Here is a 115343-nt window from a genome sequence, read left to right as displayed (position 1 = left end):
AAAGGCAAAAACGATAAATAAATATTTAGGTGATGAGTTTAAGGTCATTGCATCATTCGGTCATATTAGAGATTTACCTTCTAAAAAAGGCTCGGTGTTACCTGATGAAAATTTTGCAATGAAATATGATATTTCCGATAAAGCCGGTAAATATGTAGATGCCATAGTTAAAGATGCTAAAAAAGCTGATGCAGTATATCTTGCAACCGATCCTGATCGTGAAGGTGAATCTATCTCATGGCATGTTGCAGAGGTAATAAAAGAAAAGAATCAAGTTAAATCCGATGATTTTTTCAAAAGGGTAGCATTTAACGAAATCACTAAAAAAGCAATTATTCATGCCGTTGAAAATCCTAGGAAACTTGACACTAACTTAGTAAATGCCCAACAAGCAAGAAGAGCTTTAGACTATTTAGTCGGCTTTACCCTTTCACCTCTTTTATGGCGTAAGTTACCAGGATGTAAATCGGCAGGACGTGTGCAGTCCGTGGCTCTGCGATTAATATGTGAGCGAGAAGATGAAATAGAGCGTTTTAAGTCAGAAGAATATTGGGATATTAGCCTTAAAATGCAAAATAGTAATAACGAACTATTTACTGCTAAATTGACTCACGTAAACGATCAGACATTAGAAAAATTCTCAATTATTAACGAAAAAAACGCCAAAGATTTAATCGAAAAATTAAAATCTCAAAAATTTCATGTTGATAAGATAGAAAAAAAACAACAAAAACGTCAACCACAACCTCCTTTTATTACTTCATCACTACAACAAGACGCAGCAAGAAAATTAGGGTTTAGTGCTAAAAAGACTATGCAAATAGCACAAAAACTTTATGAGGGTGTTGATATAGGTAAGGAAACTATAGGGCTTATTACTTATATGAGAACCGACGGCGTTACATTATCAAATGATGCAATAGCAGATATACGTAAGTTAATCGATAAAAGTTACGGCGATAAATATTTACCGACTAGCCCTAGAATTTATAAATCCAAAGTAAAAAATGCTCAAGAAGCTCATGAAGCAATAAGACCCACAAATATTACTTATACTCCTGATAGCTTAAAAGAAAAGCTAGAAAAGGATTATTATAAGCTTTATGAGTTGATTTGGAAAAGAACTATAGCCTGCCAAATGGAAAATGTTATAATGAATTTGGTAGTTGCAAATTTAGCTTCGGAAAATAAAGAATATTTGGCAAAAGCAAACGGATCGACTATAGCCTTTGACGGATTTTACAAGGTTTATCGTGAAAGTGTGGACGATGAAGCTGAAGAAGAAAATAAAATGCTGCCGCCTTTAAAAGAACAAGAGCCACTTAAAACTAAAGAAGTTATTCCAAATCAACATTTTACCGAACCGCCTCCAAGATATTCAGAAGCAAGTTTAGTGAAAAAACTTGAAGAGCTTGGGATCGGTCGTCCTTCGACCTATGCTAGTATTTTATCGGTTTTACAAGATCGAAAATATGTTGCTCTTGAGAAAAAACGCTTTATACCTGAAGAGCTTGGACGTTTGGTCACGGTATTTTTAGTCGGTTTCTTCAAAAAATACGTTGAATATGATTTTACTGCAGGACTTGAAAACGAATTAGACGAAATAGCAGCTGGCAAACTTGAATGGAAAGCTGCTTTAAATAATTTTTGGAGCGGTTTTAACCATAATATTGAATCAGTAAACGAGCAGAAAATAACCGAGATTATTAGCTATGTACAGAAAGCCCTTGATTATCACTTGTTCGGTGAGAATAAAGAATCTAAAGTTTGTACTTCATGTAACACGGGCGAGCTTAGCTTAAAACTTGGTAAATTCGGAGCGTTTTTAGCATGTAGTAATTACCCTGAATGTACTTTTAGAAAATCTATTGTTAGCGGTAACGATAATAACGAGAATGAAGGCGAGCCTGCCGCTATGCCTAATGAGAATAAAGTTTTAGGTACGGATAAAGACGGAGTAGAAATATATCTGAAAAAAGGACCTTACGGACCTTATATTCAACTTGGCGAACAAGAAGGCAAAGTAAAGCCGAAACGTAGCCCCGTGCCTGCTAGCTTGAACCAAAATGATATTACACTTGATATAGCATTAAAGCTTCTAAGCTTACCGCTAAAAATAGGTATTCATAAAGATAGCGACGAGGAAATTATGGTAGGATACGGTAAATTCGGTCCTTACATAAAATATATGGGTAAATTTATTGCAGTGCAAAAAAAATATGATTTTCTAAATTTAAGCTTAGATGATGCGATGAAGCTAATTGAAGAGAATAAAGAGAAATTAGAGAAGAAACAGGCGTAAATGGTTTAGTGTCACCCCGTGACTTGATCACGGGGTCTCAGGACACAGGCTGTAATACAAGATCCCGTGGTCAAGCCACGGGATGACAATTAATAAAATTACTTATTTATGACAAAAGTTATAACACGATTTGCTCCGTCACCGACCGGTATGTTACATGTTGGGAATATCAGGGCAGCATTGCTTAACTGGCTATATGCAAAGAAGCATAACGGACAGTTTATTTTAAGATTTGACGATACGGATTTAGAGCGTAGTAAACAGGAATATAAAGACGCTATCGAGGAAGATCTAAAATTTTTAAATATTAATTGGGATCAGACATTTAATCAATTAAGTCGTTTAAGTAGATATGATGAAATCAAAAATCTATTACTAGACAAAAAAAGATTATATGCCTGCTATGAGACTCCTGAAGAGCTAGAATTAAAGCGTAAATTTCAATTATCTAAAGGTTTACCACCGATTTATGATCGAGCTAGCTTAAATCTCACTGAAGAGCAAGCAAAGAAATATATAGAACAAGGAAGAAAACCGCATTATAGATTTTTGGTAAATCATGAACTGATTAACTGGCATGATATGATCAAAGGCGAAGTTAAATATGACGGCAAGGCTTTAAGCGACCCAATAGTGATAAGAGCAGACGGTAGTATGACCTATATGTTATGCTCAGTTATTGACGATATTGATTATGATATTACTCATATTATTAGGGGTGAAGATCACGTTAGCAATACCGCCATTCAAATTCAAATGTTTGAGGCTTTAAATACTACTCCTCCGACTTTTGGGCATTTAAGTTTAATAATCAATAAAGATGAGAAAATTTCTAAAAGAGTTGGAGGTTTTGAGATCGCAACTCTTAGAAAAGAAGTGGGAATCGAAGCTATGGCAATCGCTAGCTTTTTTAGTTTACTTGGTTCATCAGCACAAATCTTGCCTTATAAATCAATGGAGAAGCTAGCAAATCAATTTGAGATAAGTAGTTTCTCTAAAAGTCCAACTATCTATCAGCCGGAAGATTTAGAAAGATTAAATCATAAATTACTTATAAGTTTAGATTTTGATACAGTAAAAGAACGCCTTAAAGAAATAAATGCCGAGTATATTGATGAAAATTTTTGGTTATCGGTAAGCCCTAACTTGCAAAAATTACGTGATGTAAAAGATTGGTGGGAAATTTGCCATCAAACTCCGAATGTAGAAAATCTAAATTTAGATAAGGAATATTTAAAGCAAGCAGCAGAATTATTACCGAAAGGTGAAATCACTAAAGATAGCTGGAGCATTTGGACTAAAGAAATAACAAATATAACAGGCAGGAAAGGTAAGGAGTTATTTTTACCTCTTCGCCTTGCTTTAACCGCCAGAGAATCAGGACCGGAAATCACAGGCGTTTTACCTTTGATTGATAGAGAAGAGATAATAAAGCGTTTAACTAGTGCGTGATTCTCTATGTCATTCCCGCGAAAGCGGGAATGACATAGAAGCCATGCAACTCCTCACAATGACGATTGAGTATGACAATATTTTAACTATAATACTCTATTATGTTAGTATTAATAGCAGCCGGCAAGCTCTGCGGTATCACCGTAAATATTATCGGCATAAGAGACACTATACCTGCTGTTCCTGCTACTAAACCTTCCACAGTTTCATAAGCTACATATCCTGCAGTTACTCCTGCTTTTACTGTCTTTTTTACACATTCAATAGAATCGGACGGCGAAATTAAAATTGCTCCTAAGGTAAAAGCACCGATAAGAGCCGGAGGATTATAATAAGCAAAAGTTACAAGGCTTACTACGGTTGCTTGAGCAAATGTAGATACAACAGAATAATTAGAGTTGTTCACATCAGAAACAAAACCTTGAACGGAACATACAGTTTTTGCACCGTTTTCTATCACATTAATAGCATGTTCCGTTGCTCAGGTAGCATACATTGTGAAATCTGTCGCAGCTTTGATAGCATTTTGAAAATGAATTGTAGCACTGTCAAAGTAACTAGATGTTTTTTTTGAAGTTTGTGGCCCCGTATAGTTTTTTTCATGATTTTTCCCCTTAAAATTAAATCGTGACGCAATTATAACTTAAATGTTGGGTTGTGTCAATGGATATTATTAATAAATAATTAAAAAATTAATAACACTTTAAGATAAAAAGAAGGTTTAGCTGTTAAAAAACTTTTTGATTTTTAGCTTATCTTCTTTAGACAAAGTAGGCTTGAACCTGTATATATCTTTTTATTAGCACTTTCAGGTCTAAATTGAAACTCGCCTTTAATTGTGTTGATTGTAACTATCTGATCAGGAGAACCACATTTAGGAAAATCATATTTTATAACTATGTCCCCGTTTCTAAGTCCAGATTTATAAGCGTTACTATTTTCGTCAATATTTTTTATTGTATAATTATTCATTAAAGCATCTCTATCAAAACCACGATCATATGCCCCATTGTTATTTTCTCGATCGACAGCACTTTAGCAACATTAGCTAAATCTATAGTTTTACCTTGTTCTATATATTCATTTATCTCTTTATCTATACCCTTTGGAACATAATTTTTAACTATTTTTTTAAAATAATCGCTTGAAAATTCTTGTTCTTTTGAGGTTTTAAATAACTCAACCACTACCGGCTGAGAGCCGGTAGGTTGATGATAGGCACTAGAAGTGCCGTAGAGTTTAAGCTAAAGCTTATTCCAATCTAATGTTAGAAATAGAAGTTGGTTTATGAGCTTCTGTATGGTTATTTATATACTCATTAATTACTTCATCTGTGATATGACCACTTGTTGTACTAAAATAACCTCTTCCCCAAAAATGCTTCCCCCAATATCTCTTTTTTAATTCTGGGAATTCTTGTTGTATTCTACGTGCAGTTCTACCTTTTGCTCTTTGTACAAATTCACTTACTGCTATATTAGGAGGTATCGATACTAAAATATGTAAATGATCAGATGATATCACCCCATTTACTATCCTAATATTCATTTCCTCTGAAACTTGAGCTATGATTTCCCTAATCCTTTCTTTGATAACTTGGGTTAATACTTTATAACGGTATTTTGTTATCCATACTATGTGATACCTGTGATAATATACCGTATGTTTCCCTTTTTCATATTCTGTCATAGTCATCCTATAAAATAAGTCCTACTTACTTATTTTATATAAGACGACTATGACTTATTCAAACTAAAGTTTCTCCACCTGAAGGTGGAGGTTTGAACCATCAGCTGGATAATCAAGCATAACATTATCCAGCGATTTACTCTTATTATTCTCAATGAAATTGTCCAAATAAAGTGCCAAAACAAATCCACGATAATATGGCAATCTTTGTACTGCATAATCTTGCCAATAATCTGTTTCGATTAAATTATTAGGTTCATTTATAACAGGTGATAAATAATAATTCTCAAAGAATTTATTAAATTCTTCTACAAATTCCTCAAGCGTTATAACACTGGAACGTAAGGCTAAAACCCTGCTATAATAATCGGTAAATCCCTCACTCCACCAATAATTTAATCGTTCTAAGTTATTACGTATTTTCTTCCCTGTCCAATTATGTAGATGTTCATGAGCAAGTAACGTTATATAATCCTGTTTGTCCAAACCTTGAGGAATAAATGCAGTAAAACTATGAGTTAAGCCCGTTCCGCCCATATGTCTAGGTTGATTCCCCTCGATTAAACTTATTAGATAATAAGGAAAATCATTATCATGGAAAAATGTTCTTTGTTCCTTGATAATTTTATTTATATAAGAAACTATTTCTTCATCTTTAAGATCACAAATTGACCATGTAACGAAAGATATACAGGATTTTTTTGATCGACAATTTTGTAAACACGTAAATCACCCGCTACATAAACTGCACTATATAATTCAATCGGCATAGCTTTAAATTTCACGCTTTTACCAAGACCATAATCTGATATTGTTTTCCAGCTATCAGGAATATTATTCCATTCAATGTTAAACGCTACTATATCATTTCCATTTAGATCACCGGGAGTAGCAAAAAGCCCATAACCCGGTGAATGAATTAAATTTTGTCTAATTATTGCTTCGTGGATATCATAAGGATTACCGGTTTTTTGATATATTTCGTAGCTTAAACGAATAATATTGATTTTTCCCGTATTTAAAATAGCTTCATTCGAGTCTTGATTTCTCAACTGTAATTTTCCAATAGGATATTCTAGCTTAACATTTTTGATTTGCTTGTAATATGTAGCATTTGCCCATGCATAGGGTAAATCTAAAACAACCTCACCACTCATATTACCGATTATTTCCGTCTCAACTTTGATAGCTGAAACAGACGTATTAGACAAAGGTGTTATTTTGTAATTTATCTGCCTATAAGTATTTGCGGATACTAGATTTGAAATTAGAATTATGAATATTATCAAAAAATTTTTTAGAAAGTACATTTTTAACACTCATGGATTTTAGGGATTATTTAGAGTGTTGTGCGACTCTCGATACCATTCCTGCGTGGATACTGAGTCGTCATTGCGAGGAAAATTACGCAGTAATTGAATCTAGTTAAAAATTCTGATTTACAGAATTTTTATTATTTTTTATGGATTGCCACACCGCCTATATGGCTGCTCACAATGACGATATCTATGTGGGCATGTATTCTATTTAATTATTACTTCCTGACCATTAGCCCATAAGCTTCTATGTCTTCAAGCCATTTAGCGTTTTTTATTAAATATGATTCTTAAAATTCGGCAAGTGTAGGATCAGGTTCGCCTGTTAAATTTTTAAGTCCGTCAAATAAAATGTCTAACAAACCTATTTTATTCTTTTTACAATAATCTCCTACATCTTCAATATGCTTCGCACGATCATCAACAAATACAATAAAACTAGCATTTAGCTCTTCAGAAAATTTTGATAAAGTACCACTTTTTGAGTGATTACCGGTTATAAATATACCTTTATAAAAAATAGCCTCATCCTTTTGTCCTGAATTATAAATTACTAATTTTTCATTATCTGAAAATTCGATACCCAGCTCTTTTAGTTCTTTATATCGCCAATCTTGCATAGAAGGAATATTGCCGAATGCTCCCGTATTCATTTGTGTAAGACCATAAACCGGAAACTTTTCCTTGAGCTTGTTTATAACTTCTACCCACTCTTCATCAATTAATATTACTTTTCGCTGCAAACGCCAATTACTGATAATTTCCTCATAATGGTCATAACTACTTTTATTTTCCTTAATTCTATCAATTATTTGATTATAAGGCGGCTTCTTAAAAGTTTTTGATTTAGGAGTTATAAGCATATCGTCAACATCAATGAATATAGATGCACGAGTAGGAGCATTTTTTATTATTAAATCATAAACTTTTTCGGCACTATCGGCAGTTTCAAAATCTTTCATATATACTCCGAAGTAAAATGAAGAGTAGTGATACGAAGTTTAACTTGGAAAAGAGTAATCGGTCTGTAAGCCGAGGAGCGGAGCGTATATTAAACGTTCAGCATCCGAGGTCTTACAAAGACATTGTTGCTAATTTTTCAAGTGGGGCGAGTATCAAATTTAATATTAAGTTCTTCAGTTAAAATAGCCATTAATTCAAGCCCTGCTCTATTTGTCCATTCGCCTTGTGCATAAAAAAAATGATAAGGACCGCTAACCGGCGACGACAACCAAATTTCTTTGGCGGCACTTTGTTTATTTATTATATATACCCCTTTATCAGTATCAAGGTTTAATATATCGCCTTGTAAATCTACATCTATACTTGCTTCTTTATCCTGCTCTTCTATCTTTTCTGCTATATATGCAATTGTTGTCTCGGCTATTTTACTAAATTCACTATTATTCATGATAACATCCCTTAAGTAGATAAAAATATACGCAAATCCACTTCAAAACGAGCAAGGAGTCTATAAGGCAAGAGAAGCGGAGCGTATACTTAATACGTGAGCACCACAGCTCTTATAAGACGACGTTGCCAATTTTTGAAGTTCATCGAGTAGATGGTTTTTCAGGATCAATTGCCGGCTCAGGTACTTTAATCAAACTTTTTCGATAAGTTTCAACAAATTTATTATGATCATTAAGATTGTTAGAAAAATTATGCCCGCCTTTACCATCAACTACAAAAAATAATGCATCCGTTTTAGCAGATTTTACCACTGCTTCTAAAGATTTCAACGACGGACAAGAAATCGGACCGGGTGGTAAACCTTTTATATAATAAGTATTATAGGGTAGTTCTTGCAATAAATCTTTTTTTGTTAAAGCTCTTGCTAATTTAAATTTTCCTTCAGTCAAAGCATATATAGTAGTCGAATCGGCTTGTAGCTTCATATTTTTCTTTAAACGATTAATGAATACTGCTGCTATAATAGGCTTTTCTGCATTTGAGCCGGCTTCTTTTTCAATTATTGAAGCTAGCGTTAATACCTCAAGTCTAGTTTTTAATGGAGAATCCGGTGCAAGATTTTGCATTACTTTATCTAAATTAGCAGACATTAAATTTCTCATGTGATCAATTATCTGCTCTTTTTGATCACCGTAAGAAAAAAAATACGTGGAAGGCATTAAAAAACCTTCAGGTATTATCCCTTTTATTTCTCCAAGTAATCGACTTTCTTCATTAATTTTCTTTATAACCTCACTAACTACCGTACCTTCCGGGACAATTATCTTGTGTATTATAGATTTACCGCTTGCTAATATTCTTAAAGTTTGCAGAGGCGATATATTACGAGTAAACACATATTCACCGCTTTTAAGAGGTCTTTTTATAGAATAAATTTTAGCAATTACCTTAAAAATTCTTGGATATTTGATTACTTCATTAGAATAAAGTTTTGTAACTATTTGATTTACGGATAATTTAGGTTCAATAATTATCGTTTTATTTTGAGTAAGATTACCCGGCACAAAAATATAAAATATACTAAAATTTAGCAAAGTAATGAATATAGTTAGAAATACTATAACTAAAAAAAGTTTAATTTTGAATAGGTTGTTTAACATAATAACTATTATTTTTATAAGGCTTAGAAATATTAATAAAAAACATTACCACGAAATATGGTTTTTTTCTTGACATTTGAAATAACATATAGTAAAACTAATTTTTTGTTAAATTTAAATTTATATAGTTTTTGCTAAATCAATCAATAGTTTTAATATTTGGTAATTAAAATATTAAAACTAGATGACTAATGAGCAACAAATTAATAACGCAAACCAATTTACTATAACAATAGTATACTCCTGTAAAATGAAAAGTTAGAATTTTTATTACAAACAAAAAATATAAATCTTTATTCATAGTTCATATTACTACTATACCGGCGTTAATACTGATCTTATAATGGGCATTATATATTATGATACAAGATCACAATACCGATCTAAAACACGAAGAACATACTGAAAGGTTAAAAGCTTTACAACATAAGTTAGGAAACTTATCCGGGTTCTTGACAACAATGCGTTCTGATAACAATGAGGAATACAAAAAAATTTCCAATGATTTAAAAATTTTAATGAAACAAATTAATACTATAAGAAAAAATATGGAAACATATTTTTTTATTATATTAATATTAATGTTTATTATAATTCAGAAAATGTTGTGGACCACTGGTTTCAAGTACTAATCTTTCTCTTTTAACAACTTTATTTTAGGTTCTAAGAACTCCTGTTTAATAATTTCTGCAGCTATATAAGAAGGTACAGCGTCATCTCGATTACTTGATACAAGCGAATTTTCCAAGCTAAGCCTGTGTTCACGTACTTTTGTACGCCTAGCTAGCTTGCCTTTAAATTCATCGTGTCTAAAACTTTCTGAATTTAGCTGTAATCGGTTTGATTTAAATCCTAATTGCTGCAAAATTTTTTGGCTTTCTATTACCTGCTCATAAGCTTTTTTAGAATTAAATAATAATTCTTGAAGCTTATTACTAATAAGATTAGCTCGGCAATTAAATTGGATAAATTCCGGAATTATTTCTTTATCGGCTATAATATTTATCAACATAACATATTTTATTTTTATCAATAGCCTGATAATAAAAAAGCTTATAAGATTAACTTTATAAGCCACAATCATAGGAGTACCGGAAGCTGCTATCTCTAAAGTATTAGTACCGGATTTTGCTAAAGCTACATCCGCAACAGCATAAGTTTTAAGTCTCTCACTTGAAAATAAATAATTAAACTTAACATCTTCTAGAAACGGTTTTATTATTGCCTCATGAGCAGGATTTGCAAGAGTAAATATAACTTTAAGATTATTACAACTCTTGAATATTTCTTCAATAGAAGAAACAAAAACCGATACATGCCTTAGAATCTCACCCTTTCTACTACCAAGAGTAACACACAAAACTCTCTCATTCTCATCTATTTTAAACTCTTCACGTAAAGCTATTTTATCACTATAAAACTCTTGCTCCATAATCGGATGACCTATATATCTACAATCAAGACCGACTTTAGTAAAATATGGAGGTTCAAACGGTAGTAAAGCAAATAAACAATCATAAATTTTAGCATATTTTACTGCCCTACCCTCTTTATATGCCCAAACTGACGGTGCAACGATATGAATCATTTTCAGCTTTGGTAAAAGTTTCCTTACTCGCTTTGCCACACGATAAGTAAACCCTGGTGAATCTATGGTAATTAATAAATCAGCTTTACTATTTATTATATCCTCCACAGTTTTATCAATTAATTTTTTAAGCTTAAAAATATGAGGCAAAATTTCTACAAAACCCATTAAATTTATGGAAGTAATAGGAAATAAGCTTTTAAAGCTACCGGCTTCCTCCATATATTTGTCGCCAACACCAACAAACTGTACAGCGTCATTCACAAAGCTTGATACAGGTGAATTTAGTTGTACTTCTGTATTGTTTTTTAAATGTTGAATTATACGACCACCTACAAAGTCTCCTGACACCTCACCAGCTATAAAGTAAATTTTTGTCATTAAAGATAGTTATTTTTTAAGGTTCTCAATTTCTGTTTGTAATCGCTCTATTTCTTTTATAGATACTTCAGTAATCTCATGTATTTCTTCTATCGAGTTTTTTTTCATTAACATCTTTTTTGCTATTTTTATACTTTTTGTAACTTCGCCTTCTTGTATACCTTTTTGTTTACCTTTTTTCCTCCCCTCTTCTATTCCTTTTGCCATACCTTGTTCTCTACCTTTTTTCTTCAACAGAAACTATATAATCACGCTCTTTATAGCTTTTATTCTCATATAGGCACGATAAATTATTTGCTCTTTAGGAGTCATCTTAAGTATATCAAGATGTTTTGCTACTTTCTTCATATATGGTGATTTAAAATCTTTCTTAACTTCAGAATGTTTTACTACATATAGCCATTCATCCAATTCATCTCTTATAACATCATTAAATAATAGTACTGATATTACAATATATTCTGGCAATACATTATATAACTCAACCACTACCGGCTGAGAGCCGGTAGGTTGATGATAGGCACTAGAAGTGCCGTAGAGTTTAAGCTAAAGCTTATTCCAATCTAATGTTAGAAATAGAAGTTGGTTTATGAGCTTCTGTATGGTTATTTATATACTCATTAATTACTTCATCTGTGATATGACCACTTGTTGTACTAAAATAACCTCTTCCCCAAAAATGCTTCCCCCAATATCTCTTTTTTAATTCTGGGAATTCTTGTTGTATTCTACGTGCAGTTCTACCTTTTGCTCTTTGTACAAATTCACTTACTGCTATATTAGGAGGTATCGATACTAAAATATGTAAATGATCAGATGATATCACCCCATTTACTATCCTAATATTCATTTCCTCTGAAACTTGAGCTATGATTTCCCTAATCCTTTCTTTGATAACTTGGGTTAATACTTTATAACGGTATTTTGTTATCCATACTATGTGATACCTGTGATAATATACCGTATGTTTCCCTTTTTCATATTCTGTCATAGTCATCCTATAAAATAAGTCCTACTTACTTATTTTATATAAGACGACTATGACTTATTCAAACTAAAGTTTCTCCACCTGAAGGTGGAGGTTTGAACCATCAGCTGGATAATCAAATATTTTACCTCTCATATATCTCCCAAAGAAAATTTCATAGGGTGTTTTTTATCAACTTCTCTAAAAATAGTCTTACCGTGATATAAAGGTGCTTTCATATTATCAAAAGGAAAATACAATAAATTAATATGAAATATTGTTTTATAGTAGAATAATCCTCGCTCTTAGAAAGACTATCAACTATTAATCTACTAGAATTAAAACAAGCTTTATGCATAAAAAGATTTGTATAGGATTTATCTATTTCTACTATATATTTATGCCCTTCTTCATCTTCCACAATGACATCTGCGACGCTAGATTTTAAGCTATCATTTTCATTACTGCCACTTTCTAGTAGGGCTTTTATTTTAACAGAACTTATAACCAGCATCTTTAAGAATAGCCGAAATAAATCCCTCGACTATTTCATAATCCCCTTTATCTTTTAATAAATTTAAATTATTTTATAGCGTAATCAAAACTTATTATAGTACTCATATCTTTTATCCTTAAATCATCGTAAATATATTGCAAAAAATGAAGACAGTATACGGTAACTCAAAGCTTCCGCAATATGCACTTTCAAGACCTTATCAACATTCTCAAGATCGGCAATCGTGCGCGCTACTCTAAGTATGCGGTTATAAGCACGCATTGATAAATGAAATTTATTTGCCGCTTCATTCAGTAAATCTTTACCTTCATCTGCAGGCATAGCGTAATCTATTAACAACTACCCATCTAATCTGTTATTTGTTTTAATATTATAGCCCTCATATCTCTTTTCTTGAATTACACGTACTTTCTCGACTCTTGCAGCTATATATTCAGATTCTTCCTCAGAGTTATCTACAATCAAGTCATAATTATAAACATGAATACTAGATACTTCTATATGCAAATCAAATCTATCCATAATAGGTCCCGATACTTTCATTTGATAGTCGCAAGCACATTTTGGAGCTTTCATACATTCTTTATAAGAATCGCTTCAATAACCGCATTTACAAGGATTCATAGCTGCTATTAACTGGAAATTTGCCGGATGGATATTTTATATGAGCATTTGATCGTGAGATTAGTATTTCACCGTTTTCAATAGGCTGTCTTCATGCATCAACAACATGCTGTGGAAATTCAGGTAGTTCATCTAAAAATAATACTCCGTTATGAGCTAGCGTAATTTCCCCAGGCTTTACTTTTTTTTCCGACACCGCCACCGACCATAGCGGCCAGTGAGCATGAATAATGTGGAGTTCTGCACGGCCTTGCTTTGGTAAAGTTTACCGTCTAAAAATTTTCCTGCAATACTTGTAATCATGCTACATTCTAAAATTTCTTTTGTAGACATTTTAGGTAGTATACTGGGAAGACAGGCAGCAAGTCTTGATTTACCGGTTCCGGGAGGACCGAACATTAAAAGGTTATGCCCACCTGATGCTGCTTCTAAAGCTCGTTTAGCAATTTTCTGACCTTTTATATCTTTAAAATCGGGATAATTTATCGGCTCATCTTGTAGCTTAGCTTCCGGAGGAGTTAAAACTTGTGAACCTTTAAAAGGATTTACTAGTTCAATTAAATTACCTGCAACAAGTATATTATCATTACCCGACCAAGCAACTTCCGAGCTGTTTTTACTTGAACAAATAAGACCTTTACCTCTAACAGAAACCCCAATCGCTGCAGGTAAAGCTCCGCTTACCGGTAAGATTGAACCGTCTAATGATAGCTCTCCTATTATCAAATATTCCGCAATTTCAAGTTCAAGTAAAATATTCATTGCGGTAAGTATCGCACAAGCAATCGCAAGATCGAAGTGGCTTCCTTCTTTTACTAAATCTGCCGGAGCTAAATTTATTAAAATCTTTTTAGTAGGTAGTGCAAACCCTATAGAAGATAACGCTGCTTTAACTCGTTCTTTTGATTCAGCTATAGTTTTTATCGGCAAACCCTACTATAGTAAAAGCAGGGATACCCGGTGATATTTGTACCTGCACATCAACATCGATAATATCAATTCCATTAAACGTTAGACTTGCTATATGCATTATCATGAAATTTTTCTTAAAATGCTATTTTGCTAGGTTGTAGATGTTATTGCATAGATACTACTAAATCGTCATTGCGAGCAGCCATAGGCTGCGTGGCAATCTCATGAAATAATAAACTCCTGAGATTGCTTCGTCAATTACTGACGTAATTTCCTCGTAATGATGAAAAATAACAATCTTATCTCAACTATCGATTGAAAAACATACTATAGAACAAACTTAGCTAGGTCAAGATTAGTTATTATTTTTGACAATTGATTTTCTACGAATTTATCATCGATAGTTATTTTTTTGCCTTTCATTTCGCTAGCTTCAAAGCTTATATCCTCAAGCAAATTCTCAAGTATAGTATGCAGCCTTCTAGCCCCTATATCTTCGACTTCTAAATTAACGGTGATCGCATAATCCGCTATCTTCTCAATAGCAGAAGCAGCAAATTCAAGACACACGTCTTCAGTACCTATTAACGCCGAATATTGTTTTATTAAACTAGTTTCAGGCTCAAGCAATATTTTAATCATATCATCTTTGGTAAGCGAATTTAATTCTACTCTAATCGGTAACCTTCCTTGTAACTCCGGTAATAAATCAGAAGGTTTAGCAATATGGAAAGCACCGGAAGCAATAAATAATATATGATCGGTTTTAACCGGTCCATATTTAGTATTAACCGTCGTGCCCTCTATCAAAGGTAGCAAATCTCTTTGCACTCCCTCTCTACTTATTTCGGCATTTTTTGCTCCGGAACTACCAGTCGAAGCTATTTTATCAATTTCATCAATAAAAACTATACCGTCATTTTCAGCTAAATTTATAGCTTGCTGAATAATTTTTTCTTGGTCTATTAATTTTTCTGATTCTTCAGGTATAATAATAGCCATAGCATCTTTAACTAGCATTTTTTTTGTTTTAGTCTTACTGCTGCCAAGGGCTCGTCCAATCATATCGCCAAGATTAAGAACGCCCATAGATGCGCCCGGCATACCCGGTATTTCAAAACTTCCACTGCCGACAGGTGTAGTATCAGCTACACTAATTTCAATTTCCGTATCATCAAGTTCGCCGTTTAAAATTTTTTCTTTGAACTTTTCTCTAGTCTCACTACTAGAAGTTTTACCTACTAAACTATCTAATATTCTCTCTATCGCTTTTTCACGGGCATTAATATCTACTTTCGTTTTTGCTAAAGTTTTTTCAGTATTAACGGCTATTTCGACTAAATCACGCATTATTGATTCTACATCACGCCCTACATATCCGACTTCAGTAAATTTAGTTGCTTCAATTTTATAGAAAGGAGAATTAGTCAGCTTTGCAAGGCGTCTTGCTATTTCCGTTTTCCCGACACCGGTTGAACCAATCATTAAAATATTTTTCGGTACTATTTCATTACGTAAATTACCTTCTACTCTTTTACGACGACAACGATTTCTAAGTGCAATAGCAACGGCTTTTTTGGCCTTTTCTTGACCTACGATAAATCTATTAAGTTCATTCACTATTTGAGAAGGGGTAAGCCCCATAGGGTCTTTTTTATAAGTAGTTTTAGTAGCTTTCATACAACTTTTTCCATTATAATATTATGATTAGAAAATACACACAAATCTGCAGCTATATTCATAGATTTTAAAGCAATTTCTTCAGCAGTTAAATTATTCTCGTAAGACATTAGAGCGCGAGCGGCAGATAGTGCAAATAAACCGCCTGAACCTATTGCTGCAACATTATTTTCAGGCTCTACGACATCACCGTTACCGGTTAAAATTAATATATGACTACGATCAGCAACAATCATCATTGCTTCCAAACGTCTCAAATATTTATCGCTACGCCAATCTTTTGCAAGCTCAACTGCACTTCTAAGTAAATTATGCTTATGTTGCTCTATCTTTACTGCAAGTTTTTCAAATAACGCAAGACCGTCAGCCGTAGAACCTGCAAAACCGGCAATAATTTTATTATTTGCTATAGTCCGAAGTTTTCGTGCTGTAGATTTTAGTACGGTATTACCATGCGAGACTTGTCCATCTGCTGCTATAATTATTTCTTCGTTCTTTTTTAAACAAAGTATTGTTGTGCCGTGTAAGGCTAAATTATCTGACATAATATAAAATTTATTGATATTCAGTTGTTAATTAAGTACTATTAGAATTACTGTTAAGTAGACGAATAGACGAAGTTTAATTTGGAAAAGAGCAAGGAGTCTGTAAGCCGAGGAGCGGAGCGTATATTAATACGTGAGCACCCGAGGACTTACCAAGACAACGTAGCCAATTTTCCAAATTAAACGAGTATACTTGACTAATCCAATTTAATTAATTATTGTCCCTTGAATTTTCAAGGCTTAAACTTAAATAATGAATATATACGCAATATACATTAACTCCACACAAAAAAATAATAATTTTATTGTTATTGAAGAAGGTTTTTCATGGATAGCGGCTCTTTTAAGTATATTTTGGGCATTATACCATAAAATGTGGTTAGTTGTTGCTATTACCGTAATAGCGCATATAATCGTTACGGCAATTAATATCGAAGAGTTAAAGTTTATATTTAAGATAGTCTTAATATTAGGCTTCGGCTTTTTTGCTTCAGATATTAGAGAAAATTATTTAAAAAGAAATAATTACCGACTAGAAGATATAATAATTGCCAACTCTAGAATTGAAGCTGAATTAAAATTTCTAAAACGTAGTGTAATATGCTTGTTTAACAGAAACGTGGTTTCATAAATATTAAATCATCATTGCGAGCAGTCGTAGACTGCGCAGCAATCCAGAAAAAAATTAAAGAAATGCTAAAATTAGCATTTCTTACTGGATTGCTTCGTCAAAACTTACATTTTTTACTCGCAATGACGGAAAATCACGCCATGCAATAAAGCTTTTAACAGGAATAAAATGATGTATAACAAAGAAAATGTTTTTGCAAAAATCATAGGTAAAAATCTTCCGGCAGAAATAATTTATGAAGACGAACAAATTTTAGCATTCAAAGATATAGCACCCGTAGCACCTGTACATATTATCGTTATACCTAAAAACGAATATATAGATTATGCCGATTTCATCTCTAAAGCTTCTATAGACGAAATAACACATTTTTTTGCTAAAATTTCTGATATAGCAAATGAAGCGGGTTTAGATAAAGACGGTTATCGTTTAATAACTAATAAAGGCGAGCAATCGGGACAAACTATTTTTCATTTCCATTTCCATATTATCGGAGGTGAAAAACTCATCGGATTAATAAATAATGACTAAAAAATACAATATTGCAGTAATCGGAGCTACAGGAAATGTAGGGCGTGAAACTCTAAATATTCTAGTTGAGCGTAATTTCCCCATTAATAAAGTTTATGCTATAGCTTCAGATAGCTCTCTAGGGCGGGAAGTAAGCTTTGGAGAAAAAATACTACAAATTAATAGTTTAAAAAGTTTACATTTTGACAATATCGATATTGCTTTTTTTTGTGCAGGTTCAGAAGTTTCAAAAGAATTTATACCAAAAGCTACGGCTAGTAATTGTGTAGTTATCGACAAATCCTCACTTTTTAGAGTTGATAATCAAGTGCCGTTAATTGTACCTGAGGTTAATTTATCAACACTTAAAGAGTTTAATACTAAAAATATCATAGCTAACCCTAACTGTATCGTCATTCCGCTTGCAGTAGCATTAAAACCGCTAGATAATGAAATAAAGATTAAAAGAGTAGTGATATCTACTTATCAATCAGTATCAGGAGCAGGTAAAGCAGGAATGGACGAACTCTACGACCAAACAAAATCTAAATATGTTTTTGGAGAGAATGATCCTAAGAAATTTCCAAAACAGATTGCATTTAATCTTTTTCCTCATATAGGTGATTTCAATAAAGATGGCTATACAAGTGAAGAAGCGAAAATTGCTTCTGAACTAAACAAAATTATAGGTAATCACTTTAAAGCTAGCGTTACTTCTGTTAGAGTACCGGTATTTATCGGTCATTCTATATCGGTTAACATAGAATTTAACGACAAAATTGATGCCAAAGAAGTCGAAGAAATATTACAAGATGCCGATGGAATTGTTACAATTTCTAATAATAATGACCTTGCGTATATCTCACCCGTTGAAGTGGTAGGCGAAGATGCCATATATGTCTCCCGAATTAGAAATGACGTAAGTAGAGATAATACGATAAATCTATGGATCACATGTGATAACTTACGTAAAGGAGCAGCTTTAAACAGTGTTCAAATTGCTGAAGAATTAATTAATAATTATTTATAATATAACTAATATGGATAATAAAAATAATAATCAATTAAATAAAAAAAACCCGCTAGTAATAGCATTAGGCGAATGTAGAACAGCTTTTTGGATAGTCTTTTGGTTTGCTTTTGTAATCAACTTACTAATGTTAATTACTCCTCTGTACTCACTACAAGTTCTTGATAGAGTCCTTGGAAGCGGTAATCTACAAACATTATTATTTTTATCAATAATAATCGCATATATTTATTTTGTTTACGGATTATTACAAATTGCTCGTTCTTTTACACTTATAAAGGTAGGAGAATGGCTTGATAGAACAGTAGCGCCCGTAATTTTTGCTTCTTCAATTTCTGCAGCTGCAACACGAGCAAATATGGGTTCTAGCCAATTATTACGTGATTTTCAAGCCGTCAAAACATTCCTAACAAGTACCGGAATTAATACTTTATTCGATGCCCCTTGGAGCCTTATCTATATTGCGGTTATTTTTTCAATTCATCCATATATCGGTCTTATTACCATTTTTGGTGCAATTATAATAGTTTCAACCGCTTTCTTTAACGCTGTAGCTACTAATAAAACGCTCGGTGAAGCTACCGAATTTTCGATAAAAGGTATGACACAAGCCGATATTGCAAACAGAAATGCAGAAGCAATTGAAGCAATGGGAATGATGAAGAATGTTACAAAAAATTGGCATAAATTTAACATATTAGCACTTGATAAGCAATCGGTTGCTAGCTATCGTAACGGTGTTATTTCTAACTTTTCAAGGTTTATCCGTAATATAATGCAAATGGCTGTTACCGGAGTTGGTGCTTACATTGTTGTAAAATCTCACAGTGCAGATATGACTCCCGGTAATATGATTATGAGTTCTATCATAGTCGGTAGAGCTCTTGCTCCTTTCGATAATGCTATTGATTTATGGAAAAGTATGAGCGGTGCTATTAAATCATACAAAAACATTAATAATTTATTTAACACTTATTCTTCTAGAGACGAAACGATGCCAATTCCGAACGTTGATGGTCATCTTACTGTTGAAAATATTTATTATGCTCACCCTATACCGAAACATTTACCGCAACCTCCCGTACCGAAATATATCTTAAAAGGCGTTAGTTTTGCAGTACAACCGGGCGAAGTTTTAGCAATTATCGGTCCTTCGGCTACAGGAAAATCAACTTTAGCTAAAATCATAGTCGGGGTATGGAAAGAATCATCAGGTTCCGTACGTTTAGATAATGCTGAAATTTATCGTTGGAATAGAGAAGATTTCGGTAGACATGTCGGCTATCTTCCGCAAGGAATAGAACTTTTTAGCGGTAGTATTAAACAAAATATAGCTAGAATGGAAGAAGACGCCGATCCGCAAAAAGTTATTGAAGCAGCTAAAATAGCCGGAGCTCATGAAATGATATTAAGATTCCCTGACGGTTATGATTCTGATATCGGTCCTGCAGGCTCTAATCTATCAGGTGGTCAAAGACAGCGTATCGGACTTGCTAGAGCTTTTTACGGTAATCCAAAACTCATCATTTTAGATGAGCCTAATGCTAATTTAGATGAGGCAGGTGAAGTTGCCCTTGCAAGTGCCTTAAAACAAGCAAAACTTAAAGGAATAGCAGTTCTTGTAATTTCACATAGACCATCCGTATTATCCGTTGTTGATAAAATTCTAATATTACAGGATGGAGTCGTTGCAGGTTACGGAACGGAAGAAGAGATTCAAAAACACTTTAAAACTTTAAAAAGCGGTACAATGCATATTAATAACTAAAGTGTCATATCGTGACTTGATTGGCATTGTTGCGTGGCTTCCAAATCATCATTGCGAGCAAACGTTAGTGAGCGTGGCAATCTCATGAATTCTATCGAGATTGCTTCGTCAATTACTACGTCATGTCCTCGCAATGACGCAAAATACAAACAATGATGACTAAATATAATAATGATTAAATATTATGCAGGACTTAAAACACAATAAACCTCAAATTACTCCGGAACAATTAAAACAATTATTGTCCTTAAGAGAAGATGCGTTAAACCTTAAAGGTCAAAGTTCTAAACGTAAAGCTTTAATAAATGCTACATTAAAGAAAACCTCTCATGCTATAGAATTCTTATTAGTAAAACTTGATAGGTTTGTTAATTTTATTACCAAGAAAACCGATAAAGATCGTAATAACGTAGCCCAAGCTGCAAGATCACCTATACTTTTCGGTATTTATGTTATAATCTTTTTAGTATTAATAGGCGGATTATGGTCGGCTCTTGCTCCGCTTGATAGTGGTGCTGTAGCTGTCGGTATCGTAATGCCAAGCACAAATAAAAAAACGATTCAACATCATGAAGGCGGAATAATCAATGCTATTTATGTGAAGCAAGGTGATAAAGTCAAAGAAGGCGATAAATTAATAGAGCTTGAAGAAACTAGAATAAAAAGCGAACATGAAAATATTCTTGGTCAGTACCGTAATTTTTTAGCAACTGAAAATCGTTTAATTGCCGAACGTGATAATTTAGCACAAATCGAATTCTCTGATTTTCTAATGCAGGATATCAATTTACCGGAAGTAGCTAAAATAATTCATACGCAGGAAAATTTATTTAGCTCTAGAAAAGAAGTATATAACTCAGAGAAAGATGCATTATATCAAAATATTGCTCAACTTGAGAAAAAAATTGAAGGTTTAGAAGCAAAAAAAGTTGCCGCCTCCAAAACTGCTGAAGTTTATCAAGACCGTTTAAAAGCTTTAAGAACGTTAAAAGAAAAAGGCTTTGTACAAAAAGCAGCCTTATTGGACCAAGAGGCAAAAGTTGCCGCTGCAAAAAGCGATGTTGCAACAACTGAAGCTGAAATAGCAGGAATACGCCATGCTATTACCGAAACTCAAATTAAAATTATAAATCAACAAAATAAATACACTGAACGGACTTTAACAGAGCTTCGTGAAGCTCAAGTACAAACCGCATCTCTTAAAGAAAAATATAATGCCCTGACGGATTCGCTTAATCGTGTGATAATCAGATCACCTGTTGACGGTATAGTTAATAATTTAAAATATCATACAATAGGCGGTGTTATAAGTCATGGACAACCTATTATGGAAATTTCGCCAACTAATGACCCATTAATAATAGAAGCAAAGGTATCTCAAAAAAACATTGACTCAGTACATGAGGGATTAGTTGCAAAAATACGCTTCAGTGCATTTAAATCAAGAACAACTCCAACATTTACCGGTAAAGTAGTAAGCATATCTCCAGATATCGTACAAGATGAAAGACAGCATCCGGGACAACAGCAAGATAATTATTATGTTGCAAGAGTTGAAATCGATATGGATGAATTTAACAAAGTTGCTAAAGTTAAAAATCTTGAATTACACCCCGGTATGCAAGCTGAGGTACAAATTGTAACAGGTACTAGAACACTACTTAGATATTTACTTGATCCCGTTACTGATACTGCATTTAAAGCTTTCAGAGAAAAATAGATAATTTGAAAATTTTAAGTTAGATAACTTTACGGAACCTAAATATTTTGTAACAATATTTATTAAAAATTTATTAATTCTTTATTGACTTTGAACCAAAAGAAGTATAGCCTATTTTGTAATCTAATTATATATAAAGGTTATTTATATGTTAGGCTACGAAAAAGAACAAAGAAGTTTAAATACAGAACAAAAACAAGCAGTCGGATTACTTTCTATAGGTACATTTCTAGAGTATTTTGACCTTATGCTTTATGTGCATATGGCGATGCTTTTAAATAATTTATTTTTTCCGGAATATGATCCTTTCACTTTTTCGTTGCTTACTGCCTTTTCTTTCTGTTCTACCTATTTGCTAAGACCTATAGGAGCATTAATATTTGGGTATATAGGCGATTATTTTGGACGTAAGATTGTAGTTGTTTTAACTACCCTATTAATGGCTATTACTTGTGTGATTATAGGCAGCATGCCAACATATGCACAGATAGGTATAACAGCCTCTTGGGTTCTTACTATATGTCGTATAATTCAAGGTATGTCAGCAACTGCAGAAGCACGAGGTGCAGAGCTATACTTAACCGAAAATTCATCTCCTCCTATACAATATCCATTAGTAGCAATTATAACCGTATTTTCTGCCGTAGGCACTACGGTAGCACTAGGTATTGCATCAATTTTTACTAATCAAAATATTTATCACCATGAATCAAGTTGGCGTATAGCCTTTTTCGTTGGTGCAACTATCGCGTTTGTAGGTACTATTGCAAGGACTAGTTTAAAAGAAGCAGAGGCATTTTCAAATAAAAGAAACAAATTAAAACTAAGACTTCAAGAAAATAATATTATGCTTGAAGAAATTGACAAAGATATTCTAGATCAAAAAGTTCCAAACACCACTTCTATTTGGTATTTCTTTATCCAGTGTGCTAGACCACCGTGTTTTTATTTTGTATATATATATTGCGGTGATATATTAAAAAGAGAATGCGGATTTACTCCAAATCAAATTATAAATCAAAATTTTTGGGTATCTATAATAGATTTACTCGGTATTATCGGTCTTGCATTTATTAGCTATAAAATCCATCCTTTAAAAATCCTAAAGGTAAAATTATATCTATTTTTTACCTCTCTCATTTTTTTTCCTATAATGTTACATTATAACCCTACTCCTTTATATATTTTTATTTTTCAATGTTTAGCTGCATTATTCGTATTTGATCACATACCGGCAGCTCCTATATTTTATAAATATTTTCCGGTTTTTAAGAGATTTACATATACTAGTATGCTAAGTGCAATAGCAAAATTATTTACTTATATTATAACGTCATTTGGTTTAGTTTATATTACCAATTATCTAGGATATTGGGGATTATTTTTAATTTTCATTCCGATAGGTATAACTTTCTTTATGGGAGTAACTTATTTTCAGCAAATGGAAACGAATCGAAATTTATAATTTTATTTAAAGTAGAATTTATATTAAACTTTAAATTATTTTTATAACATTCAGCATATATCAGCTCTGAAACTGAAGGTATTTCAAGTATTTCACTTAACACTAAAAAGCTTTTTAATGTCTCTTTAATTATTTTATGAGCTTTTTCAGGCGATTTTGCTTCCAAAGTTTGTAAATTATGTATTCTATCAAAAAGTTTTATAAGAGCAGTATCGTATCTTTTTTGTTTAATTAATAAAATAAGACTTTTCTCGCTACTTATTTTTCCCCAAGGTTTAATTCTAGTTAGACCTGCTACATGCCTTGCTACTTCTTCATCAAAAATATTGCTAATCATTTCTTCAGTAAGTTCAGTATCTTCAATAGTGTCATGAAGTAATGCAGCTTGTAGCATTCTAAAAGTAAAGAGTTTAGGCACTTCTTTTGCTACAAATTCCGCTACCATAATTGTTACTGCGATTGGATGAGAATAATAAGGGTCACCTGATTGACGCATTTGCTCACCATGATATTTACGAGCATAATAAATACCTTTTTTAACTTCTCTAATATCGATAGGTTGTTTTACTTGGGTATTTAAAAATAAAAGCCTTTCGATTAATTTATCTGAATATTTACAGCTTTCAAAATTTTTTTCCCAATATTCTATATCTTTCATAAAATCGCCCTATTCTATATATATTATTTTATTGGTTTTTTTATGATTATCTTTTATATTTTCTTTTTAAAATCCAATTATTATTTATTAAAAATCTCTATATTTTAATTTTTCTATTTTTAATGCTAAAAAATAACTATATATTAAAAATAGTTTTTTACAAAGGTTTATATGTCATCCTTAACTATCACCTACATTTTTCTCATTACAATAATATTTCTTTTTCGTCTGTATGGCTGAGAAAGTATTCTTTCGAGGGTTTTTACAAAGAACATTACAAAATCTTTTACCAAAACAGCAGATTTTAGCTGTTATTTATTATAGATAGCATCTTTAATATTTGGGATCGCACATTTTCAAGGCGGACTAAATAAATATAGCTTTAAGCACTATATGCGGTTTTTTCTATGGTTATGCATATTATATAAAACAGGCAAAATATTATGCTCATATTATGCTCTATGATTAGTTCATTTCGGTCTAAATTTATGCCATGTATTATTATTTACTTATCCTGCTCTTAAAACTTTGTGAAATAAATGTAATTTTAATAGATAAAGTTATAGAGTGTTTTTATTTACAAATAGTAAACATAATAACTAAGTTTTATGAACAAAGACATCCCTACGGATTTATTACCTTCAGAATATGAGTTAGCAAGCTTTAGTAATGCTGCTTTGACCCTATTTTTAATGGAAGCAACCTTATTATTCTTGTTTGGTTATTGCTGCTACTTGTTGTTTCAATAATGAGCAAAAAGATATGGGGCTTGAATTCATCGGTGATCACCACGAACATGATGAATAATATTTTTTAATTATTGCATGGTTCTTATAATGTTATTTCTGCGAAAGGCTTGCCGTGGCTCGAAAATAGTCATTGCGAGGAAATTGCATAGCAATTGATGAAGCAATCTCAGAAGTTTGTTATTATTTCATGAGATTACCACTCAGTCTACGACTGCTCGCAATGACGGGGTGGTTATCCACGCAGGCAATGCCCAACCTACAATTTACTTGGATCAAAGCTAAAATTAATCTCTTTCCAATGGTTAAAGCGTGCAGAGTCAAGGTTTTCGATAGGGCTTGCTTGCCATACCGCTCTAATTGCATTATCCGCCAAAGCTTCACAAACACTAGCCGGAATATTAGGACAGATTTTTTCGTTAACCTTTGCCTGCTCAACATTACCTGCTTTATCTAGCGTAATACTAATAATGACTTTTACCTTATTATTACCTCTAACTCCTGCCGGTACATTACTCCAATGTCTTTCAATCTGTCTTTTTATCAAAGATGTTTCACTATCGGAAAGAGGCAGCCCATCCGTATAAACCCCTTTAGCTTCTTTTGCATTATCAGCTTTTTTGGACCTTTGATGCTTATTGGATTTTACATTATCCCCTTCCGCAGATTGCTCTAAATTCTTCAGCAAAGAATCAAGCTCATCGGTTTTAGGCTCTTTTTTCTTCACCTCTTTAGGTTTCTCAGCCGGTTTCGTTTCCTCTTTCTTTTCTTCGGGCTTCTCCTTTTCTTCTGCTTGTTTTTTTTCTTCTTCTTTAGGTTTTTCTTCCTTTACTTCTTCTTGCTTCTCAGGTAACGCTTCTTTTGCTTCTTCAGACTTTGGTTCTTCTATAGGTTTTTTCTCTTCTATTTTGGGCTTTTCTTCCATTGTTTTAGCCTCAGGCTTTTTTGCTTTTTCTGCTTTAGGCAAATCTTGCGGTTCTTCTTCTTTTGGCTTACTCTGCTCAGATTTCTTAGCGTCTTCGTTTTTTATAGGGGCTTCTTTTTGCTTTGTCTGAGTGATAATATTTGATTTATCGCTAACAGGTAACATTTCAAAAGTTATAGTTTGCTCTTCCGGTAATTTTTCAAAAAGTGACGGCATACCAAATAGAAAAAAATATAAAAGAAGTAAGTGCAGAACAACAGAGAAGCTAAGGAAAACCGTAAAATTATCCTTATTTTGATTACTTTTCATTATTTTTAATATTTGAAATAAGAGCTACACGAGAAAAACCGGCAGCATGAATTGCGGCAACTATCTCTACTACCTGCCCATAAGAAACATTTCTATCGCCTCTTACAAAAATTCTAGCATCCTTTTTTTCTTTAGTGATATTTGCAAGCTTGTCGGTTAAATGCATTCTTTCTATTGGAATTTCAAGTAAGAAAATTTTGCCTTTATTATTGATAGTAACAACCAAAGGCTCATCCTGACCTGAAATCGGACTTGAATTTGTCTCAGGCAAATCTACGTTTACTCCTGAAACAAGCATTGGAGAAGTAATCATGAAAATAATTAATAGCACAAGCATCACGTCAACAAGCGGCGTAACGTTAATTTCGCTAACTACCGCTCTTTTACTTTTTCTATTACTTCCGGCAAGCTTTATAGCCATTACATTTTCTCCTGATCAATTGCCTTAGAAAGTATAGAGTTTAACTCACTAATAAAATCTTCAATCTTATTATTGATAAGAGTAATACGGGAAATCAGATAATTATAAAAAATTACTGCCGGAATAGCTGCAAATAAGCCTATCGCAGTTGCAAGTAACGCCTCGGCAATTCCGGGAGCTACTACGGCAAGAGAAGTATTGTTTGAAGTAGCAATCGATTGGAAGCTATGCATAATCCCCCAAACGGTACCGAATAAACCTACGAAAGGAGCACTTGATCCAACAGTTGCCAAGAAGCTTAAATTTTTCTCGAGCTTTTCGACTTCCCTATTTTGAGCTAAGTACATTGCACCCATTATACGCTCTTTATGGTTGTTTTTTAAGCCTTCAGAAAGCCCTTTAGTGCTTAAGCTTTTACACTCATCCATAGCTGAGACAAAAATTAAAGCTAGCGGATTATTAACCGACCTCTTTATGCTTTCATATAATTGCTCTAATACTCCACCGGACCAAAACACATTTTCAAATGCCCGCATGCTTTTCTGCACTTGCACTAGCTTAAATATTTTATCCAAAATAATAGCCCATGACCAAATAGAGGCAATAAGCAACATCAACATAACTGACTTACCGATAATGTCGGAGGAGCTTATTAAAGAAAAAATCGATAAATGATCTTGCGTAACGACTTCTAAACCGTCGCTAATATTAGTATCTGCACTCATTGAATATATATTATTTAAATTATTCTAAAATTAAATAATATATTCATATTTTATTTTTGTCATTAGGTTATGTGAAAAATTTTAGTAATCAATTTAGTATGGCTTTTGAACAACACTTCAGTGTCATACCATGGCTTGACCACAGTATCCAAAAAACAACTAAAAATACTAATATTATTAGTATTTTTAACTGGATTCTGTGAATAAATCACGAGGTGACACATATTTTTTAAATCATTAATTTAATATCTCTTGACTTACGTCAATTTTTCATATAAAATGTCGCTCTTAAATTTAATTTAAAGTTGCACGTAAATTAATTCAATATTTAAAAAGACCTGAACCTATGTAACTTTTGGTTCATGACTTAATCAATACAAACAATTATTTACCTCAGACGAATTAGAAACTGAGCTGTTTGATATAATCATTCAAGCTCAAAAAAAATAAAAAACATTTTAATAAAGAGTTATTTATATTATCTAGTAACGTTATTGAAAGAGAGAAAAGAGATAAAGCAATTAGAAGTTGCTATTATTTTTCTTCGGACTATAGAACAAATTTATATTCTATATTTACTTGGTTAACTAACTTTCAGTTAGAACAATATGCTAGATTTATATTAAATCTTCCAAAGAATTATAAGGACTATGGAGATTATTTTTTACAAAAAAAACAACAAGACGGATATTCAAAAATCAAAGCTTTTAATAATGTTCAAGATAAGCAATTCTTAGCGAGAAAAATATTTCAATTTATCACAGCACGAACCATCAAATAATTACCCATTGTTTCAAGAAAATACTTTAAAATTGCAAAAATATTTAGAATATAATACTGCAATTGATAAATCTGAATTTCTAGGTTCTGTAGATAGCTATTGTAATAGCTATCTATTAATACAACAATCATTTATTAAGAAAATTAATATGCTGAAATCAGAAAATATACAAAATCCGATAAAGCTCCTAAAATTATACGTAAAGACACTTTTTTTAGACCTTATGGCCTTCCATCTTATTCTATTTACTATATGGATGACGGCACAACTATATATCGTGAATCTGAATCACCTCATCATTATGATAAAGTTAAAATGATAGGTCATGATACCGGATATTTTCATAAATATTTTACTGGATTTGGATTTGAATAGACATTACTTAGAAAAATTGCTTTGTGAGTTAATTTAGCCTCTCGATGTCATTCCTAGCTAGAAGCAGGAAGCCAGTAATAAAAAGTTCATACACTGTAAGTTTTTAATAATAATGCTATGTAAAATTTCAAACCTTTCCTATCACATTGGAGCAGTTCTTAAGCCCATAATACTAAATTATATTCATGAAAAATGCAGAGCCTTCAATTACTTTTAAGCTTGATATTACCACGGTTTATAACATCCCCAATATATTATCAGAAAATAACATAAGAAATTTTAGAAAAAACTTTTCCGGTCTTGATGTAGTAGAAATGGATAAAAACTTTTCATCTATACCAACTGTTGGTGCCGCTATAGAAGTAATGCATTATATATTTGAACATTTAAATAGTAAAAATCTACAGTAAGTAGCAAGAAAGCTACAGAAATTAAGCATTCACTAATACATAAATTAATGCCTAATTATCCATATGAAAGTTATACAAATCATGAATTGTTGAAAAATGATGAAATAATACAGAGACCAAACTTTTTTGAATATCAATTAGATGGTGAACTCATAAAATGGATGCCGGATAAAATCATTTCTATACCACCTGATACGCTAACCAAAATTCAAATAATGAGTCTTGCCTTTCAATGTAGTATATTAAATAGACACAATGAAGCTGCTAAAGAGATATTTAAACGTATAATTGCAGCAATAAATCTATATTTTAATTACTTTGCAAAAGAAGTTGAACAATATAGCAAATGTGCAGAATATCTACTCCCCGTGCTAAAGCTTATTGAACCGGAATCTAAGCTTAAAATTACCCAAGCACTATAAAATCCAGCTTAGATTTGTCAGGTCAATTCTCTGATTTATTAATGGAACATAAAAATTTTAAAGAGGCAAAAGCTTTACTTGAAGAATCTATTTTTTCGTTAAATACTAATACTGAAAATCAGGTTTTAGTCCAGTGGTATTATAGAACAGGTCGTGTTTATGAAGAAACCGGAAACTATAATATGTCCACTAAATGTTATGAACATGCTTTTGTGCTTCTACCCACACATCCAACAGCAGCCTATCATTTATGATCTAATTATAGAATACAAGGCGAATGTGATAAAGCTAATGACTTAATACAATATGTGCCGGTAGAACAATATATAAAATACATTCTAGAAATGTTAACTAATCCATATGAAATTTCTTATAAGACGTTAGATGTAATTAAAAAAATACTTTAGTTCCTTTCTATTCATCACAATATATGATGGCTGTAAATACATGGCTTTTTATAACAGAATTTCCAATAAAAAAATTAACAAAAACCAGCAATCAATATTAACCGAAACACTAAAAGCAATTAGTGATACCCCAAACAACATACTTCTAGCATTCTCACTTGCCCTATGTAGTAAGCAATTTAAAACGGCTTCTGATCTTTTAAATAAGATACCTGAGCATCAAATAAATTTGTATGAAAAGGCTATTATAAAATTTCGGAGTTACGTGGACCCAAATTATACGTTACCTCAAAATAATACTCTAACGTCCAATGAAAAAGCAGAGGTTCTTAACGCCGTTAATACCGGTTTAATAACAGATAACGAGACTAAATTAACTTCTGAAAAATCTGAAAAGATTTTCCAAAATAATGGTATGGACCTATCCTATATACAGAATGAGAAGCAGAAGCTAATCTTCTAGGATAGGAAATGAATCCTAAACAACAATAAGGAGGTCCATATGGAAGTTACCACAATTGGTATAGATATTGCAAAAAGAATTTTTCAAATTCACGGTGTAGATAAAAATGGTAAGACAATATTAAAGAAAAAATTAATGAGAGAGCAGGTTATAACTTTTATGGCTAATTTACCAAGAAGATGTCTAGTAGGCATGGAAGCTTGCGGTGGTTCTAGCTATTGGGCAAGAGAATTAACAAAATTAGGTCATAATGTAAAACTAATGGCTCCACAATTTGTTAAGCCTTATGTTAAAACTAATAAAAATGATCAAGCTTGATGCAGAAGCAATATGTGAGGCAGTAGCAAGACCTAATATGAGGTTTGTGCCTATCAAAACTGTAGAGCAACAAGATATTTTATTTATTCATAGGGTAAGACAGAGATTGGTAAAAAATCGTACAGCTCTTGCTAATGAGATCAGGGGATTATTACATGAATTTGGTTTTGTTATTCCGCAAGGAATCAATAAGATTATGACAAAATTAACCGAAATTTTAGATGAAGGGGATTTAAGTCAGCTAAGCTATCGAACGTTTAGTGAGTTAAAAGCAGAATTTCTAGAGAATGATAAAAAAATAAAAGAATTAAAACAAAGATTAAAAATTATAGCTAGCCAGTATAGTAATCACCAACAACTAATGACGATACCAGGTATAGATTTAATAACTGCTACAGCCTTAATAGCATCAATAGGTAATGCTAGTTGTTTTAAAAATGGCAGGCAATTATCAGCATGGCTAGGATTAGTGCCAAGGCAACATTCTAGTGGTGGCAAAGATAAGTTGCTTGGTATTAGTAAAAGAGGTGATATCTATTTACGCACTTTGTTGATTCAAGGAGCAAGAGCAGTACTGAATAGTAAGATAAGATTTACCACGGAAGAGCAAAAATCTAAAAAAGATTATAGCAAGTTTACCAAGTGGATGTTTAATTTATCTGAACGAAATGGGCATAATAAAACAACTGTTGCAGTAGCTAATAAACTAGCAAGAGTGGTGTTTACAGTACACAGTTCAGGTAATGATTATACTGAGAGTAAAGTTTGTAGCTAAAGAATTGGTACAAATAGTTGACGAGATAATATTATAGGTAAGTAGAAATTTAATAGATTCTAATCCGGAATATGCGAAAGAATGATAATATTGATGGTAAATAAGACGAACCTTAGCTTACAAAAAAACTGAACTGGACAATGACTCTTTAGAAGTCGACAAAATGATAAGTAATATAGTTTGTAAGCCAGCGAATTCCATCAGGGCTATAGGGTAAATTTAAAGTGATTTATTAACTATAAGCCGGATACATGACTGCATTCGATTTTTTTGCTGTTATATATTATTTTTTTCTTGCATTATCGGGTAGGTCCATACATGTCAAAATGCTCTGCAAAATGATTCTTGCAATGAAAACACTTTAGAAATTGGAGTAGTTACCGCCTTATTAAATAATAACCCAAAAAAGTACAACAATATGCAAGTAAATTAAGTCAAAAAAAAACAAGAAGGGATTATTGCAAGCTATTCCCCCGATAATAAGCAAATAGAAAACTTAGAATAATTAACCCTTCAATATGATACAAAAAAAATCCATCAATATTATCAACTAAAAAAGAAACATGAATTTTATCTAGCCATTTAAAAGATTACCAACTTCAATAATAATTCTTGGAATATTCCTAAAGAAGGTCAAATTAAAATTGATAATCAGGAAGTCACAAAAGGTACGGCTAAATTTCTTGGCAAATATAGAGGATTTGATTGTTACGGTACAATGTCTAAAAAAATCTATAATACCTTTGATAAAAGTAAAGTTACCTCTTTTGTTTCTGCTTTAAAAAAAGGAATAATATATCACAAACACGGAGTAAACGGAGTTAAACTTATTAAGGAAAATGCTTTTAAAGCTAAGTGGGACTGTGATGACCGATTATTTACGAATATATTATATTTTAATGAACAAGGGTTATTATTAAATGTTGATGAGTATGGTAACCATGCTGAAGTACAAAAGTTCATTAGCGGTCATCATTTGGAGTTTTATAATGTGGAGTGATTAACTTTCAGATTCTGCTTTGTTGTATGACTCGATTTTTATCGTCATTGCGAGGAAATTGCATAGCAATTGACGAAGCAATCTCAGGATATTGGACGAGATTGCTACGCAGCCTATGGCTGCTCGCAATGACGATATCTATATTTAATGAGCAATGCCTAAAACTTAGGATAATTTTGTAGTAGAACTTAAATAATCGTTGCCGTATTTCTCAATATAATCATCATATCCGTTGCGACATTATTTAAAAAAGCTAAATCATGCGATATAAAAATTAATATTCCTTTAAAAGAGTTTTTGAAATAATTCTCAAGCCAATATATTGAGATAATATCAAGATGGTTTGTCGGTTCGTCGAGTAGTAAAATATCGGGATTATTAAATAGACTTTTACGAGTAATACACGAAGCTTATAACCTTCTGACAACGCAGAAAGTGGCTCATAATGGTATTTTTTGGCTATTCCAAGACCTACAAGCAAGCTAGCTGCAAAAATTTCAGCAGTATAACCGTCATTATCGTATATTACCTGTTCAAGTTCACCAAACTTATACCCATCTTCATCGCTACATTCCTGCCGATTTCATATCTCTTCTTTTTCCTGTAAAGCTTTCCATAACTCCTTATTCCCTGCTATTACCGTATCTATAATTTTAGTATTTTCATAAAGAAACTGATCTTGTTTTAAACAACCTATTTTGGAGTTTTTTGGTATGTTAATCTCACCGAAAGCTGGCTCTTCTTCCTTAGTTAAGAATTTGAAAAAAGTTGTTTGACCTGCTCCGTTGGCACTTACTAAACCATATCGTTTATTGTTTTTAATATGCAAATTTACATTGGTAAATAGTATTCTTGTACCATAACTCATGGCTAAATCGTTTATAACAATCATATTTTTAGATGTCGTGGTTAAAATGGTATTATGGTATATAGACACCTAATCGCCATTGTGAACAACTGCAGGTCTTGTTGCATGACTCGTTTTATGTCATTCCAGCGAAGGCATTGTTGCGTAGATACCGCCCGTCATTGCGAACAGTCGTAGACTGCGTGGCAGTCCAAAACAATAATAAAAAAATTCTGTCAATCAGAATTTTTTACTGGATTGCTTAGTCAAAACTTACAGTTTTTCCTTGCAATGACGACCTTCAGTATCCACACAACAAGACCTATGCAGGCATAACATAAGAGCCATGCGGGCAATGCCGAGCTTGTGGCAAGATTCATAAATGCTTATTACTTAAAGTTAATTTTGATGGATACCATGGAAGGTTCACGGTATAACAATAAAAAATCTTATTTCTTCAATAGCTCAAGAGCTTTTGCAAAATCTACTATATATTCTTCTTCTTTTTTTAAGTCTTTGATTTTTAAGTTATTATGCGCCTGCTCTTCGTCACCTATAAAAATAATAAATTTAGCATTTTCATTAAAAATGCGTTGCATTCTTTTAGCTATTTTACCTAGGGGTTCTATGATAGTAGCAATATTTTCTGTTCGCAATTTATCTACAATTTCTAAAGCATAGCAAATATTATTTTTGCCTATAGGTAATACAAATACCAGCTTAACTTCAGATATATTATATTCCCGCATTAAAGCAATTCGCTCAATACCGGCAGCAAAACCGATAGCCGGCACATCATCGTTATTACCCATGATTTTAGCAAGCCCGTCATAACGTCCACCGGCTAGAATAGTAGATTGGCTCCCTAGCTTTTTTGTAGTGAATTCAAAAACAGTATGGCAATAATAATCAAGCCCTCTAACCAAGCGTGGATTTATGCTATATTTCACGCCTAAAATATCTAGATACTTTATTAACTCCTCAAAATATTCTTTGGATTCATCAGTGTAATATTCAGATAAAACCGGTGCGTGTGCTATTATTTTCTGATCAGTCTTACTTTTAGAATCAAGTATCCGCATTGGATTTTTGGATAACCTTCTTTTGCTTTCTTCTGATAATTGATCTTTAAAATCATTTAGATATTCTACTAATTTTTGCTGATAAACGCTTCTTGATTCATTACATCCAAGAGAGTTAAGCTCTAAGGTAGTATCCTGCTCTATTTCGAGTGCTTTTAATATATCAACGGCTAACTTCAAAGTGTCAGCATCAGTAATTGCTCCTTTAGCACCGATATACTCATAATTTAGTTGGTGAAATTGTCTTTGACGCCCTGCTTGCGGTCTATCATAACGAAAAACAGGACCGGTAGAGAAAAACTTTAATGGTAATTTATGTTGTAATCCGTTTGAGATGAGGCTTCTTATAATACATGCTGTAAATTCAGGTCGTAATGCTACGGAATCATTGCTTTTATCTAAAAAACTATAGATTTCTTTGCTGATTACGTCAGAGCTTTCACCCATCGAACGGTTAAAGACTTTAGTATACTCCAAAATAGGAGTACTCATTTGTTTATAGCCGTACAATGCTCCAACATCTCTTGCTTTGTTAATTATATAGTCGTGAACTTTATAATCATCCGGCAAGAGATCTTTCATTCCTCGGAGTGGTTGCAGCTTTTCAGTCATTTGGTTAATTGTGTTTTGTTGCGTGGATACTACTAACTCATCATTGCGAGGAGAGGCAAAGCCTCGACGTGGCAATCTCAGGAATTTTGTACTACTTCATGAGATTGCCACGCTCTCTACGTTCGCTCGCAATGACGGATAGTCCCCTCTTAATTCTGCTCTTTTTTCATAAAAAACGATCTTATAATATATAAAATAAATATTGTCATAAACCAATATATTAATGCACGACCTGCAGTTAATAGATTAAATTCACCGTCATATATTTGAATAAATAGTAAATATGCACAAGCAATTAAAATAAACGGTACGATAATAAATACTAAAGGACATCTAAAAGGTCTTTGAGCATCAGGTAGCGTTACCCTAAATAATACCACTATTATTGCAACGGTGATATAATCAATAAGAGCTCCCATTGAAGTTAATTGCGTTAATAATTCCGTAGAACAAAATCCTCCAAGGATAGCGGCTAAAGAAGCAAATATTATAATCGTAATATACGGACTATCATATTTTGGGTGCAGCTTTGCAAAACTTTTCGGTAGTAAACCGTCACGTGCAATAGCATAAAAAATACGAGAAGTACCGTAAATATTCATCATCAACACCGTCATCATACCGCAAACTGCTCCGGTTGCAACAATAGCAGAGCCGATCTTGCTATTATTGATAGTTAAAGCATAAGCAAGCGGTTGATCGTTATTTAACTGATCAAAAGGTGCAATACCGGTAACAAGCCCTGCCATTATTACATAAACTATAGTAGTTAGAACAAGTGAGCCAATAATACCGATCATTATATCGCGTTTTGGGTTTTTACACTCCTCAGCTGCGGTTGCAATCGTTCCAAAACCCGTAAAAGCTAAGAATAAAATAGACGCACCTACTAAAACATTACTAAAACCGAAAGGCATAAAATTACTCCAGTTAGTAGCATCAAAATGAGGGGCAGCAGCAAGTATAAATACGAATATTGCAGCCATTTTTATGAAAACTAAAATTGCATTTAGTCTCTTACTATCTTTAGTACCTAAATATAAAATAAATCCAATAAATCCCGAGATTAAAAATGCCGGTAAATTTATTATACCGCCGTTTGTCGGTACAGTAGTTAATTCTTTCGGTAAATTGATTCCACCTGCTGCTAGTATTCCTTGTACGTAGCCCGACCAGCCTACAGCTACTATTCCTGCAGCAACACCAAGTTCTAGTATTATAACACTACCGATCATCCAAGCAAATACTTCGCCAAATGCTACATAGGAATAAGTGTAAATACTTCCTGATGTCGGAAGCATTGCAGCAAGTTCAGTATAAACAAGCGCTACAAAGATACAGGTAATACCTGCAATCGTATAAGATAACATTACTGCAGGTCCTGAATATTTAGCAGCAATTATACCGGTAACGACGAATACGCCCGTGCCGATCATCGCACCAAGACCCAGTAATATTAAATCGCATGCTCCAAGCGTCTTGCTAAGACCGCTTGAGCTGCCTATCTCTTTTACTGATTCAAAACTTTTCTTCCTTAAAAAACTCATCAGTTTCTCCTATTTTAGTGAGCTTATTTTTTTGTGAATTGTGTCATTGCGAGCGACTAAAAGGAGCATGGCAATCTCAGGAGGTCTAACTAGATTGCCACGTCGCTTCGCTCCTCGCAATGACGCAATTACCTTATCTCTCTAGTAATCCATCCGCCGCCAAGTACTCTTTCGCCAGCATAAATAACGCATGCTTGCCCAGGAGCAACGGCTTTTTCTGCGCATAAAAATTTTACTTTCATTTTATCATCACCAAGTTTACTTATTTCGGCTAGACGTGGCGGTCTTGTCGAGCGAATTTTAACTGCTACCTCTAACTTTTCGTTATCTTTAATCTCATCTGCAAGCCAATTCACATCTCTAATGATAAATTCCTGCACGTTTAATGCGGACTCCGGTCCTACATATACTATATTGTCCTTAGGATCAATCTTTACTACATATAAAGGCTCATTATAAGCTATACCAAGACCACGACGTTGCCCTATGGTGTAGTTAATTATACCGCTATGCTCTCCTAGCTTAAACCCGTTTACGTGAATAATTTTACCGCTTTCACTGCTATTTGGACGTATTTTATTTATTACGCTCTTATAATTTCCGTCAGGTACGAAACAAATATCTTGGCTGTCGGGCTTATCCGCTACCTCAAGCCCAAATTTACTAGCAAGCTTTCGTGTTTCATCCTTAGTAAGCCCTCCTAGAGGGAAACGTAAATATTCTAATTGCTCTTTAGTTGTCGTAAATAAAAAATAACTTTGATCTTTTGCTGGATCAAGCCCTGTATATAATTCCGCTCCGTTATCACCGTTTATTTTTCGTACGTAATGACCGGTAGCAAGCTTATCTGCTCCAAGCTCTCTAGCCGTTTTAATTAGATCCCTGAACTTTACCGATTTATTACATCGCACACATGGAAGCGGTGTTTCACCTTGTAAATAGCTATCGACGAAATTATCTATTACCGACTCTTTAAATTTGCTCTCATAATCAAGTACGTAATGGGGAATACCTAGCTTATTTGCTACCATTTTAGCATCGTAAATATCCTGACCGGCACAACAGGCATTTTTCTTCCCTACTGCCATACCGTGATCATATAGCTGCAAGGTAATACCTATAACATTATGTCCTTGTTCATGCAGCATTGCAGCAACCGCCGAACTATCAACCCCGCCTGACATTGCGACAACTATAGTAGACTGCTTATCCCCTAAATTAATCATACCAACCTTAAACAAACAGCAAATTATACTAAATGTATAATTAAATTACAACACTATCTTTTAATATATTAAAATGCTATAATTAGCATTGTCTAATAATTATCGATTTCGTCATTGCGAGCAGAGCCCGTAGGCTGCGTGGCAATCTCATGAAATAATAACAAACTCCTGAGATTGCTGCGTCAATACTTCGTATTTCCTCGCAATGACGATTTACTAATCCCACGTAGGAATGACAAAATGCTTCAAATAATGCAAAGAGTATATGTTATTTAAAATATTATACAAAACAGTTATTACATTAGCTCTAATTTATTTCATACTGATTATTTTAGAATATGCACGTCAAGGTTTTATTAATGACTTATCGTTACAAAAAGTAGATTTATCTATTCAGAATTCCATAAAAGAACCAATTTATTTAGTTTCTTATGCCGACGGTCTAGAGTATGTTTATCGTAATCAAAATGCAACCACTCATTATGCAATTAATAAAGGTATAGACTTCATATTTAACTATAAGAAAAAGCATATAAATCAAGCGTTTATAGAAAAAAACCAAGAAATTTTTAATGAACCTGCAGGAGCGGGGTTATGGCTATGGAAGCCTTATATTATACTTGAAACAATGAAAAATGCACCAGAAGGAGCTATTATAGTATATTTAGATTCAGCATTTGTTATTAAAAAGCATATCAGTAATTTAACAAATCTTTTAGGCGATAATGATATATTACTGGTACATGATCGCAATCGTAAAAACGGTAGTTTTGTTAAAGGCGAAACTTTTGCTTTAATGGATTGCCTTACAGACGAATGCAGAAATGACGATCACATTTGGAGTGCCGTTATTATTGTGCGTAATACCAAGCTTTCTCGTTCTTTCATTGAAAAATGGCTAAAAAGTTGTGAAGATATTAGAATTCTTTCAGGCAAAGATTATAATATCCATCCTAATTACGATGAATATAAATGGCATCATTCCGATCAATCGGTACTTAGCCTTATATATCATAAAAATCCACAATCGGTTAAAGTAATAGAATATGAAGAAACAACACCTTCTTTATCTTGGTTCCACCGTAAATATTCAAATAGCTCACCGTTAAAACCTTGGTATAGCATATACGGTATAGCATATACGGTATAGATCCTATAATTAATTTTAATACCCCCCCCCTAACGGCAAAGTTTTACCTTCTACCGCTCTTATAAATACTCCGCCGATTGTTAGACTTCGTAAATGGGTTATCGAGTATACTCAATAAGCCGGTGTTGTTGCATAATTCCAAAGCCGTCATTGCGAGCGAACGTAGAGAGCGTGGCAATCTCATGAAATAATAACAAACTCCTGAGATTGCTTCGTCAATTACTTAAGTAATTTCCTCCCAATGACGACATCTCTCGTACTTTAAAAAAACTATAAGATAAAGTAAGTACTTTAATGTCTTGCATTTCAGGGTCAAGCTCAAAATCCTTATCTATATAAAATGTAACCGGCATTAAGACTTTTTCGCCGGCTTTTAATAATTGTTCTTCAAAACAAAAACAATGAATTTTTACGAAATATTTTCCTGCTTTATTTGGAGTAACATTATATACGGAAGTACCTATTATATCGTTATCACTTAGATTCTCCGTTTCATAGAACACTAGAGTATTCTGCCCCGGAACAATTTGCACTCTTTGCTGCCTTGGAATAAACCGCCAAGGTAAATCTTTATCAACATTAGCATCAAACTCGATAATTATAGGTTTAGTGCCTTTTACCTTAGAATATACACTCACCGTTTCTTTTGCAGTAGTGCCGCCATATCCTGTAACTTTACAAAATAAATTATAGATAGGTACGGAAGCAAAACTGAGTAACACCATACTAATTATTAATCCCAGCAAGGAAAAAGCTAAATTTTTATTGGATTTTTTAGACATTATTTGATTTTATTTAAAAATACTCTAGAAAAAGTTTATTTTAGATCATATATGTGTTAGTATAAAAAAAATAGTTTTTAAGGTTAGTATGACTAATAATATTAATGCATTAGCAATTTCTAGCGAATCAGGATTTTATAGCTACTTACAGAAAATCAATAAAATTCCTTCACTTACGCAAGAAGAAGAATTGTTATTAGCAAAATCCTATTTAGAAGGGAATGATTTACAAGCTGCACATAAATTAGTAACAAGCCATCTTAAACTTGTTGCAAAAATTGCAAGCGGCTATAGGACTTACGGTCTTCCTATTACCGAATTGGTTTCAGAAGGTAATATAGGTTTAATGCAGGCAGTAAAAAAATTCAATCCCGAACTTGGTTTTCGCCTATCAACATATGCGATGTGGTGGATTAAAGCAGCCATACAAGAATATATATTAAAATCTTGGTCATTAGTAAAGATGGGAACAACGGCCGCACAAAAAAAATTATTTTTTAGTCTTAATAAAGTTAAGCATAAAATTACTAATTTATACTCAAGGGCTATTACTACCGATGATTTTGCACAAATAGCAGATGAGCTAGGCGTTTCGGTTAATGAAGTTTCTGAAATGAATACTAGAATTTCAGGTCCTGATTTATCGTTAAATAACTCTATAAATAGTGACGATGCAGAATCCGGAGAATTAATAGAACTATTACCAGAAACACGCCCCACTCCTGAAGCTATGGCTATTAATAAGCAAAATTCTACCAGTAAAAGGCAGTTACTATCAAATGCTATGAAGATTTTAAACGATAGGGAACTTCGTATTTTAACAGAGCGTAAATTAACGGATACTCCTAAAACTCTAGATATTCTAAGCAATGAGTATAATATTTCTAAGGAACGTATTAGACAAATAGAAAATACGGCTTTTGAAAAAATAAAGAAGTTTATTTTAAACCATAGTAGAGAAGTAGCTTAAGCCTTATTGGACTGTCATCCCGTGGCTTGACCACGGGATCCAAAAACAACTAAAAATACTAACAATGTTAGTATTTTTAACTGGATACCGCGATCAAGTCACGGTATGACAACGGAAAAACGATCCACCCAACAATGCTTTCGTAGAAATGACATTAGTTCAGTACACCTGACCATTCTGGATCAGAAGCATCTGCCGGTGTCATAATTTCTCTTTCATTATGACCTGTTAGATCAATTGCAAAAATTTTGTTTTTTCCCGGAGCTTTAGCTCTCGACGGCCAACCTTTAGTAAACATAATAACTCGTCCGTTAGGCGACCAACAAGGACTTTCGACTAAATATCCGCTTGTTATTATCCTTTCACTATTCTCATCATCTTGGGGACATGCTTTCATAATTCCGATATTAAAAGTTTTTCCTCCGTCTCCTCTAGTAATCTTAGTAAATGCTATATAGTCTCCTCTAGGCGACCAGCTAGGAGCTGCGTAAGAACCACCGCCAAAACTAATACGCTGAACGTCACTTCCGTCTGAATTCATGATATATAATTGAGGCACACCGTTTCTATCGGAATTATATACAATTTTTTTACCATCCGGTGAATAGCTAGGAGAGGTATTAATACCGAATCCGTCAGTTAATTTATGAAGCCGTTTAGTAGCAAGGTCGATTTCATAAATATGCGTCGAGCCGTTTTGAGCTATCGACATTACAGCTTTTCTACCATCCGGTGAGAATCTAGGAGCAAACGATATACCGGGAAAATCACCTACCACACTTTCTTTACCTGTTTTTAAATCTTTTTCATAAACGAGTGCTCTTCTTTTAGTAGCATATGAAACGTAAAAAATCTTATCCGCCGAACGAGCAAATCTTGGGGTTAAGACTAGTGACTTTCCATTGGTAAGGTATTTATTATTAGCCCCGTCATAATCCATCAAAGCAATTCTTTTTATTTTCGGTAAAGAGTTGCTTTCTGATACATACACTATTTTAGTGTCAAAATAACCGGCATCACCGGTAATTTTTTCATAAATTTTATCGGCAATTTTATGTGCTGCTCTTCTCCATAGATTTTCCGGTACTTCAAGAATTTCACCGGCAAGCTGTTTTTCAAGCAACGTATCCCATAATATAAAGCTAATTTTAAATTTACCACTTTCTAGTTTTTTAACTTCACCGTTTACTAAAAGACTAGCATTAATTTGACGCCATGCAGCAAAAAGCGGCTTATATTCTATTCCTGTCTTCTCTTCTATAAAAGAGGCAGCAGAAATAGGACGGAATAACCCCGAAAGCTTTAAATCATTAGAGATAACTTTAACCATATCGTGACCTAATACATCAGCGGCAGAATTATCGGCATTAAATTTATTGACCGCTATAGGTGTCGGGTCAGCTCGCCCATGCTCAATGTTTATTGTTTCAAGTGCATAGCTGGCAAAGCTAAATAATAGTGATAGTATAAAATATATAATATTTCGCACTTAAAATACTCCTTTTTATCAAATTCCGTTATAGTTGTTGTATGTCATTCCTGCGAAAGCGGGAATGACATACATTACCCAAAAATCTTCATCAGTTCTTCCCATTCTCTCTTAGTCATATCACTAGTTTCATGGGTAACTTTTTCACCGTTTATCATTCTTTTAATTACATCCAAACCTTTACGTGAAATATTTGCTCCCTGCAAACGATATTCTTCAAAAGCTTCGTAAACAAAAGGAACCCAAGCTTTGACTATCTCAAGCATCTTTTCAGCATAAACTCTAATTTCATATTGAGCGTGAGGGTCGGCTCGCAATCTTAAAAAATGAAGTAAATTATGTAAATTAATCTTCCAATACCATTCCGTATAATAATTTAAAGTTAAATTCATACGAGCAAGCTCTCTTGCTATCCCTGTGGCGTTCTCATCTATAATATTACCCTCTTCATCGGCATTCATCAGTTCCTTATAATGCCCGTAGCACTGTCTAGCATCTTCCTCTAAAATTGCAAGGACCTTCTCAGCCACTTCTTTCGGTAAGCTATCCCCTTCCCTACATTGTTTATTTACGGCAGATTGGGAAGCAATATTTGCTGGTTCAGGTAGATAAAATTCATTACCTAAAATAGAATACCTTGCCGAATATTCGTTAACGCTAGCTGTTCTATGCCTAATCCATTGCCTTGCAATAAATATCGGTAGTTTAATATGGAACTTGATATCACACATCTCAAAAGGAGTGGTATGATAATGACGAAGCAAGTAGTTTATCAGCCCTTTATCTTGGTTTAATTGCTTCGTACCCTTACCGTAAGAAACACGAGCTGCTTGTACTATAGCACTATCATCCCCCATATAGTCGATAACTCTAATAAAGCCGTAATCTAATACTTTTATAGGCTCATATAAGATTTCTTCAAGTGCCGGGACTGTTACTCTTTTTGTAGTGTTGTGCATTCTATTTATCCTTTATGTTTTTCTTTAAATTAACCTTTCCGATGTCATTCCTGCGAAAGCAGGAATCCAGCGTAAAGCGAGATAAATCGAGCTTTTAAAAAGCTTTAAAGTATTGGATTGGATTCCCGCTTTCGCGGGAATGACATCGATCCTTCAGTTGACACCCATACACTTCTGCAGGAATGACATAAAGTTATGGCAAATAACTATATAAATTCTTACCGTTTCTTTTTAGCCATAATTTTGCCGGTTGGTATTCGGGATATATATCCTCTCAACTAGCTCCCAAAAATTTTTACTATGGTTCATTTCTTTTAAATGTACCATTTCATGAGTGACTAAATATTTCAGTACTTCAAAGGGGGCAAAAACTACCCGCCAATTAAAAACAAGATTCCCTTTTTTGCTACAACAACTCCCCCAACGGCTAACATTTTCCATTATTCTCATATTGGAATAAGTCAAATTATGTTTTTTAGATATATTCTCTACTATTATTTTTATTTCTGCTAATAATTTCTTTTTAAGGAATACTTCTATACTAAGTTTTTTTAGTACCTGACTACATACAACACACTTCTAACGTAGAATCATTTAATTTTATCTGATTTTTAGACGAATCAATATGTATTATTTCATAAGTCATAAGATTTACCCAAAATAGAAATCTTATCTTCATCTTTTGGTATCGCAGTGACATTACGACGTAATTTTTGCCTAACCCAATATTCTTTACTTAACAAAAAATTATGACCTTTTTCGGCTTTTACCTTAAGAGGTAATACAAGCTCTGCACCTTTAGACGTAATACGGATGGCTATATTTTTAGCTTTGCTACTCCTTCTTACTATAACATTTTGAGGTTCACCATATTTGGTAAGAGTAATAAAATCTTCCATTTAAAATTCTATATACCTATTAGGATCAACTGCTATTTTATTTTTACGCATAGCAAAATATAATTTATGTTCTACATGTCCGATAACACTATTTCTAGCAATTTTATCACCTTTTTTCAGTAATAAATCATCTAAACTCGCATATGCTACTTCTAGATCGTCTTTATCTAATTTAACTATTACTAAATTACCGAATTGCTTATTATAACCTGAATATATTACCGTTCCTGCAGCTATCGATTTAACTTCACTATATTCTTTAGCTGCAATATCTATCCCTTTACTTTTACCGGCTTTAAACTCGGTAATAATTACCCCATTTAACGGTTTTACAAAGTTTAATTGTTCTATCGCTTCTTCATCTTCGTCTTCATTCCGAAACATAGGAATCTCAATATCATCATTATCCTCTTCTATAATTTTTGCCTTTGGCTCTTCGAGTCTACCGCTAACTTTTTCTGACGCGGGATTGTCTTCCATAGTTCTTTGAACTATCATGCCCTCATCGTGATCTAGTGCGGTAGAATTATTATTTGCAGTAACATCTCCTACTTTATACTCAATTGGAGCCGGTGGCTGATCAACACAAGCAACTAAACAAAAACATATAACGATACTAAGTACAACAGGATATTTCATATATTTAACAAAACTATTATTTACATTAGAAAACAAATCTTACATAGTATATAATTTTTATCATTATTTTCCATCAAAAAATTAACTATGAAAACTTATAATATTGTCATAGCTAGTGATCATTCAGGTTATGAGCTTAAGTCTGAAATTATCAATTATTTAGAGCAGAAATCTCTAAAGATTTATGACTGCGGAACAAATAATACACAAACCGTTGATTATCCTGATTATGCTAAGAAAGTAGTAGATATTATTATTGAAAAATCAGCACCTATCGGTATTTTAATTAGTGATACGGGGATTGGTATGTCTATAGCCGCGAATCGTAGCTCGGAAATAAGAGCCGCTTTGTGCAACGATATATTAACTGCCGAAAATGCTAAAGCTCATAATGACGCTAATATCTTGATACTCGGAGCAAAAACCATAGGCCAAAAAATAGTATTTGATATTATAGATAAGTTTTTAACTACCCAATTTGAAGGCGGCAGACATAGCACCCGCCTATCAAAGATAAAATAGTTGTATAAACTGTTAAACATTGTTATGATCCGTCATTGCGAGGAGAGGCAAAGCCTCGACGTGGCAATCTCAGGCATTTTGCACTATTTCATAAGATTGCCACGCTCTCCCCTATGGTCGCTCGCAATGACGATTCGGTATCCATGCAATAAAGCCACACTATAATATAAATTATGCTGCTTAATATGAATCTTCAAGAGTTGAAACAAAAATATAATTACGATGTTGCAACGAAAATGATGCAGCAATATCTAGACATTAAATTTGCTCATTTAGATTGTTTACTACTATTTAGAATGGGTGATTTTTATGAAATGTTCTATGAAGATGCAATTCTAGCAAGCAATGTACTGGGCATTGCTTTAACAAAGCGCGGCAAAAACGGCGAAGAAGAAATTGCGATGTGCGGAGTACCTTATCATGCCCTTGAGAATTATTTAACTAAGTTAATTGAAGAAAATTATAAGGTTGCTATTTGTGATCAACTAGAAACACCTGAAGAAGCAAAGAATAGAGGCGGTTATAAAGCGGTAGTTACTAGGGATGTTACACGTATTATAACTCCGGGAACTATAATTGAAGAAAATTTAATTGCTTCAGCCGAACCTAATTATTTAGCAAGTCTCGTAATACCGAAAAATAAAGAAACAGCTAGCCTTTGTTATGTTGATCTTTCTACTTCCGAAATTGTTGTAGTTAATGTACCGGAAACAGAAATTCTTAATGAGCTGGCTCGTTTAAAACCTCGTGAAATTCTGCTTAGCGAAAATCTGAGATCTTCTAATCTTGCGGATAGTATTTTCAAACAATTAAATTTTCGTATTACCTATCAAGTTGATAGTTTTTTTGCGATTAATAAATGCGAAAAAATCATTTTAGATTTTTATAAAATGAAAGATATTAAAGGAATCGGCGAGATATCTAGTAGTCAAATTTGTGCCATAGGTAGCGTTTTAGAATATTTATCGTTAACGCAAAAACAAAATATTCCTCATTTGCCAATCCCTAGAATTATCAATTTTCATAGCTATATGACTATTGATTTCTCTACTAGACGCAACCTTGAAATTGTAACAAACTCACAAGGCGGCTCGCAAGGAAGTTTATTAAGCACCCTTAATCATACGGTTACTAAACAAGGCGGACGTTTACTATATAATTTTCTTTCAAGTCCTTTAACCAACATTGCTAAAATAAATCATCGTTTAAATATTACCGAGTTCTTTTATTCCAACTTAGAAATAGTAAAAAAAATTAGAGAACTTCTAAAAAAAACTAGTGATATAGAACGCTGCTTAACACGTATTACGATGAACAGAAGTTCAGGTCGTGATTTACTTAGCATTAAATATACTTTAGAAACGGCAACGATTATTAAAGGAGTATTCTGTGACGCTTACGGTGTTAATTTACCTGATTTTATCGAAAAAATTATTAAACCTCTATCAGGCGATGCAGAATTATATAATTTAATAGACGAAACAATACGAGAAGATGCACCGAATAATTTAAATGACGGAGGTATAATAAAACATGAATATCATCCGAAAGTAGCCCAATTACATGATTTAATTAATAACGGAAAATTACATATTGACAAGCTAAAAGATCAATATCGCAAAGAAACGGGAATAGACAGTTTAAAAATATCTCATAATAATGTTATAGGGCTTTTTATCGATATCACCGCTAAAAATGTTAATAAAATCCTTGATCCCAAATTTATTCACCGTCAAACAACGGTTAATCATGTTCGTTATACTACTGCTGAACTACAAAAGCTTGAAAGTGAGTTAGTCAACGCTAAAACCTTAGTAATAAGCTTAGAAAAAGCATTATATGCGGATATTTGTAGCCAAGTAATCGAAAAAGCTTCCTATTTACGAATGCTTGCAAGCTCCTTAAACGGGCTTGACGTATTTTGTAATTTTGCTTACATCGCTGATGAATATGATTATGTTAAGCCTGAGTTTACCGATGCTTTAAGCTTTGATATCGTTAAAGGACGGCATCCTGTAGTAGAGAAAGCACTACAACGAGAAAGCAAAAGCTTTGTATATAATGATTGTCATTTATCGGAGCTTGAGCGTATTTGGTTAATTACCGGTCCTAATATGGCAGGTAAAAGTACTTTTTTACGTCAAAACGCCATTATTGCAATCATTGCTCAAATAGGTTCGTTTGTGCCGGCAAAAAGTGCTAAAATAGGGGTAGTCGACAAAATATTTAGCCGAATAGGTGCTGCCGATGACTTAATTAAGGGACAATCGACCTTTATGGCAGAGATGCTTGAAACCTCGGCAATTCTTGCTCAATCTACAAAAAACTCACTAATCATACTTGATGAGGTAGGTAGAGGCACATCCACTTATGACGGGGTATCTATAGCATGGTCGGTGCTTGAATATATTCATGATAAGCTGAAATGTCGCTGTTTATTTGCAACGCACTATCATGAGCTAACCGTTATGAGTAATTTCCTGCCGGCTTTGCAAAATTATACTATTGCTATTGAGGAGTCAGGTAAAGATATTCTATTTTTACATAATATTATATCAGGTGCTGCCGATAGGTCTTACGGTCTTCATGTTGCGGCTCTTGCCGGTCTTCCTGCGAGTGTTATAAACAGAGCTAAGCAGATTCTGCTTAAATTTGAAAAAACTTCTACAGGTAAAGGAAAAAATATTTTATCAATGGAATCAAATAATTTGAGTTTGTTTAATCTTGAACCTAATAAAACTACTATAAGCAGCAAATTAGATGAAAAATTCAGCACTATCGATCCTGATAAACTATCCCCTAAAGAAGCACTTGAGTTAATTTATGAGTTAAAGAAGTGGGTTTGATGCGAGTTTGGCAGTGCCTGCGTGGATCAGTTTTTTCATCATTGCGAGGAAAAACTGCAAGTTTTGACGAAGCAATCTCAGGAGTTTGTTATTATTTCATGAGATTGCCACGCAGCCTACGGCTGCTCGCAATGACGATCTAGTATCTATGCAACCTTGCCTCCCTTTCCAACCAATATTTACTACAGGCGAAAAAATTAGGATTAGCGAAACTTTCTTTACCGTAAGTAATTTCTTGTCCATGCGTATCTAAAATATTACCACCACCGGCTTTAATTAAAGCATGACCTGCCGCTATGTCCCATTCCATAGTTTGACCGAATTTTGGATATATATCAGCTGCTCCTTCAGCAATTAAGCATAGTTTAATTGAACTGCCTATTGCATTTATTTGACCGAATGAATACTTACTTAAAAATTCTTTAGTAGCTTTATTTGAATTATAAAAACCTATTACCGCATTAAACTCTTCATGTTTAGGTTCATGATTAACAAATATTTCTTTAGAATTCTGTTCGATTTTTAACCGACCGTTTACATCGGTATAATATAGCTTTGCTGTTTCAGGGTGATATATCAAGCCGATGGTTGGAAAACCGTTTTCAATAAGCCCTATATTGACCGTATATGTACTTTTACCGTTTACATAGCTCCATGTCCCATCAATAGGATCGATTAACCAAAAAGTATCACTGCTGAATATAGGTAGCGGCTGCTCTTCACATACTATAGCTATTTGAGAGGTTAAGGTTTGTAGAGTTTGATAAATTATTTTACTAATTTCCTTATCAGCATTAGTGACTACTGACCCATCTGATTTAATATCAGTCAATATTCCTGCCTTTTTTATATCTAGTGCAATCTTGCCGGTATTAATAATTAAATCTTTTAAAGCATTAATTAAATTGTTATTCATAATTATTTATTTAACATCTTTGCAGCTGTATCATCTTCTAACCACTGACCGGTATTTAAAAACGTAGATTGCTGCAACTCAGCGATTTGATGATCAGGTGACCCCGGTAACATTTGCCACCCCAAATATTCAATTCCATAATATCCTATATCAACCATACTTAAATAAGAGTCCATATTTTCTAAATCTTTTTTATTATTTGCAAAAATTACTATTTTTTTAGGTTGTTTCGGTATAATGTTTAAGAACTCTATAAGAGCTTTTACTCTATTTATATTACCGGTAAATATTATACCTAAATAAAAAATAGGGGCTTCAGCATCGCTTGGATTAAATCTAAATACATCTTTATCATTAACTTTATTAGTAAAATTAATATTGAGTCCGTAAAGTAAGGTATATAACCATCCTTCATAATTTTCAATTAAATTACATGGGGCCGTTATTTCCTGAAGACCTAAAACCGTTGCACCTTGCTGTTTCATCTTATTAATTAAATCTACCCATTTAGATTCAACAAGCATCATTTGACGCTGCACTATCAATTTTGCAATAGTTTTATTAACTGATGCGTTATACGCTGCAAGACTATATAAATATTTAGTAAAATTTATATAAGAATTATCCTGATATCGAAATAATTTGGATTTCGGTGTTATGATAGTATTATCTATATTTATAAGTACCAGCGTATCTGCATCTATCTTCGGTAATAAGTTTTTCATTGTTACTGAATCTACGGAGTAAGTAGGAATAATTTGACCGTAGCCCGCATACGAAGTAACTAAGCAAAGTAAACTCAATAAAACTTTATTTATTCGTGTCATAAGGATTTTTACCTTTTGCATTATTATTCTTTAAAGGTGGATTATTTCTTTTTAGCTTATTTATTTGAGATATTAAATCATTAATCAGCTTAGTATAATATGCAACATCTTTATTTTTCAGAGTATTTTTATTATTATAATGATAACCAATAAATAATATATTAGAACTATAGCTATTAAATTGCAATTCCATTGAGCTTAACAATTCTATGTTACTACTAATCATTATAAAGCATTTCGGTATAAAATTCATTTGAACAAGGAAATTGAGCATCACTTCCGCTTCCGATATATTATTACTCGTCAATATACCCTTATAAAATACCGGATAAGTATTAGCAAAACTGTCTAAATTATTAAAAATAATATAATTATTGTTTGGAAAACTATTTGAAAAATCAATATCGAAATTTTTCTTTAAATAATCGGCAAACCATATCTCAAATTTAGGAATATTATTAAAATTACCGGTAAACCCATCATTTACTGCTATTATGGGGATTTTACTATTACTCATTTCATTTACAAAATTTGGGAAATCAGATTCTTGTAATTCTTTCTTATAACTATCATTAGTTAAAATCAATTGCTTTATATAAATAGCTTTTGAATTTTTATTAATATTATGTAAAAGAGGAATTAGTGTAAGATAAATGTCTTTATCAAGCTGTTCAACGATAGGCACTAAAGACTTAAACAAAAATTCATCTAGAACCGTTACTACTAATAAATCCTGAGGTACATAATTTTTATTATAATTTTCTTTAAAATCTTGTTTTATTTTATTTAAACTATCCACTTCTATAATTTCTGCACGAGCTATAGAAGCAATAAATAATATTAGAATAAATATATATTTTTTAAACATTTATGATTTCCATTTTTTAAAGTCAGCATGTCACCCTGTGATTTTCTATGTCATTCCTGCGAAAGCAGGAATCTAGGAAAACATATAAAAAAACAAGCCTTTATATGTTTATTTTGTCAAACATGTACCAATAATTATTAAGGTTATTTTTTCTGGATTCCTGCTTTCGCAGGAATGACATATATTAGTGTTACCACATCATACTGCTAATATCAATCCATATTAAATTATAATGTGGTAAATATGTTTGAAAGTTTTTTTAGTTCGCTTGGCGGTACTGTTGGAAATACATTTGGCGGCGGCATATTTTCAAGCGTGGGAAGATTTGTCGGCAAAATGCTTGGTGAGTATTTAGATCAACTAAATCACGAACCGATAGAATATGACAATATTAAAAATTTCAAAGAAAGTTTTCAATATGTCACAGCTAATTACAGTGAACCTATACCGCTAATTTTCGGTACTGCAAGAGTTAACGGAAAAATAATTTAGGCAAATCAAAATAAGCAACTAAAATTGTTATGTTCTATAACAAGTGCCGTAGCAAGAGCCGGTAGTAAATAAATCTCTTTAGGGTACGAGTCTAGAGCTGATAAAATATAACTATTACCGAATAATAATTTGCTTGCAATTAGCTCACTAACAAAATCCGCTCCGGCTTTTTTGGGATTCGGTTTTTTTAGTAAATAATGCACCGGATGGTCTAATATTACTTCTCCGGTTTTACTTTTAAGCACTTCCCACGGAACATGTCCCGTCGATTGTGCAATTAAATTAATACATCTATATACTATAACATTTTCTCGATAAGCTTCTATGCCGACTCTGACTCTTTTTAAATTACCATATGCAATGTCGTTTAGTTCAATAAAATTTTGTGATTTGGTAGTACCATTCTTCCAAAACTTTTTCCAATAATTTTTTATCATATATCCTAATATATTTGTTGTTTTCAGGATTATATAATAATGATTTGGGAGGTAGACTAAGAGAGAGCTTAATAAGATGTTAATGTTCGTTAATGTAATTAAAATTATTTCTTTACAAATAGAAAGATATACTATTTATTATAAAACATATTACCATGAAATATAGCAACTTGATAGGATATAAAACATGTCTTTACCATCTGAATATTATTCACAATGACCCACAACAGCTTTGAATAAGCTAATAAAAAATTTTATAAAAACTAAAAAATATGACGCAATAAAATCAATTTTAGCATCTAAGAACAGCTATAATTTGTTAGGATTACATCATGCCATTACGTCATTTGATCTAGAAGCATATAAACTTATTATTATTTCTTATGCTAACCCTAGCCACTTTACTTCTGCTAAATACAATAGATAGATATATATATAACATCGATGATACATCTATGCTTGATTTAGCAGCCTTGATGTAGCAACATTTATAAATTTTGATACTATACAATATAGAGATACAAAAAGCAGCATGTTGCAAGAGTTGATTAAGTTTAAGAAGAGAGCGATTGAGGAGCAAAATAACAATGCAATTAGTGAACTTAAAAAGAAGGATTTAAATTAAAAAATTAGCTAGTTATTGAAGTTTTCAAGAGTTTAAAAGCTTTATCGAAGATAATAAAATTGAGATAAATATTGAAGAACTTAATATTGCAACATTTAAAATAGAAAAATTATCACCGATTGCAGAAGTAATTTATAGCGAAAACTCTGATATTACTATTTTAATGACAAGGACTTACAATGTAAGAGATTTAAATGACAATATAATTCTTCATAACTATACAAAGCTTTTGCAATGGGGACCTACAAATAAGTTATTAGCCTATATAGCGATAGCGGCTAATATTAAAGTGCAACAAGATAGCCTAAAAATAATATTTGATAATAAATCATTTTCTCATTACGATTGAGACAATAACCTAATATGTATAAATAGGCGAAGAAAAATTAAATTTAGAATCAATAATAGCACATGAATTTGGACATTATGCAATAGAGAAAATTTTTTGCAATGCAAGTATCCCACTAAATAATAGTTTTCAAATTTTGAAAGCAGATTTCATAAAAAATGCACCATATCAAAATGATGATAAAATATTTTTGCCTAAAAATTTTGAAAGCTTAAAGCGCTTAATTAATAGTTCATATGAATATAGTAGAGCGGCAAAACCAATACTTGATTTAACGGCAAATTTAATATTAACACCAGAGGAAAGAAATGAAATTAGTAGTAAATATAACGATAAAGAATTGATTAAACATTTAAAAAACGAGACTATATTACCTATATTTTACTTTAATAATTATAGACCGGAAAAAGCAGATACAAGAGAATTAGAGGAAGTTATAAAAACTAATTCTCATGCCTATATTATGACCAATTTAATTATTAATTTACTCAAATTACCTTGTGTACAAGAACAGGATTATCATGCATTATTTGCAACTGATCAAAAAGTGCAATTGCAATGTATATTAACCAAGATTCTACCGCAAATAATAAAAGATAAAGATCTTACTAGCGAGCAAGTTTACTACTTAGAAAGAATTGGAGATCTTATACACAGAGAATCAGATGATAGAGCTGCAGAGTTCATAGTTAGGTATCTAGAAATTAGTATAGATAATTTATTGCATCCCATCGAAGATTCACGTATTATTAATGCAATTCAACCGCTAGCAGATTTTTGGGAGGAACACATAGTTCCTAAAATGGAATCTACTATTATAGGATGTACAAAGGAATAGAATTGTGACACATTTGATGGAGCGTAATTAATTTAGCTATTGTTGTGTGGCACTTTTTATGTCATTCCTGCGAAAGCAGGAATCCAGCACTTTAAAGCTTTTTAAAGATTTTACTTTAAAAAAGTGAAACAATATAATAAAAAAATCTTTGCAATCAAGATTTTTGTAGCCTGGATCCCTGCTTTCGCAGGGATGACATCACTGGCTTTTCGAAACTATCCGGTACCATAACAAAAAAACCCTAATCACTAAAATTATACCTAATATTTTTTCTAGCAGAGCTTATATCTTTTAAACGTTCACAAACCTTTTCAAAGACTTGTTTAGGCAAGATATTTGAAGCATTAATTTGTAAAAATTTATCGTCTTTTAATTTAATCGAAAAAGAAGGCTCTTGAAATTCCGGCCCATCAATTTCTCTAGCAATTTTTATATAATAACCGATTATATGACTGTTGTAATAATCACTTTTACTAATCATTTTCTTAGCTATTTTATTAATCTGCATGTCAGTTTTAGCAGTATAAGTAACCGTAAGGGCAATACCTAGCATAAGACGCTGTCTATGACTAAAAGGAATATCTGAAGATAATATAAATTCCGAAACAAAATTTGCTCTGAGCGTTTTATCAATATTTTTATTATATTGTGCTAGCATTATAGCGAGTTCAATAATAATAAGAGTCGTGGCATCGGAATTAATTAAAAGATATTGTACTGCTTCAATATATTTTTCAATTTTACATATATTTCTATCAAATTTTACTAATCTCTTCACCCTCTCATAAATAATATCTTTTGCTGTTTCATGAGACGGCAACGAGTCAAATCTTACTCCTTCTTTTAAACCGTAATTTGAGATAATAATTTTTTCCGGTGAAAATACCTTAATCATTGCTTTTATTACTAAAACTGCATTATAATTTATGGCTTTCTGCTCGTAATAACTCAGCTTTAATTTATCGATTTGTGATAATTTCTCTAAATATAACTCAAACTCTACACGATTTATTTCAAAATTATGTAAATTTTTAAGGGGATAATTTATAGACTCCATGTATATACGGCTCATTAGACGTAATGCACCGCCAATTAAATATAAATTAGGATAATGTGCAGCTCCAAATTCTTCCTCTAGCATTTTAGTAATCAACCCGACATCACTAAAATTGCTACTAGCAATAATTTTTGTACCAAGCGGCAATGATTTTAATTTACCGACTTTTTTATTTCCAATCTGTGCAAGCTCAAGACTTCCACCTCCAAGATCGGCTACAATACCGCAAGCATCACTAATACCGGAAATTAATCCGGCAGCAGTTAAATAAGCTTCACGTTCACCTGAGATAATTTCAATATCAATATTGAATCTCTTTTTAATTATAGCTTTGAATTCATCTGCTTTAGGATGCCCCCTAAGTATAGCTGTTGCAACACATCTAATATTAGTAACGGACAGTTTGGTAAAAATATGAATAAGATATTGTAGAGATAAATATGTTTGATGTTTTACGTCTAAATTATCTAAATTAAGTAAATTTGTAAGATAATTTCTAAATTTATAATTAAAAATTTCCGGCGCTCCAAGCTCATCACTTTCATAAACTACAGCTCTTAAAGCATTTGAACCGATATCAATAATAGCTGAACGCATTTTTGGATCTTACTCATTGTTTTCCGGAACAGTTATTGTTTCGGTCTCTTCAGAAGACTCATTATTATTTGCCCTAGGGTCAAAAGGTACTTGAGTAGGTACAAAAGTCGGCGGTAATAATCTACTAGTAAAAAACTTATCTTCGTAATACTTAATTTTACGAGATTTTATAGGCGGAAAGGATTCTATTAAAACAATTTGCTCATCTCTCGGTAACTGTATTACTTCTTGAGGTAAAAGTAAAGCTCTTTGAACCTGAGAAACGTTTTGGGTTCTAGTAGAAATATTAAGATCAAAAAATAAAGGTTTACTAAATGATCTTTGTTCTACCGTCTTATTACCGACAAGCTGCGATATTAAATTTGCCGTTTCATAGTTATTAGCGGCAAAAGTAATACGATATGTTGCATTAGATAAGAAAGAATTCATCCCTGCATCTTCATATGTTCCTTTTAACTGCTGCGTATCTTGAATAATTAAAAATAAACGAACTCTATAACCTCTAAAATAAGCTATACCGGCTTTAAAAGTATCCATCTTCCCAAGCGTCGGGAACTCGTCAAGTAAGAACATTACTCCATACGGCTCTTCCTTTAAATCCGGCATTTTGCGGCTTAAAAATTCTGTCGCCTGCTGATAAAACACCTGCATTAATTTTTGTAAACGCTGTATATTATCGGGTGTTAACCCTACATATACGGTTGTTTTTACTTTTTTAAATTCTTGTATATTGAAATCAGAAGATGCTGTAGCTGAATCAATAAGTGGATTTGCCCATAATTCAAGCGATGAGTTCATTGTAGATATTACGCCGGAACGCTCTTTATCGGCTTTTTGCAAAAATGCAGCAATATTCATATATGCAACAGGATGTATTACACCACCAAGCGTATCGAGTACGACCGCTAGATTATAAACTACGTCGTCACTCCTCATAGTACGCACTACTTCACCGAAAGATTTAGTTTTAGTAGGATCGGCTATTAAATATAGAGTTACGCCTAAAAATAAGCTTCGTGCCTCATTATTCCAAAAATCCTTTTCCGGCATTATAAGATTTGAAATTTTTTGAACGTCATCAACCATTTGACCAGGTTTGGTACTAACCCAATCAATCGGATTATAACAATGAGTAACACCATCAGGATTAGAAGGCTCCCATACAAAAACTTTCTGCCCTTGCTTCTCACGCCAACCACTTGTCAACCCGTGATTTTCGAGCTTTATGTCATGCACTACTACCGAATCACTCCAAAATAACAAGTTAGGTATCACAAACCCTACACCTTTACCTGAACCGGTAGGAGCAAATAATAAAGCATGCTGGAACCCGTCTGCAACAAAATATCCACCGGCATCCACACCGATCAGCATACCTTTCTTAGATCTAAGACCTGCAGCCTCTATATCTGACGGATTAGCCCAGCTTGCATCTCCATATACTTTTTCATCTTGTTTGAAAAATTGTAATGATTTTATTCTTTCAAAATTTTTAATGTAAAATATTATAACAATAATAGCTGGACCGAGAAGAGAGGCAAGTAGCTTCAATTTTAAATAATTATAGTCGGCAATTTTTAACTGCCCCCAAACATTAATAAGCCAGTACGCCCACTTATAAGCAATATTTATAGCATTTATATCTACACCTAAAGCTCCAACCTCATTAGTAAAAATTGTAACAAATGCACCGCTTATCCAAATGGTACAAAAAATAACAACCGGATGAATTATAGCATGACCGAATATATTTCTAGTAACTTTAAGTATCTTATGCCATTCCATGAATTGATATTCCTAGTTTATTATTCCTAGTTTATTCTTATATATTAGTTTTTGCGTGGAGTAATTTTTACGTCATTGCGAGCGACTAAAAGGAGCGTGACAATCTCAGGATTGTGGCCTGAGATTGCTTCGTCAATTACTTCGTAATGTCCTCGCAATGACGTTTTTAAACCATCCCCTCAACGTTCTTGTTCTTCTTATAATATACTTCCGAAACATATCTTTTCCCGCCGCTACCGCGTTTTAACTGCACAACAATATCTACAACGGTTAAAATATACTTCTTTACTTCTTCAGGCGGCATACCAAGATCTGCTTGCATAACCATAAGCTTTAACTGCTCAATAGCCATAGCGGGACTATCAGCATGCAGTGTTGATATTGAACCGGGGTGACCTGTATTAATAGCACGCAAAAAACTAAAAGCTTCCTTACCTCGAAGCTCACCTACTATAATCCTATCTGGTCTTAAACGCAAACAGGCCTCTATTAAATCTTGAGTAGTAACATTTGCACGCCCTTGTCCTCCTTTGGAAGCCAGTAAATGCACTCTGTTAGGATGGCTTGATAGCACAACCTCACGAGCATCTTCTACAGTAATTAATCTTTCTATTGCAGGTATTTCAGTAAGTGCCGCATTAGTAAAAGTAGTTTTACCGGTTGAAGTACCGCCGCTAATTATGATATTTTTCTTTGAAACAACTGCATGTCTAATAAATTCTTTAATCTTTTTTTCAGCTAAGAAATTATTTAAAATTACTGCATCTTCATCTACTAAACTCTCTGTTGCAGTATCATCAAATGCCCCCATTTTAGCATATTCATCTAAAGTTAGAGTCATACCGCTAGGCTTTCTTATAGCATAAATGATTTGTCCTATCTCACAAGCAGGAGGAAATACTATTTGAACACGGTAGCCATTCGGTAAAGTTGCCGAAAGAAGCGGTTTTTCTTCTGAAATCATCTGTTCGGTAGATTGAGCGACTAAACGCCCTAATGCAAGTAGATGTTCGCTATCCAGTTCCGGTATTTGCTGAGAATATATATCGCCTTTTTTTTCAACCCATACTTCTCCGGGCTTATTAACCATAATTTCGTTAATACCGCCTTCAGCAAATAAATTTTTAAAAGGAAGTAAAAACGTCTCTAAGGCTGCAAATTCTTCATTCATTTCATTACCTTCGATTTTAATAAAATGGCTTTTGGGAATTTATAATCCTTATTAACGTATATTCTAACCGGCGTACCTTGATTAACCGTTGTCGTCGGCTTAAACTGCTGCTGAGTTATCATATTTTGTACAACATTCGTCACATCCGTAAAAGCTTGAGTAGAAGCTTTTTGTGCTTGCGTCGGAGTTGATGCTATAGAGGTAGTAGTAAGCAAACTTGAAGCTGCCGTATTAACTGCCTGTACTAAGGTTTGAAGTCTCTGCTCAGCAGTATTCGCTGAAGAAGCAGTTTGTGCGGTTGTACATGCTTGAGTCATAGTAGTATAAGCAGTCGAAGTTTTATCGGTAATAGCAGCAAGTATATTAGTACAAATTGTAACTATCCTAGTATTTGCATCCATAGCGGTATTAGACGCAATAGTTTGAGCAGTATTTAACAATTGTGTTGCCGTAGCACTATTGGTAGCCGCTGCCTGAGAATCTATAGGAGGCGGCACTAACTTATCAAGGACTTTAGCAAGCCCTATATTAAAGCCGGATTGTAATACGGCATTTGCAAATTGTTCTTTATATTTATTATCAACTCTTCCTTGCAATCCCGGTCTACCTAAATTATCAACTGCAGGTGAGTCGAATTCTATAGTATAACCGTTAGTTAAATCGATTCTATCCCATATTATAGAAACTCTACCGTAACTATCTGACGAAGTTGAGGTTGCATATTTACCGAATACTTTTGACCCTTTCGGTATCAATATAACTTTATCTTTCTCAGAAAATACGTCTCTACTAATAATGGCTCTTATTTCACCGCCGAGATCACTATTTATTGCCGTCTCAAGGACTGCATCAATTAATTTACCGCGTCCGAGAACCAAAGACATATCACCGCGATCTTTAAAGGTTGCTTCTGCCGTAATCTGTTCCGGTGTTTTTTTAGGCTCTACACTACCAATTAACACTATAGCTGATTTTCTTTTTGCTTCACGACGTTGCTTCTCTGCATCGCTCTCAACTAACGTTCCTGAAGTCGAAGGCAACGAAACCGGCGGCAATGGAAACGTTTTGTCTTTATTCTCTTCTACAGGAGTAGTAGGAGGTAAGACCGGTGGAACTTTTACTACCGGAGGCGGTGGAGGCGCGGTGGGCGTCTCAAGCTTAGGCGGATCAGGTAACTTTGGAATCTCCGGGATATTATCATCAACCTCCATAACAGGTTTTACAATATTACTCGGTATCTGAGTCTCCGGTATTTCTTCTTTTTCAGTACCGAAAAAAAGAGTATAAAAAATATATATAAAAATACCACAAATTACAACTACTATCGCAATACTCTTATTAAAGCTAACCGAAATTTTTGATAATTCTCTTTGTACTTCAGGAGAATCTGCTCCTGATAAAGAACCGGTATTATGATTGTTATTTTGCTCTTCAGCCATATCTAAATTATATTAGTTAAAGTGTTTTTATTGTCATTGTTGCGTGGATCGGTTTTTCCGTCATTGCGAGGAAATCGCAGAGCAATTGTACGTCCGCAATCTCAGGAGTTTGTATTATTTCATGAGATTGCCACACAGCCTACGGCTGCTTGCAATGACGTATCTACGCAGAAATGACATCGATTAAAATCTTGCCATGTAATTACTATTTTTCTTAGGGTAGTAAAATTTAATTACATATACTAAATCCCTTTCGTTACCCATCATAAGTTCCGTAGAAGCGATATCAAATTCATATATTCTTTTATTAGTTATAATAGTCATATTTGTACGAATATCTTTTTCAAGAGGCTTAATAAATAATCTATTTGCCAAAGGAGTTATTTTCCAAGCATAAGCATCCCCAAGAATTATATTTTGGATTTCTTCGTTTTTAGCAAATTCTATATGCGATTGAAAGCCAAAATGCAAAACTAATAAATAAACTTCATTTGGATTATATATATAAGTTTTTATCCTATTATCTTTAGTTATAGATAAATCATCTACATAATTATTACTACTATTACATGTATCATCTACAAGTGGACATTCTCGTTGTACTGTAAAACCGCTTAATAATATAAAAACTAAAAAATAAAATCTAACTATTGTCATCGTCTACCCTATATCCGTTAACTTGAAACCCTACCGGATTTACATCAAGTTCTGAATCTGTTAATTGCATAGGCACATAAGCATAACTTACTACCGCTATTTTATTATAAACTAATTGGTTTCCTGATGTTTCATTTACGGAAAATCTAACTATATATTTATCTGCTGCGATTTTTGACCATGATTTTATTACTAAAAATGTAGTATTCTCTTCTTTATATTTTAAAGTAGGATCAAAATCTTTATTTCTTATATAGCCAAGATAATTGTAATAAACACTGCTTGTTGAAAATAATCTTATTGTCGTACGAGCTATCGTCGCAAAATCAACCGGATTATATGTTTCCCGTGCCGTTATGTATTTCTTTATAAAATACCTTGTAAGAGACTCATCCGTCGTTAACACCGGTGATGAAATAGGTTCTACCACCGAGGCACGTCCGGTATTACTATTAAGCTGAATAACAAAAGGATCAAACTGTTTAGATTTTACTACAAATGCTATTACTAAAGTTGAGATAACCATAAAAATGGTTAGTAGTATTATTAATATGATAAGTAAGTTACGTTGAACAAGTAACTTATCAGATCGCTCTTCATACCAATTCTGAGTAATTTTTAAAGGATTAGCCGATTTAATACTTTCTTGCGTTTGTGTATCTCCTGAACCGCTTTGCGAGTTATTACTTGATTTAAAGAAGCCAAATATATTATTCATATCAAAGGTATTTTTATTATTACATTGTTATTGTGTAAAAAAACTATTACTTTTATGCTATATTTACTGAATTAACAGGTCTTCTTATACAAGGATTTACGCTTACACTCGAGCCATCATCTATATCAGCAGAAACGCACGGGCTTTTAATTTCATAAGGAGCTGAAGGGGTACATGACAACAATTGAGCAAGCATAATTAATACTAATAGAAGCTTTAATGATTTTAACATTCTAATTATACATTATTAAATTATCTTGTTACTATTTATAAAATTACCTTACTATACAATAGTTCACAAGCATTTTTTGAAAAAATCTATTTATAAATAGAAAAAAATATTAAAAAGATTGTAAACTATTATACTCCGAAGTAAATAAAGAGTAGTTATACGCAGTTCAGCTTGGGAGTAGAGCGTATACTTAATACGTGGCTACCTGCGGACTTATAAAGACATTGTCGCCAATTTTTCAAGTGGGACGAGTATAACAATAATAACTACCATCAATAATTGTTATTGTATAATTTTAATTTATAATTTATTTATTTTAATTTTAAAGTTAAACAATATTTGGTATTGTAGTAACAATATAAACTTATTTTATAGCTTAAATAACATTAAATTAACAAATCATAATCATATTATAATTATGATAGAGTTAAAACAGAATAAAATTAGATATTAATCTAGTAATTATGGACCCATTAACCAACGCAATACAAGAATATATAAAATCCGGCGAATATTTTATTGATGCAAGAAAATGGTATAATTTTAAGTATATCTTACCGTTAAGTCATAGAAGTCTTCTGCTTTTAATATGCACGATTTTTACCTTATTATTAACCTTAATTTGTATAAATATCAACATATTGCTACCAACCAACCAAAAAGTAAGTTATTTAATAAAAGATGATGCCGAAAAACAAGCTGCCATTACTAATACTAAACATTCAACATTAGCAAATCCTTATATCTCTGTTGCAAATATTATGCTTCAGAATTATGTAAACCAACGAGAAGAATACAATTACGATATATTAAAAGAACAATTTACCTTTATCAAAAATGCTTCTACGAGTATTGTTTATATGCAATTTGCTAATTTTATGCATATTGATAACCCATTATCACCGGTCATAAGATATCAAAAACTATATAGACGCTCAATTAATATATTATCAATTAACAATATAAACGATAACGAGGCAGTTGTTACTTTTGAATCATTGGCAAAAAATAGTACGGGTGCAATTTTAGAAAATATGGTATGGGAAGCAAGAATCGGATTTATAATGGATTCTATCAGTACAAGTACATCACCTGATATGCCGTTCAATTTTACCGTTACTAGTTACAAGCTAAAGTTATTAAGGAATAAAAATCAGAAATAATATGAAGCAACTAATAATATTTTGTACTTTTATAATACTTACATTAGATGTATTTGCTCTTACTATATCACGACCTCTAGGTCGAGACCCACGTCTAAGAGTTATGACTTATAACCCTGACGATGTTTTCAAATTCACAGGATATTACGGCTATCAAGCAAGTATAGAACTAGCCAGAGACGAGGAAATAGTAAGTATTTCTATGGGAGATACTACTTCATGGCAAATAGTACCTGCCGGTCATAGGATTTTTATTAAACCGATGGAACCGGATGCTACTACTAATATGACTTTAATTACTAATAAACGGACTTACTTCTTTGAACTATATGCTGCCGAAACTCTTGATATGCGTGATCCTGAAATGGTCTTTAACGTAAAGTTTCTTTATCCGGATGACGAAAATGACAATATGAACGGTCATATGCAAACTTTTTCTGCTGCCCTAGCAAGTCCCGACCTAACTCATCCTGAAAAATATAACTTTAATTACTATATTAGCGGCAGCGAAGAAATAGCTCCTATTAAAATTTTTGATGACGGCGAGTTTACTTATCTGCAATTTAGAGATAAAAACGCTGAAATTTCCGGTATTTTTGCTGTAGATGATTCACTTCGAGAATCTTTAGTAAATTATCGCCTTGCTCAAGATAATCCTAATATGGTGATCCTTGAACAGGTTTTTCCTAAGCTCGCTATACGTAAGGGCAAAAAAGTCACATGCGTATTTAATCAGTCTTTCAAAGCGTATTAACGTCTACCAACGTCATTGCGATCAACTAAAAGGAGCGTGGCAATGACGATGAAACTGATTCACGTAACAATGCTGTTCTTACAATAACAATATAATTATGCATCATTTAATATATTTCTTTGCCTTGATCTTACTAACTAGCGGCTTATTTATAATGCTTACAAGTCGTAATTATATTCATAAAATTATCGGGCTTGGAATCTTTCAAAGTTCGGTGTTAGTATTTTATTTAAGTATCGGAAAAATTAAAACAGGCGGTGTACCTATTTTACAAGAGGGCGTCACTACTTACACTAGCCCTTTGCCTCATGTATTAATGCTAACTGCTATAGTAGTTGGGTTTGCTACTCTTAGCGTAGCTTTAAGTTTAATATATCAAATTTATAAACATTTTGGTACAATATCAGAAAATGAAATTAATTTTGAGAAATGATTCTAGCTAACCATGTCCCTATCATACAAATATTATTCCCTTTATTCGGGGCTTTACTCTCAATAATATCTTTTCGCTTTATTACCTTTGCACGAGTAATTACTACGATTTGCATTTTATCTAGCCTTTTGGTCAGTGTTTATGGATATAGCATTATACAAAATACGGAGCTATCTTATACCATGGGAGGATGGACTTCAAAAATAGGAATAGAATATCGGCTAAATGCACTAAACCAAGCTATTATTATTTATCTTAACTTGGTTTTATTATTCTTTTTAGTTTTTTGTCATAAGATTACTAATCAAACTATCTTAAAATATATAAACAATAATAGAAAATCTTTATTTTACGGTATATTATTATTCGCTCATACGGGCTATTTAGGGATGATTGCTACTCACGATTTTTTTAATCTATATATATTTATAGAGATTTCGGCACTTAGTAGCTATGTCCTGATAGCCTCAGGTAATAATCCAAAATCTTTAATCGGAGCTTTTGACTATTTGATAATAGGTAGTATCGGTGCAACTCTTATTCTTATATCTATAGGATTTTTGCTAAGCATTACGGGTAGTTTGAATATGGCAGAAATTGCAGCTTATTTACAAGAACATACTAATTCCCGTATAATCACTATAGCTATCGGTTTTTTCTTAATAGGTGCTATTTTAAAAACCGCTTTTTTCCCTATGCATTTTTGGATGATGAGAGCTTATAATAACACGGCTTCAGTTATTTTAGTATATTTAGCAGGGATTTCTACTATAATAGGAATATATATAATATATAAATTTACTTATATTATTATAGGCTATGAGACAATTAAAACGGCTATTACAAATTTTCTCAAACCTATCGCTTTAGCTACTCTTATTATAGCCCCGTATTTTGCTTACCAAGCAAAAGATTTCAAGAATATTATAATTTATTCATGTTTCACTCAAATAGGTTACGTATTTTTATTATACGTAACCGAAAACGGTATAATAGTTTTACCAAGTTTATTACTTGCGGATAGTATAAATAAAATAGCTCTTTTCTTGATAGATGCTTATAATGAAAGCTATAAAAGAGAGCCTAACAAAGTTTTAATAATAATTGCTATTATTTGCAGCTGTGGCTTACCTATCAGTCCATTATTTTTTATCAAAGTAAATATTCTTGAATTATTATTAACACAAAATCTACTATTAGATTTTATTATAATTTTACTTAGCTCCGTAGGATCGTTATTTTACCATTATAAAATGGTACTATTGTCATTCCCGCGAAAGCGGAAATCCAGTAATTAAAAAATATAAACACAGTAAGTTTTTAAAACTAAAAGCACGATTTATCTCGCTTTTTCTGGAGTCTACTTTTAGCTAGGCATGACATAGAAAGCCATACAGGTAATGCTCTAACCATACTATCAAAAAAAGTATCACAGCTTATCATGATTACACAATTTACTACTCCGAGTCTTTTGATTCTATCCACTTTGCTAGTTGGTGCATTAAATTTAACTAGCCCGTATGCCACTCAAAAAGATAGCTTTATACGTAATTTTTTACTTATTACTATCGCTATTTTTTTCTTCGGTAATATTTTAATTATAGACTGGTTGTTTTTAAAAGGTATTAGAGCAGGATTTGAATTTAATATATTCGGTAATTACTCTATAGGATTCCATCTTGAACCTTTAGGGCTTATTTTCTTAAGCTTAATAGGTTTTTTATGGATTTGTGCTTTACTTTACACTCCTAAATATCTTGCTATTAATAATATAGACTATTCTTCTAGATTCTTATTTTTCTTTAACTTAACTATTCTAATCGGTGTTTTAATTGCTTTATCTAGCAACTTATTCACGATGTTTATTTGCTATGAGCTTTTAACTATTTCTACAGCTTTTTTAATAGGACATACCAAAAATAATATAGTACTTAGCGGGTTATATAAATATCTAAAAATTCTGATGATTTCTGCCACAATATTATTTTTACCGGCAGTGATAATTATTTATACTAAAGCCGGTAACGGAGATTTTGCAAGTGGAAGTTTAGTAGAAAATTATTTTTCCAAAAACCAGTCAATTATTTTATTGTTAATGTTTATTTGCGGTATTGCTAAAACTGCAATTTTTCCGGTGCATTCATGGCTTCCTGCTGCAATGGTTGCACATTACCCCATTAGTAGTTTGCTGCATGCCGTAATAGTGGTTAAAACCGGATTATTTTGTATTTACAAAATCCTATTATATATATTCGGTTTATCGTATTTACAAATGATATTTGCTGAGTTTAACTGGTTAATTTTTATACCGATAGTAAGCATATTTTATAGCTCAATCAAAGCCCTAGACACGGATAATATCAAAAAAATACTCGCCTACTCCACTATGAACCAATTAAGCATTGCATTGCTTAGTGCTTTCATGTTAACACCTAAGGCACTTGGAGCCGCAATACTCCATTTAGTTTCACATTCTTTTACAAAAATCTGCTTATTTTATAGTATGGGAAGTATTTACAGTTTAAAGAAAGCTGATCAAGTACAGAATTTACATGGTACATCCAAAGAATTTCCTTTAATTTCTTTTATTATATCTATCTCTTCATTATCATTAATCGGTATACCTATCTTTAGCGGATTTATTAGCAAATTCTCAATATTACTTGCCGCAAGCAAACAGAATCAAATCATTGTTATGATTATCGTAATAGCTAGTAGTATATTCTCAAGCCTTTACCTGCTCAAAATATTAAGCTCTATTTATAAACCTTCTTTAGTAGAATCTAGCGTAACAAAACCACTCCCCTACTCTATGCAAATTAGTATAATAATGTGCTGCTGTGCCGTAACTCTTTTCTATTTTATTCAAATCTTAATCAGAGAATTTTTAGCTTATATTACATAAACATATTTACATAATTTACACATAATCATATAATATTTATACCTTTGATACTTCAAAAGTTGGAAGTCAAATAAGCAGTGCGCCTGCACAGCGTACAATAAATAGTACGTGAGCACAGGCGAATCCCGAAATTTGACGTACCAAATCTTGAAGTATCAAAGGTATAAATATGGTACAAATTATTAGAGCAACAGAATTTGTACGATCTTTTTCAGATATTATGAATAGAGTTGACTATAAAGGCAAAAGCTTTGACGTTCAAAAAGGTAATCATATCGTAGCAAGGATTACGCCTGCAGAAATCAAGCCTTCTATAGCAGTAAGAGACTTAGAGGAAGCTTTTAAAAATGGTCCACATCTTGATCCTGAAGATGCTGATCAATGCATGAAAAATCTTGCAGAAATAAGACGCAATACTAAACAAGATATTAAAAAATTGGTTGAAAAATGGGATTAATTATTGATACTGCTATAATCATAGCTTTAGAAAGAGGAAAGGTAAGTACTAATAAGCAATGGTCACATTACGGTCAGACATTACGATCAGGCTTATATTAGCCCTATTGTGTTAACTGAACTATTAATAGGAGTAGATAGAGTCAAGAATGAGAATAAACGTATAAAATGTTTAGCTTTTATAGAATACGTAAAAAGTCTGTTTACTATATTACCTTTCGGTATTGAAGAAGTATATACATATGAACGTATTATTCATGATTTATACACACAACGTATAACAACTATAGGAACTCATGATATGCTTATTGCAGCAACGGCTATTACAAAAGGTTTTCCGATATTAACTCTAAATGTAAAAGACTTTAAAAGAATCCAGGGACTAGAGGTTTTAACAGTTTCTTCTAAAGATTAAAATGTTTATTCAAAATACCAAGTGTACATTTCCGCTTACTAATTTTGAGCTTATGTTTGATTTTCACCCACAAAATCAGCTAATAGCTCTAGCATTTCTAATTGTTACTGCTATCTTAAATCTTTATACAATTTCCCAAAATAGAAAATTAGAATGCTTAATAGGTAGTTTATACTGTTTATCCTCTATTATATGCGTATTTGCAGCTGATTTTATTTCCATGATAATCTCGCTTGAATTCATGACGATTTTTGCCTGCATAATTATTTTTTGTGACCAATTAAAGATAAAACCGGCACGTCAATATTTCCTCACTCATTTATTCAGCAGCGGGCTAATCTTAATCGGTATGACTCTTCTAATCCAAACAACCAGTAATACGACTTTTACTTCTTTAACGGAATCAGTAAATAACTTTGAGTTACCAGCAATATTCATACTTACAGGTTGTTTAATTAATGCCTCGGCTATTTTTGTAAACGGCTGGGTGGTTCATTGCTATCCTATAGCTTCAAGTAGCGGTATTGTATATTTAATTAGTTTTACTACTAAAGTTACTTTAATTATCATTTTAAAATTATTTAGCGGTCTTGCGATATTAAAGTTTTTTGGGATATCAATGATCATTTACGGATTAGTATTGTCTCTAATTGAAAAAAAACTTAAACGATTAATATGTTATCTTACCGTATCACAGCTTGGTTTTATATTAACGGCTATTAGCATAAACTCTCCAAATATAGCTTATCTTATTACAAGCTTTATATTCATACATATATTATATAACGGTTTATTTGCTTTATATTTCGCTTATATAGAAGATGAGTATGATATTAAACATTACCAAGATCTTCAGAATACTCAAATTAATTTTATTTTATTAAGCGGATTTGTTATTAGTATATTGATCTATACATCTATACTGCCTATTAGTTCTTCTTATATTAAAGATGAAATAGCTAATATTTTAAACGAGAATAGTGTAATGCTATTTTCCAAGATAGCGACTTGTACCGTATTATTTGGGTTGTTGATGGAGAGTTCTACGTCATTCCCGCCTCTCTTTATGTCATTCCTGCGAAAGCAGGAATCCAGTAAAAACCTTAAAAATAAAAGCTTTATAATATTTCTGGATTCCTGCTTTCGCGGGAATGACATAAGAACTATACCCTACCTCTCTTTCTGCATCATAACTTTATGCATATGTTTATTCTACCCTATTCAAATATCACATACTGCTAACTTTAAGCTAGTTATCCTTGCAATCTCAATGTTATTGGCTTTAATATTTAGAAAAATACCACGCATTTCGACAGAAAACATAAACCTTGACCTATACCAATATATTGAAAAATTTATATATTTCAGTATCGATAAATATAAAAAAACGGCAGACAATAACGAAGATGCGGCAGAATATCTTAATTTTAAGGTTATTTGGGCTAATATTTTAAGTAAAATATCTGCTTGGCATAATCAGCAAACTGCTATATTGATTGTATTATTCCTATTAATTAGTTTGATTTTAACACTACAATAATTCGATGTCATTGTTGTATAGATACCAAAATCGTCATTGCGAGAAGAAACTGTAAGTTTTGACGAAGCAATCCAGTAAACAATTCTGATTACAGAATTTTTTTATTATTTTACTAGATTGCCGCGTCGCCTACGGCTCCTTGCAATGACGACTTTAGGCATAATAACACAAAAAAATAAAAAACATGAAACCACCAATAACAGACAAACAAAATTACAGCTTTGAAGTTCACGAAGCAACAATAAACGATGATTATCACTGGCTGCGTGATCCTAAGTGGCCAAATGTAGAAGACTCTAAAATTTTAGATTATTTAAAAGCTGAGAATCAATATACCGAAAATTTCTTTGCCGATCTGCAAAATGATAAGGAAAAGATTTTTGAAGAATTAAAAGGACGGGTTAAATTAGACGATGAATCGGTTTATGTTAAGAACAAAGATTATTACTATTACCATAGAGTAGAGGAAAATAAAAATTATCCGATATATTGCAGAAAGCATAATAATATGGATTCAGCGGAAGAAGTAATATTAGATGTCAACCTTCTTGCTCCAAATAGCGGTTTCACTGATGTTGCTACAATTGCAATGTCACCTGATCACAATTTAATGGCTTATAGTGTTAATTTTACAGGTAATGAACAATACAATATCAAAATATACAACCTTAAAGAACAAAAATACTTACCTGATGAATTAGGCAATGTACAGCTAAATCTCGATCGCTTCAGACAAGATGAATTGCAGGAAGAGCCTGCGGAACGTACAAATGTACGTGAGCATAGGCGAATGCCGCAAAATTCGCTTGTATCAAGCGATCGAGATTTAGCTGTAGCTCCTACTATAATTTGGCATGAACACTTAAACGGCTTTTTCTATATTACTATTAATGAGAATCAACGCTGGGATAAGGTAATGTTTCACCGTCTAGGTGAAGAGGTCACTCAGGATAAATTAATATTCGAGGTAAAAAACCCTCTTCATTTTATCAGCTGCGAGAAATCAGCAAGTCATGAATATATTTTTATAAATTCAGGCAATCATAATGAAAATGAAATTTACGTAATTTCTATGCAGGATGATAGTTTTACGCCTAAATTAGTACGAGCTGCAGAAAACAAAATATTCTATGAAATAGAATATAATGGCGATTATTTTTATATTAAAACTAATTATAAAGCTAAAAATTTCCATATTATAAAACTGCCAGTAAATAATTTTGAAAATACTAGCTGGGATGATTGGGATGATATTTATATTAAGGAAGAACAAGACAAATATTTAAAAAGCTTTAATGTTACAAATAATTATTTAATCTTAAACTATAGTGACCAAGGTTTACCACTAATTAAAATAAAGCGATTTAAAGATTTACAAGAAAACACAATTCATTTTCCCGACGAAAGTTTCCAAGCAAGTAGTTTTTCTACAAACTTTGAGGAAGACGATATCAGAATAGATTACTCTTCTCTAGCAAGACCCAATACCACTTATAGCTACGATTTTAATAGCGATAAATTAACGATATTAAAGAGCCACGAAATACCTTCAGGCTTTAACCCGGAGGAGTATAAAGTAGAGAGAATATTTGCAGATAATGAAGATGTAAAAGTACCTATAACCTTGTTTTATAAAAAATCTTTATTTAAAAAAGACGGTTCAAATCCTTTATATCTAATGGGTTACGGTGCTTATGGCATCGCTATGCCCGTCCATTTTAGAAATACAGCAGTGACACTTGCCAATCGCGGTTTTATTTACGCAGTTGCTCATATTAGAGGTGGCGATGATCTAGGTCATGATTGGTATGAAGCTGCTAAGTTTTTAACCAAAAAAAGAACATTTGAAGACTTCATAGCCTGTAGTAGAGCTTTAATTAACGAGCAATATACAAGTAACAACAATATAGTAATAATGGGCGGTAGTGCCGGCGGTATGTTAATCGGTTACGTACTCAACGAAAAACCGGAAATCTATAGAGCAGCAATCGCGCATGTACCGTTTGTTGATGTTTTGAGTACCATGCTTGACGAAAGCTTACCGTTAACTCTCTTGGAATATAATGAGTGGGGTAATCCGCAAGAGAAAGAATATTTTGAATATATTAAATCATATTCCCCTTATGATAACGTAAAAGCACAAAACTACCCTGCTCTATTCGTTACTTGCGGTATATCCGACCCACGTGTAGGTTACTGGGAACCTGCTAAATGGGTAGCAAAATTACGAGAACTAAAAATGGACAATAATCCTTTATTATTAAAAACAAATATGGATACGGGACATAAAGGTTCTGCTGGTCGTTTTGATTATCTGAAAGAGATAGCTGACGAATTAGTATTTATTTTCAAGGTGTTTGATGTTGGGGGTTAGTTAGCAGATTTGTTGCTGGAGTCCTGTTATGTCATTCCTGCGAAAGCAGGAATCCAGGAAAAAGCGCAATAAATTGAGCTTTTCAAAAAATCTTTGAAATCAAGATTTTTATATAGTTTTACTTATAAAATTTCAATAAAGCTTTTATAAAGCTTTTAAGTATTGGATTCCTGCTTTCGCAGGAATGACATACAACACCTATACTGAATACAAAAACAATGCATAAAAATTATCTAGAACAATTACAAAAATTACCGATTACTTTAATTTTACTAATTAGCTTAATTTGCTGTATTGGTTTCATTGTGCTTTATTCTGCAGCAAATAGCAATTTGCAGCCCTGGGCTTACAAACAAATTATAAATTTTTGTATATTCTTGCCTTTAGCTATTATTATTGCATTAATTGATTTACGCATAATATTTAGGTTATCGTATATCTTTTATTTGTGCGTACTCGCTTTACTAGTAGCCGTGGAGCTTTTCGGCTCAACTGCCATGGGCGGTAAAAGATGGATTGATATCGGTATAGTTAAGCTTCAACCTTCCGAACCGATAAAAATCGCCGTTGTACTAATGCTTGCTAGATGTTTCCATTCACTAACAATTGATGATCTTACAAAATTTCATAAAGTTATTATACCGATTATAGGAGTTTTAATACCGGCTTTTCTAATAATTAGAGAACCAGATTTAGGTACAGGAATGATTGTTTTAATTGTTTCGGCAATTATATTTTTTGCGGCAGGTTTTAGAATAAAATATTTTATAATACTAGGTCTTGCTGCTCTTATTAGCCTACCTATTGCTTGGAATATGATGTATGATTATCAAAAAAAACGGGTAATGGTTTTTTTAGATCCCGAACATGATCCGCTCGGTGCTAGTTATAATATTATTCAGTCTAAAATCGCTATAGGTTCAGGTAGCCTATTTGGACGCGGTTTAAATCAAGGTAGCCAAAGCCATTTGGATTTTCTTCCCGAACATCAAACTGACTTTATCTTTGCTACCTTCGCTGAAGAATTCGGCTTTATAGGAGGAATGTTTTTACTAATATTATATTTTGCACTTATAACTATTTCTTTATTAATTGCCGCAAATTGCCGAGAGATTTTTAGTAAATTAATGGTAATAGGTATTACTTCAATCTTATTTAGTCACGTATTTATTAATATAGCTATGGTTATGGGCTTGCTTCCCGTAGTAGGCGTACCGCTGCCGTTTATTTCTTACGGCGGAACAATGATCGCATCCATGCTAATCGGCTTTGGGCTTGTGATGAATGCTCAGGTACACGGACATACCGCTTTAAACTAGTGCAATTATACTTACAAAATGGATAACATAAATTAATAATAAGTTGCACTTCACTTTCTGATTTTCGTGTAAAGCAAAATTTCCTATTGACTTTTATATAAAACAGTATAGATTTCTTTACAATTTAATTTTTTATAAAGAATTTATGCTCGGCTATGAGAAAGCACAAACAAGTTTAAATAGAGAACAAAAACAAGCATGAGGTATTGTCTATTGGAACTTTTCTTGAATATTTTGATTTATATTTATATGTACATATGGCAGTGCTTCTCAACGAGCTATTTTTTCCTCAAGCTGATCCTCAGACTACTCTAATCTATGAAGCAGCTGCATTATGTTCAACATATGTATTTAGACCGATAGGAGCATTAATCTTTGGTTGGCTTGGTGATATAATATAGGCAGACAATCAACTATGATAATAACTACTTTGCTTATGGCTATAGCTTGTTTTATTATGACAAATCTTCAACTTATGATGAAGTAGCTACATGGGTTATGATAGCATGCCGTATGGCACAAGGCATGTCCTCAATGGGAAAAGTAATAGGAGCAGATATATATTTAACTGAATTTATTAAACCACCTGTACAATATCCAACTGTAGCAACTTTAGATAGTTTTTGTATATTAGGTGGTTTTGGAGCATTATGCTTAGCTTCTTTAGTTACTTCAGTTGGTTTTAGTTGGCGTATAGCTTTTTTAATCGTTACTGGAATCGCTATAGTAGGAGTCATCGGGAGAACTTCGCTTAGAGAGACACCAGAGTTTGTGGGTGCTAAACGAGATTTAAGAAAAACTTTAGAACAAGCTAATATTGATCCTAAGAAGATATAAAGTAATATTAAAACTATTATAGCGTTTTTTTATTAGATTGTGCAGGTCCTGTAGCATTTTATGTATCATATATTTATTGTGCTAATATATTAAAAAATACTTTTAATTATAGCCCTGCAGAAATTATTTATCAGAATTTATTTGTAGCACAGTTTAATTAATTGTTGCTTTATTTCATGTGCCTCTATATACATAGCAATTTTTACAAAACTAATTAAACTTTCCTCTATAACTTTCCTCATTTTTTCAGGTGATTTAGCACCTAAAGTTTGTAAATGATGCATTCTGTCAAAGAACTTGATTAATACTGTAATATCTTTTTTGTCTAACTAGCAAATTCAGACTTTCCTCACTACTTATTTTTCCGTAAAGTTTTATTCTAATTAAACCCTCTACGTGCTTTGCTACTTCCGGTCCAAAAATTGTAGTTATTACTTCTTCAGTTAGTTCTGTATCTTCAATAGTATCATGCAGTAAAGCAGCTTGCAGCATAATAGCATTATAAAGCTTAGGAGCTTCTTCGGCTACAAACTCTGCGAGCATAATCGCTACTTCAATCGGGTGAGAGTAATAAGGATCGCCTGACTGACGCATTTGTAAGCCGTGATACTTGCGAGCGTAGTAGATACCTTTTTTAACTTCTTCTATATCAACAGGATTTTTTACTTTAGCGTTTAAATATTCGATGTTGTCTAATAGTTTTTTAGCGTAAACGCAAGTTTCAAACTTTTCTTTCCAAGAGCTTAAATCTTCCATAAAAGTCATTTCTTATTTTTATTAATAATAGTTGATTACAATTAAAACAAAAATTAAAAAATTGTAATAATCAATAGCTTTTTAATCCTAAAGAAGCATAATAATTTTAACCTTTTGGTATTTAAGCAACTTCATTATGTTTTATTAGTGCTGTTATTGCTTATCCTGTATAAAGCTTATCTGCCAAAAACTTTCTTCTTTATATTATCTTCTTCTAAAAAATATATCACTTTTTTCATTGCAATATATCATCACGGTTTGTATATAAAGATTCAATAAATAAAATAGAGTCCTTTAAAGCTAGTTGCACAGCTATATTGTCCTTATCATGTCTTTCTATAGCTTTAGGAAGCCCAAATTCTTTAACTACATTACCTAATGCTTTTATATTAGCTCGAAATTTAGTGGAATAAGAATTTGATATAGGTGTTTTTGATTTATTATTTCGTTTCTACGTTCTTGTGTTTTAATAATAGCTATTTTCTTTAAGTTATCGTCTAAATCTTCCATTCCAATTTTATTGCGAATAATATCGTTTATACTAATTACTTTATTTCCATGCTTTCTCTCACGCCTTGCTGCTACTTATACTGCAAGCCAAATCTGTTAATATATCTATTAAGAAACTTTGCGTTATTAAATCTATACCTTTTGCTAATATTTTTATTATACCCTCTTGCTCATTAATATTATTTTTAAATATTTTAGTTTCAGCAATACAGCAAACATTTATGATATTTTTTATATTCCAATAAAATGCATTACAGTAATCGTATAATAATAGGCTTTCTTGTGCTAAACTTTCAATTTCTCTAAAGATTTCTGCTTTTTGTATTGTTCCACTAGCTTTTAGTGTTTTATTGTGGCTATCTATCTTAAATTTCATAGGCATCTAATCTTTATATTTGCCCCGGCATCTAGTAATTTAAAATTACTGGTTTTTAACCTTATTTTTGCATATTCTTGAGTGATGTAATCGGTTATTGTGTGTAGGATGGTGTTTGCCTTTGTGTGTAAATCTTCATCAAATTGGAATGCTTCAAAATTGGAATGCTTCAATTTTAATTAAGTAAATTATTTTTAATAATTCATTAAATTGTTTATAACTAGCTTTATCAAATGATCTTACATTTATTATATTAATTAAACTTACAGCAGCTGCATATTTGACATCTTCGTTGTAGTAAGGCTTATTAAGTAGTAGCCCTTTTAAAACACTATATGCTCTTTCTGCTAGATGAGGTATTACTTCCACTATTCCCGCTAAATTCATAATCGCTTCACACCTAATATAATTATCAATGTTAGAATTTATAATCAATTCTTTTACCCCTATAAATACTTCTATCGCTATATTAGGCTTTCTTTCTATTATCTCGACTAAACTCCAAACAGCTGCATATCTGACATAACAGTTAGGATTATTAAGTAACTCTTTCAATCCAGTAATTATTTCTTCTGATGGCATCACTTTTACTATTTCTGCCATACTACTAGCAATTTCACACTTAATACAATCTTCAATATTATGATCAATAATCAGCTCTTTTAATGCATCAAATGCTTCTGTTGTGTGCATTATTTTACTATCTCAACTATACCATCAATAACTGCACATTTGATACTTTCGTTGGAATCATTAACTAGTTCTTTTAATACTTTGAATGCTTCTTTTGCCAAACTAGGTTTTGCCTTTACTATCTCAATCATGCTAGTAGTCACTAAAGATTTATTTTGTAATTTTTGTACTTGTTTTAATAATTCTTCATCTAAATCAGATATAGTATTAATTATTTTAATCAATATTATATTTACACATCTATTTAATTCCCAAATATTTAATAATGATGTTATTGTGTTTACACTTTCTCGTATTACCATCTCGTCTATCGTCTCATCTAATATATGTGCCAATTTTTGTAATACTAGCTTCTTTAATTGCGTATCATCAACTTTTAATAAACCGATTAATCTTTCATAAATTTTTGTTTTATTACCCGACGTATTTTTATTTATTAAGCTTGTGATTATTTCTATAGCTGTTTTAAATGCTTGAAATATAGTTTCTTTGTTTCGTAATTTCTCATTTATTAGCTTAGCAATCTCTTCCGATCAATATCCGCTGTCTATTATATGTTGTTCCCAATCTGTAATATCTTTTAGTACGATCTCATATCAACTCTTGTATTTGTTTTAAATACGGTATTCTACTATTAAATTTTCCGTTAATTTTGCTTTGAGCTAATAAATGCATTAAGAGTATAGTCTTTCTTTCAATTCCTAGCTCTAATATTCCATCAACATTACATGTTACAGCTTCCCAAAATATTTCTATTCACTCTTGATTATTGTCATTACTTACCATCCCTGCTAGAAACTTCAGAGTCATTAGATATTTCGGATCGTTTCGATGCGCACCTATAAAATTTGCTGCTGTGTATTTTGTGTTGTTATCTGCTAACTGATTTTTTAAATAACATGCAGCTAGATATGCTTGAAATGTTAAATGAATAAATTGAAAATTTTGCCCTTCTCTTCTTAATAGCCCTTGTTCTTATAACTTCGTCTATATCTAATATATCTTTCTTGCTTTCTACTACTTTGTTCTCTACTCACTTCCCTGTTGCAACAAACGACTCATAGGCTCTTTGCTCTAAAAAACTCATTTTGTTTTTTATGTTTATTTTGGTTTTTTTCTAGATGCCTATTATTAAGCCAGTTTATTATTTCACTATATAAACGACTTATATTAAAATCTTTATTACTGTTTTTTTTGAAATTTATCCCTTATTGTTTGATCGCTCCAAACCAAACATATTAATTCAGTATTGATAGGAACTTCACATATTGCTTTTATTTGGCTATGAGTATCCAAAAAGATTTTTAATGGTGTTCCAAGCTCTTTATCATACTCAAAATTTTTATGTACATATTGCTGCTCTATTCCCTCACTATCCCAGCCTGTATTATCTACTTTCCGCTCAAACCTGTTGCTCATTGCTTCTATAACCGCATTAGGCCTAGAATTCATTACGATATTTTTATACTGAAATACCGAATCCATAATATCTCGGTAATCAAGATTACTCTGTGATAAAAACGCTACCTCATCATAACCATCCAGTAGTAATAATATCCTATCTTTATCTTGTATGCTTTTTATATCTTCAAGTTTTATATCTTTAGAATCTAAACAATAATGGACAAAACAACTTAGTATATCATCATCTATATTAGTACCGTAACGTACTGTCCAATTGCTTCACAATTCCTTTAACCTGATTCTAAATACATAATCAAATTTGTCGTGCCACGGTTTTTCTTTTCCCCATTTATAAGATAGATAATGCATTAACGTGGTTTTACCTATTCCTGCACTACCGAGTAACAATACTTTACCTATATCAACTTGCATTCTGTTTATTTTCTCAACTATATTTTTTATTTCTGAGGTACTTTTATTAGTTAGATTTCTGCGAAGTATCACAAACTTATTTTCTTCATTTAGTGACTTAACTATATTATCAATTTTTTCTTCTTGAACTTGATAATTTTTATCAAACAACGCCCTTATCTTTTCTTCCGTATCTATGGCTTTAAAAATATTCTCTATTTCTACCGACTTCTTTTCTCCGACAACTTTATCGCGTAATGCTGCTTTAGCTGCTTCATCGTCTTCACTTAGTAATATCTGTAATTTTACATAATATTCCTCTAAAGACTGAGCTTTGATTTTCGTATCTTCTATTAGCTTTGGTAAAGTATCATGAGAGCTATATAAGGTTTTTAGTCTTGTTATTAATGGATTTAGAATTGAAGTTTGCATATTCTTAGCTGCTACTATAGGCAACATATCTTTAAAGTTTAATTTGTTTCTCATATTAAACTATTAAAGGAAAATTTAAAGTTTTAATTCTTTTATTAATCTATTTTTTTAGTAAAGCGATCAATTACAAGATTTAAAATAATATTATGCTCTAGAAATGCCTTAGCTCCGGCAAGCACCAAGATAAATCTTTTAGCTAAAAAAATAATCTGTTTTACCACTTCATCACCTATAAAACCGGTATTTGTAATGGTAACAAAAGTTTCTTCTGAACTAATCGAAATAACCTGCCATTCTACCAATGTTAGGGTTTTTATACGCATCCCATTCAATAAGTATTTGTTTATTTTTTTCAATTTCCTGCACGTTAATTTGAGCTGAGAAGCCATACATTTCCCATGTCCAAGTGATTTGTTTCTTAACTTCTAGCTTATCGCTACTTTTAGTAAACCAAAATTTTGAGGTAATATTAGGATTTATAAAAGCTTCAAATACTTGATCAATTGGTTTACGTTACGAATAAGCATTGCTGCTTTCGCAGTTGGTTTTAACTGATTTATATAAACATCCTGATTAATAGTCATTTTTAAAAACTTTTTGTAAATTATTAGAATTCTTTCCAAAGGCTATATTATATCGTAATAAGTATTGTAGCCTATAGTAGTAAAATTTATCTTATTTTCAACTTATTTTTTACCAATCAGACAAAAACATAATTTGGCTATAGGTTGTATAAGGTACAGCAGCAAATCCGGTTGGTAACATTACGACAAATAATAAGACAAGTTTTGCAAGTAGCGTTAATAGTAACGGTATTATTACCTTATCACCCGGCTCGGTAAATATATTTGCTAACAATATAACGGCTAATAGTGTAGTTGCAAGCGGAGCAACTTTAGTATTTACCAACAAACTTGCCTTTAATGGTAATTTAACCGGTAACGGTACTACGATTAATTTAAATGCAGTACTGGTATTCATATACCGGTCAAAGCAGTTTTTTAGGTAAGCTAATTGTGGCTACAAACTATGATCAAGCAAAAAATTCCGGTGGTAATGATTACACCCGGTAGTAAAATGGATTTATAGAGATTCAGTTTAACGGTACTGACGTACATATAGGAGAAATAAATGAAAATACTAAATATTCACTAATATCTTCAGAGGATGGAAATGGCCTAATTCCGTTGTCTGCCGATAAAATTAAATTTTTCATTGACGGTAATGACAAGAGTTTCATTAAATGGTCGATAAATACTTCATCATTAACTTTATCGGTTACTAATATAGCCAATGAAATATTGCAAAAAGAAATAGATAAAGGCAGTTTTACACCGGAGGAGGCACAAGATATTGCAACACTGATCCGTGCATCTGAAGATACTGAGGCGGATACGTTTCAAGACGAGTTTGTTTTTTTACTATTGAGCAGCAAAAAGAAACACTAGATCGTGTTACACCAGATATGGTAAGACCGGGAGCGGTAATAACTGCAGTAAATATGCAAGTTGTATCTCATAGTATAGTCGGTAATTTATCTTCTTTAGATTCTCGAATAAATAAAGTTCAGACAAGTCAAAATAAAGTTGCTATTTCTGCCGGTGATGAGACAGAAGTAGATTTCGGCACGTGGGCTAGCTAGTCCTTTTGTCGGCAATAGTACTCAAAAGGCACAAAATAATCTAAGCGGTTATGAATCTCACTCAACCGACGGTACTGTCGGTTTTGATAGTTGAGTAGGCGATGATTTCTTACTTGGCGTTGCTTATACTAGAGCTGATACTAAGGTAAAGCAGAAAAATAATAATGTCGGCGATAAAAGTAAAATACAGAGCAATATTTACTCTTTATACGACTTATATAAATAATGTACCAAATAAAAATTGGTTTTTTGAAGGTAGAGCTTCTTACGGTGATAGTAAAGTTAAGAATTATTCACAGCGTAATATTGCTTTGGGTAGGAATTTGATCAGTTATGAAACGGCAATCGGCAAATATAAATCACGTTCATATACCGGACAGATTTTAGCCGGTTACAGTTATTTAGCTCCGAAAGCGATTAATTTAACACCGACCGTGGGGATTAGATATTCCGATATTAGAGATTCAGGCTATACTGAGACCGGTACAACTTTCCAAAATTTAATCGTTAAAGGGAAGAAGTATAATATGATTGAAGGGCTTGCAGGTGTTAGGATGTCAAAAGATATTAACGTAGAAAATATAGTTTTAATCCCTGCAATTTACGGCATGCTAGACTATAACTTTAAAGATAAACCTCCTGCTATCGATGCTAGGGTACAAGGGATGGACAGCCCACTTACGACTAATAGCTTTAAGCCTGCTAAAACTAACTTTAACTTTGGTGTCGGTGTGACTGCCAAACACCAAATGATGGAATACAGCGTTAATTATGATGCGAATGTAGCGAGTAAATATTTCGCTTAACAAGGTAGCTTAAAAGTGCGGGTAAATTTCTAGGTTCTTGCGTAAGAGTGCTAATTGATTTGCTTTAAATCAGTGTAATTCTGCGGTCTAGGTGAACAAAATTTTTGTGGATACCGATAGCCCGACTGAATTGCCAAGCCGGAGCAACTAGGTTACCACGGCAGGTGTTGCCTTTGGTTGCAACATCAAAGGCACAACATCCACCTCCCCCTAGTTTTATCAATCCCTCGAAAAGTTACTCTAACTTCCTTAGTAGTCTTATTTACTTACAATAATTTTTATTCTTTCTAATAGTTTATTTTCAGTGTATTTTTACACTAAAATTTAATTCACAAGAAAAATATGCAAAACTACCGACAATATTTAATTTTAAGTCTTATATTAATCTTTATTCAAATTAATCCAGCTTTGGCATTAGAGGATAAGAGAGACTCTTCAGTATATTATCATAATAAAGGTACTTAGCTATTTTAGGAAAATATGAATTAGCTATTGAATTTTTTAATAAAGCAATTGAGTTAAATCCTAAATTTTCAAAAATATATAATAATAAAGGTCTAACTTTAGGAAAGCTAGGTCAATATAGGTTAGTACTTGACGCTTATAATAAGGCACTTGAACTTGATTCAATAAATTCTGAGATACAAAATAACCAAAAACACTTATTAAAGCTTATTAAATAAAAAATAATTAAATATTTTGACCTTTATTTTCTTAGGTTGCTCTGTTTTCTAGATTTTTTCAGTCTAAAATAAGCGAGCCAATTATACCATTCATCTACTGTTATTTGCTCTACTTCTGCACCTGTCTTATATAAAACTTCAGTAAGAGTAAACTGGGTCCTGCTATTCTGATTATGATTTCATGTATAATATACATATACCCATTAACCATAGCTGTTAGTGATCATTAGGAGAATATTTATGACCCAATTACTTGACCTTATAACCCCCCTGGTGATGTCTTATATGAAGAATTTATAAAGCCTTTGAATATAAGTCAAAACCAGCTAGCTCGTGATATTGATGTACCACCTTAGCCGTATTCACGCTATAGTGCATGGCAAACGAACTCTTACGGCTGATATGGCCCTGAGATTAGGTCAATATTTTCACACTTCAACCCAGTTATGAATTAATTTACAAGCAAGATATGATTTAAAATTAGCTCAACGTAATGAATGGCCTCATATTAAAATCGTATTCGTACTATGGAAGTAGCAAGAAAAGCTAGTTGATTATTTCCTAGCAACGGCAAAAGATTCAGGATGTCTTATGGCAATATCGATATCCTGCATAAATCTTATTCTTATACCGTCGCTTGTACCAAGTGCATAAGGGTTAACTAACACATCTAATACGCCCCATTGCCCGACATAAAATATTAAATAATACTTTTTATCACGGAGTAATACATTATAAAAAAGGTAACAAATACTACCCTCATAGTCACGAGCCTATTGTTACTAAAGCATTATAGAACAAATAGAAAAAGTTTTTGCATCAATGTATATTGAGCCTGATTTATTGAGCAAAATAATTAAAAGTGTTAAAGAATCGGCAAAATATGAAAAAGATTATTATAACACAAGAATAACAGAATTAAATAAAGAGCTTATCAGTGTAAAAAATAGCCTTGATAAGCTTAGAAGTAAACTTTTAGAAGGTATATTTACAAATGAAGAGTACGAAGGAAATATAAATTAACAACACGTCATGATAAAGTAATGTTAGAGATAGCAGAGCATAATAAAGGTAATGATTGTTTTACGGTAAATTGAGTTGCCAATGCACGCACATCAATATTTTGTTTTGTCGAATGCTGAGGGAAAAAGACGCCTAATAAAAACTGTGTTTTCGACAATTAAATTAACAGGCAAAAAGCTTGACTTTATACTGCATTCGCCGTTTGATTCATTAGTAAATTTGTCAAAAATCGAGGAATGGCTCCCCGGGCCGGACTCGAACCAGCGACTAAACGGTTAACAGCCGTTTGCTCTACCACTGAGCTACCGAGGAACATTAGAAGCATCTGGAAGATTCAGATACTTCCTTATAACAAATCTTTATTATAACGTCTAGCGTTTTCTTTATATAAAATAAAAAAGTTTTATTCATCACCTATTTTTAAAGCTGCAATAAACGCAGATTGCGGAATTTCGATATTACCATACTGTCTCATTCTCTTTTTACCTGCTTTTTGTTTCTCAAGTAATTTACGTTTACGACTTATATCACCGCCGTAACATTTAGATAAAACATCTTTACGTAGGGCTTTAATAGTCTCACGAGCGATAATACGGCTACCCATGCTTGCTTGAATTGCTATATCAATCTGCTGTCTCGGTATTAAATCCTTTAACCTTACGCATAATGCCCTCCCCCTTTGCTCGGCACGTGAGCGGTGTACGATTGTGGATAGTGCATCAACCGCCTCTGCGTTAACCAAAATCCCAAGCTTAACAAGTTCGGAAGGTTCATAAACATCCATTTGCCATTCAAAACTTGCATAACCTTTAGAACAGCTTTTTAAACGATCGTAGAAATCGTAAACTATCTCATTTAGCGGTAATTTATAAATTATTTTAGCCCTATTTGCTATATAGCTATGATCGAGCTGCCCCCCTCTCTTTTCCGTACAAAGCGATAGTACCGCACCTAAAAACTCATCAGGTACCATTATAGTTGCCTTAATCCAAGGCTCTTCCATTGATTCGATTTTTTGTAAATCAGGCAAATCTGCCGGGTTATGTATCTCTAAGCTCTCACCGTCCCGCATATGAATTTTATACACCACACTTGGAGCGGTAGTGATTAAATCTAAATCGAATTCCCTACTTAAACGTTCTTGGATTATCTCTAAATGTAACAGCCCTAAAAAGCCGCATCTAAAACCTACTCCGAGTGCCGAAGAGCTTTCCATTTCATACTCAAAACTAGCATCATTAAGGCGTAATTTAGCTAGTGAATCCTTTAGATGCTCAAATTCCGAGCTATCCGTTGGATAAAGACCACAAAACACTACGGGTAAGTTTGGTTTAAAACCCGGTAGAGCTTGCTCACAAGGCTTTTTTTCATCAGTGATAGTATCCCCAACTTTACAATCCGCTACTTGCTTTATAGCCGCAGTAAAGAAGCCGATTTCGCCTGCATGCAGAACATCCGAAATATGTTTTTTCGGAGTAAAATAGCCAACATTCTCAACGGTATAAACCGAGTTAGTAGCCATCATTTTAATACGCATATTCTTACGTAAGTAGCCATCAATAACACGTACTAAAATAACCACGCCAAGATATGGGTCATACCAACTATCAACAAGCAAAGCTTTCAAAATATCAGAACTACTTTCTTTTGGCGGAGGTAATTTATTTACTATAGCCTCTAAAACTAAATCAATCCCTATACCGCTTTTAGCAGAGATTAGCACAGCCTCACTTGCATCGATTCCGATTATATCCTCTATTTGCTGCTTAACCTGTGCAGGTTCTGACGCCGGTAGGTCAAGCTTGTTAAGCACCAGTACAATCTCATGATCATTCTCGATTGCTTGGTAAACATTGGCAAGCGTTTGTGCTTCTACTCCTTGCGTACTATCAACTACCAATAACGAACCTTCACAAGCAGCAAGTGACCTACTAACTTCATAAGCAAAATCAACATGCCCGGGAGTGTCCATTAGATTCAAATAGTAGGTGTTACCGTCTTTAGCTTTATATACAAGCCGCACGGTTTGTGCCTTAATAGTTATACCTCTCTCTTTTTCAATATCCATCGAATCTAGCACTTGCTGGCTCATTTCCCTAGCCTGCAAGCCGCCGCAATGTTCAATTAACCTATCGGCTAACGTAGATTTACCGTGATCAATATGGGCGATTATTGAGAAGTTCCTTATATATTTTTGATTATTCATAATTATTGTGATATAATTTGCATTTGTTTATTGTCTGTTATCCCGCGACTTGATCGCGGGACCTCAGGACACAGTCTGTAATTACAAGATCCCGCGATCAAGTCGCAGGATGACACTAAACCACGATAATATATAACAAAATCGAAATTTATAACAGGAAAAAATAATGCGAGCTGAAATAGAAAATTATGTAAAAAAAATTGAGCAGTCTTTAGAACTACTTTGGAGGTCACTTTGACGTTGAAGCATCAACTGCAAGACTGAACACGTTAGAAGAGTTAACAGCCAATCCTAGTTTATGGAATGATCAGGCTAATGCTCAAAAATTACTGCGAGAAAAAAGTAATCTAGAAGAAAAACTAAACGCTTTTAATAAACTCAAATCCAATTTAAAAGATGCTTTAGAACTTGAAGAAATGGCTGAAGCCGAAAACGATTTAGAAACACTTTCACAAATTGAACAGGACTTAAAAAATTTAAGCATCATTGCTGCCAAATTTGAAACGGAATGTTTGTTTTCAGGTGAAGCAGACGGTAATAATTGCTTTTTAGAGATTAATGCTGGAGCCGGGGGAACTGAAAGCCATGACTGGGCGTCTATTATGATGCGTATGTATTTGCGTTTTGCCGAAAGACTCGGCTTTAAAACCGAAATAATCAATATGATTAACGGCGAAGAGGCAGGCATTAAATCATGCACGATTAGGATAATAGGAAAGCGTGCTTACGGCTGGTTTAAGACCGAAGCTGGCGTTCACAGATTAGTGCGTATTTCTCCGTTTAATGCAGCCGGTAAAAGAATGACTAGCTTTGCAAGTAGCTGGGTATATCCCGAAATTGATGATAATATAGCAATTACTATTGAGGATAAAGATTTAAGAATCGATACTTTTAGAGCATCGGGAGCCGGCGGGCAGCACGTTAATACTACCGATTCAGCTGTACGTATCACTCATATACCGACCGGTACGGTAACACAATGCCAAAGCGATAGATCGCAGCATAAAAATAAAGCTCAAGCTATGAAAATGCTTCAAGCCAAACTCTATGAGCTTGAAATGCAAAAACGTACCGATAGCGTTAACGAGCAGAATGCCGCTAAAACCGATAATAGCTGGGGACATCAAATTAGATCATATGTTTTGCAACCTTATCAAATGGTAAAAGATTTACGTACCGATTATGAAACTTCCGATACTAAAGGAGTGCTTGACGGTGACCTTGAAGAATTTGTTTCCGCAAACCTTGCTATGAATGCGGGTGGTAAGAAGTAGTGAAAATCAATGAGCAATACTTTAAGTAATGAATCATATACTGATTTAATTAAAAATTTAAAACAAGAAATTAGCAAAGCTCGTATTAGAGCCCATTTAGCAGTGAATAAAGAACTGATAGTTCTTTATTGGAAGAATATAGGAAAATTAATTTTAGAACGTCAGAATAAAGAAAAATGGGGATCAAAAGTTATTCAAAATATTTCTGATGATGTGCGTAAAGAATTTCCTGAAATGAAAGGATTATCATATCAAAACCTTTCTTATATGCGTCAGTTTTTTGCAGAATATAATAATGACCACATTCTCCAACAGGCGGTTGGAGAAATCCCATGGAGTCGTAATATATTTTTTATATTATTTTTTCAAAACTAAAAAATATAAATCAAAGAATTTGGTATGCACAACAAACCATCGAAAATGGTTGGTCAAGAAATGTATTATCTTTGCAAATTAAAAGTAATTTACATGAAAGGTCAGCGGAAGGTATCAATAACTTTTCCAATACTTTACCTGAGCTACAGTCTGATTTAGCAAGATCGATTATAAAAGACCCGTATAACTTAGAATTTTTAGATATTCAAGGTAAAATAATAGAACGAGATTTAGAAAATAAATTGATAGATAATATTAAAAACTTTTTATTAGAGTTAGGACAAGGTTTTGCATTTGTTGGCAATCAGTATCATATAGAAACTTGCGGGAGAAGGTTATTATTTGGATTTAGTTTTTTTTATCACATAAAACTCAAATGCTATGTTGTTATTGAATTAAAAACCGGCAAGTTTAAGCCGGAATATGCCGGTAAACTAAATTTTTATCTTAATTTAATGGATCGCACAATTAAAGATAATTTGGATAATCCTACAATTGGATTAATTTTGTGCGAAGAAAAACAAGGTATTACTGTAGAATACGCTATAGAAGGCATCCAAAAACCAATAGGAGTACCACAATTTAAGCTTACAGCAACATTACCTAAAAAGCTTAAAAAATTCCTGCCTACCCCTCAAGATCTAGCAAAGCTAAAAAGCGCATAAATTACTAAAAGTTATTTTTCTTGATATCATGGTCAAGCTTTGGCATGACCTTTTCATATTTCAACCTTATTATTTTTATTGCAACATGAAAAACTATAAAAACTTTACTACTGCTATTTCTATATTTATTATAGCTATAGCCTCGGTTCTAGGATTTCAGAGTTATCAAAAATTTACTCAAGATAAACATTTTGAGCAGGTAATAACCGATCTAAATAATCTAGAGTTTGATCCTGCTAATGAAAAAATCCGCAAGAATTTTATCTCAGAAATACAAAATATTTATGTAACCGCAAATCCTGAGATAGATAAGAATATAAAATATGTATGGGCTTTATCCGCAAGACATTCTTATACCAAAATACCTATCAATTCCGATACTCAAAATATAAGGGCTGCAGATAAAGAGGACGGATATAATAGGATGAGGCTTGGCATAGAGATTGCAAGAGAAGTAGCCGCTAAAAAACTTGATAAGCAAATATCTCTTCAAACCTTAAGAATGGAATACTTACTATTATTCTACCTCGTATTGAGATTAAAGAACAAGAAGCGCTTGATAAAAATATTATTACCGATTATCCAAAAGAAAATTTTTATATTTTTACGCTGCCGGAAAACCAAACCAATACCGGCGGACAATTTAAAACTTTATATAAAGAGCATGAGAACGGTAATATTGACTTAAGTAACGCCGAGACTTAAGTAACGCCGAAATTGCTATTGTTACTCACGCTTATCATTTTCCTCGTGTTAATCGATATTTTGATAACAAACCGAATTTTGACTTCTTCTTTATTCATAACACTAAACCTATAATTTTCTTAGTCGATCGAAAATTTGAAACCATGGGAGTAGATAATGAACTAAAGCAGGAGCTAATAAAATTACCTAACTATATAGAGAAAGGTTTTATTTCAGAAAAATTAAATGCTAATATTTAGCAATGCTTGATTAATCAATTACTATCTCTCTTGCTTCTTGTTCTTTAATCTCAATACGAGGTAGAATAATAGTAAGTATTCCATTCTTAAGGTTTGAAGAGATATTTGCCTGATCTACATCTTCATATAATGATATTACATAATTAAAATTTTTATTCATATAATTATCTGAATCATCAGCTTTATTTTTTTCTTCTATATTCCCTGTAATAAATAATTTATTACCGTTTACTTTAACCTTAATTTGACTTTTATCAAAGCCAGGTACTTCCATAACAATAATATACTGCTTATCTTTAGTAATAAAATTGCTTTTTATGCTATTAGATTCATAAAGCGGCAATCTATTTTTAAATACATTATCAATATTTGTAATTTGATTATCTATTAAATCTGCTACCTGACGCAGTGGCGTTGCATTACCGGAATCATAATTCTTATTAGCTATTGCAATATTACTAGATAAAATCATAGCTGCTATAGACGGAATATATAATCTTACGCTCTTTAACATAAAACCACCATTAATTTTGTTAGTTATATATTTAAATATATAAAATTATCTATTTAAATTCAAGTCTTACATTTCCATAATTTGCTGAAAGTACGCTGCCCAAAATAAAAACTAATAATCTCCGCAAAAATAGTTTGATCTTCTATGCTCCATAATATATCTAGATATTCAACTAGCAGAGCAGAACTTTTTAACGATTTATATTGAACATATTTAACTCCTCCATACATTGCAAAAAAGCTATAGGAAAGCACGGATCTTACCGAGCCATTTAAAGCATCAACCCTACTAACACCTGATGTATAAGTGGAGTAAAGAGAATATTGCTCTGCCATTTCTTGTGATATGGTAAGCTCTGTACAAGTTTTAGACTGATTAAGTTTGTTATTAGCAATTTGACAGTCTAAAATATTTATCTCGTGTTTTTTGTCGTTAATATCTTTATATATTTTCAAAATTTCAGGAATTATTGAACTAATAAATCCTGTTATAAGTAATCATAAATACCTATCTATATAAATTTTAGGATAAGTATAGCAAAGATAAGTCATTATACTAAGAAAGAGGCAAAAAGGGGCAGCATGGACTGATTATTTATGTCATTTCTACGAAAGCAGGAATCCAGTTTTTTAATCTAATTATATACTAAACTAAATTTTTATATAGTTTGCTGTGTTTTTATCATTTTTTACTGGATTCTTGCTTTTGCAGAAATGACATCGAACATGTTTAATGATCCATGCAACAACACCAATAATAGGAAAACTGATCCACTCAACAATTACTTTAAATTAGACCAAATGCGGTTTTTTGCAATATAGAAAAAGATAGTAAATACCACTAAAAACATCATAACTTTAAGACCCATAGATTTACGATGTTCCATTTCCGGCTCAGCTGCCCATTGCAGAAATACCGTAACGTCTTGCGACATCTGCTCTACACTTGCGTTAGTACCGTCCATATAGGTTACCTGACCGTCTGTAAGCGGCAGCGGCATTGCTATTTGCTCGCCAGGGAAATAGGGATTATAATGAGTTCCCTGCATCAGCTTAAAATCTGCCGGCGGTTCGGTATAGCCGGTAAGTAGCGAATATATATAATTAGCTCCGTCATGACGTGCTTTTATTATCAACGATAAATCAGGAGGATGGGCACCGTTATTAGCTGCTCTTGCTGCTTGCTCATTAGGGTAAGGAGGTACAAAACGATCAGAGGGAAGAGCGGGGCGGTCAAACATCTCACCGTCATCATTAGGTCCGTCTTTTATCGTATAGCCTTTGGCAATCTCTTTTATCTCGTCATCCGAAAAGCCGATATCTTTAAGATTACGGTAATATAAATTGTTTAAACCGTGGCAGACACTACAAACTTCTTTATAGACCTGAAAACCTCTTTGCGCTGCTTCACGATTAACTGTACCAAATACGCCGTCAAACGACCATTTCATCTTTTTTGGATGTAATACTTCTTCGTTGGCTAAACTTAAGCACGAAGTTAGTAGTATAATGATAGAGATAAGTAGTTTAGTTTTCATAAATTTTTTTGAGTCGTCATTGCAAGGAAAAATTGAAAATTTTGACGAAGCAATCTCAGGAGTTTATTATTATTTTATAAGATTGTCGTGTTGAGATTTGGTCTTTCCTTGCAATGATGTTTTTATTACAGTATAATTTCATTATACAAATCATCCCAATTTATATTTGTTTGTTCTATTAATTTAATTTTGTTGTCTCTTAAACCGGCTTTAATTTGTTTTTCTCTATTTATTGCTAAATTCATAGTTTGATGAATCTCATAAAATACTAAAATTGTGCAATTATACTTTTTGCTAAACCCCTTAATTGTATCATTTTTGTGTTGATATATTCTTTTTATTAAATTAGAAGTAACACCAGTATAGAGTATACCATTTTTCTTGTTAGTTACTATAATATATACTATTGGTTACTTCATAAATTTGTATAATACAAAAAACGTCATTGCGAGCAGCCATAGGCTGCACGGCAATCTCATGAAATAATAACAAACTCCTGAGATTGCTTCGCAATGACTTAACTCTTACAACTCCTCCGGCAATGGCAGCGGTTTTTCATATTTACCTATCAGCGGCAGAACTACTAAGAAATGAAAAAAGTAATAACAAGCAGCAAAACGGCTAATGGTAATATACGGCTCTTCTGCCGGCTGCCCGCCTAAATAACCAAGCAATAAACAATCTGCCATAAATATCCAAAAAGCAATGCGGTATATCGGTCTATAATTGCTACTTCTAACTTTTGAAGTATCAAGCCAAGGTAGTAAGAATAACACAAATATACTTCCGAACATTAATAGCACCCCACCGAGCTTAGACGGCACGGCTCTAAGTATTGCATAAAACGGCAGAAAATACCATTCAGGGACAATGTGGGCAGGCGTAACTAATGGATTTGCTGGAATGTAATTATCGGGATGTCCTAAATAATTAGGTTCGTAAAAAATAAAATAGGCAAATATTATGAAATAAACTCCGAAACCGACAAAATCCTTTACGGTATAATAAGGGTGAAACGGAATAGTATCTTTAGGGCTTTTAACATCTATCCCTTTTGGGTTATTTGAACCATGCTGATGCAAGGCCACTAAATGCAGCATCACTAAAGCAACAATAATAAACGGCAATAAATAATGCAGTGAGAAGAACCTATTTAATGTCGGGTTATCAACAGAAAAACCACCCCATAACCACGTAACTATGCACTCCCCTATGAACGGAATAGCAGAAAATAAATTAGTAATAACCGTTGCTCCCCAGTAGCTCATCTGCCCCCAAGGAAGCACGTAACCCATGAAAGCAGTAGCCATCATGGTTAGAAAAATTATGATACCGATATGCCAAAGCAGTTCTCTAGGTGTTTTATAAGAGCCGTAATACAAACCTCTTGCTATGTGTAAGTATACGGCGGCAAAAAACATTGATGCACCTACCGCATGCGCATAACGCAGTAACCAACCGTAATTCACGTTACGCATGATTCGCTCAACACTATCGAAAGCATGATCAACATGTGGAGTATAGTGCATAGCAAGTATGACGCCGGTGATTATCTGAATCACTAACGCAATACCGGTAATAGAGCCTAAATTCCACAAATAGCTAAGATTTTTCGGAGTTTGATAATGACTAAAATGCTTTAGGAACGCAAAAATAGGAAGACGATAATCTATCCATTCTATAATAGCATTAGGCTTTTTAGGGGTAATATCTTCATTCATAAATAAATTACCCGATTCTAATTTTTTTGTCGCTAATAAAAGTGTAAGGCGGCACAGCTAAATTTAAAGGAGCAGGACCTCTTCTAACTCTACCTGAAGAATCATATTGTGACCCATGGCACGGACAGAACCATCCATCATATTCACCTTGATTAGCAAGCGGCACACAACCTAAATGCGTGCAGATCCCGATCGTCACCAGCCAATTATCATGCCCTGCTTTCACACGTGCTGCATCTGCTTCAGGATCAATCAGCTCTGACATTTTAACGGCTCTTGCTTCAGCTATTTTGTCAGGCGTACGGTTAGTGATAAAAATCGGTTTACCTTGCCATTTAACCGTAACTGTTTGACCTACCGCAATATTTGATAAATCAACCTCAATTGATGATAAAGCTAGCACGTCTGCAGAAGGGTTTAAAGAATCAACGAGAGGCCAAAGAGTACATGCTGCCCCAACTGCTGCAACACTACTAGCCGTTAGAACCATAAAATCACGACGTGTTGTGTTTTTATTATCTTCAGTATCCGACATATAATATTAAAATGACATAAATTAACGATTATTATTACTACCGCTTGAGGTATTATTAAGATTATTTGGATTTGCTAGTTCTTCATAAGGATTTATTATAGGACGTTCAGCGTCTGCAGCACTATCTGCTTGTTTTGGCGTAAGCTTATTTATTTCATCTTCTAACACTTTTGCTCCTGTCCCTTCTTCATGCTTATATTCGCCAGGATCACTTAAGCAATTCCAAAAACTAACTAAATGATTCCAATTAGGACCGAGTTTTGTAGTACAATTTTGAGCAACTGCTTTAGTTGTATCTAATATCTCGACTGTAGTTTCAGTAAAATAATCTATAAACCCAATTTTTTTTAAGCCCAATACTGTATAATATACAGTAATTAAGGAAGCAACCGCTATAATTAAATACCATTTAGTGATAATAGACCACAGAAAAAATCCCATAGGATTTGCTGCCATTAACCTTCGTAAAGCCTGCCACATATATTTTACTCAAAAAAACTTTATTAATAATATTCATCTTATTTTATATCACTACATTAGTAAAAATAAAGCAAAATCACGTAATATTATAAATATTTTTAATTAAACAGGAACTCAAGAAGAGTGCAATCGGTAAAAATACTAAATTAATTCCTATCATAATAAAAATTAATTGTAAGTTATTATCTTGTAATATTAAACCTGTCATTATAATATTCGGAATTAATAACGGCATGATAAACGTACCGACAAAGTTAGCATTCTTCTTAAAATAACATTGCACGCTACCGGATAACACTACTAAACTACTTGATAACACTAATATCATCCATACACTAATAAAGAAAAATATTATCTCAAGCAAAGTTTGATCAAAAAAAACATAAATAATGGGTAAAACAAAAACCAGTCCTATCGTACTGCTGATAAATATAGCACAAAATTTAGCCAATATAATTTCTTCATGACTAACAATTGATAATAATAACTCTAAGCTTCCGTCTTCCAAATCAGATTTAAATATAACCGAAGAAAAACCGATTAATGAAATTAATAAACAAATTACCGAAAAAATTAAACCGAATTTGTTAATATCCCTTTCACTGTTAATTAAAACAGTACTAATTATGCAAAATAAAAAAAATATAACTAGATATTTAATTATATTATTAATGCGATTCTGCACTATAAATTCACGCTTAATGAGTACCAATAGACTATTCATAATTATTAAATACGTTGTAAATTAAGTACATAATAGCTGCAACAGTTAAACCTATACCAATTTCAACAATAACTATCGCAATATGCTGAGCAAGGAGCTTATCATTGATACAATTTGTTAGTGAATAATAATTTAAATAATTATCGTTAAAAAAGAGTGATATTGTTCCTACAATTGCATATATTGCTACACCTAAAACCGCAATACAAACTAGCACGTTAGGAGGAAAATATCGGCTTAATTTTCGATTACCGTAAACTAAATCATAAGCAATAAGGCTAGATGCAAATATAACACCTGCTTGAAACCCACCACCCGGCGAAGACTCACCGTTAAGCTGAATATATATACTATATAAAATTATATAAGGTATTATAAAACTAGTAATATATTTTATTATTGGATTTGTCATCCCGTGGCTTGACCACGGGATCTTGTATCGCCTGCTGTGTCCTGAGATACCGCGATCAAGTCGCGGTATGACATCATCAGACTTTCTGGAAAATATCAACAGCACGGCAATTCCTGCAATTAAAATTACGCTAGTTTCACCTAAAGTATCATATCCACGATAACTTGCAAGAATAGCCGCAACAAAAGAAGGTACACCTATATCTCTAGAGGTATTTTCGATATAATATTTACTTGAATGCATATGAATAGGAGCATTATCATCACCGTAATTCGGTAATTCTAGCCCCATATAAGCAAGAGTTACTACAAACAATAAACATATTAAACTTGCTGGAATAATATTAGTTCTCTCAATATTCTTTAAATCCGAAGGTAATTTACGCAACAAATTCAAATATACGCATGTTGATAAGCAAGCTCCCAGTGCTGCCTCAGTCATTGCGACATCAGGAGCATCCATAATAAGATAGGATACACCAATTAATAAGCTAAATACAGAAGCAGCAATCACTGCATTTAGTAAATCTTTAGCAAAAACTATTTTTATCGAGATTAAGATCAATAAAAAAACAATTAAGTTAAGTAGGTAATTGCCGAGATCAAAATTTAAAGCTGTCTTTACTATCATATGGTTGTTAAAATTTAACGTCATTGCGAGGAGAAACGTAATTTCGACGTGGCAATCTTATCAAGCATCCTGAGATTGCTTCGTCAATTACTTCGTAATTTTCCTCGCAATGACGGTACTATAAGCTCTAATTTTCATAAATAAAGATGCTTTACCAAGTGCATGAGTTGCTACCGGATTTAGTATAAAAATCAATAAAGCTGCTAAAATTAATTTAACAGAGTTCACCATATCTGCTTCAATGCACGCAAAACCTATTAAGCAAATAGGCACGCCGAAACTCTCAATAACACTTGCTGCATGTAATTTAGTATAAAAATCAGGAAATCTAAAAAAACCGATTATTCCTGAAAATATAGCAAATAATCCAATAATTACTAATAAAATTCCTATATAGTATAGTGTCATTGTGTTTATCCTTTTTTCGTCATTGCGAGGAAATTATGAAATAATTGACGAGGTAATCTCATGCAAAAGTCCTGAGATTGCCGCATGAACTAAAGTTCACTCGCAATAACGTTTTTACTCACCTTGAGCCAAGCTATAACCTGCAACCCCGTCAAATTCAAACAAATTCTCTACTTTGACAAAATCGATATTTGCTGTGCTTAAAACTTCAAGCAATCTTGTGATATCTAAATGCTTTATTTCTGTGCCGTCTTTATTCATAAAACGACAACACCAATGATCGGAAACAGTTTCAAACCTTGTATCACGAGGCCACAGCTTTAATCCTTTTGACGAGATTGTTTTTAACTCAAAATTACCAAGATCAAGTTTATTAATTTTATCTGCTATATCGTGAGCGGAAGATACATTCATATTCACAAATATATCCGTACCGACCAATTGCTTAACTTCTTTAGTATCAATTTTATAATCTATATTGCTTTCTTGCTTCTCAGCAATTAAGGGATAAGCTGCTTTAGGTAGCTTTGTCGGTAACTGTCCTAATCTTTTCGTTACTTCTTCGGCAAATTCTTTTGTACCGACTTTTTTACTAGAACTCTGCTCGTTATATATATCGGCTGTATGAACACCATCCTCTATAGTTTTTTTCCAAGCATTTTCGATTAATGTAGCGATATCACCCTGCCCTATATGTACTAGCATCATTATTGCAGCATTTAAAAGCCCTGACGGATTTGCGATATCTTTACCGGCAATATCGGGAGCACTTCCATGTACCGCTTCAAACATCGCATAATGCTGCCCAATATTTGCAGAACCTGCAAGACCTACCGAGCCTGAAATTTCAGCAGCTACGTCAGATATGATATCACCGTATAAATTAGAAGTTACGATAACGTCAAATATTTCCGGTTTGGTAGCAAGCCTTGCCGTCCCGATATCGATAATATAATGCGCGTTATTAATTTGCGGGTATTCTTTTGCAATCTCATTAAATACTTTATGCAAAACCCCATCGGAAAATTTCATAATATTATCTTTGCTTAAACACGTGACTTTTTTACGGTTATTTTTTACTGCATATTCAAAAGCATATCTAATAATCTTCTCACATCCTGTATGACTTATCAACTTCATTGACTCATACATATTATGCGTTTGGCGGTATTCTATACCTGCGTATAAATCTTCCTCATTCTCACGTATAATAGTTAGGTTTAAATTTGGATATAATGTTCTAGTAAAAGGATGAAACGAAACGGAAGGACGAATATTAGCAAAAAGCTGTAATGTTTTACGAATCGTGACATTTAAACTTTTATATCCTCCACCTTGCGGAGTAGTAATCGGGGCTTTAAGTATAATACCGGTGCGTTGTATTGATTCCCAACTTTCCTCGCTTATGCCTGAAGTATAATGCTTCTTGTAAAGCTTTGCACCTACTTCAATGGTTTCTAAACGAATACGAGCCTCGGCTTTACGTAATATATAAAGCACTGCCTCCATTATTTCAGGACCTATACCGTCCCCGTATGCAATTGTAATCGGTGTAAATTCTGCCATATTAAATACTCACTCTCTTGTTTATGTCATTCCCGCGTAGGCGGGAATGACACACAAAAATCCATACAACACCATCAATAGTTTATTGTTACTTCTTTTAATCTCTCATTCAACATAAAAGTCACTTCGGAAGTTATATTCAAATTATTTTTAGCATATAAGACTTGAGCACTTGGAATTACCAAATTAAGGTTATATTTCTCGGCAAGTTCACTAATTATTGTAATAGTTGTTTCATGGACTCTACTCATAGCCTCAGCGTGGGCTTGTTCAAGCTTTGTTTTCTTAATCTGAATTTCTTTTCTAACGTGGCTAACTTTTGCATTAAATTCGTTTACTTTATGCTCAAATTCGGTTTCACTTAAATGAGAACGCTCATTTAGCAGCTTCTCTTCCAGCGGTTTAAATTCTGCTTCTTTTGCAGCAATATCCTCTTGAATTTTATGATTAAGCTTTTCGATTTTTTTACGCAAATCTTTTATAGCGATCGAACCTTCCAATATAGATTGTACATCAGCAACAGCTACTCTAACTTTAAAATTATCTTCTTTAATTGGCACATTTTGTGCCTCCGTAATCGTTGAGAAATTTATTATGAAAATGCATAAACATAATATTCGGTATATCATCCTTGATCCTTTTAGATTAAACGGTGTCGACTAGGATTGTCATCCCGTGGCTTGACCACGGGATCTTGTGTCACAGGCAGTATCCTGAGATCCCGCGATCAAGTCGCGGGATGACCATTCAAAATGACTGGATTCCCGCCTACACGGGAATGACACTGGAGCAACACCCTTATTAATCTAAGAATAAATAACATCAAGCAATTTGTCTATAATTAAAAACTTAACCTTTACCTAATATTGGCACATTCCTACCTCCCCATGGGGTATATTCGCCATCCGAATAATAAGCACTAGAAATAGGTTCAAACGAAATAGCTTTTATTGCTTCAGGACTTAAATAAGTACTCTCTTCATCACTAAGCAAAGGTTTTCAGTAGCCGGTTCTTCTAGCTCAACATAAATTTCATGCTGTTCATTAAATTCATATAAAAAATTAAAAGCTTTATGAATATGCTCTGTTCCTTTGTTCTTAACCAAAACTGCTGTAATACCATAAGTCTTTTGCAGCATTGACATGTTTAATATCATCATCCATGAAAAATACGTTTTTTATAATTAGTTATTTCGGTATTATTCATTATTTCTCTTATTTAGTACAATTTTGTATTTCTTCAAAATTATTAGAAGGTAAAGCTGATTTTATATAAATTTTTGCATCTTCCTTTCCTAGTAACCTTTCTAATGCATATTTTACAGCATGAGGATAATCATTAAATGATACTATAACTATTTTATGACCGGATAATATAATATTCTTAAAAAGGCGTGCTATTTGCTCTTCATTTTTCCAACCTAAATTTTCATTATCTAGGAATTTCTCCATCAGCTCTATAGAAAATTTTTGCTCAAGCCTAACTTTTTCTTACTCTCGTTCTTCATAGGAGCTAAAAAAGCGATTTTGTATATTACGTGCTATTAAACCTCCTAACCTCTCTCCGATATAATTATGCGAATGTCCAAACTAAAGTATTGTCACAATCAAATATAAATAAAGCTGTATTATCGTTCATTAATTTCTCTTATTTTAAGTTTAAAAATTCTTAGTAATTTTTATTCTGCAGTTAAATCAATTTCTTTTTCAAGAACTTATATTCCAATTTTTGGTATTTTAGTGTATAATACGAAAAACTATTGTAAACTTGTGAGAATTTTTAAAGATGACATCTATTCGTAATATAGCAATTATTGCCCACGTTGATCATGGGAAAACTACGCTTGTTGATAACATGCTTAAACAAAGCGGAACATTTAGGGCTAACCAAGCAGTTGCTGAGCGTGCTATGGACTCTAACGATCTTGAGCGTGAGCGTGGAATCACGATACTTGCCAAATGCACTGCTCTTATGTGGAACGATATCCGTATCAATATAGTTGATACGCCAGGACACGCCGATTTTGGCGGTGAAGTAGAACGCATCCTTAGCATGGTTGACGGTGTAGTGCTACTTGTCGATGCATCGGAAGGACCAATGCCGCAAACAAAATTCGTGCTTTCTAAAGCGTTAAATCTCGGCTTAAAACCTATTGTCGTTATTAATAAAATCGATAGAGATGACCAAAGAATTAAAGAAGTTATCAATGAAGTATTTGAGCTATTTGTGGCACTTGAAGCAAACAACGATCAGCTTGACTTCCCTATAGTTTATGCATCAGGTAGAGCAGGTAGAGCATCTTTAACCTTTGATGATAAAATTAATCCTTTAGACAATTTAGCAGATGATTTAGCACCGCTTTTCGACCTTATAGTACAGCATGTACCAAAACCCTTAGCCGATGACAAAGCACCGTTTTCTATGCTTGTTACTACTAGAGAATATAATTCTTTCTTCGGTAGGGTTTTAACAGGTCGTGTACAAAGCGGCACTGTTAAAATTAACCAAAACGTAAAAGTATTAAATCGTGAGAATAAAGTACTTGAAACCGGACGTATCACTAAAATATTAGCCTTTAGAGGCTTAGAGCGAATCGCTATAAATGATGCTACAGCCGGCGATATTATTGCCGTAGCAGGCGTTGAAAACGCCAACGTTGCCGATACTATCTGCTCCCCTGAGGTAACCGAGGCCGTACCGTCTCTACCTATCGATCCGCCGACTTTATCCATGACTTTTAGCGTTAATGACTCACCGCTTGCAGGAAGCGAAGGGACAAAAGTTACGTCGAGCTTAATTGGAGCTAGGTTAATGCGTGAGCTTGAAAGCAACGTTGCATTAAAAGTTACTGAAGCTGCCGAGAAAAATGCTTTCCAAGTTGCAGGGCGTGGTGAGTTACAACTTGGTATCTTAATTGAAACTATGCGTCGTGAAGGGTTTGAGCTATCTATTAGCAGACCCGAAGTATTATTCCAAACTGATGAGAAAGGTAATAAGCAAGAACCGATGGAAGAAATCCAAGTTGACGTTGATGATGATTATGTTGGAGTAGTCGTAAAATCTTTAGCACTGAGAAAAGCCGAAATGACTGATATGAGGCCGTCAGGCGGCGGTAAAAGCCGTGTTACGTTTATCGGACCGTCTAGAGGGTTAATCGGCTATCACAGCCAATTTTTAACCGAAACACGAGGCACAGGGATTATGAATCGTATTTTCCACGGATACGCTGATTATAAAGGAAATATCGAGGGAAGACGTAATGGCGTGCTTATCTCTAACGGTGACGGAGCAGCGGTCGCATATGCTCTATGGAATCTAGAAGAAAGGGGAAAAATGTTTATAAACCCTAGTGACAAAGTATATAGAGGCATGATTATCGGCGAACATAATCGTGATAATGATTTAGAGGTAAACCCACTAAAAGCGAAACAACTGAGCAACGTTAGAGCAGCAGGCAAAGACGAAGCCATAAGACTAACTCCGCCAATGCTTTTAACGTTAGAGCAGGCAATCAGCTATATACAAGATGACGAGCGAGTTGAAGTAACACCGAAATCTATTCGTTTACGTAAAGCTCTACTTGACCCTAACGACCGTAAAAGAGCTGCAAAGTAGGTATGCCTAAAAAAGTTGACATAGTCATTGCTAGAAAAAACTATAAGTTTTGACGAAGCAATCTCTGGAATCTTGCTTTATGAGATTGCCACACTCCTTTCAGTTGCTCGCAATGACGAAAAAACTAAGCTAATACATTAAATACTATAATAACAAACCTTTTTAACGGCTTCTATTACATCGCTCTCACTCGGCAGAGCTAGTGTTTCTAAATTAACAGCATAAGGCAAGGGAAGATCCTTGCCGCTTACAATCTCTATCGGAGCATCTAAATAATCAAATGCTTCTTTCATAACAATAGAAGCTATACTTGCACCAACACCTGCAAAAAACCACCCTTCTTCCACCACAACTAAACGATTAGTTTTTTTCACTGATTCTATTATTGTCTCAGTATCAAGCGGTTTAATAGTGCGAAGATCAATAACCTCGCAATCAATATTATCATTCTGCAAAACACTTGCAGCATCTAAGGCAAGTTTTACTTGAATCGAGAAAGTGACTATAGTGACACTACTACCCTCTCTTAAAATTTTTGCCTGACCAAAGGGTATAGGCTCGATTGTTTCCGGTACATCAAAACTATGACCGTATAAAATTTCATTTTCTAAAAAAACAACGGGATTATCGTCCCTAATAGCTGTAAGCATAAGTCCTTTATGATCTTCTGCACTATAAGGAGCTACTACTTTTAATCCCGGAATGTGGGAATAGCAAGCTGTATAATTTTGGCTATGTTGTGCAGCTACTCTACTTGCTGCTCCGTTTGGTCCTCTAAATACTATCGGACATTTGACCTGCCCGCCTGACATGTAATGCGTTTTTGCAGCTGAATTAACTATGTGATCGAATGCTTGCATAGCAAAGTTAAAGGTCATAAACTCCACGATCGGGCGAAGTCCTGCAAAAGCTGCTCCGACTGCAAGCCCTGCAAAACCATATTCCGTTATCGGTGTATCAATTACCCTCTTAGGACCAAATCGCTCTAGTAATCCTTGAGTTACCTTGTAAGCTCCTTGATATTCTGCAACTTCCTCGCCTATGACGAAAACCTTGTCGTCTCTTATCATCTCTTCTTGCATTGCATCACGCAACGCTTCACGTACCGTTATTTGCATTTTTCTTTTTTATTTGATTAAATTAAACGTCATTGCAAGGAGGCTTGCCTGCGTGAACATCATTGCGAGCAGCCGTAGGCTGCGTGGCAATCTCATGAAATAATAACAAATTCCTGAGATTGCTTCGTCAAAACTTACAGTTTTTTCTCGCAATGACGCCTTAACAGTACACCTGTGTATACAACTCCCCTTCATCAGGTAGCGGTGAATTTTCTGAGAATTCTACTGCTTCTTTCACAATTTCTTTTACCGACTGTTCTATTTCTTTTAAATCCGCTTCGGTTACATATTTATTGTCGAGTATCGTTTTTCTTATTATTACCAACGGATCACGCTCTTTATATTGCTCAACTTCTTCTTTATTGCGATATTTTGCCGGGTCGGACATCGAATGCCCACGATAACGATAAGTTTTTACCTCTAATATCAGCGGAAAGCTATTTTCTCTAACATACTCGGCTGCTTGCTTAGAGCCGTCATACATTTCTTCAAAATCCATACCGTCTAGCTGAAATCCTTTAATCCCAAACGATGCCCCTTTCTTATATAAATCACGCATAAAGGTAGAACGTGCTACAGACGTCCCCATCGAATATTCGTTATTTTCAATAATATAAACTACCGGCAAACCCCATAAAGCAGCCATATTAAAAGCTTCATATACCTGACCTTGATTAACGGCACCGTCACCTAAAAAAGTAAAACAGATATTATGCGTATCGTTATATTTTTCAGCAAACGCAAGCCCTGTGCCTATCGGTACTTGAGCCCCTACTATACCGTGTCCACCGTAAAATTTGTTTGGTACATCAAATAAATGCATCGAGCCACCCTTACCTTTCGAGCAACCTGTAACACGCCCCATAAGCTCGGCAAGAACATACTTAGGCTCAGTTCCTGCTAAAATAATATGAGCATGGTCACGATAGCTAGTAATAGTGCTATCACCTTTTTGTTTAACCATATCTACTGCAGAAATTACTGCTTCTTGCCCTATATATAAATGACAAAAACCACCGATTTCTCCCATTCCGTATAACTGACCGCATTTTTCTTCAAAACGACGCAGTAGGAGCATATTTTTAAAGCTTTTTATATATTCTTCCTTTGTCGGCTTATATTTTCCTAACTTAATATCCACTAATTACTCCTTAAGACTATTGTCACCCCGTGGTCAAGCCACGGGGTGACATCTGTAAATTAAAAGTCACAAAATATGGTACATGATCCGAAGGTGGAGACCAATCACGTGCTTCTGGTAGTAAATGCATAGAAAATAATGCATCTTTTAAATTATCGCTAACCCAAATATGATCAAGCCTTCTACCTTTGTTAGATTTTTTCCAATCTATATTTCTATAACTCCACCAAGTATAAAATTTTGTGTCAAGCGATACGAAATGTCTGCTACTATCAATAAAACCTAACACATTTTGTAGCTCTACCAATAACGAGCGTTCAATATCGGTATGGCTGATAACATTTCGCAACTGCTTACTAGACCATACATCATGTTCATGCGGAGCAATGTTCAAGTCCCCGACAATAATCATTTTATCGTTTTTAGTACGGTTAGTCGTTAACCATTCCTGCATTAACCTTACATATTCGAGCTTGTGCTTAAATTTTGTATTTACCTCGATATCAGGTATATCACCACCGGCAGGAACATAAAAATTATGTATTTCTATATCATTAACTATAGCTGCTATATGCCTTTTATCACTATTATATAACTCCAATGAAAAAACATTATTCAAAGGAAATTTTGAAATAATAGCAACACCGTTATATGATTTCTGCCCTGAATATATTACATGTTCATAGCCTATATTTTTAATAACTTCAAGAGGAAATAATGAGTCAGCTACCTTTGTTTCTTGAAGTAAAATAATATCCGGCTGATGTTCATATGCTAATTTTCTTAATAAATCGATCCGTAGACGCAATGAATTAATATTCCAAGTAACTATCTTCATTAGACTTGTTGTATAACCTCCTTCTAAAGGTAATTTGTAAATCCGGTACTCGCATCCTCTCACGTACTAAGTGTACGCTGCGGTGCTGCGTTCCGTGTTTCTTTCAAATTCCTCTTTATAAGATAGGTTATACAACAAGTCTATTTAATTTTTTATAGCTGCCCCTATTATTGCATCTCTAAAATAAATTATTCCAAGTTGATTTAAAGGATTTTTCATGTCAATTTTATCTTTTTCTTCTTCAGGAATTTTCATCATAGTATTACTGAGTATAGCAAAATAAAGATTATCAGGCACAACATATCCTGCTTCACTTTGTATTCCAAGGGCTTTTCCCGTATAATGAATCATTAAACGCTTAGAATCAAGATCAGTAAGAAAAATACCGTAACCCATATAAGACTTACGCCCTTCTATATTTTTTGCTAAAAAATATTTAGTAGTCATAAGTTTATACGACTTCTTAGAAAGAATTTTCTCCTCATTTAATGCCCTATACCATCTAATAAGATCAACCGGTGTTGATATTATACCACCGTCAGCACAAGGAACTGCTAAAAAATCAGCAGTTACAGGAGTAAATATAGGTTTATTACTATTATTAGGCGTTAAAAAATATCTTACCGGATAATTAGAACTAATAACGTTTTTTTGGATTCTAGCGGCTTCACTATATGAAGCAAAACTAGTAGATTTCATATTAAGCGGTTTAAAAAATTCATCATAAAAAAAGTTAGCTAAATCTTTTTTAGCCACCTTTTCTATAATCATACCGAGTATAACAAAATTAGTATTACTATATTTAAATTTTTTCCCTATAGATATTTCTAAAGGCTTAGAAGAAACAAATTGTAATATTTTCTTGTAAATCTCTTTCTTAGGCATATTTAAATCAAGTTTAACAAAACTAAAATATTCAGCAATACCGCTACTATGCGTTAATAAATTATGGATAGATATTTTATATGCCCAATCCGGCACTTTTCCACCCCACATTTCCGGATCAAGATATTTATAAATTTTATCGTTAATATTTAATAATGCCTGTTCTTGTAATTTTAAGATTCCCGCTGCTGTAAAAGGCTTTGTAGCAGAAACAATAGGCATCATTTCATTTGCTTTTAATTGCTCACCATTTAAAGCAAAAATTCCTTTAGCACCGGTTAATAAAGGTTTATAATCATTGGCAAACATAAAAACGGCATTTAAAAATCTATTACTTATATATTCTTTTTCTGCTTCATTGATTCTTTGCTGTATATCTGCAAAACAATCAATACAATTATTAATAAAAAAAAGCAGCAACAAAAAATATCTAAGAATCATAACTTCAACACTCCACAAACTTATCAATAGACGTCTTACATAACGCAGCTAATAAAGAGAAATTTGAAGGAGACACGGAACGCAGAACCACAGCGTACACTTGACATGAGGATTCGAGTACCGGATCGACGTACAAATTACCTTTAGAAGCAAGTTATGTAAGACGTCTAGTAAAATAAAACGGTAATTTTGCTTCTAACTTAATCTCTTTACCAAAAATTTTTTCAGATAAACATATATTATTAGCATGCAAGAACATATATTTACTATACGGCATTATTTCTTTATTACCATATTTATCATCTCCAAGTATCGGACAACCTAATAATCTAGCATGCAACCTTAATTGATGCATTCTACCTGTAACCGGCGTAAATTCAATTAAAAATAAGTTATTATCAAGTGATTTAAGTACTTTATAATAAGTAATGGCAAGTTTACTATTTTCACTATCAATATTAGTAATTTTAGGTGTACTTCCTTTACTCTTTTCTATATTACTTCTAACTTCGCCTACATTTTTAATTGGCTTCCCATAGGTTACGGCAAAATATGTTTTTACAACCAATTTTTCTTTAAAAGCATCATGAAGTTTTACACTACTTAAATAATTTTTGGCTATTAAGAGCAAACCACTTGTTTCTTTATCTAATCTATGTACTAGCTTAAAATCAGCACCTTTATAATTCAAATATTTTAATGCAGAGTCAATAGATAAATTTATTTTACTGCCGCCTTGAGTAGCAAGACCTGCAAGTTTATTTATAGCTATTAAATTATCATCTGCATATATCAAATAATCGGTAGTAATTTTCTTCGCTAGCTTAATTTCAGCGTCGGTAAAAACTAATTTTTCAGGTTGCTTAACAGGTAAATTAAACTTATCGTTAATAAAAATTTTATCGCCGCCCTTTACTCTTAAACTCGCTTCTGTTTTCTGAGAATTAACGGTAATTTGTTTTTGACGTAATGCTTTCTCTATTACTCCTTGAGTCAATAAGGGATATAGACGTTTTAAATATTTATCTAATCTAGAAGAAATAGGAGTATTGACATCTATGATCATATTTTTAATAAATTAGGAACTTTTTATTAAAAAACAGCACCAAATTATTATAGATAAAAGGATTACAGCAAAAAGCTGATGTATAGAGGCAATTATTATAGGTACAGAGTATAAAAGAGTAATTATTCCGGTAGATACCTGCATCAATAATGCAATCATTAGAAAATACGCTATCTTATTTAATTTCGGATGTTCTATTTTTAACAAGCAGATTATCAAAACTACCACAACCAAAAATACGCTATAGCCACCTAAACGATGTATGAATTGTATAAAAACCGGATCATACCAATTTTTAAGATCAAAGAAATTATCTTTTATCTCCATCGGGATAAAGCTATAATCCATTAGCGGAAAACTATTATATATCAGCCCTGCATCAAGCCCTGCAACTAAAGCACCTAAAAAAATTTGTACATATACTACAGTAATAGCAATACCGGAAAATATTAATGGTAATTTTAAATCTGTTTGTGACGGGATTAACAAAATATCACAACGATTTTTTATTAGTTGATAAAAAAGTATGTGATAAATAATTACGGCGATAATTAAATGAAAAGCAAGTCGACAATGACTAACATACGGACTATTCAACAAGCCGCTTTTAACCATATACCACCCCATAAAGCCTTGTACGCAAAATAACCACAAAGCAATTATATAAGGTAGCATGTCACGATTTTTTATAACATCTTTAAAATAAAAATATATTAAAGGTACAATATATATTAAAGCTGTAATTCTACCGAGTAATCGATGTATAAACTCTAACAAATAAATAAACTTAAACTGTGATAAAGTAATTCCGTAATTAACGGAGTTATATTCAGGAAAAGCTTTATATTTAGCAAATTCCGCTTGCCAGCTTTCAAAACTAAAAGGCGGCAAAATACCGGTGACCGGACGCCACTCAACTATAGATAAACCAGAACCGGTAAGCCTTGTTATCCCCCCTATAACAATCGTCGCTATGACCATTATACAACTTATACACAACCATTTTGTAATTAAACTTTTCTGCACTTTTATTTTAAGTCTATGTTTTTTATCGCGTCATTACGGCATTGCTGCTATGTCATCCCCGCGTAGGCCTTGTTGCGTGGATAGGTTTATCATTTATCATCCCGCGACTTGATCGCGGGATCCAGCTAAAAATACTAATAATATTAGTATTTTTATTATTTTTATGGACCCCGTGGTCAAGCCACGGGGTGACATTAAGGATTACTGAATTCCTGCTTTCGCAGGAATGACATATTATAGCCCTCAAATCAAGACTCTGCATTCTTTTCCGTATCTTCGACGGTATTAGAAGGACGTTTCTTATTTGATGTTTTATTACGATATCTACGTTTTGTCTTTTTTGGAGCAGCTTGTGCTTCTTCTAAGCCGGCATTACTTTCTACAACTTTCACCTCTTCCACAACGCTTACGGTTTGCTCTACCGATTCTTTTGCCTCTAAACTCTTATCTTTTACTTCATTAGCAATATTATTACTATTATTAGCTGTTTTCCATTTATGTTTATTTTTGCGTAACTGTTCTTTTTTCAGCTCTTCTTCAGTATAATCGGCACTATGATTCTGAATTACCGGCTTAACAGAATTAACATTATTGTTATTTTTCTTCAACAGCTTCACTTTTTCAATCGAATAACTATCTGATGTAGCATTAGGATCGGAATAAAAATTAAGCTTTATATTATATTTTTCTTCAATAAATTTTATCTCAGCACGTTTATTATTAAGTAGATAAATAACTGAAACGATATTGGTAAAAACATTTATTACATCAGTTCTTTCTTCAAAAATTTCATTCTCTATAGTACGTAAAATTAACATAGCATTAGCGTCACTCGCTCTAATGACTCCTTTACCGTTACAATGAGAACAAATTGCCGAATTAGTTTCTAAGAAAGAAGAACGTAATCTCTGCCTTGAGAATTCAAGCAGTCCAAACTGACTAATATTACCGGTTTGTATACGAGCACGATCACGACTTAAAAACTCTTTAAAGGATCGTTCAATAATTTTACGATTCTTAGCTTCGCTCATGTCTATAAAATCAACCACTATCAAACCTGATAGATCTCTAAGCTTTACTTGCTTTGCTACTTCTTTGGCTGCTTCTAAATTAGTTTTTAGTGCCGTTTCTTCAATATTTTGTTCAGAAGTGGATTTACCGGAATTTACATCAATTGAAATAAGAGCTTCCGTAGGATTAATAACGATATATCCTCCTGAAGGTAACGTCACTACAGGCTGATATAATTTAACTAATTGCTCTTCTACTTGAAACTTAGTAAATATAGGAGTTTTACTTTTATGCTCTTTCAGCTTCGCAAGCTCTGAAGGTAATAAATCCTGCATAAATTTTGAAGCGTCTTCATAACCCTCTTGTCCTTGAATTACCACCTCTTTAACATTGTGATCGCACATATCACGTATGGTTTTACGTATTATACTATCTTCCTCATGAATAAAACACGGAGCTGGAAATTTAAGAGTACTTTTACGAATTTTATTCCATAACCTTGCTAAATAATTATAGTCTTTCTTTAAATCTAAGGTGCTACTTCCTCTACCTGCGGTTCTAACAATGACGCTATAAGCATTTTTGTCACCGCTTACTATTTTATTTAAAATATCTTTCAGTCTTTTCCTTTCTTCCCCGTTGGATATTTTACGCGATATACCGTTTTGCGAACCTTTATTAGGCATTAAAACACAATATTTACCAGCCAAGGATATATAAGTAGTAAAAGCGGCACACTTATTGCCTCGTTCTTCCTTAGTAACCTGCGCTAATAATATTTGGTTTTTTCTTATTACTTCTTGAACTTTATATTGTTTATATTGCGGAATATTTGACTCAGGGGTACCGCTTTGAATAATTTCAATATCATCAGCCGCTTCTAAATTAAGTTCTGACTGGAATTTACTCTCTACTAAATCTTCTATGGTTTTTAGGTCAATTTCTTCACTATCAACCAAAGAATCATATATAGCAGCCGGTTTCTCTTTATCATCCTCAACCGTAATATTTGCAAGAGCTATTTCAGGAAAAGCATTAACCGGAAAATTTCTCTCCAAGGTAGGCAAATTGTAATAGTTAGGATGGATTTCACTAAACGGTAAAAAACCGCTTTTATCCATTCCGTACTCTATAAAAACAGCTTGTAGCGACGGTTCTATTCTTGTAACTTTTGCTAAATAAATGTTACCTTTATTTTGTTGTCTTACGGTTGTTTGAAATTCAATATCTTCTATATTGTTGCTTTGTCCTAATAAAACTACTCTTGTTTCGCTTGGAAAATTAGCATCAATTATAATCTTTTTATTCATTTATCTTCTCACTAACTTGAAGAACAAATAATTAATATAATGCTTGTATCTTAAGAAAAATCATTGTTTATCTTGTATTAATTTATTTAAATAGAGATAATTTATCTATGAGTAAAGAGCAAAAATGAAATTCTAGATAAACTTCAAATAACACCTCTTTAAAATACTAAAAAATATATTATTATTTTTCTTACATTAAAATATTTTCATATTATTTAATCCATTAATTTTTTTAAAATTCAACAATAATTATATACAAATTATAAATAAGGCTACCATACTTGATTAAAAGCTGATAATCTAATAACTATCCATATATACTTAAATCATGGAATTACGAATCTCTTTAATTTTTAAGATAATAATCTTAATCATTATAATTAATGAGTTATATACCATGTATTTATGTTTAGCAAACACTTAATTTATGACTTTAAAAAACGATTACAAAACTATTTTTTTCTCACTTTTGGGAATATTTATTTTTTCCTGTATCAATGCTATAAATTTTTATAATTTTCAAATCTTTTTACTGATAAATAAAAATCTAGGCGGAGAACAAATAAATCATATAAATCAAACTAAATTTATAGGTTCGATAATCGCAGGCTTTGCCTTAACACAGTTAATTAATAAGTTAAGTAATCAAAAAATTATTTTAATTAGCTTATCTTTATTAATTATTTGTACAATAAACCTAATTTTATTAAATAATTATACTCTAATTAAAATTAATTTTATTGTAATTAATTTTGGAACATTTTCATATTTCACTTCTATAACATTAGACATTATTGAAAGTAGCAAAGAAAAGAAATATTTTTTTTTAGCTTGTATAATGTTGTTATGGGCGGGTGGAAACTTAATGGTAGATTTATTAAATCCATTTATAAAACCGACAAATAATACTATAGTAATTTGTGCATTGTTATATTGTATCAATATACTAACCGAATTTCTGCATTATAATCCTACATCTCATAAATTAAATTTAAATTCCAAATTTTCATCCTTAATAAAAAATGTCGAATTACAATTATTGACAGGCTTCGTAGTTGCTTATGTCACCTTGGATATATTATGGTATTATGAAGCTTTTGCATTAAAGAAAGAATTAGCATTAATTAATTTGAGACTTATACTAAAATATATTTTTCTAGCAATATGTTTTTCTATAATTCCTATATGCTATATATTAAGCAAAGTAAATAAATATTTGGCTAATTTATCACTAACTATAATTCTGCTCGTCTGCTTTATTTTACTACCGCTTCATGGAACTAATAAAAACCTTAATATATTATATATAATACTAATCGGTAGTTGTTTAGGATCCATTTATATTTGCAATATTTTAATACTAATTGATAAATTTAGGGATTACGAACTTAGAACAGCTTTATTTTCGTATTTTTCAATGTGCAGCATCGGTATATATGCCGGAGCTTTATCATCTCATGTACCTTACGGCACTATTAACGGCAGTGATTTCTTATTTTCCGTTTTTGCCGTAGTCGGTAGTTTTGTAGCTTATCATTTTTGGTATTTTATTAAGTATACATTATATAGATTTTAATAAGACTTCTTGCATAACTTGCTTCTAAGAGTAATTTGTACGTCGATCCGGTACTCGAATCCTCACGTTACTTGCGGGTACGCTGCGGTTCTGCGTTCCGTGTCTCCTTCAAATTTCTCTTTATTAGCAAGTTATGCAAGAAGTCTTATACTAACATAGACGAAGATCAACTTCAAAAAGAGCAAGGAATCCACAAGGTGAGGAGCGGCGCGTATACTTAATACGTGAGTATCGTAACTCTTGTAGGATGACGCAGCCAATTTTTGAAGTGCATCGAGTATATGTGTAATATTCTGTAACATAATATAACTTGTATAATTTGGCATTCTTGTATAATTTGGCATTAAATATTAATATTTAAATATATTTTTACAATGTCTAAAATGCAGCAAAGTACATTATTAAAACCGGTTAGTTGTTACGGGATCGGGGTTCACTCAGGAAAACGTACCCAGTTAACTATAGAACCCGCTAAAGAAAATACCGGAATTATATTCATTAGAACCGATATATCTTCTGAAAATAATTATATTGAAGCTAGCTATTTCAATGTTTCCGATACCTTGTTATCTACCACTATCAGTAATGATCATAAAGTTCAAATTTCAACAGTTGAACATTTAATGGCAGCACTTTGGGGATGCAGCATTGATAATGCACTTATTAAAATTGACGGTCCTGAAGTACCAATTATGGACGGCAGTAGTAAACCTTTTGTGTTTATGATTGAGTGTGCAGGAAAAAAATTACAAAATGCTCCTAAAAAATATCTAAAAATTTTAAAAGATATAAAAGTAGTTCATAAAAATTGTGAATTATATTGTACTCCTTCCGATCACATGACTGTAGATTTAACCATTGATTTTAGTAGTAAAGCTATAGGTAGACAAAATCTAAGTTTTAGGAATCAAGAATCTTTTACTAAAAATATTGCGGATGCTAGAACTTTTGGCTTTATAAGAGATATTGATTATTTGAAAAGCAAAGGGCTTGCCCAAGGTGCCTCATTTGAGAATGCTATAGGAATAGATGAGCAGGATAAAATCTTAAACCCAAACGGCTTACGTTATGAAGATGAATTTGTTCGCCATAAACTATTAGATTTATTCGGTGATTTATATACCAGCGGCACTAGCATTGTAAGTGCAATTAAAGGCTACAAAACCAGCCATGCTCTTAATAATGAACTATTGCATAGAATATTTAGCGATACTACCTCTTACAAATTTGTAACTAGCAGTGAGTTATAATAATCATTTCATATTGTTAAACTTCGCTTTCTTTTTTGCATCCTTTTTAAATTTTCACTTTTTGTCCTTTTTATTTCAGCATTATTAACTTTATCTTTATCCATAGCTTTAGTTAAAGGACTATATACTTCGGCTTTACTAGGATTTTCATAAAATGGATTCATTACATTTTTAATATCTTTAACATAGCTCTCTTTTCTATTATCCATTGTTATTTTATTTTCTCTAAAAAATTCTTCTAAACCGTTTCTTTTTATTTCAGAATTAAAACTGCCTCTTATTTCTCGAAATTTTTGTATTTTTTGGTCTTTATTCATACTCCAATAATTCTTATCCGTTATTAATTTTTTTAAAGCTAATGTTTGCAATACTTGATTCTTAGTATAATTCTCTAATTGTTCTAAATTTTCATATATAGGAGTATCTTGTTTTTTATATTCTTCATTTATATTGAATTTAAATATTGCTTTTATTTCTATTTTTTCCTTTTCAGTAAGACCGTCGATAATTAATGATGCGGTTGTAATTACACCGTAACCCGTAGCTTTTAATATATCAAGCACATTACCGCTAGCACCTTTAATAATAGAGGCGGCCAAATTTGCGGCTCCACCTAAATTATTTCCAAATATTCGTCCTGTACTTTTCAATTTATTTACATTTAACTCATACTTATCTTGAGTAGCATCCTTACCTGCCGTTTGCGGCGTATATAATTCATTTTTCAAAATATCTTTTAAGCTCGGTTCTAATGATAATATATAATCTTGCTGACTTTTAGCATTTCTGTTATGTACTAATAAATTATTCTCTTTATGAAGTTTACGCAAATCATGCACTTTCAAAGTCTCATTTACAGCTTGAATTCCTACGCTAACTCCTGAAACAACACCTACAGCTATAATTATCGGTGATATAGGAGTAAAAAGTCCAGAAACTGCAATTGCTATAGAAGCTATGGAAACTGCATAACTTAAACTATTGCTAAATAATATTTTACCGATTTTACTTTGTCTAAAACTAGTCCAATAAGATTTTAACTTATTAAATATTTTTCTAACCCTTGATTTTTTTGAATCAGACATTTATTTTTCTCTCCAAAGAACAAATATTTTTATAAATTTTTCTTTTATTTAATTAACTTCTCTTACAACTTAAATTATAGTATAAATTCTAATAAAAAAACAAAATAAATGTCTGGAAAAGAATTAAATAAAATTGTTGCAGCCATCTTATTTGCTAGTTTAATTGCTATGATGGTTGGATTTGTTGCAAATATATTATACAAGCCCACTCTAGAGTTACAACATCGCGGCTACAGCGTTGCGGTTCAAGAATCATCAGAAAATCAAAATACTACCGCACTAGAGCAAGCACCGGTAAATATACCAGAATTAATGAAGACTGCTAACGCCGATAACGGTCGTGAAATAGCCAAGAAATGTTTAATGTGTCATTCTCTTGATAAAGACGGTCCAAATAAACTAGGACCGCATCTTTGGGATGTAGCAGGTAGACCAAAAGCAAGCATAGCAGACTATAAATATTCCCCTGCTCTATCAAAACTTGGCGGCGTATGGGATGATGATAGTTTATTTGTTTTCTTACATAAACCAAGTAGCTATGCACTAGGAACTAAAATGTCCTTTGCCGGTATCTCAAAACCACAAGACATAGCTGACGTAATATTATTTTTAAAAACTTATGTTCATGATAAATAATTATCTCACCGAAATATGGTTAATAATCGGCATAATTTGCATAGTTGTTGAATTCTTTGCAGTTCCAAGTATTGGATTCTTATTCTTTGGGCTTGGAGCGTTATCAAACACTCTTGTGGTATATAACTACCCTCTAGTTAGCTTAACAAATCAAATAACATTTTTTGGTATATTATCGCTTATTTGGTTTTGCATATTATATTATCCTCTTAAAAAATATGTTTATAATAAAACTGATAAAACAAAAAATTACTCGGATATGATAGGCAAAACGGTAGAGGTTTATAGTTCTACAGTTTCTTCTGATACTATAGGACAAGTAAGATGGTCCGGTGCTATTATGAATGCTTACCTTGTTCCAAATGAAATCGATGCAAAAACAGGCGACCGACTTTTTATTATCGAAGTTAAAGGGAATGTACTAATTTGTTCTAGAGAAAAACCTAATAATAATTCTTAGCAAAATATTTCTAAATGACATTGCCCGCGTAAATACAAGTCCTCATTGCAAGTAGGTATTGTTGCGTGGATCATTTTATGTCATTCCCACGAAAGCGGGAATGACACTAAATGCATTTTCCGGTCCAACGGCGGGCAGCCCCTCTCTAAACATTCTCTTTAAACCAATCAAAAGCTTTTTTAAAGAAGCTACTATTTGCATCAAGTCTAATATGAGCAAATTCTTTTTGCTGTTTTAGAGCATGAATTTTTAGCATTCCTATAGTTGCTGAATACATGGCCGGATTATAGTCTTCTATAAAACCGGCAATAATCTCCGGTTTACCGATTCTACTCTGTTTTTCAAAAATTTTATTTGAAAGCTCTTTAAGTCCTCTAAGCTGAGACCCGCCGCCGGTAATTACAACTCTAAAAACTTCAACCTGCCCTTTTGTTGCTTTATCATATTCGGCTTTTACCATTGATAATATTTCTTCGGCTCTTGCTCTTATTACCTCAGCCAATTTATAAATTGTTACGGAAGTATTTAAAGTATGATGAGTATCAACCTGAAAATCCTCCATATTTATAATACTATCTTTCTCAAATAAAGGTATCATTGCATTACCGTATAAAATTTTTAATTTCTCTGCCGTAACAAGATCAATGCCAAAGACTTTAGCAATATCCGAGCTAATATGAAAACTACCTATATTTACATGTCCCGTATATATTAATTTACCGGCAAAAAAAATGCCGAAAGAGGTAGTTTTATCCCCCATGTCGATGATAAGCGAACCTAGATTTTTTTCATCATTCGTAAGACAGCTAATAGCAGAAGCATAAATTGCTAGAGTAATATTTGTGACTTCAACATGACATTTAGCGAAGCATTGTACAATATTTGATAACATATTTGAACTAGCAGCAATAATATGTAATTCACAACTAAGTTCTCTACCGTACATACCTATAGGATTCTCGACTGAATTATTATCAAGGGTAAATTCAAGAGGAAAATAATGAATAATTTCTTGGTTTTTAACTTTAAATTCAAGTAATGCTTTCTGTAGTAACTTTTTAATATCCTGCTGCGTTACGGTTTGCCCGTTAACTTTAATGGTATAATTAATATAATAAGATTTAGTGTCGGCACCTGATAACGATAATATAATTTTTTTTATATTTTTACCGCAATCTTTTTCAAGTGCGTAAATTGCCGAAACAATGCTAGTTTCAGCATTTTTTAAATCTGATATAACTCCTGATTTAATACCTTTAGAATGATGCAAATTTTGGCTAGCTACTTTAATTTCACCTTTTTTACTAATATAGGCAGCAATTACGGCAATCTTACTACTACCGAAATCAAGTGTAACAAAATTTGATATTTTCTCTTTCATTTTTTTATGCTTGTTATTCCAAAAACGTCATTGCGCGAAGAATTACAAAGTAATACGACGAAGCAATCTCAGGATGCTTGGACAAGAGTGCCACGTCAAAACTACGTTTCTCTTCGCAGTGACGATTCTCAGTACTTCTCTATATAATACTTATTCTTATCCCTTAAATCCAAAGCCTTATAATTTTGGTTAAATAGCTTGTTAGCTTTATTTAGTGCATCGACATATTTTAATGCTTCTTCAAACTCTTTTTCAGGTAACTTAATACTTATATTACCTTTAAGATTTAAATCCCACCTTCTATCTCCGAGTCTTACAGCAGCTGAAGTTTTATTCATTAATGCCGGATATTTCTGCAGTTCTAATACTAATGTGCCTGCATAGATATTCGCCCCTTCCCCTACAACATGTAATAAATGAGAAAAAGGTTGAATCTTTTTACTAATTTCGTAACCTTCTTCATCGACTAAGAAAAGCTGATTATTAATTTGCCAAATAGCAATAGGTTCTCTTTCAAATAATTTTATATATACCGTATTTGGTAATCTTCTACTGACATATACTTCCTTGATCCATTTATTTTTCTTTAAATTATTT

Annotated in this window: 115 protein-coding genes, 1 tRNA gene and 20 pseudogenes (2 of these 136 only partly in view); 54 read left to right on the top strand and 82 right to left on the bottom strand. The window is 32.8% G+C overall.

Features of this window, described 5'->3' with window-relative positions:
- Together topA and gltX are read left to right on the top strand one after the other, a co-directional pair.
- Nucleotides 1-2302, top strand: the 3' portion of a protein-coding gene (topA, locus tag RMA_RS02470) for a type I DNA topoisomerase (RefSeq protein WP_012152659.1). It extends 29 nt beyond the left edge of the window; 2302 of the gene's 2331 nt are visible here — the last part of the coding sequence; the start codon falls outside the window, past its left edge; the stop codon is at nt 2300-2302.
- Between the two features lie 108 nt (nt 2303-2410).
- Nucleotides 2411-3754, top strand: coding sequence for a glutamate--tRNA ligase (gene gltX, locus RMA_RS02465; RefSeq protein ID WP_012152658.1), 1344 nt, complete (start codon nt 2411-2413; stop codon nt 3752-3754).
- An 82-nt stretch (nt 3755-3836) separates the two neighbouring features.
- Here the strand turns inward: gltX and RMA_RS09805 are convergent, their stop codons facing one another.
- The 9 genes from RMA_RS09805 to mltG form a co-directional block, all read right to left on the bottom strand.
- A complete protein-coding gene (locus RMA_RS09805; RefSeq protein WP_187145922.1) occupies nt 3837-4214 on the bottom strand; it encodes a hypothetical protein in 378 nt (125 codons plus the stop codon).
- 287 nt (nt 4215-4501) lie between these two features.
- Nucleotides 4502-4726, bottom strand: a complete 225-nt coding sequence (locus RMA_RS10765) for a hypothetical protein (protein WP_238375544.1) — start codon at nt 4724-4726, stop codon at nt 4502-4504.
- Nucleotides 4726-4941, bottom strand: coding sequence for a hypothetical protein (locus RMA_RS10760; RefSeq protein WP_041404609.1), 216 nt, complete (start codon nt 4939-4941; stop codon nt 4726-4728). Before RMA_RS10760 ends, RMA_RS10765 begins: the two co-directional genes overlap by 1 nt.
- Before the next feature lie 64 nt (nt 4942-5005).
- Nucleotides 5006-5443, bottom strand: coding sequence for an IS200/IS605 family transposase (gene tnpA / locus RMA_RS02445; RefSeq protein ID WP_041404948.1), 438 nt, complete (start codon nt 5441-5443; stop codon nt 5006-5008).
- 63 nt (nt 5444-5506) lie between these two features.
- Complete coding sequence (locus RMA_RS02440) at nt 5507-5980, bottom strand: peptidase (RefSeq protein ID WP_238375543.1); 474 nt, start codon at nt 5978-5980, stop codon at nt 5507-5509.
- Between the two features lie 104 nt (nt 5981-6084).
- Nucleotides 6085-6654: a hypothetical protein gene (locus RMA_RS02435; protein WP_238375542.1), complete on the bottom strand. Its 570-nt coding sequence runs from the start codon at nt 6652-6654 to the stop codon at nt 6085-6087.
- Between the two features lie 395 nt (nt 6655-7049).
- Nucleotides 7050-7721 carry a DUF2608 domain-containing protein gene (locus RMA_RS02430; RefSeq protein ID WP_012152655.1) on the bottom strand — a complete coding sequence of 224 codons (672 nt, stop codon included), beginning with the start codon at nt 7719-7721 and terminating at the stop codon, nt 7050-7052.
- 137 nt (nt 7722-7858) lie between these two features.
- The gene (gene cyaY, locus RMA_RS02425; protein ID WP_041404608.1) at nt 7859-8170 is read right to left on the bottom strand and encodes an iron donor protein CyaY; all 312 of its coding nucleotides are present in this window, start codon (nt 8168-8170) and stop codon (nt 7859-7861) included.
- A 142-nt stretch (nt 8171-8312) separates the two neighbouring features.
- Entirely contained in the window at nt 8313-9332 is a 1020-nt protein-coding gene (gene mltG, locus RMA_RS02420; protein ID WP_041404607.1) for an endolytic transglycosylase MltG, read from the bottom strand.
- Nucleotides 9333-9691: 359 nt separating this feature from the next.
- Here mltG and RMA_RS02415 point away from each other — a divergent pair, with 359 nt between their 5' ends.
- Complete coding sequence (locus RMA_RS02415) at nt 9692-9964, top strand: hypothetical protein (protein WP_041404606.1); 273 nt, start codon at nt 9692-9694, stop codon at nt 9962-9964.
- On the opposite strand, the gene lpxB is transcribed toward RMA_RS02415, so the two are convergent.
- The 10 genes and pseudogenes from lpxB to hslV form a co-directional block, all read right to left on the bottom strand.
- Nucleotides 9961-11301, bottom strand: coding sequence for a lipid-A-disaccharide synthase (lpxB, locus tag RMA_RS02410; protein WP_012152651.1), 1341 nt, complete (start codon nt 11299-11301; stop codon nt 9961-9963). The genes RMA_RS02415 and lpxB overlap by 4 nt on opposite strands.
- Before the next feature lie 9 nt (nt 11302-11310).
- Nucleotides 11311-11790, bottom strand: a pseudogene (locus tag RMA_RS11930) (hypothetical protein); the annotation flags it as partial.
- Nucleotides 11791-11854: 64 nt separating this feature from the next.
- Complete coding sequence (tnpA, locus tag RMA_RS02395; protein WP_041404948.1) at nt 11855-12292, bottom strand: IS200/IS605 family transposase; 438 nt, start codon at nt 12290-12292, stop codon at nt 11855-11857.
- Nucleotides 12293-12503: 211 nt separating this feature from the next.
- Nucleotides 12504-12689 (bottom strand): hypothetical protein, encoded by a 186-nt coding sequence (locus RMA_RS02390; protein ID WP_041404960.1) that lies wholly within the window; start codon nt 12687-12689, stop codon nt 12504-12506.
- A 252-nt stretch (nt 12690-12941) separates the two neighbouring features.
- Nucleotides 12942-13376 (bottom strand): annotated as a pseudogene (locus tag RMA_RS11925) (ATP-binding protein); the annotation flags it as partial.
- Between the two features lie 124 nt (nt 13377-13500).
- Nucleotides 13501-13605: an ATP-binding protein gene (locus tag RMA_RS11660; RefSeq protein ID WP_274377925.1), complete on the bottom strand. Its 105-nt coding sequence runs from the start codon at nt 13603-13605 to the stop codon at nt 13501-13503.
- Nucleotides 13587-14339: a magnesium chelatase domain-containing protein gene (locus RMA_RS11655; RefSeq protein WP_274377924.1), complete on the bottom strand. Its 753-nt coding sequence runs from the start codon at nt 14337-14339 to the stop codon at nt 13587-13589. The genes RMA_RS11660 and RMA_RS11655 overlap by 19 nt, the downstream gene beginning before the upstream one ends.
- The gene (locus RMA_RS02370) at nt 14317-14445 is read right to left on the bottom strand and encodes an ATPase (protein WP_041404604.1); all 129 of its coding nucleotides are present in this window, start codon (nt 14443-14445) and stop codon (nt 14317-14319) included. Before RMA_RS02370 ends, RMA_RS11655 begins: the two co-directional genes overlap by 23 nt.
- A gap of 203 nt (nt 14446-14648) precedes the next feature.
- Entirely contained in the window at nt 14649-16001 is a 1353-nt protein-coding gene (gene hslU, locus RMA_RS02365; RefSeq protein ID WP_012152650.1) for an ATP-dependent protease ATPase subunit HslU, read from the bottom strand.
- Complete coding sequence (hslV, locus tag RMA_RS02360; RefSeq protein WP_014408447.1) at nt 15998-16546, bottom strand: ATP-dependent protease subunit HslV; 549 nt, start codon at nt 16544-16546, stop codon at nt 15998-16000. Before hslV ends, hslU begins: the two co-directional genes overlap by 4 nt.
- An 81-nt stretch (nt 16547-16627) precedes the next feature.
- Here hslV and RMA_RS08175 point away from each other — a divergent pair, with 81 nt between their 5' ends.
- From RMA_RS08175 to RMA_RS02330, 7 genes are all read left to right on the top strand, one after another.
- On the top strand, nt 16628-16729 hold the full coding sequence (locus tag RMA_RS08175; protein WP_014408446.1) for a palindromic element RPE5 domain-containing protein: 102 nt from the start codon (nt 16628-16630) through the stop codon (nt 16727-16729).
- 70 nt (nt 16730-16799) lie between these two features.
- On the top strand, nt 16800-17177 hold the full coding sequence (locus RMA_RS02355; RefSeq protein WP_041404603.1) for a DUF2628 domain-containing protein: 378 nt from the start codon (nt 16800-16802) through the stop codon (nt 17175-17177).
- A 171-nt stretch (nt 17178-17348) separates the two neighbouring features.
- On the top strand, nt 17349-17708 hold the full coding sequence (locus RMA_RS02350; protein ID WP_041404602.1) for an HIT domain-containing protein: 360 nt from the start codon (nt 17349-17351) through the stop codon (nt 17706-17708).
- Complete coding sequence (asd, locus tag RMA_RS02345) at nt 17701-18717, top strand: aspartate-semialdehyde dehydrogenase (RefSeq protein ID WP_014408443.1); 1017 nt, start codon at nt 17701-17703, stop codon at nt 18715-18717. The genes RMA_RS02350 and asd overlap by 8 nt, the downstream gene beginning before the upstream one ends.
- Before the next feature lie 10 nt (nt 18718-18727).
- Nucleotides 18728-20485, top strand: coding sequence for a type I secretion system permease/ATPase (locus RMA_RS02340; protein ID WP_041404601.1), 1758 nt, complete (start codon nt 18728-18730; stop codon nt 20483-20485).
- Nucleotides 20486-20669: 184 nt separating this feature from the next.
- The gene (locus RMA_RS02335) at nt 20670-22205 is read left to right on the top strand and encodes an HlyD family type I secretion periplasmic adaptor subunit (RefSeq protein WP_041404600.1); all 1536 of its coding nucleotides are present in this window, start codon (nt 20670-20672) and stop codon (nt 22203-22205) included.
- A gap of 148 nt (nt 22206-22353) precedes the next feature.
- Nucleotides 22354-23670, top strand: coding sequence for an MFS transporter (locus RMA_RS02330; protein ID WP_041404599.1), 1317 nt, complete (start codon nt 22354-22356; stop codon nt 23668-23670).
- Here the strand turns inward: RMA_RS02330 and RMA_RS02325 are convergent.
- The gene (locus RMA_RS02325) at nt 23621-24328 is read right to left on the bottom strand and encodes an HD domain-containing protein (protein WP_012152642.1); all 708 of its coding nucleotides are present in this window, start codon (nt 24326-24328) and stop codon (nt 23621-23623) included. The two genes, RMA_RS02330 and RMA_RS02325, sit on opposite strands and share 50 nt — an antisense overlap.
- Nucleotides 24329-24936: 608 nt before the next feature.
- Between RMA_RS02325 and RMA_RS11920 the strand changes: the two are divergent.
- Nucleotides 24937-25135, top strand: a pseudogene (locus tag RMA_RS11920) (hypothetical protein).
- Nucleotides 25136-25333: 198 nt separating this feature from the next.
- Here RMA_RS11920 and RMA_RS02320 read toward each other — a convergent pair.
- From RMA_RS02320 to tolQ, 3 genes are read right to left on the bottom strand one after another with little or no spacing between them, the layout of a single operon-like run.
- Nucleotides 25334-26308 carry an energy transducer TonB gene (locus tag RMA_RS02320; RefSeq protein ID WP_041404598.1) on the bottom strand — a complete coding sequence of 325 codons (975 nt, stop codon included), beginning with the start codon at nt 26306-26308 and terminating at the stop codon, nt 25334-25336.
- Nucleotides 26298-26729, bottom strand: coding sequence for a protein TolR (gene tolR, locus RMA_RS02315; protein ID WP_012152640.1), 432 nt, complete (start codon nt 26727-26729; stop codon nt 26298-26300). The genes RMA_RS02320 and tolR overlap by 11 nt, the downstream gene beginning before the upstream one ends.
- Nucleotides 26729-27454 (bottom strand): protein TolQ, encoded by a 726-nt coding sequence (gene tolQ, locus RMA_RS02310; RefSeq protein WP_014365997.1) that lies wholly within the window; start codon nt 27452-27454, stop codon nt 26729-26731. The genes tolR and tolQ overlap by 1 nt, the downstream gene beginning before the upstream one ends.
- A 929-nt stretch (nt 27455-28383) precedes the next feature.
- Here tolQ and RMA_RS08155 point away from each other — a divergent pair.
- The 7 genes and pseudogenes from RMA_RS08155 to RMA_RS11915 all read left to right on the top strand — a co-directional run.
- A pseudogene (locus RMA_RS08155) lies at nt 28384-28610 on the top strand (hypothetical protein).
- A gap of 185 nt (nt 28611-28795) precedes the next feature.
- Nucleotides 28796-29020, top strand: coding sequence for a hypothetical protein (locus RMA_RS10740; protein WP_238375539.1), 225 nt, complete (start codon nt 28796-28798; stop codon nt 29018-29020).
- A gap of 47 nt (nt 29021-29067) precedes the next feature.
- Nucleotides 29068-29442, top strand: coding sequence for a hypothetical protein (locus tag RMA_RS10735; protein ID WP_238375538.1), 375 nt, complete (start codon nt 29068-29070; stop codon nt 29440-29442).
- 14 nt (nt 29443-29456) lie between these two features.
- A complete protein-coding gene (locus RMA_RS10730; RefSeq protein WP_238375537.1) occupies nt 29457-29696 on the top strand; it encodes a tetratricopeptide repeat protein in 240 nt (79 codons plus the stop codon).
- Nucleotides 29697-29889: 193 nt separating this feature from the next.
- Nucleotides 29890-30258 (top strand): annotated as a pseudogene (locus tag RMA_RS02290) (hypothetical protein); the annotation flags it as partial.
- A gap of 93 nt (nt 30259-30351) precedes the next feature.
- Nucleotides 30352-31405 (top strand): annotated as a pseudogene (locus RMA_RS02285) (IS110 family transposase).
- A gap of 454 nt (nt 31406-31859) precedes the next feature.
- A pseudogene (locus tag RMA_RS11915) lies at nt 31860-32276 on the top strand (hypothetical protein); the annotation flags it as partial.
- 712 nt (nt 32277-32988) lie between these two features.
- Here the strand turns inward: RMA_RS11915 and RMA_RS02275 are convergent.
- The 4 genes from RMA_RS02275 to mnmA form a co-directional block, all read right to left on the bottom strand.
- On the bottom strand, nt 32989-33297 hold the full coding sequence (locus tag RMA_RS02275; RefSeq protein WP_014408432.1) for an ATP-binding cassette domain-containing protein: 309 nt from the start codon (nt 33295-33297) through the stop codon (nt 32989-32991).
- A 404-nt stretch (nt 33298-33701) separates the two neighbouring features.
- Nucleotides 33702-34946, bottom strand: coding sequence for a histidine--tRNA ligase (gene hisS, locus RMA_RS02270; protein WP_041404595.1), 1245 nt, complete (start codon nt 34944-34946; stop codon nt 33702-33704).
- A gap of 149 nt (nt 34947-35095) precedes the next feature.
- Nucleotides 35096-36493 (bottom strand): amino acid permease, encoded by a 1398-nt coding sequence (locus tag RMA_RS02265; protein ID WP_041404594.1) that lies wholly within the window; start codon nt 36491-36493, stop codon nt 35096-35098.
- A 128-nt stretch (nt 36494-36621) separates the two neighbouring features.
- Nucleotides 36622-37719 (bottom strand): tRNA 2-thiouridine(34) synthase MnmA, encoded by a 1098-nt coding sequence (gene mnmA / locus RMA_RS02260; RefSeq protein WP_041404593.1) that lies wholly within the window; start codon nt 37717-37719, stop codon nt 36622-36624.
- Nucleotides 37720-37984: 265 nt separating this feature from the next.
- Here mnmA and RMA_RS02255 point away from each other — a divergent pair.
- Nucleotides 37985-38987: pseudogene (locus RMA_RS02255) on the top strand (hypothetical protein).
- A gap of 97 nt (nt 38988-39084) precedes the next feature.
- Here the strand turns inward: RMA_RS02255 and RMA_RS02250 are convergent.
- Entirely contained in the window at nt 39085-39651 is a 567-nt protein-coding gene (locus tag RMA_RS02250) for a cytochrome c oxidase assembly protein (protein ID WP_041404592.1), read from the bottom strand.
- An 88-nt stretch (nt 39652-39739) separates the two neighbouring features.
- Here RMA_RS02250 and rpoH point away from each other — a divergent pair, with 88 nt between their 5' ends.
- Nucleotides 39740-40621, top strand: coding sequence for an RNA polymerase sigma factor RpoH (gene rpoH / locus RMA_RS02245; RefSeq protein WP_014366008.1), 882 nt, complete (start codon nt 39740-39742; stop codon nt 40619-40621).
- 154 nt (nt 40622-40775) lie between these two features.
- Here the strand turns inward: rpoH and tolB are convergent, their stop codons facing one another.
- The 4 genes and pseudogenes from tolB to RMA_RS02225 form a co-directional block, all read right to left on the bottom strand.
- Nucleotides 40776-42110, bottom strand: coding sequence for a Tol-Pal system beta propeller repeat protein TolB (gene tolB, locus RMA_RS02240; RefSeq protein ID WP_012152631.1), 1335 nt, complete (start codon nt 42108-42110; stop codon nt 40776-40778).
- Between the two features lie 74 nt (nt 42111-42184).
- Complete coding sequence (gene thyX, locus RMA_RS02235) at nt 42185-43069, bottom strand: FAD-dependent thymidylate synthase (protein ID WP_004996155.1); 885 nt, start codon at nt 43067-43069, stop codon at nt 42185-42187.
- 193 nt (nt 43070-43262) lie between these two features.
- Nucleotides 43263-43968: pseudogene (locus tag RMA_RS02230) on the bottom strand (M48 family metallopeptidase).
- On the bottom strand, nt 43969-44643 hold the full coding sequence (locus RMA_RS02225) for a murein hydrolase activator EnvC family protein (RefSeq protein WP_012152629.1): 675 nt from the start codon (nt 44641-44643) through the stop codon (nt 43969-43971).
- Nucleotides 44644-44694: 51 nt separating this feature from the next.
- On the opposite strand from RMA_RS02225, the gene rpiB reads away from it, so the two are divergent.
- Together rpiB and mutS are read left to right on the top strand one after the other, a co-directional pair.
- Nucleotides 44695-45129 (top strand): ribose 5-phosphate isomerase B, encoded by a 435-nt coding sequence (gene rpiB, locus RMA_RS02220; protein WP_014366012.1) that lies wholly within the window; start codon nt 44695-44697, stop codon nt 45127-45129.
- A 185-nt stretch (nt 45130-45314) separates the two neighbouring features.
- Entirely contained in the window at nt 45315-47975 is a 2661-nt protein-coding gene (gene mutS / locus RMA_RS02215) for a DNA mismatch repair protein MutS (RefSeq protein WP_041404958.1), read from the top strand.
- Nucleotides 47976-48114: 139 nt separating this feature from the next.
- Here the strand turns inward: mutS and RMA_RS02210 are convergent, their stop codons facing one another.
- From RMA_RS02210 to RMA_RS02200, 3 genes are read right to left on the bottom strand one after another with little or no spacing between them, the layout of a single operon-like run.
- Nucleotides 48115-48891, bottom strand: a complete 777-nt coding sequence (locus tag RMA_RS02210; protein ID WP_041404591.1) for a 3'(2'),5'-bisphosphate nucleotidase CysQ — start codon at nt 48889-48891, stop codon at nt 48115-48117.
- A 2-nt stretch (nt 48892-48893) separates the two neighbouring features.
- Nucleotides 48894-49739: a DUF2608 domain-containing protein gene (locus RMA_RS02205; protein WP_041404590.1), complete on the bottom strand. Its 846-nt coding sequence runs from the start codon at nt 49737-49739 to the stop codon at nt 48894-48896.
- Nucleotides 49702-50586: a DUF2608 domain-containing protein gene (locus RMA_RS02200; RefSeq protein ID WP_012152624.1), complete on the bottom strand. Its 885-nt coding sequence runs from the start codon at nt 50584-50586 to the stop codon at nt 49702-49704. Before RMA_RS02200 ends, RMA_RS02205 begins: the two co-directional genes overlap by 38 nt.
- A 243-nt stretch (nt 50587-50829) precedes the next feature.
- On the opposite strand from RMA_RS02200, the gene RMA_RS02195 reads away from it, so the two are divergent.
- On the top strand, nt 50830-51078 hold the full coding sequence (locus tag RMA_RS02195; protein ID WP_041404589.1) for a hypothetical protein: 249 nt from the start codon (nt 50830-50832) through the stop codon (nt 51076-51078).
- Nucleotides 51079-51104: 26 nt separating this feature from the next.
- Here RMA_RS02195 and RMA_RS02190 read toward each other — a convergent pair.
- Nucleotides 51105-51515, bottom strand: a pseudogene (locus RMA_RS02190) (phage portal protein); the annotation flags it as partial.
- Between the two features lie 232 nt (nt 51516-51747).
- Between RMA_RS02190 and RMA_RS10725 the strand changes: the two are divergent.
- From RMA_RS10725 to RMA_RS11910, 3 genes and pseudogenes are all read left to right on the top strand, one after another.
- The gene (locus tag RMA_RS10725) at nt 51748-51942 is read left to right on the top strand and encodes a hypothetical protein (RefSeq protein ID WP_238375536.1); all 195 of its coding nucleotides are present in this window, start codon (nt 51748-51750) and stop codon (nt 51940-51942) included.
- 737 nt (nt 51943-52679) lie between these two features.
- On the top strand, nt 52680-53327 hold the full coding sequence (locus RMA_RS10720; RefSeq protein ID WP_238375535.1) for a hypothetical protein: 648 nt from the start codon (nt 52680-52682) through the stop codon (nt 53325-53327).
- Between the two features lie 58 nt (nt 53328-53385).
- A pseudogene (locus tag RMA_RS11910) lies at nt 53386-53572 on the top strand (hypothetical protein).
- Here the strand turns inward: RMA_RS11910 and RMA_RS02165 are convergent.
- The 7 genes from RMA_RS02165 to RMA_RS02135 all read right to left on the bottom strand — a co-directional run bounded on the left by RMA_RS02165 (nt 53569) and on the right by RMA_RS02135 (nt 60983).
- Nucleotides 53569-54981 (bottom strand): Ppx/GppA phosphatase family protein, encoded by a 1413-nt coding sequence (locus RMA_RS02165; protein WP_012152622.1) that lies wholly within the window; start codon nt 54979-54981, stop codon nt 53569-53571. The pseudogene RMA_RS11910 and the gene RMA_RS02165 sit on opposite strands and share 4 nt — an antisense overlap.
- A gap of 9 nt (nt 54982-54990) precedes the next feature.
- Nucleotides 54991-56766: a type IV secretory system conjugative DNA transfer family protein gene (locus tag RMA_RS02160; protein WP_012152621.1), complete on the bottom strand. Its 1776-nt coding sequence runs from the start codon at nt 56764-56766 to the stop codon at nt 54991-54993.
- Nucleotides 56767-56932: 166 nt separating this feature from the next.
- Entirely contained in the window at nt 56933-57937 is a 1005-nt protein-coding gene (gene virB11, locus RMA_RS02155; protein WP_041404587.1) for a P-type DNA transfer ATPase VirB11, read from the bottom strand.
- The gene (locus tag RMA_RS02150) at nt 57934-59376 is read right to left on the bottom strand and encodes a TrbI/VirB10 family protein (RefSeq protein WP_012152619.1); all 1443 of its coding nucleotides are present in this window, start codon (nt 59374-59376) and stop codon (nt 57934-57936) included. Before RMA_RS02150 ends, virB11 begins: the two co-directional genes overlap by 4 nt.
- Before the next feature lie 183 nt (nt 59377-59559).
- Nucleotides 59560-60033 carry a TrbG/VirB9 family P-type conjugative transfer protein gene (locus tag RMA_RS02145; protein ID WP_012152618.1) on the bottom strand — a complete coding sequence of 158 codons (474 nt, stop codon included), beginning with the start codon at nt 60031-60033 and terminating at the stop codon, nt 59560-59562.
- Entirely contained in the window at nt 60020-60751 is a 732-nt protein-coding gene (locus RMA_RS02140; protein WP_012152617.1) for a virB8 family protein, read from the bottom strand. The genes RMA_RS02145 and RMA_RS02140 overlap by 14 nt, the downstream gene beginning before the upstream one ends.
- Nucleotides 60752-60803: 52 nt before the next feature.
- On the bottom strand, nt 60804-60983 hold the full coding sequence (locus RMA_RS02135; RefSeq protein WP_014366024.1) for a DUF2706 domain-containing protein: 180 nt from the start codon (nt 60981-60983) through the stop codon (nt 60804-60806).
- Nucleotides 60984-61447: 464 nt separating this feature from the next.
- On the opposite strand from RMA_RS02135, the gene RMA_RS02130 reads away from it, so the two are divergent.
- The 13 genes and pseudogenes from RMA_RS02130 to RMA_RS02075 all read left to right on the top strand — a co-directional run bounded on the left by RMA_RS02130 (nt 61448) and on the right by RMA_RS02075 (nt 73179).
- Nucleotides 61448-62146: a virB8 family protein gene (locus RMA_RS02130; protein ID WP_041404586.1), complete on the top strand. Its 699-nt coding sequence runs from the start codon at nt 61448-61450 to the stop codon at nt 62144-62146.
- A 1-nt stretch (nt 62147) separates the two neighbouring features.
- Nucleotides 62148-62900, top strand: a complete 753-nt coding sequence (gene virB9, locus RMA_RS02125; protein WP_041404585.1) for a P-type conjugative transfer protein VirB9 — start codon at nt 62148-62150, stop codon at nt 62898-62900.
- A 97-nt stretch (nt 62901-62997) separates the two neighbouring features.
- Nucleotides 62998-63333: a Na+/H+ antiporter subunit C gene (locus RMA_RS02120; RefSeq protein ID WP_014408405.1), complete on the top strand. Its 336-nt coding sequence runs from the start codon at nt 62998-63000 to the stop codon at nt 63331-63333.
- Nucleotides 63330-64631 carry a proton-conducting transporter membrane subunit gene (locus tag RMA_RS02115; protein WP_012152612.1) on the top strand — a complete coding sequence of 434 codons (1302 nt, stop codon included), beginning with the start codon at nt 63330-63332 and terminating at the stop codon, nt 64629-64631. Before RMA_RS02120 ends, RMA_RS02115 begins: the two co-directional genes overlap by 4 nt.
- 143 nt (nt 64632-64774) lie before the next feature.
- Nucleotides 64775-66238 carry a proton-conducting transporter membrane subunit gene (locus tag RMA_RS02110; RefSeq protein WP_041404584.1) on the top strand — a complete coding sequence of 488 codons (1464 nt, stop codon included), beginning with the start codon at nt 64775-64777 and terminating at the stop codon, nt 66236-66238.
- Between the two features lie 37 nt (nt 66239-66275).
- Nucleotides 66276-66402: pseudogene (locus tag RMA_RS09210) on the top strand (palindromic element RPE5 domain-containing protein); the annotation flags it as partial.
- 5 nt (nt 66403-66407) lie between these two features.
- Nucleotides 66408-66695, top strand: a complete 288-nt coding sequence (gene vapB / locus RMA_RS02105) for a type II toxin-antitoxin system antitoxin VapB (RefSeq protein WP_041404583.1) — start codon at nt 66408-66410, stop codon at nt 66693-66695.
- Nucleotides 66686-67109: pseudogene (gene vapC / locus RMA_RS08130) on the top strand (ribonuclease VapC). The gene vapB and the pseudogene vapC overlap by 10 nt, the downstream one beginning before the upstream one ends.
- Nucleotide 67110: 1 nt before the next feature.
- Entirely contained in the window at nt 67111-68649 is a 1539-nt protein-coding gene (locus RMA_RS02095; protein WP_041404582.1) for a proton-conducting transporter membrane subunit, read from the top strand.
- A gap of 184 nt (nt 68650-68833) precedes the next feature.
- Complete coding sequence (locus tag RMA_RS02090; protein ID WP_041404581.1) at nt 68834-71023, top strand: prolyl oligopeptidase family serine peptidase; 2190 nt, start codon at nt 68834-68836, stop codon at nt 71021-71023.
- 218 nt (nt 71024-71241) lie between these two features.
- Nucleotides 71242-72342, top strand: a complete 1101-nt coding sequence (rodA, locus tag RMA_RS02085) for a rod shape-determining protein RodA (RefSeq protein WP_014408398.1) — start codon at nt 71242-71244, stop codon at nt 72340-72342.
- A 206-nt stretch (nt 72343-72548) separates the two neighbouring features.
- Entirely contained in the window at nt 72549-72743 is a 195-nt protein-coding gene (locus RMA_RS09795; RefSeq protein ID WP_041404580.1) for a hypothetical protein, read from the top strand.
- A gap of 46 nt (nt 72744-72789) precedes the next feature.
- Nucleotides 72790-73179 (top strand): MFS transporter, encoded by a 390-nt coding sequence (locus tag RMA_RS02075; RefSeq protein WP_238375534.1) that lies wholly within the window; start codon nt 72790-72792, stop codon nt 73177-73179.
- Nucleotides 73180-73409: 230 nt separating this feature from the next.
- On the opposite strand, the pseudogene RMA_RS02070 reads toward RMA_RS02075, so the two are convergent.
- From RMA_RS02070 to RMA_RS02025, 10 genes and pseudogenes are all read right to left on the bottom strand, one after another.
- A pseudogene (locus RMA_RS02070) lies at nt 73410-73944 on the bottom strand (HD domain-containing protein); the annotation flags it as partial.
- Nucleotides 73945-74319: 375 nt separating this feature from the next.
- Nucleotides 74320-74445, bottom strand: a complete 126-nt coding sequence (locus tag RMA_RS11650; RefSeq protein ID WP_274377898.1) for a hypothetical protein — start codon at nt 74443-74445, stop codon at nt 74320-74322.
- 58 nt (nt 74446-74503) lie between these two features.
- Nucleotides 74504-74827: a hypothetical protein gene (locus tag RMA_RS10715; RefSeq protein WP_012152605.1), complete on the bottom strand. Its 324-nt coding sequence runs from the start codon at nt 74825-74827 to the stop codon at nt 74504-74506.
- A 147-nt stretch (nt 74828-74974) separates the two neighbouring features.
- Nucleotides 74975-75514 (bottom strand): HEAT repeat domain-containing protein, encoded by a 540-nt coding sequence (locus tag RMA_RS02060; RefSeq protein WP_049749349.1) that lies wholly within the window; start codon nt 75512-75514, stop codon nt 74975-74977.
- Nucleotides 75514-75849, bottom strand: coding sequence for a hypothetical protein (locus tag RMA_RS09200; protein WP_049749347.1), 336 nt, complete (start codon nt 75847-75849; stop codon nt 75514-75516). The genes RMA_RS02060 and RMA_RS09200 overlap by 1 nt, the downstream gene beginning before the upstream one ends.
- Before the next feature lie 847 nt (nt 75850-76696).
- A complete protein-coding gene (locus RMA_RS10710; protein ID WP_238375533.1) occupies nt 76697-76966 on the bottom strand; it encodes a hypothetical protein in 270 nt (89 codons plus the stop codon).
- 231 nt (nt 76967-77197) lie between these two features.
- Nucleotides 77198-77815 carry an NACHT domain-containing protein gene (locus tag RMA_RS10705; RefSeq protein ID WP_238375532.1) on the bottom strand — a complete coding sequence of 206 codons (618 nt, stop codon included), beginning with the start codon at nt 77813-77815 and terminating at the stop codon, nt 77198-77200.
- 41 nt (nt 77816-77856) lie between these two features.
- Nucleotides 77857-78084, bottom strand: coding sequence for a hypothetical protein (locus RMA_RS10240; protein ID WP_202964938.1), 228 nt, complete (start codon nt 78082-78084; stop codon nt 77857-77859).
- Nucleotides 78035-78229: a hypothetical protein gene (locus RMA_RS12225; protein ID WP_410526296.1), complete on the bottom strand. Its 195-nt coding sequence runs from the start codon at nt 78227-78229 to the stop codon at nt 78035-78037. The genes RMA_RS10240 and RMA_RS12225 overlap by 50 nt, the downstream gene beginning before the upstream one ends.
- Before the next feature lie 225 nt (nt 78230-78454).
- Nucleotides 78455-78742, bottom strand: a complete 288-nt coding sequence (locus tag RMA_RS02025; RefSeq protein WP_238375531.1) for a hypothetical protein — start codon at nt 78740-78742, stop codon at nt 78455-78457.
- A gap of 206 nt (nt 78743-78948) precedes the next feature.
- Between RMA_RS02025 and RMA_RS02020 the strand changes: the two genes are divergently transcribed.
- From RMA_RS02020 to RMA_RS02010, 5 genes are all read left to right on the top strand, one after another.
- Nucleotides 78949-79209, top strand: coding sequence for a hypothetical protein (locus tag RMA_RS02020; protein WP_041404579.1), 261 nt, complete (start codon nt 78949-78951; stop codon nt 79207-79209).
- A 53-nt stretch (nt 79210-79262) separates the two neighbouring features.
- A complete protein-coding gene (locus RMA_RS10700) occupies nt 79263-79403 on the top strand; it encodes a hypothetical protein (RefSeq protein WP_238375530.1) in 141 nt (46 codons plus the stop codon).
- A gap of 164 nt (nt 79404-79567) precedes the next feature.
- Nucleotides 79568-80209, top strand: coding sequence for an autotransporter outer membrane beta-barrel domain-containing protein (locus RMA_RS02015; RefSeq protein WP_081427868.1), 642 nt, complete (start codon nt 79568-79570; stop codon nt 80207-80209).
- Nucleotides 80210-80676: 467 nt separating this feature from the next.
- A complete protein-coding gene (locus RMA_RS10695) occupies nt 80677-80892 on the top strand; it encodes a tetratricopeptide repeat protein (protein ID WP_337998654.1) in 216 nt (71 codons plus the stop codon).
- An 822-nt stretch (nt 80893-81714) separates the two neighbouring features.
- Nucleotides 81715-81915 carry a hypothetical protein gene (locus tag RMA_RS02010; protein ID WP_041404578.1) on the top strand — a complete coding sequence of 67 codons (201 nt, stop codon included), beginning with the start codon at nt 81715-81717 and terminating at the stop codon, nt 81913-81915.
- A 237-nt stretch (nt 81916-82152) separates the two neighbouring features.
- Here the strand turns inward: RMA_RS02010 and RMA_RS02005 are convergent.
- Nucleotides 82153-82227, bottom strand: a tRNA-Asn gene (locus tag RMA_RS02005).
- A 91-nt stretch (nt 82228-82318) separates the two neighbouring features.
- Nucleotides 82319-84121, bottom strand: a complete 1803-nt coding sequence (gene lepA, locus RMA_RS02000) for a translation elongation factor 4 (protein ID WP_041404577.1) — start codon at nt 84119-84121, stop codon at nt 82319-82321.
- A 166-nt stretch (nt 84122-84287) separates the two neighbouring features.
- On the opposite strand from lepA, the gene prfB reads away from it, so the two are divergent.
- The 4 genes and pseudogenes from prfB to RMA_RS12220 form a co-directional block, all read left to right on the top strand.
- Nucleotides 84288-85395, top strand: a protein-coding gene (prfB, locus tag RMA_RS01995; RefSeq protein ID WP_148194400.1) for a peptide chain release factor 2 whose coding sequence is annotated in 2 segments (ribosomal slippage) — nt 84288-84356 and nt 84358-85395 — 1107 coding nt in all. Because the reading frame shifts where the segments join, the coding sequence is not laid out codon by codon here.
- A gap of 9 nt (nt 85396-85404) precedes the next feature.
- Nucleotides 85405-85770: a DUF1016 N-terminal domain-containing protein gene (locus RMA_RS10690; protein ID WP_041404575.1), complete on the top strand. Its 366-nt coding sequence runs from the start codon at nt 85405-85407 to the stop codon at nt 85768-85770.
- A gap of 71 nt (nt 85771-85841) precedes the next feature.
- Nucleotides 85842-86435, top strand: a complete 594-nt coding sequence (locus RMA_RS10680; RefSeq protein ID WP_238375529.1) for a PDDEXK nuclease domain-containing protein — start codon at nt 85842-85844, stop codon at nt 86433-86435.
- A 472-nt stretch (nt 86436-86907) separates the two neighbouring features.
- Nucleotides 86908-86990, top strand: a pseudogene (locus RMA_RS12220) (Hsp20/alpha crystallin family protein); the annotation flags it as partial.
- A 399-nt stretch (nt 86991-87389) separates the two neighbouring features.
- On the opposite strand, the gene RMA_RS01975 reads toward RMA_RS12220, so the two are convergent.
- From RMA_RS01975 to RMA_RS10660, 15 genes and pseudogenes are all read right to left on the bottom strand, one after another.
- Nucleotides 87390-87893: an Hsp20/alpha crystallin family protein gene (locus tag RMA_RS01975; RefSeq protein WP_041404574.1), complete on the bottom strand. Its 504-nt coding sequence runs from the start codon at nt 87891-87893 to the stop codon at nt 87390-87392.
- Nucleotides 87894-87952: 59 nt separating this feature from the next.
- Entirely contained in the window at nt 87953-88348 is a 396-nt protein-coding gene (locus tag RMA_RS10675; RefSeq protein ID WP_238375528.1) for a hypothetical protein, read from the bottom strand.
- A 326-nt stretch (nt 88349-88674) separates the two neighbouring features.
- Nucleotides 88675-89430 (bottom strand): cytochrome c1, encoded by a 756-nt coding sequence (locus RMA_RS01965; RefSeq protein WP_041404573.1) that lies wholly within the window; start codon nt 89428-89430, stop codon nt 88675-88677.
- A gap of 125 nt (nt 89431-89555) precedes the next feature.
- Nucleotides 89556-89675 (bottom strand): nuclease, encoded by a 120-nt coding sequence (locus RMA_RS12215; protein ID WP_238375527.1) that lies wholly within the window; start codon nt 89673-89675, stop codon nt 89556-89558.
- Nucleotides 89676-89801: pseudogene (locus RMA_RS12210) on the bottom strand (GIY-YIG nuclease family protein); the annotation flags it as partial. It lies immediately after the preceding gene.
- 153 nt (nt 89802-89954) lie between these two features.
- A complete protein-coding gene (locus tag RMA_RS01955; RefSeq protein ID WP_041404571.1) occupies nt 89955-91151 on the bottom strand; it encodes a cytochrome b in 1197 nt (398 codons plus the stop codon).
- 7 nt (nt 91152-91158) lie between these two features.
- On the bottom strand, nt 91159-91686 hold the full coding sequence (petA, locus tag RMA_RS01950; RefSeq protein ID WP_012152595.1) for a ubiquinol-cytochrome c reductase iron-sulfur subunit: 528 nt from the start codon (nt 91684-91686) through the stop codon (nt 91159-91161).
- Nucleotides 91687-91707: 21 nt separating this feature from the next.
- Nucleotides 91708-92166, bottom strand: a complete 459-nt coding sequence (locus tag RMA_RS01945) for a DUF2670 domain-containing protein (RefSeq protein ID WP_012152594.1) — start codon at nt 92164-92166, stop codon at nt 91708-91710.
- A 76-nt stretch (nt 92167-92242) separates the two neighbouring features.
- Nucleotides 92243-92890 (bottom strand): heme exporter protein CcmB, encoded by a 648-nt coding sequence (locus RMA_RS01940; protein WP_041404570.1) that lies wholly within the window; start codon nt 92888-92890, stop codon nt 92243-92245.
- Nucleotides 92883-93956: a DUF4040 domain-containing protein gene (locus RMA_RS01935; protein ID WP_041404569.1), complete on the bottom strand. Its 1074-nt coding sequence runs from the start codon at nt 93954-93956 to the stop codon at nt 92883-92885. Before RMA_RS01935 ends, RMA_RS01940 begins: the two co-directional genes overlap by 8 nt.
- Before the next feature lie 63 nt (nt 93957-94019).
- A complete protein-coding gene (locus RMA_RS01930; RefSeq protein WP_041404568.1) occupies nt 94020-94340 on the bottom strand; it encodes a Na+/H+ antiporter subunit G in 321 nt (106 codons plus the stop codon).
- Between the two features lie 114 nt (nt 94341-94454).
- Nucleotides 94455-95906, bottom strand: coding sequence for an NADP-dependent isocitrate dehydrogenase (locus tag RMA_RS01925; RefSeq protein WP_012152590.1), 1452 nt, complete (start codon nt 95904-95906; stop codon nt 94455-94457).
- A gap of 74 nt (nt 95907-95980) precedes the next feature.
- Entirely contained in the window at nt 95981-96535 is a 555-nt protein-coding gene (locus RMA_RS01920; RefSeq protein ID WP_012152589.1) for an OmpH family outer membrane protein, read from the bottom strand.
- Nucleotides 96536-96868: 333 nt separating this feature from the next.
- Nucleotides 96869-97066 carry a hypothetical protein gene (locus RMA_RS01915; protein WP_194287755.1) on the bottom strand — a complete coding sequence of 66 codons (198 nt, stop codon included), beginning with the start codon at nt 97064-97066 and terminating at the stop codon, nt 96869-96871.
- Between the two features lie 253 nt (nt 97067-97319).
- Nucleotides 97320-97545 (bottom strand): annotated as a pseudogene (locus RMA_RS10660) (hypothetical protein); the annotation flags it as partial.
- 147 nt (nt 97546-97692) lie between these two features.
- Between RMA_RS10660 and typA the strand changes: the two are divergent.
- Nucleotides 97693-99522, top strand: coding sequence for a translational GTPase TypA (gene typA, locus RMA_RS01905; RefSeq protein WP_012152588.1), 1830 nt, complete (start codon nt 97693-97695; stop codon nt 99520-99522).
- Between the two features lie 137 nt (nt 99523-99659).
- Here typA and RMA_RS01900 read toward each other — a convergent pair whose 3' ends face one another.
- The 5 genes and pseudogenes from RMA_RS01900 to RMA_RS01885 form a co-directional block, all read right to left on the bottom strand.
- A complete protein-coding gene (locus RMA_RS01900; RefSeq protein WP_012152587.1) occupies nt 99660-100640 on the bottom strand; it encodes a pyruvate dehydrogenase complex E1 component subunit beta in 981 nt (326 codons plus the stop codon).
- A 160-nt stretch (nt 100641-100800) separates the two neighbouring features.
- On the bottom strand, nt 100801-101781 hold the full coding sequence (gene pdhA, locus RMA_RS01895) for a pyruvate dehydrogenase (acetyl-transferring) E1 component subunit alpha (protein WP_012152586.1): 981 nt from the start codon (nt 101779-101781) through the stop codon (nt 100801-100803).
- 22 nt (nt 101782-101803) lie between these two features.
- A complete protein-coding gene (gene xth / locus RMA_RS01890) occupies nt 101804-102619 on the bottom strand; it encodes an exodeoxyribonuclease III (RefSeq protein ID WP_041404567.1) in 816 nt (271 codons plus the stop codon).
- Nucleotides 102620-102631: 12 nt separating this feature from the next.
- A pseudogene (locus tag RMA_RS12205) lies at nt 102632-102763 on the bottom strand (palindromic element RPE1 domain-containing protein); the annotation flags it as partial.
- A complete protein-coding gene (locus RMA_RS01885) occupies nt 102764-103945 on the bottom strand; it encodes a serine hydrolase domain-containing protein (RefSeq protein WP_041404566.1) in 1182 nt (393 codons plus the stop codon). It lies immediately after the preceding pseudogene.
- Nucleotides 103946-103971: 26 nt separating this feature from the next.
- On the opposite strand from RMA_RS01885, the pseudogene RMA_RS08070 reads away from it, so the two are divergent.
- Nucleotides 103972-104118: pseudogene (locus tag RMA_RS08070) on the top strand (palindromic element RPE1 domain-containing protein); the annotation flags it as partial.
- Here RMA_RS08070 and RMA_RS01880 read toward each other — a convergent pair.
- From RMA_RS01880 to RMA_RS01870, 3 genes are all read right to left on the bottom strand, one after another.
- On the bottom strand, nt 104100-105011 hold the full coding sequence (locus RMA_RS01880; RefSeq protein WP_041404565.1) for an RluA family pseudouridine synthase: 912 nt from the start codon (nt 105009-105011) through the stop codon (nt 104100-104102). The pseudogene RMA_RS08070 and the gene RMA_RS01880 sit on opposite strands and share 19 nt — an antisense overlap.
- 12 nt (nt 105012-105023) lie before the next feature.
- Entirely contained in the window at nt 105024-106037 is a 1014-nt protein-coding gene (locus tag RMA_RS01875) for a COX15/CtaA family protein (protein WP_041404564.1), read from the bottom strand.
- Between the two features lie 248 nt (nt 106038-106285).
- Nucleotides 106286-108358: an Rne/Rng family ribonuclease gene (locus RMA_RS01870; RefSeq protein ID WP_012152581.1), complete on the bottom strand. Its 2073-nt coding sequence runs from the start codon at nt 108356-108358 to the stop codon at nt 106286-106288.
- Nucleotides 108359-108785: 427 nt separating this feature from the next.
- Here RMA_RS01870 and RMA_RS01865 point away from each other — a divergent pair, with 427 nt between their 5' ends.
- Nucleotides 108786-109934 carry a hypothetical protein gene (locus tag RMA_RS01865; protein ID WP_012152580.1) on the top strand — a complete coding sequence of 383 codons (1149 nt, stop codon included), beginning with the start codon at nt 108786-108788 and terminating at the stop codon, nt 109932-109934.
- Here the strand turns inward: RMA_RS01865 and RMA_RS12200 are convergent.
- Nucleotides 109924-110073, bottom strand: a pseudogene (locus RMA_RS12200) (palindromic element RPE1 domain-containing protein); the annotation flags it as partial. The gene RMA_RS01865 and the pseudogene RMA_RS12200 overlap by 11 nt on opposite strands.
- A 244-nt stretch (nt 110074-110317) precedes the next feature.
- Between RMA_RS12200 and lpxC the strand changes: the two are divergent.
- The gene (gene lpxC, locus RMA_RS01860) at nt 110318-111184 is read left to right on the top strand and encodes a UDP-3-O-acyl-N-acetylglucosamine deacetylase (protein WP_041404950.1); all 867 of its coding nucleotides are present in this window, start codon (nt 110318-110320) and stop codon (nt 111182-111184) included.
- Nucleotides 111185-111192: 8 nt separating this feature from the next.
- On the opposite strand, the gene RMA_RS01855 is transcribed toward lpxC, so the two are convergent.
- Nucleotides 111193-112269 carry a hypothetical protein gene (locus RMA_RS01855; protein ID WP_012152578.1) on the bottom strand — a complete coding sequence of 359 codons (1077 nt, stop codon included), beginning with the start codon at nt 112267-112269 and terminating at the stop codon, nt 111193-111195.
- A 108-nt stretch (nt 112270-112377) separates the two neighbouring features.
- On the opposite strand from RMA_RS01855, the gene RMA_RS01850 reads away from it, so the two are divergent.
- Together RMA_RS01850 and RMA_RS01845 are read left to right on the top strand one after the other, a co-directional pair.
- A complete protein-coding gene (locus tag RMA_RS01850; RefSeq protein WP_012152577.1) occupies nt 112378-112905 on the top strand; it encodes a c-type cytochrome in 528 nt (175 codons plus the stop codon).
- A complete protein-coding gene (locus RMA_RS01845; RefSeq protein WP_012152576.1) occupies nt 112889-113365 on the top strand; it encodes an NfeD family protein in 477 nt (158 codons plus the stop codon). Before RMA_RS01850 ends, RMA_RS01845 begins: the two co-directional genes overlap by 17 nt.
- Nucleotides 113366-113510: 145 nt before the next feature.
- Here the strand turns inward: RMA_RS01845 and ftsA are convergent, their stop codons facing one another.
- Nucleotides 113511-114746 carry a cell division protein FtsA gene (gene ftsA / locus RMA_RS01840; RefSeq protein ID WP_012152575.1) on the bottom strand — a complete coding sequence of 412 codons (1236 nt, stop codon included), beginning with the start codon at nt 114744-114746 and terminating at the stop codon, nt 113511-113513.
- A gap of 128 nt (nt 114747-114874) precedes the next feature.
- On the bottom strand, nt 114875-115343 hold the 3' portion of the coding sequence (locus RMA_RS01835) for a cell division protein FtsQ/DivIB (protein WP_041404563.1). Its footprint extends 335 nt past the window's final position; 469 of the gene's 804 nt are visible here — the last part of the coding sequence; its start codon lies beyond the right edge, outside the window; its stop codon occupies nt 114875-114877.

Source organism: Rickettsia massiliae MTU5 (assembly GCF_000016625.1).
GTDB classification, from domain to species: Bacteria; Pseudomonadota; Alphaproteobacteria; order Rickettsiales; family Rickettsiaceae; genus Rickettsia; species Rickettsia rickettsii.
This window is presented reverse-complemented; position numbering and strand designations above follow the sequence as displayed.

Bases quoted from the DNA above. Each gene is read 5' to 3' on its own strand.
- RMA_RS02095 (WP_041404582.1), top strand. From the start codon at position 67,111: ATGTTTATTCAAAATACCAAGTGTACATTTCCGCTTACTAATTTTGAG.
- RMA_RS02350 (WP_041404602.1), top strand. From the start codon at position 17,349: ATGTATAACAAAGAAAATGTTTTTGCAAAAATCATAGGTAAAAATCTT.
- RMA_RS02130 (WP_041404586.1), top strand. From the start codon at position 61,448: ATGGACCCATTAACCAACGCAATACAAGAATATATAAAATCCGGCGAA.
- hslV (WP_014408447.1), bottom strand. From the start codon at position 16,546: ATGTCAGATAATTTAGCCTTACACGGCACAACAATACTTTGTTTAAAA.
- asd (WP_014408443.1), top strand. From the start codon at position 17,701: ATGACTAAAAAATACAATATTGCAGTAATCGGAGCTACAGGAAATGTA.
- RMA_RS01900 (WP_012152587.1), bottom strand. From the start codon at position 100,640: ATGCAAATAACGGTACGTGAAGCGTTGCGTGATGCAATGCAAGAAGAG.
- RMA_RS02330 (WP_041404599.1), top strand. From the start codon at position 22,354: ATGTTAGGCTACGAAAAAGAACAAAGAAGTTTAAATACAGAACAAAAA.
- RMA_RS02325 (WP_012152642.1), bottom strand. From the start codon at position 24,328: ATGAAAGATATAGAATATTGGGAAAAAAATTTTGAAAGCTGTAAATAT.
- RMA_RS02335 (WP_041404600.1), top strand. From the start codon at position 20,670: ATGCAGGACTTAAAACACAATAAACCTCAAATTACTCCGGAACAATTA.
- mltG (WP_041404607.1), bottom strand. From the start codon at position 9,332: ATGTTAAACAACCTATTCAAAATTAAACTTTTTTTAGTTATAGTATTT.
- RMA_RS02120 (WP_014408405.1), top strand. From the start codon at position 62,998: ATGCATCATTTAATATATTTCTTTGCCTTGATCTTACTAACTAGCGGC.
- vapB (WP_041404583.1), top strand. From the start codon at position 66,408: ATGGTACAAATTATTAGAGCAACAGAATTTGTACGATCTTTTTCAGAT.
- RMA_RS02110 (WP_041404584.1), top strand. From the start codon at position 64,775: ATGATTACACAATTTACTACTCCGAGTCTTTTGATTCTATCCACTTTG.
- RMA_RS02165 (WP_012152622.1), bottom strand. From the start codon at position 54,981: ATGCGTTCAGCTATTATTGATATCGGTTCAAATGCTTTAAGAGCTGTA.
- tolR (WP_012152640.1), bottom strand. From the start codon at position 26,729: ATGGCTATAAAGCTTGCCGGAAGTAATAGAAAAAGTAAAAGAGCGGTA.
- RMA_RS02340 (WP_041404601.1), top strand. From the start codon at position 18,728: ATGGATAATAAAAATAATAATCAATTAAATAAAAAAAACCCGCTAGTA.
- lepA (WP_041404577.1), bottom strand. From the start codon at position 84,121: ATGAATAATCAAAAATATATAAGGAACTTCTCAATAATCGCCCATATT.
- RMA_RS02210 (WP_041404591.1), bottom strand. From the start codon at position 48,891: ATGAATAACAATTTAATTAATGCTTTAAAAGATTTAATTATTAATACC.
- tolQ (WP_014365997.1), bottom strand. From the start codon at position 27,454: ATGAGTGCAGATACTAATATTAGCGACGGTTTAGAAGTCGTTACGCAA.
- RMA_RS01955 (WP_041404571.1), bottom strand. From the start codon at position 91,151: ATGAATGAAGATATTACCCCTAAAAAGCCTAATGCTATTATAGAATGG.
- RMA_RS01965 (WP_041404573.1), bottom strand. From the start codon at position 89,430: ATGAAAACTAAACTACTTATCTCTATCATTATACTACTAACTTCGTGC.
- xth (WP_041404567.1), bottom strand. From the start codon at position 102,619: ATGAAGATAGTTACTTGGAATATTAATTCATTGCGTCTACGGATCGAT.
- hslU (WP_012152650.1), bottom strand. From the start codon at position 16,001: ATGAAAGCTACTAAAACTACTTATAAAAAAGACCCTATGGGGCTTACC.
- RMA_RS02415 (WP_041404606.1), top strand. From the start codon at position 9,692: ATGATACAAGATCACAATACCGATCTAAAACACGAAGAACATACTGAA.
- lpxB (WP_012152651.1), bottom strand. From the start codon at position 11,301: ATGACAAAAATTTACTTTATAGCTGGTGAGGTGTCAGGAGACTTTGTA.
- RMA_RS12215 (WP_238375527.1), bottom strand. From the start codon at position 89,675: ATGAATTTAGCAATAAATAGAGAAAAACAAATTAAAGCCGGTTTAAGA.
- hisS (WP_041404595.1), bottom strand. From the start codon at position 34,946: ATGACTGAAAAGCTGCAACCACTCCGAGGAATGAAAGATCTCTTGCCG.
- RMA_RS10690 (WP_041404575.1), top strand. From the start codon at position 85,405: ATGAGCAATACTTTAAGTAATGAATCATATACTGATTTAATTAAAAAT.
- RMA_RS02135 (WP_014366024.1), bottom strand. From the start codon at position 60,983: ATGTTAAAATCATTAAAGCTTCTATTAGTATTAATTATGCTTGCTCAA.
- RMA_RS01935 (WP_041404569.1), bottom strand. From the start codon at position 93,956: ATGACGTTAAATTTTAACAACCATATGATAGTAAAGACAGCTTTAAAT.
- cyaY (WP_041404608.1), bottom strand. From the start codon at position 8,170: ATGAATAATAGTGAATTTAGTAAAATAGCCGAGACAACAATTGCATAT.
- RMA_RS02195 (WP_041404589.1), top strand. From the start codon at position 50,830: ATGTTTGAAAGTTTTTTTAGTTCGCTTGGCGGTACTGTTGGAAATACA.
- RMA_RS02430 (WP_012152655.1), bottom strand. From the start codon at position 7,721: ATGAAAGATTTTGAAACTGCCGATAGTGCCGAAAAAGTTTATGATTTA.
- RMA_RS01885 (WP_041404566.1), bottom strand. From the start codon at position 103,945: ATGATTCTTAGATATTTTTTGTTGCTGCTTTTTTTTATTAATAATTGT.
- RMA_RS01855 (WP_012152578.1), bottom strand. From the start codon at position 112,269: ATGTCTGATTCAAAAAAATCAAGGGTTAGAAAAATATTTAATAAGTTA.
- thyX (WP_004996155.1), bottom strand. From the start codon at position 43,069: ATGCACAACACTACAAAAAGAGTAACAGTCCCGGCACTTGAAGAAATC.
- RMA_RS10765 (WP_238375544.1), bottom strand. From the start codon at position 4,726: ATGAATAATTATACAATAAAAAATATTGACGAAAATAGTAACGCTTAT.
- RMA_RS01850 (WP_012152577.1), top strand. From the start codon at position 112,378: ATGTCTGGAAAAGAATTAAATAAAATTGTTGCAGCCATCTTATTTGCT.
- RMA_RS02160 (WP_012152621.1), bottom strand. From the start codon at position 56,766: ATGGAATGGCATAAGATACTTAAAGTTACTAGAAATATATTCGGTCAT.
- RMA_RS01845 (WP_012152576.1), top strand. From the start codon at position 112,889: ATGTTCATGATAAATAATTATCTCACCGAAATATGGTTAATAATCGGC.
- virB9 (WP_041404585.1), top strand. From the start codon at position 62,148: ATGAAGCAACTAATAATATTTTGTACTTTTATAATACTTACATTAGAT.
- mutS (WP_041404958.1), top strand. From the start codon at position 45,315: ATGAATCTTCAAGAGTTGAAACAAAAATATAATTACGATGTTGCAACG.
- RMA_RS10710 (WP_238375533.1), bottom strand. From the start codon at position 76,966: ATGAATTCTAGGCCTAATGCGGTTATAGAAGCAATGAGCAACAGGTTT.
- rodA (WP_014408398.1), top strand. From the start codon at position 71,242: ATGCATAAAAATTATCTAGAACAATTACAAAAATTACCGATTACTTTA.
- RMA_RS01880 (WP_041404565.1), bottom strand. From the start codon at position 105,011: ATGATCATAGATGTCAATACTCCTATTTCTTCTAGATTAGATAAATAT.
- RMA_RS02320 (WP_041404598.1), bottom strand. From the start codon at position 26,308: ATGAAAAGTAATCAAAATAAGGATAATTTTACGGTTTTCCTTAGCTTC.
- RMA_RS02140 (WP_012152617.1), bottom strand. From the start codon at position 60,751: ATGAATAATATATTTGGCTTCTTTAAATCAAGTAATAACTCGCAAAGC.
- RMA_RS02200 (WP_012152624.1), bottom strand. From the start codon at position 50,586: ATGTTTAAAAAATATATATTTATTCTAATATTATTTATTGCTTCTATA.
- RMA_RS02355 (WP_041404603.1), top strand. From the start codon at position 16,800: ATGAATATATACGCAATATACATTAACTCCACACAAAAAAATAATAAT.
- RMA_RS10705 (WP_238375532.1), bottom strand. From the start codon at position 77,815: ATGAGAAACAAATTAAACTTTAAAGATATGTTGCCTATAGTAGCAGCT.
- RMA_RS10715 (WP_012152605.1), bottom strand. From the start codon at position 74,827: ATGCCTATGAAATTTAAGATAGATAGCCACAATAAAACACTAAAAGCT.
- RMA_RS10700 (WP_238375530.1), top strand. From the start codon at position 79,263: ATGCAAGTTGTATCTCATAGTATAGTCGGTAATTTATCTTCTTTAGAT.
- RMA_RS10735 (WP_238375538.1), top strand. From the start codon at position 29,068: ATGCCTAATTATCCATATGAAAGTTATACAAATCATGAATTGTTGAAA.
- RMA_RS02205 (WP_041404590.1), bottom strand. From the start codon at position 49,739: ATGCAAAAGGTAAAAATCCTTATGACACGAATAAATAAAGTTTTATTG.
- rpiB (WP_014366012.1), top strand. From the start codon at position 44,695: ATGAAAACTTATAATATTGTCATAGCTAGTGATCATTCAGGTTATGAG.
- RMA_RS11650 (WP_274377898.1), bottom strand. From the start codon at position 74,445: ATGGAAGATTTAGACGATAACTTAAAGAAAATAGCTATTATTAAAACA.
- RMA_RS02250 (WP_041404592.1), bottom strand. From the start codon at position 39,651: ATGTCTAAAAAATCCAATAAAAATTTAGCTTTTTCCTTGCTGGGATTA.
- RMA_RS01920 (WP_012152589.1), bottom strand. From the start codon at position 96,535: ATGATATACCGAATATTATGTTTATGCATTTTCATAATAAATTTCTCA.
- petA (WP_012152595.1), bottom strand. From the start codon at position 91,686: ATGTCGGATACTGAAGATAATAAAAACACAACACGTCGTGATTTTATG.
- RMA_RS01975 (WP_041404574.1), bottom strand. From the start codon at position 87,893: ATGTTAAAGAGCGTAAGATTATATATTCCGTCTATAGCAGCTATGATT.
- RMA_RS01945 (WP_012152594.1), bottom strand. From the start codon at position 92,166: ATGTGGCAGGCTTTACGAAGGTTAATGGCAGCAAATCCTATGGGATTT.
- RMA_RS02025 (WP_238375531.1), bottom strand. From the start codon at position 78,742: ATGAATACCAGTACTGCATTTAAATTAATCGTAGTACCGTTACCGGTT.
- RMA_RS02015 (WP_081427868.1), top strand. From the start codon at position 79,568: ATGTCGGCGATAAAAGTAAAATACAGAGCAATATTTACTCTTTATACG.
- RMA_RS01940 (WP_041404570.1), bottom strand. From the start codon at position 92,890: ATGAATAGTCTATTGGTACTCATTAAGCGTGAATTTATAGTGCAGAAT.
- RMA_RS02060 (WP_049749349.1), bottom strand. From the start codon at position 75,514: ATGCACACAACAGAAGCATTTGATGCATTAAAAGAGCTGATTATTGAT.
- rpoH (WP_014366008.1), top strand. From the start codon at position 39,740: ATGACTAATAATATTAATGCATTAGCAATTTCTAGCGAATCAGGATTT.
- lpxC (WP_041404950.1), top strand. From the start codon at position 110,318: ATGCAGCAAAGTACATTATTAAAACCGGTTAGTTGTTACGGGATCGGG.
- RMA_RS02265 (WP_041404594.1), bottom strand. From the start codon at position 36,493: ATGAGTTTTTTAAGGAAGAAAAGTTTTGAATCAGTAAAAGAGATAGGC.
- RMA_RS02275 (WP_014408432.1), bottom strand. From the start codon at position 33,297: ATGATTGTTATAAACGATTTAGCCATGAGTTATGGTACAAGAATACTA.
- RMA_RS01865 (WP_012152580.1), top strand. From the start codon at position 108,786: ATGACTTTAAAAAACGATTACAAAACTATTTTTTTCTCACTTTTGGGA.
- RMA_RS02115 (WP_012152612.1), top strand. From the start codon at position 63,330: ATGATTCTAGCTAACCATGTCCCTATCATACAAATATTATTCCCTTTA.
- RMA_RS10740 (WP_238375539.1), top strand. From the start codon at position 28,796: ATGAAAAATGCAGAGCCTTCAATTACTTTTAAGCTTGATATTACCACG.
- tnpA (WP_041404948.1), bottom strand. From the start codon at position 5,443: ATGACAGAATATGAAAAAGGGAAACATACGGTATATTATCACAGGTAT.
- RMA_RS02145 (WP_012152618.1), bottom strand. From the start codon at position 60,033: ATGACAATAGTTAGATTTTATTTTTTAGTTTTTATATTATTAAGCGGT.
- RMA_RS01915 (WP_194287755.1), bottom strand. From the start codon at position 97,066: ATGATGATATTAAACATGTCAATGCTGCAAAAGACTTATGGTATTACA.
- RMA_RS02090 (WP_041404581.1), top strand. From the start codon at position 68,834: ATGAAACCACCAATAACAGACAAACAAAATTACAGCTTTGAAGTTCAC.
- RMA_RS01930 (WP_041404568.1), bottom strand. From the start codon at position 94,340: ATGACACTATACTATATAGGAATTTTATTAGTAATTATTGGATTATTT.
- RMA_RS02370 (WP_041404604.1), bottom strand. From the start codon at position 14,445: ATGATAATGCATATAGCAAGTCTAACGTTTAATGGAATTGATATTATC.
- ftsA (WP_012152575.1), bottom strand. From the start codon at position 114,746: ATGAAAGAGAAAATATCAAATTTTGTTACACTTGATTTCGGTAGTAGT.
- RMA_RS01925 (WP_012152590.1), bottom strand. From the start codon at position 95,906: ATGGCAGAATTTACACCGATTACAATTGCATACGGGGACGGTATAGGT.
- gltX (WP_012152658.1), top strand. From the start codon at position 2,411: ATGACAAAAGTTATAACACGATTTGCTCCGTCACCGACCGGTATGTTA.
- RMA_RS01870 (WP_012152581.1), bottom strand. From the start codon at position 108,358: ATGAATAAAAAGATTATAATTGATGCTAATTTTCCAAGCGAAACAAGA.
- RMA_RS02150 (WP_012152619.1), bottom strand. From the start codon at position 59,376: ATGGCTGAAGAGCAAAATAACAATCATAATACCGGTTCTTTATCAGGA.
- mnmA (WP_041404593.1), bottom strand. From the start codon at position 37,719: ATGATTAATTTAGGGGATAAGCAGTCTACTATAGTTGTCGCAATGTCA.
- virB11 (WP_041404587.1), bottom strand. From the start codon at position 57,937: ATGAATGAAGAATTTGCAGCCTTAGAGACGTTTTTACTTCCTTTTAAA.
- tnpA (WP_041404948.1), bottom strand. From the start codon at position 12,292: ATGACAGAATATGAAAAAGGGAAACATACGGTATATTATCACAGGTAT.
- typA (WP_012152588.1), top strand. From the start codon at position 97,693: ATGACATCTATTCGTAATATAGCAATTATTGCCCACGTTGATCATGGG.
- RMA_RS02010 (WP_041404578.1), top strand. From the start codon at position 81,715: ATGTATATTGAGCCTGATTTATTGAGCAAAATAATTAAAAGTGTTAAA.
- RMA_RS10240 (WP_202964938.1), bottom strand. From the start codon at position 78,084: ATGCGTATAAAAACCCTAACATTGGTAGAATGGCAGGTTATTTCGATT.
- RMA_RS02440 (WP_238375543.1), bottom strand. From the start codon at position 5,980: ATGGGCGGAACGGGCTTAACTCATAGTTTTACTGCATTTATTCCTCAA.